The following is a 115,343-nucleotide window of genomic DNA, read 5'->3' as shown; positions in this document are numbered from 1 at the left end:
GCGCGTGGGTATCGACGAACAGCGTGGGCATGTGGGTGCAGTTGCTGGTGAGGGCCATGAAGCGGCTTTTAGGGTGGGGAATAGGCTTTTCGTAAGGTGGATCGGGGTGAAGATTTTTCATTATTGAAACCTCTGGTAGAAGTGGAGCTACCATCGGCCTTCCTACAGGCTTGGGTGGCAGCTATACGCGGGGTAGGAATATCGAGACCAGAGAACTCGACCACACCGAAGCGTGCCCGCGCACAGCCGCCGCAACTGATCTTACGGACGCACGTTGACGGCCGCAATTCAAGTGTCGACGCCAAAGCGTCCTCTCTAGTCTTGAAGGGTTCCTACACCCCATCACTGAATTTTCAGTGACGACCAGAGACTATCGATGGAACAGATCTCCTACCAGTTCATGGAAACCGCCGCGACTTGAAGGAAACTTCCGACGAGTTTGCCCAGAAATTTCGCTCTGGTTCAGAGCTCCCATCTACCAAGTGGATTGGTCTTCAAGACCCGCTTTGTAGTGGTCTAATGAAACCGGACACCCATATAGGCGAGAATGCTCGCCAGATCGAGGTGTCAGATGACCAAACAACGCCGTTCCTTTTCCGCTGAGTTCAAGCGCGAGGCTGCCGACCTCGTGCTCAAGCAAAACTACAGCTACATCGAAGCCAGCCGTTCACTCGGCGTCGGCGAGTCGGCCCTGCGCCGTTGGGTTGACCAGGTTCAGAAGGAACGCCAAGGCGTTACTCCGCAGAGCAAAGCGCTGACATCAGAGCAGCAGAAAATCCAGGAGCTGGAAGCCCGGATCGCCCGCCTTGAACGGGAGAAATCGATACTAAAAAAGGCTACCGCGCTCTTGATGTCGGAAGATCACGAGCGTACGCGCTGATCAATCAGCTGAGCGTCCACGAGCCGGTTGATTGGCTGTGCCAAGTGTTTGAAATCAACCGCTCAAGTTACTACGCCCACCGCCTCAAGCGTCGAACGCCTGATGTCGAACGGCTTCGGCTACGCAGCCGGGTGAGCGAGTTGTTTTCGCAAAGTCGCAGTGCTGCCGGCAGCCGTAGCATTCTCTCGTTGATGCGTGACGATGGTGAGCAACTCGGTCGGTTCAAAGTACGCAGCTTGATGCGTGAGCTTGACCTCGTGAGCAAACAGCCAGGGTCTCATGCTTATAAACGGGCGACGGTTGAGCGGTTGGATATCCCGAACATCTTGAATCGGGAGTTCGATGTCCCGGCACCCAACCAAGTGTGGTGCGGCGACATCACCTACATTTGGGCTCAGGGGAAATGGCATTATCTGGCTGTCGTGATGGATCTTTGCGCGCGCCGGGTGGTGGGCTGGGCGTTGTCGGAAAAGCCGGACGCCGAGCTGGTTATCAAGGCGCTGGATATGGCCTACGAACAACGAGGAAGGCCTCAGGGCCTGCTGTTTCACTCGGATCAAGGGTCGCAGTACGCGAGTCGTTTATTTCGCCAGAGGCTGTGGCGTTATCGCATGCGCCAGAGCATGAGTCGCCGGGGAAATTGCTGGGACAATGCGCCGATGGAGCGCGTGTTCCGCAGTTTGAAAACCGAATGGATACCGACTCTGGGTTACAGAACGGCCCAAGAAGCCCAGCGCGATATCAGCCATTTCTTGATGCATCGGTACAACTGGATTCGACCCCATCAATTCAACGGTGGGCTGGCGCCAGCTCGGGCCGAAGAAAAACTTAACGTCGTGTCCGGGATTAGTTGACCACTACACTTTGTGAAGATCATCTTTCCACTCGATAGTTGCCAACCGATAAACATCTTCAAAAAAAGCTCTCGTATTTTCCATCTCATCCCACCCACAGGGAAATGAGGAGTACGCCTCTGGCGTCGTACTTAAAAAGCGACTGAAAGTCGTAGTTTTTATCCTCAAGCGTCTTTTCCAAACATTTATAAAGCAAAAAACGGTGTCGATAGGTACGATTTCTAACCAGACAATACTTGAGTATTAACTCCTCCCTGTCCGACGGATCATTCGGATTAAATTTCTCTAACCCCTCTCCAAGTGTTTCTTCACGATCATAAATATCGAAACAACCCAAAAAATATGAAGGTGTCGGTATATATGGCTGCTGAGTACCAGGATCAACAAACATAATCCTCCTCACTTGATCGGATACAACGTAAATGGAATAACAATAAGGGGACGAATCTATTTAATTCGATATCGGCAGCACGCTTATTTACCAAAACCGTTCACTCAACCATTTTCACATTAAATGCCTCAAGATCTAACGCCGCCCAGCACCTGTAATAAAAATCACGATTACTCTCTGAATGATCATGTCTAAAATCAAGAAGCTGTTTGTAAAGGGACTGTATCGCTGGCTCTCTTATAAATTTCATACTATCCAAAACCAAGCTCACCTCATAAACCTCCTTTGCTCGGCTTTCCATTTCACGCAAATAATCATCTTTAGATTTGATTCCTAGAAAGCGTGAGAAATGAAATGGAAGCTCACCACTCGATCGAAAAACCCGTAAAAAAATTGTCACAAGCTTATCTACAAAATAGCCCCGACAGGAGCATCCTGGATCAGCAGCGAATTCTAACAACCCTTTAGCGCCAAAAATTCTTACAACGGCGTTATCAAAGCTCGCAGTATCTCCGTCGCAATCACTTTCAGATACCTCAATAACCGCCCGTCCATAGGCCCATTCAGTGATTAACTCACGCGTCAGTCTCTGCCCAGACATCTGTATTATCTACCCGGCTGAATTGAGTTGCTTTTGGCACTCTGCATCACCACGCTTTTTGATCTTCAAGACTAGCTTTCAGAAGGTCCTCTTTCCAAATCTCTGTAGCCAATGTGTACACGTCTTGAAGAAAATCCCGAGGATTCTCTAGCTCGTACCACTCACTACGAGGCCAACTTAATGCTTCACTATCATCAATCTCAAACAAGTGCTGAAAGTCGCAATTTTTATCATTCAATTTTGCAGCCAGATTCTCCACCAATAAAAATCTATGTCTATAAGACAAGTAATCCAAACTCAAACAGTATTTCTTAATCAGCTCTACCCTATCATCGCGATCGTTAGGATCGTAAACAACAAGCTCTGCACCATAAGTTTCTTCCCGATCATAGACATCCAAAACACCAATGAACCACATCAAATCCGGCTCAAATTCCTCACCTAAAAATGGATCACGCAACATTACTTTCTCTCCGTTGGAAAACCTGTAAATGGCCGTGTTTTGTCTTGCTTATCAAATTTAACTTCAAACCAATTCAAATCCTCATTTAAAATTGGATTGTTATTATCTTTTTTATTCGGCCTATACCCACGACCTGCCCCAGGCAGTTCCATTCTCACTATCGGGGTTTTATTATGATCAAATCCAGTGTGCGGACTTAAACCTAACTCCACCCTTGTCATCGCCTTATTTAAAGCATTGAAATGAACCCGCCAGTTACTGAACTGAGAGCTTAAACTTCCTTTCGGCCCCTTTGGGGTAAGCTCGCCCGTTTGAGGGTTTGCACCATCAATAGCCCGCTGTTTAAGTGCAGTATCAGATATCTCCGAGCTGTGCTTTTCAACAGTGTGCATGTTGTGTTGCCTCTCCAGTTTCTCAACCCTCTTCTTCGCATTTGCCTCAGCCAACTCATCAATCCTCGCCCGCCGCTGCTCAGCCGTCAGCTTCGGCAGCGGCGGCTCACCCTCATCAACCTTAACGCCAGTCGTATCATCCGGCGCCTTACACCCAGTCTTACCCGATTGCGGGCAATTCCCGCTCAACCCCAACGGATCAACCCACCCCGTCGGATTCGGCGTGTACTGGTACTGATTCAGCCCACCAGCCAACTTCACCGGATCCGGTGTCAGGTACCGTCCAACCTCCGGATCATAGTACCGATGCCGGTTGTAATGCAGACCGCTCTCCGCATCAAAGTACTGCCCCTGAAACCGCAACGGTTGCTCAAGCTGCTCTCCCCCGCCGAACGTCTGGTGCGTGACTTTGCCGTAGGCGTTGTACTTCGCCGACCACACGATCTCGCCACCAAAATCGGTCAGTTCCTGCGGCGTACCCAGGTGATCGAGTTGGTAGTAGAACGGGCAAGCCTTGCGTGGGCCTTTGCCGTCGAGCATGGCAAGCGGGCGGAAGGTGCCGGGTTCGTAGACGTAGCTGCGGTAGTGTTCGCGGCTGCTTTCGGCGATGAGGTTGTCGCCTTGCCAGAAGAACTCGGTGGTTTTGCCGTCGAGAGTTTTGGTGATGCGGCGGCCGAAGGCGTCGTAGCGATAGCTTGTGCAGCGGCCGTCCGGGGTCGTGACGCCGACCAATCGGTGTTGGCAGTCGTAGCGGTATTCGGTGACGAGTTTTTGCGCGGTGCCGCGGCGCTCGCGGATGAGGTTGCCGAAGGCGTCGTAGTCGTAATGCCGGTCGCCCTGCATCAGCAGGCGATTACCTTTAACGGTCGCCAAACCGGGCCGGTCCTGCATCAGCAAATTGCCCGCAGGGTCGTGGGCGAAGCTTTCCGGCGGGTCGTCGCGGGTGTGGCGCACGCGGGTCAGACGGTTGAGCGGGTCGTAGTGGTAGTTGCGTTGGCCGTGGCGGGTGTCGGCGATGTTGTCTAAATTGCCGCTGGCGCCGTAGGCATAGTCGCGGCGATACAGCGTTTGCTGCTGCTGTCTGACAGCGTGGGCCTTTAATCGGCCTTGATCGTCGTAGGCATATTCGCTCAGCAGTTGACCTTGCTGACGATGCTGCTCGCGACCGAAGGTAAATTGGTGGGTGGTGAGCCGCGCGCCGTTGAGGTCGATGGCGGTCAGCGCGCCGCCCTTGGCGTGGTGGTAATCGAGTTTGCTGCCATCCGGCAGGCGCAGGCGATTGAGCTGGCCGCAGGCGTCGTAGCCATAACGCAACGTGCCCCAGCCCTGATGCTCGGTGATCAGGCGATCCTGATGGTCGTACTCGAATTCCAGCGGGTGGTCGTGGCCGTCATCGACGTCGATCAGTCGGCCGAGGCTGTCGTAGCGGTATTCGACCTTGATGCCGTCGGGCAGCGTTTTGACCAGTAGACGGCCGGCGGTATCGCGCTCGTATTGCGTGACGAGCTGCGAGCCGTCGTCGCCGAACTCGGTTTTTTCCAGCAGGTGGCCGTTGAGGTCGTAGGCATACGCCGTGCGTTGGCCGTCGAAGCCGGTTTCCTGTCGGATCAATCCATTGGGCGTGTAGTCCAGCTGATACTTTTCGCCGGATTCGTTTTCGATCTCGGTAAGAAGCAGCTGCGCGTTGTCGTAGCGATACTTCAGCTGGGTGCCATCGGCATTGATTCGGCGGCTGACCAGATGCAGATCGTCGACGTATTCGTAGCGCGTAACGCGGCCCAGTTCGTCGCGTTCGGCGGTGATTTTTCCGTAGGCGTTGTAGGTAAAGGCGCGAACGGCACCGGTAGGCAGCGTCGTTTGGATCAGTCGGCCAACGGCATCCCATTGAGACTTCGTGATCGTACCGTGTTCGTCCTGCCGGGTAATCTGCCGCCCCAGCGCATCGTAGGAAAACCGCCGTACACCACTGTCCGGCAGCGTCTCTTCGACCAGTTGCCCCAAGCCATTCCAGACGAAGACATGCCGACTGGTGTCCGGGGAGCGGATCGACAGCAGCTGACCTTTTTCGTCGTAGTGATAGTGGGTGACATGGCCGTCGGGATCGGTCGCTTCGGTGACATCGCCCTGGGCATTGCGCTGATATTTCCACACGGCTTTGCCGCGATAACGTGCGTGCAGGAAACCGTTGCGGTACTCGTAGGACGTCGGCTCGTCTTGCGGCGGAATCAGCGCCACGAGGCGTCCGACTTCGTCGTAGCGGTATTCGGTGACGGCGCCAAGCGGGTCTTGCTCGGCAGTCAGCCGGCCCTGGTCGTCGTAGGCCTTGAGGTGTTCGCCGCCATCCAGTTCGACCTTGCGCACCAGCCGCGCTCGGTCGTCGTGGACGTAAACCTCTTCGCTGCCATCGATGTTGTGGACGGTGACGCTGCCCTCGTCATCCCAGGTATACCGCGCATCCATCTGCGCAAACGACGCCCAGTGGCGGATGCATCGGGCAGCCTTGCCGGACCTTTCCCACTCCCAGAAGAAACTCGCCCCACCGGCCAGTTGCCGCTGAAGAATGACGTGCTGATCGTCGTAGTCGTAGCGCTCGCTTTCGCCGGCGGCGTTGGTGGCCTCGATGAGTCGACCGCGTTCGTCGCAGCTGTAACCGACCAGGGTCTGCTCGGTCTGCCACGCTTCTTCGAGGGTTTGGGCCGGGACAAAAATCTGATAGTCGACGGCAACCAGATGGCTGCGTTCATAGCGCAACAGCAAGGCTCGGCCGGCACCGTTGTCGAGGCGCTGGATGCGGCCCTGGCGGTCGCGGGTGATGCGCAGGCGGTTGTCGTAAGCGTCACTGATGGCTGTGAGAAAACCATGATGAAAATGGTAGAAACGTGTCTCCTCGCCGGCCTGGGCGAGGATCAGCTCTTCAGGTTCATTGCCGAGGTAAATTGCCGCGCGCGAGAGGCTGTTGTGGATCGCCGGGCGTGCCCTGTTCGGCAGCGGGAAGGTGGTGCGACGGTTCTCGTGGTCGATCCAGGTGACGGTGTCGCCGTTGATTTCCAGTCGATGGGAGAGCGAATGGCTCCAGCCAAATCCGAGGCCGACATCGATTTCAGCGGCACTTGTGCGATAGAGCCGGGTGAAGTCGAACGGCAGGATGCCGTCCAGCGAACCGTCGGTGAGGGTCAGCAGTTCTTCGCCGGTGACCATCGAAACCGGGCATTTGTTAGTGGCGGTTTTATCGACGGGGTCGGCGCTGTCGCCGTTGGGGTTTTTCGCCTGATCCGGAACGTTGTCGTGATGTTCGTTTTGCTTGAGCGTGGTATTGCGCTTGGCATCCCATCGCAGTTGCATGCGACCTTTTTTGAGGCCTGCCGCAACGCCGCGTGCGGCGACTTTTTTGTAGCGGTCGACGTAGTTGATGAAGTTATTGATGATCGTGAAAATTGCTTTGACGAGGCGCAGAACAGCGCTGAGCAACTGCGCGGCCCGATCAGCCAGACGCATCGTCAAATAGGCAATTCCAGCCCCCGCCCCGGCAAAGGTCAGAACGATACCGATCAGGATGTCGATCAATAGCTGCACCACCACCGTCGAAACGGCTTCGGCGGTTTTACCGGCGATCTCGCTGGGCGGCAGCATGTCCAACCAGAGACTGGCGGAGCGCAACAGCAAACACAGCGCCGCTTCGTCGGTGGCCAGCAGCTGGGCTTTTTCCATGACCTTCGGTGCGATGTTCGCGAGCCTTTTCAGCTCTAAGGCACTCTCGCCCAACCGCTCACCAAACTTTCCGGGGTCCTTGAGGATTTCTGAAAGCAGACTGATGCCGTCCCACACGCCCTCGATGGCCGCCCAACTTCCCGCAAGCATTCCATTGCCTACAGCAACCGCAGACGATTCCGACCACTTCGGTTTAAACGTCTTCCACTCATCACGCAGCCACTTTTCCAGCTCCTTCGTCAGGCCGGCATAGGAAGAGAACAGATCTTCAACTTGCTGCGGTGTGACTTCGTCGTGAACGTGAATGCGGTAGAACTTGCCCTCTTTGCCCTCGAAGGTCCCTTTGCCATTTTCGTCGAGCGTGACCTGCTTTATCTCTCCGCTCTCAGCCGCAATCACATCGACCTGAATATTCCCCACGGGAATGTCATAAACCGATTCGAACTTGCTCTCGATCTCCAGCACCCCGCCCTTTGGGCACTGCACGACGGTGGAGATAAAATCGTCATCGCCGCTGCTCACAATGGTGCTGGCATTACCGAACCGAACGATCCGTTCCATCCCCATCAGCGAAGGCAAATCAGCCGTGTGACTGGCCTTGTCTGCCGCCAGGCTAAGCCAATGCTTTAGCTGTTCACGGTAGAGGGACAACGTGTTTGGAAAACCGTCGAGCTCCTGCTCGATGCGCACAATCTGATCCATCAGTTCAGCTCCGCCATCAGGTAATCCGCCAAGGCTTGTTTCGGTGCTTGAGGCAGGTCCGGCGTCTGCAGAAAGATCGCGACTTTGTGCCGCAACACCTGCTCAGAAAACGCTTCAAAAAGATCAGGACGGTCCTCGCTCAACCACTTCATCAAGTTGTTGATGCGGGTTATCGCGGACTCGGTGGCGAGGTCTTCGAGTAGCGATTCGCCAACTTCCCACCACGGAAAAACCCTGGAGGATTTCAACGCCCTGCCACCGATATCGAGCGGTTGTCCATTGATCAAACAGCGGTCAAGCACAGGCATTAAGTGCGCGGCGTTAACGTCGGCGGACTGAAGAATCGGCAACAGATAACGCCCATCCCAGAAGCGAAAAAACACCGCATTACCGTTGGGCAAGAGCACTTGTGTGAGGCTGCGTAGATGCTCGACCAATGCATCTTGAGAGGCAGAAGAAACCGCCAGCCAACCCCAGTCGCGAGACTCGGTCGTGGCAACCCACTCCAGAAACTCACCCTCAGCCGAGACGATTCCGACGTAGGGCATGACCGGCTCCCACTCGGCGTAAGCGGTGTCGGCCCAGATCGGATTAGGCGCTTGAGCGGCGACTGACTGCCGCCACGCTTTGAACGGCTCAGCCGTGCTGGCATTGCTGAAGATCGCGAACAGTTGTTCCGACGGTTTCAGTGGCTGCCGTTCCAGCCATTCACGAGGTGACAAGCAATCAGGCAGCACAGACACCGTCCTTGCAGCGCTCGCATTCTTCGCAGAATGGTGCATCGCTTTGCAGGCTCATGATCTGCGCGGCGCTCAGCAGGGCGGCCGGGGCGGCGACGAGTTTCAACGGTGTATTCGGCGACACGGGCGCCGCGGCCATCGGCGGCATCAACGCGCCACCGACCTGAATCGGCACGCTGCTGAAAATTCCACCAGGGCCAATGTTGATCCACTGCCCACCCGCCTGAATCGTCGCGCTGGCGCCACCGTCGATCACCACTTGCTGGCCAGCGCTGACATGGAATTGCTGACTGGCGGTGAGTGCCTGGCTCGTGACGCGGATGTGCCGGTCGCCGACCACCAGCAAGTGATCGTCGAGCTTCACTTCGGCCTGGCGCTGGCCGTGGGTGATGCGTTGTTCGTCAGCCTTCAGCTCATGGCGAGCGGTCCCCGTGACGACGATGCTGCGCTGGTTATCGACCTGCACCTGCTGATCGTTCAACACGTGCTGGGTCCAGTTTCGCTGGGCGCGCAGGTAGATTTCCTCGGCGCCTTTGCGATCCTCGATGCGCAATTCGTTGTAACCGCCGCCGCCCGGACTGCTTTGGCTACGGAAAATACTGCGGGTCTTGTCGGCGGGCAGATCCAGTGGCACCGGTGTTGCGGCGTTGGGCAGGCAACCCATTACCAGCGGTTTGTCGGCATCGGCGTCGATGAAACCCACCAGCACTTCCATGCCGACTCGCGGAATCAGCACGCTGCCGTAATGGTCGTGGGCCCAGCCCGTGGCGACCCGCAACCAGCAACTGGAATGTTCATTGAGCTGACCGTCGCGGTCCCAGGCAAGCTGGACCTTGACCCGACCGAACTCATCGCAATGGATTTCGCTGTCGACTGGGCCGGTGACCACGGCCGGTTGGTAACCGAGCATGCGGGGCTTTTCCGGCCCCAGCGGTGGGCGAAACGAAACGTCCCACGGCGTCACCAGAAAGGTATTGCGGTAACCCTGGAAATCATCCGGGTCGTCGCTGGTGGCGGACTCTTCCAGCACTTGCGGTTGTCGGCCACGGTGTTCAATGCCAGTGATCAGCCACAGATCGTTCCACGCCTGACGCGGATGCTCGGCGAGGTGCAGGAAATGTCCGCTGACCAAGGCAGCATCGTCGCCACGGCCTTCGGCTTGGCGGAAGTCCGCGTTGTGCCGCTCCAGTGCTCGCTGCGTTAGCTGTTTGCCATGCTCGCGGTCGGTGAATTGACCGGGAAAGTGGTAATCCTCCAGCACCGGACGCTGTTCGCTATCAACACGGCTTTCAAGTGTCAGACGCGGTTTCTGGAAGTCGTAATCGCGACGGGTGACCGCTGTGGTACGGGTCTCCAGGCGCACGTTGAAACGCTTGATGGCCGGCGCATCCGCTGCCATGCCGCTGCCCGGCAGGTACAACGTCGGCTCGGGCAGGCGCGGGAATACCGTCTGATCATCGCCAAACACCAGCAGATGCCCGTCGGGGCTGTGCTGGAAGTGGTAATGAATACCGATTTCGGCACACAGGCGCTGGATAAACGCGAGGTCGCTTTCGGCGTATTGCACGCAGTACTCGCGCGGTGAATAGTCGCTGCCGAGTTGAAACTCGAAGGCATCGCGCTGGATGCCATGGTCCTTGAGGACCTGCGCGATGATCGCCGGCACGCTTTTGTGCTGGAAGATCCGCTGGTTGATGCGCTGACCGAGGTAGGCCAGCCGCGGTACGAGACTGATTTGGTAGCCCGTCAGACGTTTCCCGGAATCGCTTTGACCGACGCGAAAGATCTGACCGTGTATGCCGCAACCTTGTGCATCGAAACTCAGAAAGGCCTGACGATGCAGCAGGTTTTCGAGCTCGATGTCCGGCCGGTCGCTGACCAGTTCCAGGTCAAAGCGGTAGGGTTGGCTGATGGCTTCCGTGCCCGTGAACTCAAGCACCTTGAGCTCAATCTGGACGCCGTCGATCGTCAACGTGAAACGCGGTTGATTGGCAGGAGCGAACATCCGATGTGTCTCTGCAGAATGAGGGCGGGCGATTCTGCATGAGCGACAAGGGGTGTTGAGGGAGGGACAGTAAAATCAGATTTGCCCTACTTTTTTAGGGATTTGTCCTTCAAAAGTTGGGATGTTTGGCTACAGACATTTCCTGCAAAAGTAGTGTGCTGCTGCTGATGGCCTCTTCGCGGGCAAGCCTCGCTCCTACAGGATTTGCGATTCGCCGCAAAACTGTAGGAGCGAGGCTTGCCCGCGAAGACGGCAACACTGACACCAAACCTTTCCTGCAAACCAAAAAAACGGCCCGCCTCCAAAGGAAGCGGGCCGTTTTGATGTTCGGCGAAAGGTCAGAGCCTTAGCTCATCCCCATCACTTGTTCAGGCGGAAATCAGCCTCGGCAGCGGCGAAGCGCTGAAGCATGCCGTGAGTCGGCGTGCCCAGTTTGCTGACGATGTAGATGGCCAGGCTGGCGAAGATGAAGCCCGGGATGATTTCGTACAGGCCCAGCAGTTCGAAGTGTTTCCACACGATCACAGTGATCGCGCCGACCAGGATACCGGCCAGTGCGCCATTACGGGTCATGTCTTTCCAGATCACGGAGATCAGGACAACCGGACCGAATGCAGCACCGAAACCGGCCCAGGCGTAGCTGACCAGACCCAGTACGCGGTTTTCCGGGTTAGCGGCCAACGCGATGGCGATCAGGGCAACCAGCAGCACCATGGCGCGGCCGACCCAGACCAGTTCCACCTGGGAAGCGGTTTTACGCAGGAAGGTTTTGTAGAAGTCTTCGGTCAGGGCGCTCGAGCACACCAGCAACTGGCAGCTAAGGGTGCTCATGACGGCAGCCAGAATGGCCGACAGCAGTACACCGGCAACCCATGGGTTGAAGAGGATTTTGGCCAGTTCGATGAATACGCGCTCTGGGTTTTCAGCCACAGGACCAGCGACTTCAGGGTGCGCGGAGAAGTAAGCGATGCCGAAGAAACCTACCGCGACGGTGCCGCCCAGGCACAGGATCATCCAGGCCATGGAGATGCGGCGAGCGTTAGCGATCGACTTGACCGAATCCGCCGCCATGAAACGCGCGAGGATGTGCGGCTGGCCGAAGTAGCCCAGGCCCCAGCCCATCAGCGAGATGATGCCGATGAAGGTGGTATTTTTCAGCATGTCGAAATTGCTTGGATCTTGCGCTTCGATGGCCAGGAACGTGGTATCGACGCCGCCGGTGGCCAGCAGCACGATGATCGGCGTCAGCAACAGGGCGAAGATCATCAGCGTGGCTTGTACGGTGTCCGTCCAGCTCACTGCCAGGAAACCGCCAACGAAGGTGTAGGCAATCGTCGCCGCAGCACCGGCCCACAGCGCGGTCTCGTAGGACATGCCGAAGGTGCTTTCGAACAGACGGGCGCCGGCCACGATACCGGAGGCGCAGTAGATGGTGAAGAACACCAGGATCACGACGGCAGAGATGATCCGCAGAAGGCCGCTTTTATCTTCGAAACGGCTGGAGAAGTAATCCGGCAGGGTCAGTGCATCGCCGTTGTGCTCGGTCTGCACGCGCAGACGGCCGGCGACGAACAGCCAGTTCAGGTAAGCACCGATGATCAGGCCGATGGCGATCCAGCTTTCGGACAGACCGGACATGTAGATGGCGCCCGGCAGGCCCATCAACAACCAGCCGCTCATGTCCGAAGCACCGGCGGACAATGCAGTCACGACGCTGCCCAGGCTGCGACCGCCCAGAATGTAGTCAGAAAGGTTGTTGGTGGAGCGATAGGCCATGAAGCCGATCAGTACCATTGCTGCGATGTAGATCACGAAGGTGATCAGTGTTGGATTGCTAACGCTCATTAAGTTACGCCCTGGCTTTGTTTTTATGTAGCGGCGGCTGGTGAACCGCGCGCAAACGACGACGTTTGACAGACGATTTCAGATCCCGCGCATTTATGACTGATGTTTCCCCAGGAAAGCCATCAGCCGGTACACCTGTCTTTTATGACCGGTTGCACCTTGGGCGCGAATGCTATTCAACAAAGTAAATAAGGTGCAACCAGTTTCGCGAGAATAAGTTGCACCTAGTCGGATTTATCTGAAAAAGCCCTGTTTTTGCTCCCTTTTAGCGCAGTCTTGACGATTTACTAGAAGCAAAAGCACCAAGCAGGAGCGGTACGCTCGTACCGGAATTTAATTCCTGACGAACTGCTGATTTTTCCGACAAAAAAAGGGTTGCACCCGGTTGCACCTCGACGGTTGCGCAGCTAATCTTGCCGCCAGCTGATGCCACGCGGTCGTGGCAAACATGAGGATAAAAATATGGCTACCACCACCCTTGGGGTCAAACTTGACGACCCTACCCGCGAGCGCCTCAAGGCTGCCGCGACCTCGATTGATCGCACGCCGCACTGGCTGATCAAGCAGGCAATTTTCAATTACCTGGAAAAACTCGAGGGTGGTGCAACCCTGACCGAGCTGAGCGGTTTGACCAAGGATTCCGACGAAGCCGTCGATGCGCCTCTGGATCACGCCCACCAGTGCTTCCTCGAGTTCGCCGAAAGCATCCTGCCGCAATCGGTACTGCGCGCCTCGATCACCGCCGCCTACCGTCGCCCGGAACCTGAAGTGGTGCCGATGCTGATCGAACAGGCGCGCCTGCCTGCGGCGATGGCAGAAGCCACCAACAAGCTCGCCTCCTCGATTGCCGAGAAACTGCGCAATCAGAAAAGCGCCGGCGGCCGTGCCGGTATTGTTCAGGGGCTGTTGCAGGAATTTTCCCTGTCGTCCCAGGAAGGCGTAGCGCTGATGTGCCTCGCCGAAGCGCTGCTGCGCATCCCGGACAAAGGCACCCGTGACGCGCTGATCCGCGACAAGATCAGCACCGGCAACTGGCACCCGCACTTGGGCAACAGCCCGTCGCTGTTCGTCAACGCCGCCACTTGGGGCCTGCTGCTGACCGGCAAACTGGTCGCCACGCATAACGAAGCAGGTTTGACTTCGTCGCTGAGCCGCATCATCGGCAAGAGCGGCGAGCCGATGATCCGCAAGGGCGTCGACATGGCCATGCGCCTGATGGGCGAGCAGTTCGTGACTGGCGAAACCATCGCCGAAGCCTTGGCCAACGCCAGTAAGTTCGAAGCCAAAGGTTTCCGCTATTCCTACGACATGCTGGGTGAAGCCGCACTCACCGAGCACGACGCCCAGAAATACCTGGCTTCGTATGAACAAGCCATCCACTCGATCGGCAAAGCCTCCCACGGTCGTGGGATTTATGAAGGCCCGGGCATTTCGATCAAGCTCTCGGCACTGCACCCGCGTTACAGCCGTGCGCAGTACGAGCGCGTGATGGAGGAGCTGTACCCGCGCCTGCTGTCGCTGACCCTGCTGGCCAAGCAATACGATATCGGCCTGAACATCGACGCCGAAGAAGCCGACCGCCTCGAACTGTCACTGGATCTGCTGGAACGCCTGTGCTTCGAGCCGCAACTGACCGGCTGGAACGGCATCGGTTTCGTAATCCAGGCTTACCAGAAACGTTGCCCATATGTGATCGACTATGTGATCGATCTGGCTCGTCGCAGCCGTCATCGCCTGATGATCCGCCTGGTAAAAGGCGCGTACTGGGACAGCGAAATCAAGCGCGCCCAGGTCGAAGGCCTGGAAGGCTATCCGGTCTACACCCGCAAGGTGTACACCGACGTTTCCTACATCGCTTGCGCACGCAAACTGCTGTCGGTACCAGAAGTCATCTACCCGCAGTTCGCCACGCACAACGCCCACACCCTGTCGGCCATTTACCACATCGCCGGTCAGAACTATTACCCGGGTCAGTACGAGTTCCAGTGCCTGCACGGCATGGGTGAACCGTTGTACGAACAGGTTGTAGGCAAAGTTTCTGAAGGAAAACTGAATCGTCCGTGCCGCGTGTACGCTCCGGTCGGTACTCACGAAACACTATTGGCGTACCTGGTACGTCGTCTGCTGGAAAACGGCGCGAACACCTCATTCGTCAACCAGATCGCCGATCAGTCGATCTCGATTCAGGCCCTGGTCGCCGATCCAGTGGCCAACATCGAGCAGATGGCGACGCTGGAAGGCGGCTTCGGCCTGCCGCACCCGCGTATCCCGCTGCCGCGTGATCTTTATGGTGCCGAGCGCGCCAACTCCAGCGGCATCGACATGGCCAACGAACATCGTTTGGCTTCGCTGTCCTGTGCTTTGCTGGCCACCGCTCACAACCACTGGAAAGCCGCACCGATGCTCGGTTGCGCCTCCAGCACTGAAACCCCTGCGCCAGTTCTCAACCCGTCGGATCTGCGTGACGTGGTCGGCCATGTGCAGGAAGCGACCGTCGAAGACGTCGACAACGCGATCCAGTGCGCACTGAACGCTGCACCGATCTGGCAGGCCACCCCGCCCACCGAACGCGCTGCGATTCTGGAACGTGCCGCTGACTTGATGGAAGGCGAGATCCAGCCGCTGATGGGCCTGCTGGCTCGCGAAGCTGGCAAGACCTTCGCCAACGCCATCGCCGAAGTGCGTGAAGCCGTGGACTTCCTGCGTTATTACGCAGTGCAGGCACGCAACGATTTCACCAACGACGCCCACCGCCCATTGGGTCCGGTGGTTTGCATCAGCCCTTGGAACTTCCCGCTGGCCATTTTCAGCGGCCAGGTTGCCGCAGCACTGGCCGCCGGTAACCCGGTATTGGCCAAGCCTGCGGAACAAACCCCGCTGGTAGCGGCTCAAGCCGTGCGTTTGCTGCTCGAAGCCGGGATTCCGGAAGGCGTGCTGCAACTGCTGCCGGGCCGTGGCGAAACCGTCGGCGCCCGTCTGGTCGGCGACGATCGGGTCAAAGGCGTGATGTTCACCGGCTCCACCGAAGTCGCTCGTTTACTGCAACGCAACGTCGCCGGTCGCCTGGATGCTCAGGGCCGTCCGATTCCGCTGATCGCCGAAACCGGTGGCCAGAACGCAATGATCGTCGACTCCTCGGCGTTGACTGAACAAGTCGTGATCGACGTCGTATCGTCGGCCTTCGACAGCGCCGGCCAACGTTGCTCGGCCCTGCGCGTACTATGCTTGCAGGAAGATTCCGCTGACCGTGTCATCGAAATGCTCAAGGGCGCCATGGCTGAATGCCGTCTCGGCAACCCTGAGCGCCTGTCCGTGGACATCGGCCCGGTGATCGACGCCGAAGCCAAGGCGGGCATCGAAAAGCACATCCAGGCGATGCGCGACAAAGGTCGCAGCGTGTATCAGGTGGCGATCGCCAACAGCGAAGAAGTCAAACGCGGCACCTTCGTGATGCCGACGCTGATCGAGCTGGAAAGCTTCGACGAACTGCAACGGGAGATCTTCGGCCCGGTGCTGCACGTGGTTCGCTACAAGCGCAAAGACATCGATCAGCTGATCGGTCAGATCAACGCTTCCGGCTACGGCCTGACGCTGGGTGTGCACACCCGGATCGACGAGACCATCGCCAAGGTGATCGATAACGTCAACGCCGGTAACGTCTACGTGAACCGCAACATCGTGGGTGCAGTGGTCGGCGTGCAGCCGTTCGGTGGCGAAGGCCTGTCGGGTACTGGTCCGAAAGCAGGTGGTCCGTTGTACCTGTACCGTCTGCTGTCGACGCGTCCTACCGGTGCGATCGAACAATCCTTCGCTCGCGGTGACGCAGTCGTTGCACCGGACGTTCGTCTGCGTGATGCCATGAGCAAACCGCTGAACGCCCTGAAAGCCTGGGCCGACAGCAATAAGTTCAGCGACTTGAGCGCCCTGTGTGGGCAGTTCGCGGCGCAATCGCAAAGCGGTATCACCCGTGTCCTGGCGGGCCCGACCGGCGAGCGCAACAGCTACGCCATCCTGCCGCGTGAACACGTGCTGTGCCTGGCGGAAGTCGAAGGCGACCTGCTGACTCAACTGGCGGCGGTATTGGCTGTCGGCGGGTCGGCGGTATGGCCGGAAGCTGAATTGACCAAGGCTGTGTTCGCACGTCTGCCGAAGGAAGTTCAGGCGAAGATCAAACTGGTTGCCGACTGGAACAAGGACGAAGTGGTGTTTGATGCGGTCCTGCATCATGGCCATTCCGACCAGCTGCGTGCGGTGTGCCAGCAAGTGGCCAAGCGTGCCGGAGCGATTGTTGGGGTTCATGGCTTGTCGCAAGGCGAGACCAGCATTGCGCTGGAGCGCCTGGTGATTGAGCGGGCGTTGAGCGTCAACACCGCTGCGGCGGGTGGTAATGCCAGCTTGATGACTATCGGCTAAACAGCTTCAAAACCAGGCGTACAGCAATGATTGCCTGGAATGCAAAACCCCTTGTGGGAGCGGGCTTGCTCGCGAAGGCGGAGTGTCAGTCGACATCTACATTGACTGGTACGCCGCCTTCGCGAGCAAGCCCGCTCCCACAGTTGTTTTGGGGTGTCTGGTAGGTCGGTGCTCTGATCTACCATCACGCTCATCAATCATCCTGTTCAGCCTCTATCCCCACGCCTAGACTCGGTCCATTCCAAAAAAAGGTAGGCCGCCATGTCCGAGACGTTGCTCAGTTCCCGCAATCTGGCTTTCGAGCTGTACGAAGTCCTCGATGCCGAAGGCCTGACCCAGCGTGAGCGTTTCGCCGAGCATAATCGCGAGACCTTCGATGCCGCCATCGGCACTGCCCGCAACATCGCCGAGAAGTTCTTCGCCCCGCACAACCGCAAGGGCGATGAAAACGAGCCGCGCTACGAGAACGGTCAGGCGATTCTGATTCCGGAAGTGAAACCGGCGGTGGATGCGTTTCTCGAAGCGGGTTTCCTCAACGCCGCGCGCAGTTTTGACGCTGGCGGCATGCAACTGCCTACGCTGTTGTCCCAGGCCTGCTTCGCACACTTCCAGTCGGCCAACGCGGCGTCGACCTCGTACCCGTTCCTGACCATGGGCGCGGCGAACCTGATCGAAAGTTTCGGCACCGATGAGCAGAAACAACGCTTCCTGCAACCGATGATCGACGGTCGCTTCTTCGGCACCATGGCCTTGACCGAACCGCATGCCGGCTCATCGCTGTCGGATATTCGCACCCGCGCCGAGCCAGCGCCCGACGGCACTTATCGCCTGAAGGGCAACAAGATTTTCATCTCCGGCGGCGATCACCCGCTGTCGGAGAACATCGTGCACATGGTGCTGGCCAAGCTGCCGGATGCGCCGGCCGGGGTGAAGGGCATTTCGCTGTTTATCGTGCCCAAGTTCCTGGTCAACGATGACGGCAGCCTCGGCAAGCGCAATGACGTCTTGCTGGCGGGCCTGTTCCACAAGATGGGCTGGCGCGGCACCACGTCCACCGCGCTGAACTTCGGCGATAACGGTGAGTGCGTCGGCTACCTGGTGGGCAAGCCGCACCACGGTTTGAGCTACATGTTCCAGATGATGAACGAGGCGCGGATCGGCGTCGGCATGGGCGCGGTGATGCTCGGTTACGCCGGGTATCTGTATTCCCTGGAATACGCCCGCGAACGTCCGCAAGGTCGCGTGCCGGACAGCAAGGACCCGAACACCGCGCCGGTGCCGATCATTCAGCACGCCGACGTCAAACGCATGTTGTTGACCCAGAAAGCCTACGTCGAAGGCTCGTTCGACTTAGGGCTGTACGCGGCACGGTTGTTTGACGACACCACGACCCTTGAGACTGAGGCCGAGCGCAAACAGGCCCATGAGCTGCTGGATTTGCTGACTCCCATCGTCAAATCCTGGCCTTCGGAGTTTTGCCTGAAGGCCAACGAACTGGCGATCCAGATTCTCGGTGGTCACGGTTACACCCGCGAATACCCGGTGGAGCAGTATTACCGCGACAACCGTTTGAACCCGATCCACGAAGGCACCCACGGGATTCAGTCGCTGGATTTGCTGGGGCGCAAACTGGCGCAGAACGGTGGCGCGGGACTCAAGCAGTTGATCCGCTTGATTGCCAACACCGCCGAACGGTCGCAGGCGCATGAGTCGTTGACCGCCCTGCGTGAACCGCTGGAGAAACTGGTGGCGCGCCTGCAAACGGTGACCATCGGCTTGCTGACGGACCTGGGCCAAGGCAAGGTCAACAGCAGCCTGGCGAATTCGGCGCTGTACCTGAAAGTATTCGGGCACACGGTGATTGGCTGGCGCTGGCTGGAACAGGCTATTCGCGCCGAGGAAGGGTTGGCCAAAGGGCACGCGGCGGATGTGAGCTTCTATAAGGGCAAGTTGCAGGCGGCGCGGTATTTCCTGACATGGGAAGTGCCGGGTTGCCACCATGAGCTGGCGATTCTCGAGGCTCGGGATGATGTGTGTTTGACGATGCAGGATGAGTGGTTCTAACTAGAGCCTTGTGGTGCTGCTGACATCCATTCGCGAGCAAGCCCGCTCCCACAGTTGACCGCGTTGTCTGATGCATCGCGGATCAAATGTGGGAGCGGGCTTGCTCGCGAAGGCGCCCGCACAGACAACTCATCAACTCAACTTGAACCCACCCACTTGCCGCGCCAAGTCATCCGCCAACCGCTGCAATGTCTGGCAGTCCTCCCGGCACGCTCTCACTTCGCCAGCCGTCGCCCGGGCCAAATCGGAAATCCCCTGCACATTGCGGTTGATCTCTTCCGTCACCGCCGACTGTTCTTCCGTGGCCGTCGCCACCTGATGGTTCATGTCGCTGATGCGCTCGACCTGTCCGGTAATCGCCGTCAACGATGCGCCGGTGCGCTGGCTCGACTCGACGCCGGTGCCCGTCGCTGCCTGCCCGGAATGCATGGATGCAACCGCATTCTCCGCGCCCTGCTTGAGGCTGCCGATCATCTGCTGGATCTCGTCGGTCGACGTCTGGGTGCGCCGCGCCAACGTGCGCACTTCATCCGCCACTACCGCAAACCCACGCCCCATGTCGCCGGCCCGCGCGGCTTCGATGGCCGCGTTCAGTGCCAGTAAATTGGTCTGTTCGGAGATCCCGCGAATCACTGCCAGCACCTGATCGATGGATGCGACCTGTTCGGCCAATTCGCCAACGGCACTGGCGGCGATGCCGATTTCGTCGGACATGCTTTCGATATGCCGGATCGAACCACCGACCACTTCCCGCGCCTGCATCGCTTCATCCCGGGCGCTCTGCGAAGCGACGGCGGCGTTACCCGCGTTCTGGGCGATTTCCTGCACGGTCAGGCCCATTTCGTGGACGGCGGTGGCGACCATATCGGTCATTTCCTGCTGACGACCGGAGCGTTCGGCGGTGTTGTCCACGACCTTCGCCACTTGGCTGACCGCCGTGCGCAAACGCTCGCTGGTGGTCAGCACCTCGCCGATCATTTCGCGCTGGCTGTCGAGGAATCGATTGAAGCCGCGCGCCAGGTCACCCAGCTCATCGGCGCGACTGGAATCTAACCGATGGGTCAAATCTCCCCCACCGCTACCGATGGCTACCAGCGCGGCTGTTACCTGACGGATCGGCCGCACCAGCCCACGGGCCAGCAACACCACCAGTAACAGACACACCAGCGCCACCGCCAAACCAATTCCGCTGCTCATCCACATGGCGCGACGGGCTTCGGCGTAGATCTGCGACTGCGGCACTTCGGCCACCAGGGTCCAGCCCAGATCCCGTAACGGCAGGCTTAACGCCAGATAATCTTCGCCATCGCGGACAAAGCTGCTGTGGGTGGCAGATGCTTTTGAGCTAGAAAGTTGACCCATGACCGCTTGCGCAGCGGGCGAGCCGATTTGCTCGGCCAAGGTGCGCTTGCCGCTGAATTGCGCCTCAGGGTGAACCTGGATCAAACCGTCGGAACGCACGAGATAGACCTTGCCGCGCTCACCGAAGTTGAAGTTGTGGATCAGTTCCGACAGCTCTTTCATGCTTAACCCAAGCCCGGCAACACCCACGACTTTACCGGCCTGCTCGACCTTGAGGTCGATGAACAGCGCCAACTCTCCGGTCGCGGTGTCATTGTCGATATTGAGGGTGCGCGGCTGGTTGCTGTCGAGGAATGCGTAGAACCAGGCGTCTTTGGGATTGGAACGGCTGAGGGTCCGGTCCAGGCCTTTTTCAGTGAAGTAATGGTTTGAAGCCGTGCCGACGATCAGCGCGGTGAAGGCCTTGTGTTCGGCGCGGATACCTTCCAGATACTCGACGAACGCGGCGGTTTGAGCACCGTTTTCACCCTCGGCCAGCCAGTCGCGCACCATGCTGTTGCTGGCGATGTCCTTGGCGGCGGTGAGGGGTTGGACGAGGACTCGTTCGATGTCGTTGCGCATCGCTTCGATGCTCGACGGCAGTGCCTGTTCGACCAGATAGCTCTGGGCGAGGCGGTTGACCACGAGGGTATAAATGCCAACCACGATCAGAATACTGACCAGCAGGGCAGTGCCCATACTCAGGATTAACTGCCATTGAATACTGCGTCGCCAGAACTGCATGGAGCACCCCCAAAGAATAAGAGGCTGAAACACTGCAACAGCCGTGCCGATTGTATACAACTCAAACGACAATCTATTCTTTGGTTGTGCGCAAAGCCGATCAGGCCTGATTGATCGTCTTGGAGATCACTTCAACCGTGGCGCTGACTTGCTCTTGGTAACGGTCGAGTTCCTGCTTGTGCTGCTTTTGCATTTCAATCTGCTGGGAACACAGATTCATCGCAGCCAGCACCAGCAGTCGGTCACCGATCAGCGTCGGGTACTTCCTTTTGGTGTCGGCCAAGGCAGCTTTCAACATCATCGCGGCGTCCAGCAGGGTTTGCTCTTCCCCGGCCGGCGCCTTGATCGAATAGTCCTCCCCCAGGATCGAGACGACTTTTACCCCTGCGGCGCCATGATTCATGCGCTGACCGGGCCGGCGCTGACGCGCTCAACCAGGGCCTGGATGCGGGCCGCGGTGGCGCCTTGTTTCTCTTCCTGTTCCATCAGGTTCAGTTGCAGGCTTTCGTTTTCATCCTTGGCCTGGGCCAGTTCTGCGCTCAGGGTCTGGTTGGTGGCGAGCAAGGTCTGGTTCTGTTGCACCAGGTCGCTGACCAGCTGTTCCAATTGGCTAAGGGATGCTTCCAACATTTTGATTTTCCAAGCATTTTCAAAGGGCGCGTACGATAAAGAAAAGTCATCATGGATGCCAGGGTTATTCAGGCGCAAAGCCTTGATTTTCCTGGCGGACGGCCTTCCTCGCGAGCTTTAAAGACTGTGATTGGCGGATCTGGTTCCTGCACTTCGTCGCCGGGGCCCTTGTGCGACAAAAACGCGCAGGCACTCAAGACTTTAGTCGCATGACCGATAAGTCACTCATACGTCAGCTTCAGCGCCGCACGGGTGCGCTCACTTTGGTAAACAGCATGTCCCTTCGTAATATGAATATCGCACCGCGGGCGTTCCTCGGTTTCGCCCTGATTGGCGGTTTGATGCTGGTTTTGGGGGTGTTTGCCTTGAACCAGATGAGCAAGATTCGAGGCGCCGGCGAGAACATCGTCGAGAGCAGCGTGCCGAGCATCAAAGCGCTGGATGAGTTCACCCAACTGACCCTGCGCCTTCGGGTTCTGTCCTATCGCTTGTTGACCAACCGCGAACCCGACGTGCAGCAAAAAACCATCGAGCTGTTCGACCAGCGCAACCAGCAGATCCGCGCCGCACAGACAGAGTATGAAAAATTCATCAGCAGCCCTGACGAGCGTGCGGCTTACGACCAATACGTGCAGTTGCTTGGCCAGTACCGTCAGCTTGAAGACCGGATGAAGAGTCTGTCGCGCAACAACCAGGTGGAAGAACTGCGCACCTTGCTCAACACCGATCTGTTGAACAACTCTGAAGCCGTCAACGCCGTGCTCAACCGCCTGATGCTGATCAACAACCAACAGGCGGTCGACCTTAATCAGCAAGCAACGGATCAGTATTCCTCGGCGTTCACCCTGGTCGTCACCCTGCTGGTGATCGCCACCGGCCTGACACTGCTGTTCGCCTGGCTCCTGACCAACAGCATTACCAAGCCGATAGCCAACGCCTTGAGCGCGGCCGAAGAAATCGCCGAGGGCAACCTGACGCGCCCGATTCATGTCGATGGCGAAGATGAAGCCGGCCGCTTGCTGCTGGCCATGTCGAAGATGCAGGAAAAGCTGCGTGACACCCTGCAGCGGATTTCCGGCTCAGCCACGCAACTGGCGTCCGCCGCTGAAGAACTCAACAGTGTCACCGACGAAAGCGCTCGTGGCCTGACCCAGCAGAACAACGAAATCGAACAGGCCGCCACCGCCGTCAATGAAATGACCAGCGCCGTGGAAGAGGTCGCACGCAACGCCGTGAGCACGTCCGAAGCCTCGAAGAACGCCACCACCTCGGCCGGCGACGGTCGTGACCTGGTGCAGGAAACCGTCAGCGCCATCGAACGCATGAGCGCCGATGTGCAGAGCACCGCGACCCTGATTGGCGACCTGGCCAACGAGTCCCGTGACATCGGTAAAGTGCTGGACGTGATTCGCGGTCTGGCTGACCAGACCAACTTGCTGGCATTGAACGCAGCCATTGAAGCCGCGCGTGCCGGTGAAGCCGGACGTGGCTTCGCGGTGGTGGCGGATGAGGTACGTGCACTGGCGCATCGCACTCAGCAGTCGACCAGCGAGATCGAACGCATGATCGGCAGCATCCAGAGCGGCACCGAACACGCGGTGGACTCGATGCGCAACAGCACCGAACGTGCTGAGTCGACCTTGAACATTGCCCGCGGTGCAGGTCTTTCGCTGGACACCATCAACAGCGCCATTGTCGAGATCAACGAGCGCAACCTGGTAATCGCCAGCGCGGCTGAAGAACAGGCGCAGGTCGCCCGTGAAGTGGATCGCAATCTGGTGAACATCCGTGATTTGTCGGTGCAATCGGCGACCGGGGCGAATCAGACGAGTGCGGCGAGCAATGAGTTGTCGCGATTGGCGCTGGACCTGAACAACATGGTTGGGCGGTTTAGCCTGTAAACAGCGACACCTTCTCTGTGGCCAGGCGATTTATCTGTGGCTGAGGGATTTATCTGTGGTGAGGGGATTTATCCCCGTTCGGCGGCGAAGCCGTCGCAAGATCTGTTTGCGGTGTGTGCCTGAAAGAACGCAGGGGGCCGCTCCGCAGCCCAACGGGGATAAATCCCCTCGCCACAGGGATCAAGCTCAACCCGAGTGACGTTGTCGCTGCTGCAAAAGCTTTTTGACAGCATCACATTTCAACAGGTTAGAATCGCTGGCACGCAGACTGCATGGTCAGTTTGTGCCCGCCTTTCAGCTTTCTGGAGTACTGCCTTTGAATGCGACGACCATCAACAGCCTGTTCTTGATCGGCGCGTTGCTGGTAGGTGCGAGCATTCTGGTGAGCTCACTTTCCTCGCGCCTCGGCATCCCGATTCTGGTGATCATCCTCGCCGTGGGCATGGCCGCTGGCGTCGACGGCGGCGGCATTATCTTTGATAACTACCCAACGGCTTATCTGGTCGGCAACCTCGCCCTCGCGGTGATCCTGCTCGATGGCGGCTTGCGCACCCGCGTATCCAGCTTTCGCGTGGCGTTGTGGCCGGCGTTGTCGCTGGCCACGGTCGGGGTGTTGATAACCACCGCGCTGACCGGCATGGTCGCCGCCTGGCTGTTCAATCTGAACATGATTCAGGGCCTGCTGATCGGCGCCATTGTCGGCTCCACCGACGCCGCAGCGGTGTTCTCACTGCTGGGCGGCAAAGGCCTGAACGAGCGGGTCACCGCCAGCCTCGAAATCGAATCCGGCAGCAACGACCCGATGGCGGTGTTTCTTACTGTCACGCTGATCGACATGCTCGCCAGCGGCCAGACCGGCCTGCACTGGAGCCTGCTCGGGCACTTCGTGCGTGAGTTCGGCATCGGTGCCGTGATCGGCCTCGGCGGTGGCTGGGTCATGCTGCAATTGGTCAACCGGATCAACCTCGCCAACGGCCTCTACCCGATTCTGGTGATTGCCGGCGGCCTGGCCGTCTTCGCCCTGACCAACGCCCTGCACGGCAGCGGCTTCCTGGCGGTTTATCTCTGCGGCCTGGTGATCGGCAATCGTCCGGTGCGCAGCCGCCACGGCATTCTGCACATGCTCGACGGCATGGCCTGGCTGGCGCAGATCGGCATGTTCCTGGTGCTGGGGCTGCTGGTGACGCCGCATGACCTGCTGCCCATCGCCCTGCCCGCTCTGGGTCTGGCGCTGTGGATGATTCTGTTTGCGCGGCCTCTGTCGGTGCTGGTCGGCCTGCTGCCGTTCAAGGCGTTCCATGGCCGCGAAAAGGCGTTTATTTCCTGGGTCGGCCTTCGCGGCGCGGTCCCGATCATTCTGGCGGTGTTCCCGCTGATGGCCGGCCTGCCAAATGCCCAGCTCTACTTCAACCTCGCCTTCTTTATCGTGCTGGTGTCGCTGCTGGTGCAGGGCACGAGCCTGCCGTGGGTGGCGAAGCTTTTGAAAGTGACCGTTCCGCCGGAGCCGGCGCCGATCTCCCGCGCAGCGCTGGAGGTGCATGTCACCAGCGAGTGGGAGCTGTTCGTTTATCGCCTCGGCGCCGAGAAATGGTGCATCGGTTCGCCCCTTCGTGAGCTGAAAATGCCCGACGGCACGCGTATCGCCGCTCTGTTTCGTGGCCAGCAACTGCTCCATCCGTCGGGTAGTACGGTGCTCGAAGTCGATGATTTGCTGTGTGTTATCGGCCATGAACACAACCTTGCGGCCCTCGGAAAACTCTTCAGTCAGGCGCCGCAACGCGGCCTCGATTTGCGCTTCTTCGGCGACTTCGTGCTCGAAGGAGACGCCCAGCTGGCCGCGGTTGCGGCGCTGTACGGGTTGAAAGTCGAAGGCATCGACCCGGACATGTCGCTCGGCCATTTCATTGCCCAGAAAGTGGGTGGTGCCCCAGTTGTCGGCGACCAGGTGGAGTGGAACAACACCATCTGGACCGTCGCGGTCATGGAGGGGAACAAGATCGGCAAAGTGGGCGTCAGATTCCCCGAAGGAAGTCGCCCCGGCCCGGGCTTGTTCCTCTAAACTCCATTCTTCGTCTCGTTTTCGATCGGTCTCTATGTCAACCCTGCGCACTTTTTTCATCATGGCCCTACTGGGCTTGAGTCTTTCTGTCGGTACCTTGCAAGCGGCCGAACCGCCGACCAGCGAAGCCGTGCAGGCGAGTCTGAACAAGATCGCCGATCGCAAACTGCCGGAAGCAGATCAGAAAGCCCTGCAATCCGTCCTGCAAAGCACGCTGACCCAGCTCGGCAACCAGCGTGACTACGAACAAAAGCTGGTCGCACTCAAGCAGCAGCTGGCCACCGCGCCCAAGCAGAACATCGAAAACCAGCGTGAGCTGACCAAGCTCAAAGCCACCAGAATGCCGCCGGTGCCGCAACGCTACGCCAGCCAGTCGATCCAGCAGCTCGAGCAAATGCTCACCGAGCGCTCGACCCAGCAAAGCGACTTGCAGAAGGCGCTGGCCGATGCCAACAGCCTGGTGATCACCGCACAGACTCGCCCCGAGCGTGCACAGGCCGAAATTTCCGCCAGCCAGACACGCATTCAACAGATCAACAACATCCTCAAGGCCGGCAAGGACGCCGGCAAGACCTTGAGCGGTGAACAGCGTGACCTGCTGAATGCCGAGTTCGCGGCATTGAATGCGCTGATTCCGTTGCGTCGCCAGGAATTGGCCGGTAACAACCAATTGCAGGATCTGGGTAACAGCCAGCACGACTTGCTGAGCGAAAAATCCGATCGCCTGGATCAGGAAATCCAGGAGCTGCAAACCCTGATCAACCAGAAGCGTCTGGCCCAGTCCCAGGAGACGGTGACGCAACAGTCCATCGAAGCGCAGAAGTCCGGCGGCAGCGCGCTGCTGGCCACCGAAAGTTCGGCCAACCTGAAGCTCTCGGACTACCTGCTCAAAAGCACTGACCGCCTCAATGAGGTCACTCAGCAGAACCTGCAGACCAAGCAGCAGCTGGACAACGTGACCCAAAGCGATTCGGCGCTGGACGAACAAATCAACGTACTCAAGGGCAGCCTGCTGCTGTCGAAGATTCTCTACAAGCAGAAACAGGCCCTGCCACGTCTCAAGCTCGACCGCGACCTGGCTGACCAGATCGCCGATATTCGCCTCTACCAGTTTGAAGTGAGCCAGCAGCGGGAATTGCTCAGCAACCCCGCGACCTATGTCGACAACCTGTTGTCCACCCAGCCGCCGGAGCAAGTCACCCCGCAGCTGCGAAAAAGTCTGCTGGAACTGGCCACCACCCGCGCAGACCTGCTGGAACGCCTGAACCGCGAACTGAGTGCGGTGCTCAACGAATCCATCACCTTGCAACTCAATCAGAAACAGCTGCTCAGCACCGCGCAAAGCTTGCGGGCGACTCTCGATGAGCAAATGTTCTGGATCCCCAGCAACAAGCCACTGGACCTGGAATGGATGCGTGCGGTGCCGGAACGCCTGCAACGTCAGGTCACCACGCTGCCGTGGGCTTCCAGCCTGAGCGAATTGAGTGATGGCCTGATCCAGCGGCCGTTGCTGTTCCTGCCCCTGGTGTTGCTGATCGGCGCCCTGTTGTGGCGGCGTAAAAGTCTGTATGCCCGACTGAGCAAAGTTCACCAGGACATCGGCCACTTCAAGCGTGACAGCCAGTGGCACACGCCGCAGGCCATCCTGATCAATATCCTGCTGGCAATGCCGGTCTCGCTGGGCCTGGCCTTGTGCGGCCTGGCCTTGCAGATCGACGCCCGCGGGCAGAACGCCAACATGGGCGCGGCGTTGCTGCAAATGGCCCAGGCCTGGCTGGTGTTCTACACCGCTTACCGGATCCTCGCCCCCGGCGGCGTGGCTGAACTGCATTTCCGTTGGGAAAAGCCTCAGGTCGAGTTCCTTCAGGGCTGGGTCCGCCGACTCGGGTTGGTGGTGATGGCATTGGTTGCCGTGGTGGCGGTGGCCGAACTGCAACCCTCGACGCTGGCTGATGACGTACTGGGCATGCCCGTGGTGCTGATCTGCTACGCCTTGATGGCCTGGCTGCTCAGCCGCCTGCTGATCAGCAGCCCGACTCACCAGAACGCTTCGCTGTTCCGCAAAGCGGTCGGGGTGATGTTCACCGTCCTGCCCGTGGCGTTGTTCGTGGCGGTATGCTTCGGCTATTACTACACCGCGCTGAAGCTCAGTGACCGGTTGATCAACACCCTTTACCTGCTGATGTTCTGGCTGGTGATCGAGGCCACTTTCGTTCGCGGTCTCAGCGTTGCAGCACGACGCCTGGCCTACCAGCGCGCCCTGGCCAAACGCCAAGCTGCGAAAGAGGCTGGCGACGGCGAAGCGGTGATCGAAGAGCCGACGCTGGACATCGAGAAGGTCAACGAACAGTCCCTGCGCCTGATCCGTCTGGCACTGCTTGGCGGTTTCATCGCGGCGCTGTACTGGGTCTGGTCCGATCTGATCTCGGTATTCTCGTACCTCGACAACATCACCCTTTACGAATACACCAGCGGGACCGGCGCCAACATGAGCATGGTGCCGATCAGCATCGGCGACATGCTCGGCGCGCTGATCATCATCGGTATCACCTTTGCCCTCGCGCGCAACTTGCCAGGTTTGCTGGAAGTGTTGGTACTGTCGAAGTTGAACCTGGCGCAGGGCAGTGCTTATGCCACGACCACGTTGCTGTCCTACGTGATCGCCGGCATCGGCTTCGTCTCGACCCTGTCGACCCTCGGCGTGAGCTGGGACAAGTTGCAATGGCTGGTGGCGGCGTTGTCGGTGGGTCTCGGCTTTGGCATGCAGGAGATTTTCGCCAACTTCATCTCCGGCATCATGATTCTGTTCGAGCGTCCGGTGCGGATCGGCGACACCATCACCATCGGCAACCTGTCGGGTACGGTCAGCAAGATCCGTATCCGCGCCACGACCATCACCGACTTCGACCGCAAGGACATCATTGTCCCGAACAAGACGTTCATCACCGGGCAACTGATCAACTGGTCCCTGACCGACACCATCACCCGGGTGACCCTCAAGCTCGGCGTCGACTACGGTTCGGACCTGGATCTGGTGAAAGAGCTGCTGCTCAAAGCCGCGCGCGATAACCCGCGCGTCCTGAAAGACCCGGAACCCCATGTGTACTTCCTGAACTTTGGCGAAAGCACCCTCGACCACGAGTTGCGCATGCACGTGCGCGACCTCGGTGACCGTAACCCGGTGCTGGACGAGGTCAACCGCTTCATCAATCGCGAGTTCAAGAAGCAGCACATCAACATTTCGTTCCGGCAGATGGAGGTTTACCTCAAGAACCTTCACGGTCAGGAATACAAAATGGTGCCGATCGAGCCGGAAGCCAAAACCATCGTGCCGCTGGTGGAAGGCAAGTCGCCCCTTCAGCCCCCGCCCGCCAAGCTCGACTAACCGCCCTATCCCTAGCAGAATGCTCGGACATTCTGCTGGAGATGGCCGGTGAAAGCCCTCGACGAACTGACCTTCGATAATCGCTTCGCCCGCCTGGGCGATACGTTTTCCGCCCATGTGCTGCCCGAGCCCATCGACAACCCGCGTCTGGTGGTGGCCAGCCCTGCGGCTATGGCGCTGCTGGATCTCGATCCCGCCGTAGCGGATACCCCGGAGTTCGCCGAACTGTTCAGCGGTCATAAGCTCTGGGCCGACGCGGTGCCTCGGGCGATGGTTTATTCAGGGCATCAGTTCGGCTCCTACAACCCACAGCTGGGCGATGGTCGCGGCCTGTTGCTGGGCGAGGTCTACAACGAGGCCGGCGAACACTGGGATTTGCACCTCAAGGGCGCCGGCCAGACGCCCTTTTCGCGCATGGGCGATGGACGCGCGGTACTGCGCTCGTCGATCCGCGAGTTTCTCGCCTCCGAAGCACTTAACGCCCTGAACATCCCGACCACCCGCGCGCTGTGCGTGATCGGCTCCGACACCCCGGTGTGGCGCGAGAAGCAGGAACGCGCAGCCATGGTCCTGCGCCTTGCGCCGAGCCATGTGCGCTTCGGGCATTTCGAATATTTCTACTACACCAAACGCCCCGAGAAGCAGAAAGAACTCGGCGAGCACGTATTGGCCATGCATTTCCCGGAATGCCTGGAACAACCGGAACCGTACCTGGCGATGTTCCGCGAAATCGTCGAGCGCAATGCCGAGCTGATCGCCAAATGGCAGGCCTACGGTTTCTGCCACGGCGTGATGAACACCGACAACATGTCGATCCTGGGCATCACCTTCGACTTCGGCCCGTTCGCTTTCCTCGACGACTTCGACGCCCATTTCATCTGCAACCACTCGGATGATCAGGGCCGGTATTCCTTCAGCAATCAGGTGCCGATCGGCCAGTGGAACCTCAGCGCCCTCGCCCAGGCACTGACGCCTTTCATCAGCGTCGAGGCCCTGCGTGAAACCCTTGGCCTGTACCTGCCGCTGTATCAGGCCCACTACCTGGACCTGATGCGCCGCCGCCTCGGTCTCACCACCGCTGAAGACGATGACCAGAAACTGCTGGAGCACTTGCTGCAATTGATGCAGAACAGCGGCGTCGATTACACGCTGTTCTTCCGTCGCCTGGGGGATGAATCACCGGAACTGGCCGTCACCCACTTGCGTGATGACTTTGTCGACATCAAGGGCTTCGATGCCTGGGGCGAGCTGTATATCGCCCGGGTTGCCCGTGATGGCGAGGTTGATCAGGAGCAGCGGCGCATGCGGATGCATGCAGTCAATCCGCTGTACATCCTGCGTAACTATCTGGCGCAAAAAGCCATCGATGCGGCGGAGAGCGGTGATTATTCAGAGGTTAGGCGACTGCATGCGGTGCTGAGTAATCCGTTTGACGAGCAAGCGGGGATGGAAAGCTACGCCGAGCGGCCGCCGGAATGGGGGAAGCATTTGGAGATCAGTTGTTCGTCGTGAGAGTGAACACTGCACGCTTCAGATGGGCATTTACCGGTGCCCACGGTCATAGGCTTCGACATGGTCGCCTATGATCGACACCAAACCCTCCAGGGGGTGCAATTCATCACCGCCCATCATTTTTAACAACTCATCTCGTGATTCGACCAACCGATCATACTCAGTTTCCGATTCAGGTCGTTTTAACAACCATGATACGGATGGCCAGTGTTCTATGGCCTGTTTGACGATATCGCTCATTTTTCACCTCGTTGATCGCAGTCGGATTGAAGAAGTGAAGAATAAGAGTTGAACAACTCGCTACCTAGCAGACGGAACCGTCTTGACCTGTAAGTCGCTTCTCCAATTGCAGCAGGCTCCTGCCTACACATTCCTACCTTGATAAACAGGAACTTTGCCTCCAGATCCATTGCATTGACTGCCAATTCTCGAAGAGCCCGACCATGACCGACCCACTCCTCATCCCCTGCCCCCACTGCAACGGCCTCAACCGCATCCCCGCCGAACGCCTCAACGACCATCCAAAGTGCGGCCGCTGCAAGGCCGAGGTCTTGCTGAGCAAGCCGTTCGAGTTGAAGCAAGGCGATTACGCCAGTCAGATCAAGGGTGATCTGCCATTGCTGGTGGATGTGTGGGCGGAGTGGTGTGGGCCGTGCAAGTCGTTTGCGCCGGTGTTCGAGCAGGCGGCGGGGCAACTGGTGGGTAAATGCCGGCTGGCAAAACTGGACAGCGAGGCGAACCAGCAATTGTCGGCGCAGTTGGGGATTCGCTCGATTCCGAGTCTGATTTTGTTCAAGAACGGCCGGGAAGTGGCACGCCAGAGCGGCGCCTTCCCGTTACCGCAATTGATGAGCTGGTTACGCAGTCAGGGCATCTGAACAAGATCTCGTAATCACCACGGAACTGTAGGAGCGAGGCTTGCCCGCGAAGAGGGCATCACATTCAACACTGTCGTTGACTGTCAGACCGTCTTCGCGGGCAAGCCTCGCTCCTACAGAGGACTGTCAGGCGTTTTCGAGCAGGTTGTGCAGCTCGACAAATTGCTGCGTCAACTTGTGCCGTGGGTCGAGGTGGATCAGCGGCGTATTGGCCTGGTGGGATTCGCGCATGCGCACCGAGCTGGTCAGGTACACCGGCAGCACTGGCAAACCTTCAGCGATCAGCTCGTCGAGAATTTGCTGCGGCAGGCTGGCACGGGCCTGGAACTGATTGACGACGATGCCTTCAACTTCCAGGCCTTCGTTGTGGTCTTCCTTCAATTCTTCGATTTCCGCCAACAGACCGTACAGAGCCTGACGCGAGAAGCTGTCGCAATCGAAGGGGATCAACACTCGGTCAGCGGCAATCAATGCCGATACCGCATAAAAGTTCAGCGCAGGCGGGGTATCAAGGTAGATGCGGTCGTAATCTTCCCCCAGTTCCTCAAGCAATTTGCGCAGCTTGTTGATCTTGTGTTTGGCCTCAAGTTTAGGCTGCAGGTCAGCCAACTCGGCGGTCGCGGTGATGACGTGGAGGTTTTCGAACGGCGTTTCGTAGATGTCGACCTGGTTTTTCTTCGAGAACGGTCCAGAGGACAGGGTTTGCTTGAAGAAGTCGGCAATGCCCATCGGGATGTGATCCCCGGTGAGGCCCGTCAGGTACTGAGTGGAGTTGGCCTGGGCATCGAGATCCACCAACAGGGTGCGATATCCCTCGCTGGCGCTGACCGCCGCCAGATTGCAGGCAATGCTGGACTTGCCCACGCCACCTTTCTGATTGAAAACCACGCGCCGCATGTCAAAAACCTCCGTGTATCAAAGAATGACCGAGTGTAGTAGTCCACGGCGCTGCTTAGCTACCTCGCCGGCATGGGGACTACACAGTCAGCGGCAATCTCTTAATAAAAAAGCCGCCAAACCCACCATTGATTACCGACAGAGCTGACAGACATGCTCACCCCGATGTGGATAATGGCCAAACGACAGCTTTTCCACGAACCAACCAGTACGTTTCATTGAGCAAAATGTAACCATCGTTTGCTACACACCCGTCGCAACGGGATAATGCGCGCCACTCGGCGCCAAGCGCCACCTAGGCAGTTTGTTTTTTTGCGATTCGCCGCGTCAAGGAAGCCCGCAGGGGCGGGATGAATGCCTGTGATCAACTTCAACATCGCCCAATGGCGCGCGTGGGCTCCTGGGCTCGAAAGCGTGGACGATTGGCAGGCCTGGAGCCGACAACCGGTCGTGCTTCAGAGCAGCGATGCCGCCCCCGACGTGTCTTTTCTGCCGGCCATGCAGCGCCGGCGGCTCAGCCGCCTGGCGCGGATGGCGTTCAGCGTCGGCTGGCCCCTGGCCGACGGTCGCCAGGACCTACCGTTGGTCTTTATTTCCCGTCATGGTGAAACACCCCGGACGTTCGAAATCCTCAGCGACCTGGCTGCCGAACAACCGTTGTCGCCGACCCAATTCAGCTTGTCGGTGCACAACGCGGTCATTGGCCTATGGTCGATCATGCGCGGTGAAACCAGCGAAATGACCGCCCTGGCCGCCGCCGGCGACGGCCTTGAACACGGCATGCTAGAGGCCGCGGCGCTGCTTGCCGAAGGCGCGCCGGCCGTGCTGCTGATCGTCACCGAAGAACAACCGCCCGAGGCCTATTCGGCCTGGATCGACGACGTGCCGTTCCCTTATGCAGTCGGCCTGTTACTGACACCGGGTACCGACTGGCAGCTGTCCTTGAACAGCGCTACGGATGCGTTGTCCAACGCCCACTGGCCCCATGCCTTGAATCTCTTGCGTACCCTGCTCGGCCAGCAGACTACCTGCCAACATGCCTGGAAAAATCGTGTATGGACCTGGCAACGCAACCTATAACCGAAAAAAACCGCGACGCCTATTACTGGCGCCTGCTGGCCACTGCCGCAAGCTTCACCCTGTTCGGGTTGGGCGGGCTGTGCCTGCGACTGGTGGTTTTCCCATTGCTGAGCTGCCTGCCCGGCGACGCCCAGACCCGTCGGCTACGGGCACGGAAAACCGTCAGTCGCTGCTTTTGGTTTTTTGTCCGGTTCATGGCCCGAACCGGCGTACTGACCTACGACATCCAGGGCGCAGAAAAGCTCGGTCGTCCGGGGCAGATGATCATTGCCAATCACCCGTCGTTGATCGACGTGGTGTTCCTGATCGGCCTGGTGCGTCACGCCAACTGCGTGGTCAAAAACAGCCTCTGGGAAAACCCGTTCACCCGCGGCCCGCTACGCCGCACCGAATACATCAGCAACGACGGCAGCATGGACATGCTCGACGCCGCGGCTGACGCACTGAAAAGCGGCCAGACCCTGATCATCTTTCCCGAAGGCACACGCACCCAGCCGGGCGAACCGCCGGCCTTTCATCGGGGTGGCGCGGCAATCGCCCTGCGTGGTGCGAAAATCCTCACCCCGGTCATTATCAAAGTCAGCCCGACCACACTGACCAAGGCCGAACCCTGGTATCGCATCCCGAAACGTCGCGTGCACTTCAGTTTCCGCGTCGGGGCCGATATAGACCCACAAGCCTTTGCCGCGTGTGGCCCTGCGCCTCAGGCTTCGCGCAAGCTCAACGATTATTTGCATTCTTACTTTATTAAGGAGCTCGCCGAAGATGAGCGATCTACACCGTGAAATCAAAGAACTGATCATCGACGCCCTGGGCCTTGAAGACATCAGCGCACAAGACATCGGCGACGACCAGACGCTGTTCGGCGAAGGCCTGGGCCTGGATTCGGTAGACGCCCTGGAACTCGGCCTGGCGATCCAGAAAAAGTACGGCATCAAAATCGACGCCGACGCCAAGGACACCCGTAATCACTTCAGCAACGTGGCGAGCCTTGCGGCGTTCGTCACCGCAAAACAGGCAGCTTGAGACCGGACCATGCAAACTCGTGACGACATTTTCAACACCCTGCGCGATGCCTTGGTCGAACTCTTCGAGCTGGACCCTGAGCGCGTGAGCCTCGAATCCAATCTGTATCAGGACCTGGAAATCGACAGCATCGACGCCGTCGACCTGATCGATCACATCAAGCGTCAGACCGGCAAGAAAATCGCCGCCGAAGAATTCAAATCGGTGCGCACCGTCAGCGACGTGGTCGAGGCGGTCTACCGCCTGGTTCAACCGGCCGCATGAGTCGACTGATCGGCCTTGGCCTGCTGCTGGCGGGCCTGTTTTACCCCTTTGCGGTGTATTTCGGCATGGAACACTTTGCTCCGTGGCAGTTCGGTCTGCTGCTGGGCAGCCTGTGGCTGGCGCGGGCGCTGCTCGGTGTCCATCGCCCCGGCAGTCTGTGGATGGCGATCACCGCTATTGGCTTTTGCCTGTTGCTGGCGCTGTTCGACAGTCCGCTGTTGCTGCGCTGGTACCCAGTGCTGATCAGCGCTTTCATGCTCGGTCTGTTTGGCCTGAGCCTGAAAGTCGGGCCGCCGATGGTTGAACGCCTGGCGCGCCTGCGTGAGCCGCACTTGCCGGCCAAGGCGATTGTTTACACCCGACAGGTGACCGTCGTCTGGTGTGTGTTTTTCCTCTGTAACGGTTTGCTCGCCGCCGCCCTGACCCTCTGGGCGCCGCTGAGTTGGTGGATGTTGTACACCGGCCTGATTTCCTATGGATTGATGGGCCTGCTGTTTGCCATTGAATGGCTCATACGACAACGGGTACGAGGCCACCCATGAATTGGATATCACTTGAGCAGCTGTTGCTCAAGACACAGCCAGAGCGTGCCATTACGGCCAAACCGGCGTTGAATCACGCACACCTGTGCGAACAGGCGTTGAGCCTCGCGGCCGGCCTGCAAACCCAGGGTGTGCAGCGCATTGCCGTGCACCTTGAAGATGCCGCTGACCTGGCGATTGCCCTGCTCGGCGCCTGGCGTGCCGGGGTCAGTGTGCTGCTGCCTGCCGACCTGCAACCGCAGACTCGCCAACGCTGGTCGAACGAAGTCGATCTGTGGCTGACCGATCAGGCAGACGACGCGCACCTGAGCGATTACCGGCATGCACCGCTGAGCACCGCCGCACTGGATCTGGATCGCTGCCAGCTGAGCCTGTGCACATCCGGTTCCAGTGGCGAACCCAAGCGCATCGACAAAACCCTGCGCCAGATTGCCAATGAAGTTGAAGCGTTGGAGCAGCTGTGGGGTGCCGATCTGGGCCAGGCGTGCATCATCGGCAGCGTCGCCACCCAACACATCTACGGTTTGCTGTTTCGGGTGTTGTGGCCGCTATGCGCCGGGCGGGCGTTCGTGCGCAAGCAACTGGCCTTCCCGGAAGACTTGCAGCGCGCCAGCCGCGAACACCCGGTGTTCGCCTGGGTCGCCAGCCCGGCGCTGCTCAAGCGCATGGGCGACAACCTGGACTGGCCGGCATTGAGTGCGGTTCGTCGAGTGTTTTCTTCCGGTGGCGCGCTACCGGCAGAGGCCGCACAAAGCCTTCACGAACGCCTGCAGCAATGGCCGACGGAAATCCTCGGCAGCTCGGAAACCGGTGGTATCGCCTGGCGTCAGGGTCACGATCTCTGGCAACCGTTTGCCGACGTCAAACTGACTCAGGACAGCGATGGAGCCCTGCTGGTCGCCTCTCCCTACTTGCCCGCCGGCCATATCGAACACACCGCTGATGCCGCCAGAATCGCTGCCGACGGCCGATTCGAATTGCTCGGACGACTGGACCGGATCGTCAAACTGGAAGAAAAACGCATCTCGCTGCCGATGCTGGAAAAGGCGCTGATGGACCACGGCTGGGTCGCCGACGCGCGCCTCGGCGTGGTCCAGGAAAACCGCGCCTCGCTGGGCGCGCTGCTGGTGCTGACGGACGCAGGCCTGCATGCCTTGCGCAATCAGGGCCGACGCACTGTCACGCAAGAATTGCGTCAGCACCTGAGCCAGCATTGCGAAGCCTTGGCCCTGCCTCGACGCTGGCGGTTGCTGCGGCAATTGCCCCTGAACACTCAAGGCAAACTGCCCCAGGCTGACGTCGAAGCCTTGCTGCTGGCACCCCGCCCGAAAGCGCCGGAAGTGTTGGATCAGGTCGAAGTCGATGGCGAATGGAGCCTGCAACTGGCCGTTCCGCCGGACCTTGCCTACTTCAGCGGGCACTTCCCGCAAACGCCGGTATTGCCCGGTGTGGTGCAGGTGGATTGGGCGCTGAGCCTCGGCCAGCAATTGATGGACCTGCCGGCCAAATTCGCCGGCATGGAAGTGCTGAAGTTCCAGCAACTGGTGCGCCCCGGCGATGAAGTGCAACTGCACCTGCGCTTCGATCCGGAGCGCGGCAAATTGTATTTCGCCTACCGCAATGAAACCGCGACCTGCTCCAGTGGGCGGATTTTGCTGGAGGTAATGCCCGATGCATAACCTGTGGCATTGGCGATCATTGTGGCGAGGGAGCTTGCTCCCGCTGGGCTGCGAAGCAGACCCAAAACCATCCGGCGTAGATTTCATGGCGAGCGCTTCGCACTCGAGCGGGAGCAAGCTCCCTCGCCACAGTGGTTCAGGGGAGGTTTCGAAACATGCATAACCCCTGCGCAATCATCCCGGTCTACAACCACGAAACCGCGATCACCACGGTGGTCGACGCGCTGATCGCCCGTGGCCTGCCGTGCATTCTGGTGGACGATGCCAGCGATCCATCCTGCGCCAGGGTGCTCGACCAACTGGCCCAGCGTGAAATGGTCAACCTCATCCGCCTCGCCGCCAATCAGGGCAAGGGCGGCGCGGTCATGACCGGCCTGCGCGAAGCCTCGCGCCTGGGTTTCAGCCACGCTCTGCAAGTGGACGCCGACGGCCAGCACGACCTGCAGGATGTCGCGACCTTCATCGCACAATCACGCGCTCATCCCAACGCCGTGATCTGCGGTTATCCACAATACGACGCCAGCGTGCCGAAAGGTCGTCTGTACGCCCGCTACCTGACGCACGTCATGGTCTGGATCAACACGCTGTCATTGCAGATTCGCGATTCCATGTGCGGTTTCCGGGTCTATCCATTACCGCCAACCCTGTCGCTGATCGACACGGCGAAGATCGGCAAGCGCATGGACTTCGACTCGGACATCCTCGTGCGCCTGGCCTGGCGTAATCAGCCGATGCAGTGGCTGCCAACCAAGGTGCATTACCCGCTGGACGGTGTCTCGCACTTCCGAATGTTCCACGACAATGTGCTGATTTCGAGCATGCACACCCGGCTGTTCTTCGGCATGTTGCTGCGGGCCCCGGTGATCCTCTGGCGACGGTGGCGAGCATGAGCAGCAACGCAGACAAACAGCACTGGGCCGATCGCCAGGAGCGTGGCAGTTTCTGGCTGATGAAGCTCACCGCGTTCGGTGCCAGAGTGCTCGGCCGTCGGCTGTTGAGTCCGCTGCTGTATGGCATCGTCCTGTACTTCTTCCTGTTCGGTCGCAGTGCCCGTCGCAGCGCCTGGCAATACCAGCAGCGCCTCGCGGACTGGAGCGGTCGCAACGAATTGCGTCCGACCCACTGGCGAGTGTTCAGCCAGTTCATGGCCTTCGCCGATTCGATGCTCGACAAGCTTGACGTGTGGAACGGCAAGTTGAGCATCGAACACATCGAAATCGTCGACCCGGCGCTGCTGCGCAGTCAGCTGCGTGGCACTCGCGGGCAGATGCTGGTGGGCGCACATCTAGGCAATCTCGAAGTCTGCCGTGCACTGGCGGAGATCGGCGAGAAGGTCACCATGAATGTGCTGGTGCACACCAAGCACGCCGAGCAGTTCAACCGTTTGCTGGGCGAAGCCGGCGCGACCAATCTGCGGCTGATTCAGGTCAGTGAGCTGGACCCGGTGATCATGCTGCAACTGCATGAACGCCTGGAGCGTGGCGAGTGGCTGGCGATTGCCGGCGACCGCGTCCCCCTGCATGGCGGGCGTAGCGTGACCGTGGACTTTCTCGGCCATCAAGCCGCGCTTCCTCAAGGGCCGTGGCTGCTGGCCGGTTTACTGAAGTGCCCGATCAATTTGCTGATGTGCCTGAAGAAACCGACGGGCCAATATCGAGTAACCCTCGAACCGTTTGCCGAGGCCGTGGTGTGGAAACGCAGCGACCGCGAGCAGGTCATTCATCAGTGGGCTTCGCGCTACGCCGAACGCCTGGGTCACTATTGCCTTGAAGCGCCCCAACAATGGTTCAACTTTTACCCTTTCTGGAAGACCGATGACGACGCCAACGCTTGAGCCGGTAACCTTCGGCGAACTCCCTTTGCGCATCGAGGACGTGCTGGCCGCGGCCAACCGCCAGGTGCCAACGCAGTTGCAAAGCGACCCTGCGTACCGTGAGCGCATCGCCAAGGGCGCGCGATTCCTCGACTCCCTGCTGGACAAGGAAGGCGTGATCTATGGCGTGACCACCGGTTACGGCGATTCCTGCGTGGTCGCGGTGCCGCTGCATCACGTCGAGGCGTTGCCTCGTCATCTGTACACCTTTCACGGCTGTGGCCTTGGCAAGCTGCTCGACGCCCAGGCCACGCGCGCCGTCCTGGCGGCGCGTCTGCAGTCGCTGTGCCACGGCGTGTCCGGGGTGCGCGTGGAACTGCTGGAACGCCTGCAAGCGTTCCTCGAACACGACATCCTGCCGCTGATCCCGGAAGAAGGGTCGGTGGGCGCCAGCGGTGATCTGACGCCGCTGTCCTACGTCGCCGCGACCTTGTCCGGCGAGCGCGAAGTGATGTTCCGTGGCGAACGTCGCCAAGCCGCCGATGTGCATCGCGAACTCGGCTGGCAGCCGCTGGTGCTGCGCCCGAAAGAAGCCCTGGCGCTGATGAACGGCACCGCCGTGATGACCGGCCTCGCCTGCCTGGCCTATGCCCGCGCCGATTACCTGCTGCAACTGGCCACCCGTATCACCGCGCTGAACGTGGTCGCGCTGCAAGGCAACCCGGAACACTTCGACGAACGTCTGTTCGCCACCAAACCGCATCCGGGGCAGATGCAAGTCGCCGCGTGGTTGCGCAAGGATCTGGCGATCGACGCGCCGACCGCGCCGTTGCATCGCCTGCAAGACCGCTACTCCCTGCGTTGCGCACCCCACGTGCTCGGCGTTCTGGCCGACAGCCTGAACTGGCTGCGTTCGTTCATCGAGATCGAACTCAACAGCGCCAACGACAACCCGATCATCGACGCCGAAGCCGAACGTGTTCTGCACGGTGGGCACTTCTACGGCGGCCACATTGCGTTCGCCATGGACAGCCTGAAAAACCTGGTGGCCAACGTCGCCGACCTGCTCGACCGGCAACTCGCGCTGCTGGTGGACGAGCGTTACAACCATGGCTTGCCGAGCAACTTGTCCGGCGCTACGGCTGACCGCGCGATGCTCAATCACGGCTTCAAGGCGGTGCAGATCGGCACCAGCGCCTGGACCGCCGAAGCGTTGAAAAACACCATGCCGGCCAGCGTCTTCTCGCGCTCCACCGAGTGCCACAACCAGGACAAGGTGAGCATGGGCACCATCGCCGCACGCGATGCGATCCGTGTGCTGGAGCTGACCGAACAAGTCGCCGCCGCCACCTTGCTCGCCGCCAACCAGGGCGTGTGGCTGCGCAGCAAGGCCGAGGATGCGCGCCCGTTGCCGCCAGCCCTGGCCGCGATGCACGAAGAACTGGCCAAAGACTTCCCGCCGGTCATCGAAGACCGTGCGCTGGAAGGCGAATTGCGCCTGTGCCTGAAACGCATCGCCGAGCAACACTGGAGGCTGCATGCGTAGCAAGGGAGTGCTTCACGCCGATACGGAAATCCTCGTGCCGTTCTTTGACGTCGACACCATGAACGTTGTCTGGCACGGCCATTACGTCAAATACCTGGAAGTCGCCCGTTGTGCGCTGCTGGACAAGATCGGTCACAACTACACCGCCATGGTCGAGTCGGGTTATGCCTGGCCGGTGATCGACCTCCAATTGCGCTATGTGCGCGGCGCCGTGTTTGGTCAAAAACTGAACGTGCGCGCCAATCTGGTGGAGTGGGAGAACCGTTTGAAGATCAACTATCTGATCAGCGATCTGCAAACCGGTGAGCGTTTGACCCGCGCCAGTTCCGTACAGGTGGCCGTCGACATGAGCAGCCGTGAAATGCAGCTGGCCTCACCGAAGATCTTCACCGATGCCGTTGAAAGGATGCTGGCATGAACCCGTTTTTCAAATACCTCGCTGCGTTGGCGCTGCTCGGATTGTCATCGATTGCTTACGCCTTCGATTTGCAGCAGCTGAGCGATCAACTGGCCAAGCCCGATGTGATCCACGGCAACTTCATCCAGGAAAAACACCTGCGAGCATTGCCCAAGCCGCTGACCAGCAAGGGCACTTTCGTCCTCGCTAAAAACCACGGTTTGCTCTGGTTGTTGAAAACCCCGCTGCAACAGGATTACCGCATCACCAACAAAGGCATCGCCCGCCGTGACGCCAACAGCTGGCAAATGCTTCCGGGCAAAAGCGCCGGTGCCGAACAGAACCGCTTGTTTCTTGCCGTGCTGCAAGGCGACAGCAGCGGGCTGCAACGGGACTTCGAACTGTCCCTGAGCGGCGACGCGCAGAACTGGACACTGACGCTGATCCCGCGCTCATTGTTGCTCAAGCAAGTGTTCAACCAGATCAACATCACCGGCAGCGAATTGGTGCACAGCATCGAGCTGCTGGAAACCCAGGGCGACAGCACGCTTTTGCGCATGCAGGACAGCACCAGCACCCAACCGTTGAGCGACGCGGAGCAACATGACTTTGCCGAGTGAACGCAGACTTCCATGGCTGTTTCTGATCCTGCTGCTGGCGGTGCTCGCGCTCGCCGGTTGGCAATGGCGCGACGGCGCACCGCTGTCGGCCAACCTGATGGAACTGGTGCCGGGTACCGCGCCGGACGCGCTGGAACTGCGCGCAGAACAACGCATGCAAGAACCGCTGAACCGCGAAATGCTGGTGCTGGTGGGCCATAAGGATCGCCCGCAAGCCATCGCCATGGCGCAGAAACTCGGCGAGCAGTGGCAGGCCAGCGGTGTATTCGAGAAGGTTCAGTGGAACCTGCAAGCCGACTTGCCGGCGCTGCGCACGCAACTGCTGCAAGGCCGACTGTCGATGCTCTCGGCGATGGACCGGCAGCAGCTGATCGGACATCCCGACGCCTTTATCCAGCAGCGCGTGCAAGCACTGTTCGACCCGTTCACCGGTTTCAGCCTGGTGCCGAGCCAGGATGACTGGCTGGGCCTGACCGGGCGTATCCAGAACAGCCAGCCGCAACATGGTGCGGTGCAACTGGACATCGGCAGCGGTGCGCTGGTCGCCGATGCCGACGGCAAGAGCTGGGTGTTGCTGCGGGCAAAAACCACGGGCAATGCCTTCGACATGAGCCTGCCGCTGCAAGTGGCTGACCTGCTTGAACGCAGCCGCAAAGAAGCCGGCCAGGCCGACGTGCAACTGCTCGCCGCCAGCGGTTTGCTATACGCGGCCAACGGTCAGCAACAAGCCACCCGCGAGATGACGTGGGTCGGTGGCGGTGCCACCGTCGGCATTCTGTTGTTGCTGTTGCTGGCCTTCCGGCGCTGGCGTGTCTTGCTCGCTTTCGTTCCGGTGCTGGTGGGCATGCTGTTTGGTGCGGTGGCCTGCGTGGCGCTGTTCGGCCACATGCATGTGATGACGTTGGTGCTGGGCTCGAGCCTGATCGGCGTGGCCGTCGATTACCCGCTGCATTACCTGTCGAAAAGCTGGAGCCTGAAACCCTGGAACAGCTGGCCGGCGTTACGCCTGACCCTGCCTGGCCTGACGCTGAGCCTGATCACCAGTTGCATCGGCTACCTCGCCCTGGCCTGGACACCGTTCCCGGCCCTGACCCAGATTGCCGTGTTCTCCGCCGCCGGCCTGCTCGGCGCCTACCTGTCAGCGGTGTGCCTGCTGCCCGCGCTGCTCAAGGGCGTGAACCTGCGACCGGCGCAATGGCCGCTGCGTATCTGCGAGTGTTTGCTGAACCTGCGCGAGGCGCTGCTCAAACACGTCAGTACGCCAGTGTTATTGGCCCTGCTGATCGCCTTCTGCGTCGGCGGTCTGTTGCAACTCGACAGCAAAAACGATATCCGCCAGTGGATCGGCGCACCCCAGCAATTGACTGACGAAGCCCGGACCATTGCGCGCATCACCGGTTATCAGCCGACCAGCCAGTTCTTCCTGGTGCGCGCGGCCAATCAGCAGGAACTGCTCGAACGCCAGACCGCGTTGAGCGAGCGGCTGGATCAGTTGGTCAACCTGGAAAAACTCCAGGGTTATCTGTCGCTGAATCAATTGGTCAGCCAGCCAAGCGAACAACGACAAGTGCGCGAAGCGTTGAGCAAGTTGCCGCAGTTCTGGCAACCGTTGCTCGACCTCGGCGTGCCGGCAGAAGCACTGCAAGCGGAGCTTGCAACGTTGCTGGCGCTGCCCGCCGAAGACATCGACGCCTCGCTGGTCGGTCCGCTGGCTGAACCTTATCGCGCCCTGTGGCTGGGGCCGACCGATGACGGCGTGGCGGCGATGGTCAGCCTGCAAGGCGTGAACAACCCTTCGCTGTTGCGCGTTCAGGCGCTGGACTTGCCGGGCGTCGAACTGGTCGACCGTCTCGGTGAATTGAACAACGTTTTCGCTGCAACTCAGATCAGCGCCGCTGAATTGAAACTCGCCTCCTGTGTGTTGATTGTGCTGGTGCTGATCCTGCCGTTTGGCTTCGGTGGTGCGTTGCGCATCGTCTCGCTGCCCTTGCTGGCCGCGCTGTGCAGCCTGGCCAGTCTTGGCTGGCTGGGGCAGCCGCTGACCCTGTTCAGCCTGTTCGGCCTGTTGCTGGTGACGGCGATCAGCGTCGATTACGCAATCCTCATGCGCGAACAGGTTGGCGGCGCCGCCGTGAGCCTGCTGGGCACCTTGCTGGCGGCGGTGACCACATGGCTGTCGTTCGGTCTGCTGGCGGTGTCCAGCACGCCGGCGGTGAGCAACTTCGGTCTGTCGGTGAGCCTCGGCCTGGCCTTCAGCTTTATCCTTGCGCCGTGGGCCGGACGCCAAGTGCATGCCGCCGCCGTCGTGGAGCCTGCAGCATGATGATCGCCTTGTTTTGGCTCATGGCCCTGGTGATATTCGCCGTGGCCACCCGTGTGGGTCGTCACTTCGGCCTGATCCCGATCGTCAGCCAGTTGCTGCTGGCGACCTTCGGCCTGCCGCTGCTGATGTACTTCTGGATCGAACCGGACTGGCAACTCAGTGGCGCCGAACTGATCTCGCCGGTGTGGCTGAAAAACCTCTACAGCCTCAGTTTTGCCTTGCTGCTCGGGCACATCCTCAGCGACGTGATCGACCTGCGACTGGATCGCCAGAGTCTGAAAATCGCCTTGCCGAGTTTCTGCATTCCGTTCGCCTGTGGGCTGGCGACAGCGGTATGGCTGTTGCCGCCGCAACCATGGATCAGCTCGCTGGCGGTCGGCCTGGTGTTCGCCATCACCGCCATTCCGGTGTTGTATTTGTACCTGCGACACATCAATTACCCGCCCACCGCGACCCGACGCCTGGTGCAAACCGCGATTCTCATCGACCTGACGTGCTGGACGCTGTTCGGCTTTGCCCAGGGCAGTCTGCACCTGAGCAGTCTGCTGCTGCCGCTGGCCGGCGCCTGCCTGCCGGCGCTCCTGCGTTTGCTGGGTTTGCGCCAACCGTTGCTGCACAGCGGCTGCTTCTTTGCGCTGCTGGTGGTCGCCGAGCACTTCAAGCTCAATGCGCTGATTTTCGGCATCGGTTATCTGCTGTGCATGGCCGCGCTGAAAGTGCCGCTGGTGTTGCCGCTACCGGCGATCTGGATGAACCGTTTGCAAACCTGGATCGCCATTCCACTGATCCTCACCTTCGGCATCGTGCAGATCAACGTCCACGCCGCCATGGCCACTCTCGGCTGGGTGCAGTTGGCGGCGCTGCTGCTGTTGCCGATTGCCAGCAAACTGCTGGGCAACTGGCTCGGCCTCGGCTGGGCCGGCGCTTCATTTGAAGGCGCCAGTCGCTGGCGCGAAAGCCTGCTTCTGAACATTCGCGGTTTGAGCGAGATCGTCTTTCTCAACCTGCTGCTGCAACAACAGCTCATCAGCCCGGCGCTGTACTTCGCGCTGATGGTGATGGGCCTGATCGCGACACTGCTACCGGCACTCGCCGGCATGCACCAAACCCCTTTGAATATCGCCGTCCCGGCAAGGAGCCCCCGTGCCAACAGTTGAAATGGAACATCGCCAGGTTGTTGTCATTGGCGCGGGTCCTTCGGGCGCCATTGCCGCCGCGCTGCTCAAGCGCAAAGGCCACGACGTGCTGATGATCGAACGCCAGCACTTCCCACGGTTTTCCATCGGTGAAAGCCTGTTGTCGCACTGCCTGGATTTCGTCGAAGAAGCCGGCATGCTCGAAGCCGTGAACGCCGCCGGGTTCCAGATGAAAAACGGTGCCGCGTTCGCTTGGGGTGAGCACTACAGCGCCTTTGATTTCGGCGACACGTTCAGCAACGGCAAGCCGACCACCTTCCAGGTCCAGCGCGCCGATTTCGACAAACTGCTGGCCGATCAGGCCGCGCTGCAAGGCGTGGAAGTGCGCTATGGCGAAGCCATCGTCAGCGCCGATTTCGACCTGCCGAAGCCGCAGCTCGATGTGCTTCGCGAGGATGGCAGCCAGTACCGTGTCGAAGCTGATTTTGTGCTCGATGCCAGCGGCTACGGTCGCGTGTTGCCACGCCTGCTGGACCTTGAAGCACCGTCGAATTTCCCGGTGCGTCAGGCGGTGTTCACCCACATCGAAGACCACATCGACAGCCCGACCTTCGAGCGCGAAAAGATCCTCATCACCACCCATCCGACCCATCGCGACATCTGGTTCTGGACCATTCCGTTCAGCAACGGCCGCTGCTCGGTGGGCGTGGTCGCGGCCGCCGAACACTTCGAAGGCCGCATGGAGAATCTGGACGATTGCCTGCGCGGCTTCATCGCTGAAACCCCGAGCCTGGCCGGCGTCCTGAAAAACGCCGTGTGGGACACGCCGGCCCGCACCATCGGCGGCTACTCGGCCAACGTCAAAACCTTGCACGGCCCGGGCTTTGCGTTGCTCGGCAACGCCGCAGAATTCCTCGACCCGGTGTTCTCCTCCGGCGTGACCATCGCCATGCGCTCGGCCAGCATGGCCGCCGGCGTTTTGCATCGCCAACTGCAGGGTGAAAGCGTCGACTGGCAGACCGAGTTCGCCGCACCGCTCAAGCGCGGCGTTGACACGTTCCGTTGCTACGTCGAAGGCTGGTATGCCGGGACCTTCCAGGATGTGATTTATCATCCAGGCAGCTCAGCGGATATCCGCCGTATGATCAGTGCGATCCTCGCCGGTTATGCCTGGGACGAGCGCAATCCGTTCGTCAGCGAACCCAAACGTCGGCTGCGCGTGCTGTCGGAACTTTGCGCAAGAGATGCCACATGATCCGTTACTTGCTTCTGGGTTGCCTCCTGCTGCTGAGCGCTTGCGCCAGCCAGGCACCGCTGCCCGGGCAAACCCAAAACCTGCCGTTGCCGCAACAACTGCACATTCAGCGCTTGCTCGCTGATCAGCGTCAGGACTGGGTACTGGTGATTGCGCGCGAAGGCCCCGGCATTCGCTGGTCGATGATGGACTTGTTGGGCATTCCGCAGGCACGCCAGAAACTGATCGATGGCCAGTGGCAAGCCGACGGCCTGCTGCCGCCGAATCCGGAAGCACGGGAATTGTTCGCGGCGTTACTGTTCGCGCTGACCCCGCAAGGCGAGTTGCAGGGCAACTACCCCGACGCCTGGCAACATGGCTCGCAACGTTCCCTGCCCACTCGCTGGGACGTGCATTACTCGCAACCTCTGAGATTTGAGTTGAACCTGCCTAAAGGTCCGAAGTACCTGGTGACGCCCCTGAGCGGGGAGACGCCATGACCGCCTACCTGAATGCTCTCGGGGTGATCTGCGCCCTGGGTCGCGACAAACAGGAAGTCGCCCGCAACCTGTTTGCCGGCGATTGCTCCGGCATGCGCAGCGAGTCCGGCTGGGTGCCGGAGCGCTCGTTGCCAGTGGCGGCGGTGCGTGGTGAATTGGCGCCGATCCCGCCGGAACTGGTCGAGCAAAGCAGCCGCAACAACCAACTGCTGCTGGAAGCCGCGCTGCAAATTCGCGACGACATTGATCAAGCGATCCAGACTTACGGCCGCGATCGAATCGGCGTGATCCTGGGCACCAGCACTTCCGGCATCGATGAGGCCAGCCGTGGCCTGGCCCATTACATCCGCGAACATGAATTCCCCGCCGACTACGACTATCAGCAGCAGGAACTCGGCGCGCCGGCCAACTTCCTCGCCGACTGGCTGCAATTGAGCGGCCCGGCATATGTGATCTCGACCGCTTGCACCTCTAGCGCCCGGGCGCTGATGAGTGCCCAGCGCCTGCTGGATCTGGGTATGTGCGATGCGGTGCTGTGCGGCGGCGTCGACAGTTTGTGCAAGCTGACCCTCAACGGCTTTTCGGCCCTGGAAGCGGTCTCCGAGCAGCGCTGCAACCCGTTTTCGGTCAACCGCAACGGCATCAATATCGGCGAAGCCGCCGTGCTGTTTTTGATGAGCAAAAAAGCAGGCGCGAGCCAACCGATTGCCCTGCTCGGCAGCGGTGCCAGTTCCGATGCGCACCATATCTCGGCGCCGGAACCGACCGGCCGGGGCGCCCTTCAAGCCATGAGCAAAGCCCTGAACCGCGCGAATGTGCAGCCCGGGCAAATCGGCTACCTGAACCTGCACGGCACCGCGACCCAACATAACGACGCGATGGAAAGCCTGGCGGTCTCGGCGCTGTTTCCGCACGGTGTGCCCAGCTCTTCCACCAAGCCAATGACTGGACATACGCTCGGCGCTGCCGGCGCACTGGAGGCGGCGTTCTGCTGGTTGAGCCTGAGCACGAACAACCAAGAAAACCTTTTGCCGCCGCATGTCTGGGACGGTCAGCCTGACCCCGACTTGCCAGCCTTGCAGTGGGTGACCCCGGCCGAGCGCCTGACGTCCATTGCACCTCGCTACCTGATGAGCAACTCCTTTGCCTTCGGTGGCAACAACGTCAGCCTGATTATCGGAGACGCCCCATGATTGACTGGCCGCTCGCCGAGCTGCTGCCGCACGCTGGCGACATGATCCTCATCGATCAGATCCTGGCGTTCGATGACGAGCAGATTCACACGCGCCTCACCGTCAAGCCCGGGGGCCTGTTCAACCGTCCCGACGGCAGCCTGCCGGCGTGGGTCGGTATCGAACTGATGGCCCAGAGTGTCGCGGCCTACGCCGGTTGCCATGCGCGCCAACGCGGTGATGCCGTGGAGCTGGGCTTCCTGCTCGGCACCCGTAAATTCGAATGCAACGTGGAGCACTTCCCGGCGGGCACCGAGCTGACAATCTACGGGCTGCGCTCGCTGGAAGACGACAACGGCATGGGCGTGTTCGAATGCCACATCAACGCCCCCGGCATTCACGCCACCGCCCGCCTGAACGTGTTCCGTCCGCCTCAGGCCGCTCAATACCTTCATGAATCCCCAGGAGTCCAGTCATGACTGAATCCGTACTGGTCACCGGTTCCAGCCGTGGCATCGGCCGTGCTATTGCGTTGCGTCTGGCCCAGGCCGGGCATGACATCGTGCTGCATTGCCGCAGCGGCCTGGCCGACGCCATCGCCGTCCAGGGCGAAATCCAGGCGCTGGGACGCAATGTTCGAATTGTGCAATTCGATGTCTCAGACCGCGCCAGCTGCAAAGCCATCCTCGAAGCCGATGTGGAAGCTCACGGCGCCTATTACGGCGTGGTGCTCAACGCTGGCCTGACCCGCGACGGTGCTTTTCCTGCGCTGAGCGAGGATGATTGGGATGTGGTGATGCGCACCAACCTCGACGGTTTCTACAACGTGCTGCACCCGGTGATGATGCCGATGATTCGGCGTCGTGCTGCCGGACGGATTGTCTGCATCACTTCGGTTTCCGGGTTGATCGGCAACCGTGGCCAGGTCAACTACAGCGCCTCGAAGGCCGGTTTGATCGGCGCGGCGAAAGCGTTGGCGATCGAATTGGGCAAGCGCAAAATCACCGTTAACTGTGTCGCACCCGGCCTGATCGACACAGCCATGCTCGATGAAAATGTGCCGGTGGAAGAACTGATGAAAATGATCCCCGCACAACGCATGGGCACCCCGGAAGAGGTGGCCAGCGCGGTGAATTTCCTGATGTCGGCGGAAGCGTCGTACATCACCCGGCAGGTTCTGGCCGTCAACGGAGGCCTGTGCTGATGAAGCGCGTCGTCGTCACCGGCATGGCCGGCATCACCTCACTGGGCAGCGACTGGGACACCATCGCCGGCAACTTCGCGGCCAACCGCAGCGGCATCCGCCGGATGGACGAGTGGGATCGCTTCACCGAACTCAATACGCGCCTGGCCGGCCCCATCGACGACTTCAAGGTCCCGAGCCACTGGACCCGCAAGCAACTGCGCAGCATGGGCCGGGTCTCGCGCCTGGCGGTCGGCGCATCCGAGCAAGCGCTGGCCGACGCTGGACTGCTGGGCAACCCGATCATCAAGGACGGGCGCATGGGCGTCGCCTGCGGCTCCTCCACCGGCAGCACCGACGAGATCAAGGCGTTCGGCAACATGCTGCTCAACTCGGTCGCCGAGGGCCTGAACGCCAACTCCTACGTGCGAATGATGCCGCACACCACCGCGGCGAATATCAGCATCTTCTTCGGCCTCACCGGTCGGTTGATCCCGACGTCCAGCGCCTGCACCAGCGGCAGCCAGGGCATCGGTTATGCCTACGAGTCAGTCAAGTTTGGCCGCCTGCCATTGATGCTCGCCGGCGGCGCTGAAGAGCTGTGCCCGACCGAAGCCATGGTCTTCGACGCGCTCTACGCCACCAGCCTGAAAAACGATGCGCCGCAGACTTCCCCACGCCCATATGACAGCGGCCGCGATGGCCTGGTGATCGGTGAAGGCGGCGGCATGCTGGTGCTCGAAGAACTCGAACACGCATTGGCTCGCGGTGCGCACATCCACGCCGAACTCGTCGGTTTTGGCAGCAACGCCGACGGCCAGCACGCCACCCGGCCGGAGCAGGTCACCATGCGCCGGGCCATGGAACTGGCGCTGGAAGACGCCGGGCTACAGCCTTCAGACATTGGCTACGTCAATGGCCACGGCACGGCGACAGAACAGGGCGACATTGCCGAAACACTGGCCACCAGCGCGTTGTTCGGCGAACACATGCCGATCAGTTCGCAGAAGAGCTTCCTCGGTCACACCCTGGGCGCCTGCGGTGCGCTGGAGTCCTGGTTCAGCATCGAAATGATGAACCGCGACCTGTACGTGCACACGTTCAACCTCGACGAGGTCGATCCGCACTGCGGCAAGCTCGACTACCTGCGCGGCGAGTTCCGGCAGATGAGTAATGAGTACGTAATGAACAACAATTTCGCTTTTGGTGGCGTCAACACCTCGTTGATTTTCCGTCGCTGGTCATAAGCAACGAAAAGACACAATCGGAAACCGGAGTACACGATTTCGGAAACGTCCCACAGCCAGAATTTGAGCTTCGCGCTAGGGTCAATGCCCCCGTGACACATCGGGGGAATCCCAAGGAAGAACGAACCATGACTAAAAAGGCCGTTATCGTTTTCAGCGGTGGACAGGACTCCACAACCTGTTTGATCCAGGCGTTGCCGCTCTACGATGAAGTTCACTGTATTACGTTTGACTATGGCCAGCGTCACCGTGCAGAAATTGAAGTGGCTCAACAGCTTTCGAAAGCGCTCGGAGTGACGATCCATAAGGTGCTGGACACTTCATTGTTGAATGAGCTGGCCATCAGTAGTTTGACGCGCGATAACATCCCTGTTCCAAGCGCCAACACTTCCGAAGAAAATGTACCCAACACCTTCGTACCGGGTAGAAATATTTTATTTTTAACCTTGGCGTCTATTTATGCGTACCAGATACGCGCTGAAACTGTAATCACAGGCGTTTGCGAGACAGAAAGTTCTGGCTATCCTGATTGTGGCGATGCGTTTGTAAAATCTTTAAACAACTCCATCGAACTGGGCATGGATTATAAAGTACGCATTGATACTCCGCTTATGAGGTTAAACAAGGCTGAGACGTGGGCCTTGGCTGAGTATCACGGAAAATTCGAATTGATTCAGCACCATACGCTGACTTGCTATAACGGAATAATAGGCAGTGGATGCGGTGATTGTGACGCGTGTAATCTTCGAGCAAGAGGTATGGTAGCGTTTCTTGAAAACAAATCAGCGGTGATGAATAGTTTGAAAGAAAAACTGAACTCAAAATAGTTTAAAGCGCAGGGGAGAGAGCGTCCCCTGCGTTTATGCAACCTTGGCTTCAGCCACATACCGTTTAAATAAAGACCTTGCTCCATAGGCTGGAAAAACGTTAAAAATAGCGAAGCACATTTTTATGGCGATCTGAATATAAATTATATTAAGTATTTCCGCGCTAGTCATTGTTCCATAAAATGCAATAAAGCAGAAAATAAAGCTGTCGATTATTACTGCAAAAAACGTACTTAAAAACACGCGCAAAAATAGCAACCTCGCACTCGTAAGTTCCTTTATCTTGTTCAGCAAGTATGAGTTCACATATTCAGAAAAAATAAAAGACACAGAGGACGCTACCAACACTGAGGATACATGCGCCATGACTTCACTATATGGTGTATCGAGTTTCCAGCCCGTCAAACCGGGAAGATAGCTGGTAAAACTTAGCAGCACAGTAATTAGCACGTTACTTGCGAATGCAAACAAGATGGCTTTTCTTGCCAATCTAAGCCCATAAAACTCATTCAACATATCAACTACCAAAAATGTCAACGGATACAGAAAAACTCCTGGGGTCACGATAACGTCGATCGACTCGATAAACACAAGCTTTGTCGCTGCAACATTAGTGAAAATATAGAGTGCGAAAAGCATTAAATTGAGCGCCACATAAACCATCCACGATTTTTCATGTCGATCATTTATCTCATAAGCCGTCAGTGCAGCCCCGCCAGAATAAAATTTCCTATACACCGACTTTATCTCTGACCTGCTTAAATCATCCACCATTTCACTTCTTAATAAATCATCAAGCTTTACTTTCGTGATCTTTCCTGTCGAGACAATCATGATAATGGCAAGACCTTTACTATTTTCAAAGCCTAACAACTTATACCGACTGTTCTCTAAAACACTATCCATTGAACCGCTCCTCCATTATCTCTCCGATGACAATAACAGCATCTGAGCAACAGAAGGGCTCAATGGTTATGAACAACCGTTTCGTCAACTTGTCATACGCCAGCTTCTCTTTGTTATTACTCACCAACCCCTTCTTGACTATTAACAAGTCTCCCGACTCGTTCACACCGATAATTTCATTCTCCAGAAGCACACCGATTAAATTGCAGGCTGTGCCGAAAAAATAAGTCAGAGGATGGGTAGCGACCAACTCGCCAATCCTCTTGCCCAGACTTTGCTCAAGCAAGCTCTCTTTGATGATAGGGACGGCTGCAGGATTCATATTACCTTGCAAAGAAACGCTACTTTCTATGATGTCTCTTTCTTCAAAGTCAACAGTCTCTATCTCCCTATAAGAGACACCGAAAAAATCAGAAATTTTGCGGATGGTGGACTGTTGAACATTGACAACCCGCCCCTCCAAAATGTTGTAGATAGTCGTCCTGGTCAAACCACTGGCATTGCACAGAGACAGCCGCGTTTCTCCGCGACTTTTTATCAAATACTTAATATTACTTTTCAACCTTTCAGTCTTTTCTCGCTTAAACATCAAGATACTTACCATTTGCTTGTAGTTAAAACAGACCATGCATGCTGACTGAATGGCTAAGAAAGTGACTGCCCGCCTTTTTCGCAATCTAAAGAGGCGGCACTGCACAGACAATATCTCAAACACATCAAACAAACGTCAAACATTGCTTCACACCGATACTGATAGGTAAAAAATCTGACAGCGATAACTTACTTCATTTAACGACACTTCTTACAACAACAAGGGAATTTGCTTGCAATGCAACCCACACCATTACTGACGCTCTTCTTAAACATGAATCATTTAATTACACAGATGTTAATTTATTTGATTAATACATCTGAATTTTCTGGTAATAAATCTACTGGCAGGTCAATTCACGCATTGCCGCCAACCAATCCCCCTGATGGTTTTGGACTGTCACTTCTTTAATCTTGCAAGGAACTTCGATATGAAAAGAACTCCCCCCAACTCTCCACAATCAGCCGACGACGATATTGATTCATCCAAACTATCCGATCTCACTGAACACCGCGTCAGCGCCCGCTTGCGCAAACCCGGGCAACCCGACCCTGTCAGCTATTTCTTCACCCTCCAGCCAGACATCGACACGCCTTCGCTGCTCGCTCATGCCTGTGAAACGCTGGCCTCGCTCAATGTCATGAGCACGGACCTTGCCCGCAATCTCGAAAGCTCCCATCGCAACATTGCGCTGGCAATCCAACAGTTGGCGGTGCTGGCGGAACTGATGATAAATCGGGCACTGGACAACCTGGACCCACCCGGCGGGGCGTCTGAGGTTCCCTCCAATAATGCCCACTGAATCGTCGCGTTTTTTACCGAGTGGAGGTTTGTCATGGATCGATATATGCCTATCACCGGCACCGATAGCACCATCGCATCGCTGCTGATCGACACCGAAGCACCGCTGGACGTGTTGCATGAAACGGCGGCCTACCGGATCCGCACGGCAACTCAACTGCTGGAGAGTCTCGCCTTTAGCGAGGGGGTTTACAGTGAGTTGGCACGCGTATTAGTCACGTCATTGCGCGATGGTTGCGACTTGCTGGATGTCGTCGGACGGCGATTACAGATGCAGCTCTCGGCGTAAAAAAGAAGGTCGACCTCATTGAGGTCGACCCGCGCTGACGCGTTCGGGCAGAATGCGCACCGAACACGTGATGAACAACAATTTTGCCTTCGGTGGCGTCTACACCTCGTTGATTTTCCGTCGCTGGCACTGATCTGAAAAAACGTCTGGAGTGAAGGGAATGACTCGGTTTCAGCGCATCGGCGCAGTATTCACCCTGGCCGTTGCACTGAGTGGCTGCACCAGCCCGGTGTACACCGCCAAGGAAAACTTTACCGCCGACAAGGGCCTGAGCGACGACCGGATGAGCCGCGCCATCGTCACCGCGCTGATTGAGCGCCGATGGACCGTGCAGTCCGCGCGCCCCGGCATGATCAAAGCGGCGATCACCGTGCGCGATCGGCACCACGCCGAAATCGACATCCCCTATACCTCCACCTCGTTCGAAATGGACTACCGCGACAGCCGCGGCCTGGATTACAAGGACGGCAGGATCCACGGCACCTACAACCGCTGGATCAATTACCTGCGCGACGACGTGGTCAAGCAACTGGCCTCCGACCCGGACGCTGATCAAGTCTTCGCCTCGCGGGGCGCCTATGAACCTACCTACCAGGACTTTCAGGAAGGCGTGAAACGCGCCACCGAAGTCGGCCTGCTCGACGGCAGCGTCAAGTTCTACCTGGCGGGAGAAGCGCTGCCGACTCAGGTGCACAAGCTGAATGCGGTGAGCAGCAGCCGAAGAGCCGACGACAACGAAGAAAAATCCGCTGAAGACGCCTGTTACTGGGCCTTGCAATCGACCTTGGCGACCTTGCAATGCAAAGCCAAGAAGGCCGGTGCCAACGCCGTGATCAACATCGCCGGCATCAACAAGCGCAACCTGAGCCAGGACACCGCCAAATACCAGTGCAGCGACGACGAGGAAATACCTGGGCTGAAAGCGCTCAAGGCTGTGGTGACCGGGGTGGCGTTGCGTGGGGATCTGGTGCGGGTTGACTGAGGCAGGCGCCTCGAGAACGACAAAGGGCGCCTTTCGGCGCCCCTTCACAAACAGGTCGGCTTGTCATCGCCCTGTACCTGTCTGGCTCTGCGATGGCTGGTTGCCCAGGATCCTCAGAGTCTCACAAGCCCCTTACGGGAACGGGGGGAGTATTGCTTATGACACCACTAGTCGTCTTTTTTCTTTTGGTTCGACTCAGGTACTGGCGTGTAACTTCAGTCCTAAAGCCTTCACAACCTTAAGAATGGTACCGAATTCCGGATTGCCTTCACCCGAAAGTGCACGGTAAAGGCTTTCCCGAGAGAGCCCCGCATCCCGTGCGACCTGGGTCATGCCCCGAGCACGCGCAATAGTCCCAAGTGCTTTGGCGATAAATGCTGGATCATCTCCCGCTTCTTCCATGCTAGCGTCAAGATAATTGGCCATGTCCTCTTCGGTCTTGAGGTACTCAGCAGAGTCCCAGCGAGTGAATTGTTCGGTCATGGGTTTTGCTCCTGCCAGGATTTTGCAATGAGCCTGGCTTGTTTGATGTCACGTGTTTGGCTGCTTTTGTCACCTCTGCAAAGGAGGATGACTAACTGACGACCTTGCTGCATGAAGTAGACCCGATAACCGGGGCCGTAATCTATGCGGATTTCACTCACCCCTTCCCCGATGGCTTTGACATCACCGAATTGCCCATCGGCCATACGATCGATTCGCACCTGAATACGCATCCTGGCGCGGCTGTCGGCCAGCTTCAATAGCCAGCTAGAAAATGTTGAGCTTCGAAGGATCTCGGTCATGCTGCGAGTGTAGCTCTTGAGCTACACCCGCTCAACCAGAAATTTTAATCCGCCGAAATTCTATGACCGCAAAACAGTCACGACTTCAACGGCTCAACCTTCCTCGTCAACAACTCCACAAACGCCTTGGCCATCGGTGATTTCTGATCCTTGCGCTGCACCAGCCACACTGCCGACACCGCTTCCGGATCGAGCAACGGCCGATACACTACCCCGTCGATACGCATTCGCTGATAAGACGCCGGCAACACCGACACACCCAGCCCCGCCGCCACTAACCCGATAATCGTCATCGCCTCACCCGCCTCTTGCGCGAAGTGCGGGCTGAAACCGGCATCGCGCGCCAGGCTGAGTAACTGTGCGTACAGACCACTGCCATAACTGCGGGGGAAGAATACGAACGGTTCGAGGGCCAATGCCGAGAGGAACAAACCTTCTTCGCTGTCGTTCACTAGCGGATGTTTGGAGCTGAGCACCGCGACCAGCGGCTCACGCATCAGCTCCACGACGCTCAGAGAATCCGGCAATCCCAGCGGTCGCATAATGCCGACTTCAATCGACTCATCGACCAGCGCGTCGGCCACTTGGGTGCTGCTCATTTCCCGCAGATTCAAATGCACGGCCGGGAAGCGCTGGCGGAACGAGAAAATCGCCTGTGGAATGGTCGAGTTGAACGGCGCCGACGAGGTGAAGCCAATTTTCAGTTCGCCCAACTCACCCAGCTGCGCACGCCGTGCCACATCAGCGGCTTTGTCGACCTGCGCCAGCACCAGTCGCGCTTCTTCCAGAAACAACCGACCGGCTTCGCTGAGTTCGACCCGACGATTGGTTCGCTCGAATAACCGTGCACCGACTTCCTGTTCCAGCGCCTGAATCTGCTGACTCAGCGGCGGTTGCGAGATGCCCAGCACCTGGGCGGCGCGGCCGAAGTGCAGTTCTTCAGCGACGGCGATGAAGTAGCGCAAGTGACGCAATTCCATGAAAACTCCATTAGGTCGTAAAACCTATCAAACAGGTCGAACAATATATTGGATTGAATCATTAGGCAGCTATATGCTTTTTTCATTGCCTGACCGGCTGCGCCCTCCGAGGTCTGAAGTGAAAACTGCTGTCGCCCCTCTTGCCCATGAAGTTCCGCCCGCGGCGGTGGACGATGTTGTCGCCGAATTGAAAGAGATTTACATCGAGAAAGGCACGCCGATGTTCATGCGCACGGTACTGGCGCTGTTCTCCGGCGGCTTCGCGACCTTCGCCCTGCTCTACTGCGTGCAGCCGATGATGCCGCTGCTGTCCCACGAGTATTCGATCAATGCGGCGCAGAGCAGCCTGATCCTGTCGGTGGCCACCGGCATGCTCGCCATTGGCTTGCTGATCACCGGCCCGATTTCCGATCGTGTCGGACGCAAACCGGTGATGGTGGCGGCGCTGTTCGCTGCTGCGTTGTGCACCATGGCCAGCGCGATGATGCCAAGCTGGCAAGGCGTGCTGGTGATGCGGGCGTTGATCGGGTTGTCGTTGAGCGGCCTGGCGGCGGTCGCCATGACGTACCTGAGCGAAGAGATCCACCCACAACACATCGGCCTGGCGATGGGCTTGTACATCGGTGGCAACGCGATCGGCGGGATGAGCGGGCGCTTGATCACCGGTGTGTTGATCGACTTTGTCAGTTGGCACACGGCGATGCTGGTGATCGGCGGTTTGGCGCTGATCGCGGCGACGGTGTTCTGGAAAATCCTCCCCGAATCACGCAACTTCCGCGCTCGCTCGCTGCACCCGCGCAGTCTGGTTGATGGCTTTACCATGCACTTTCGCGACGCCGGTCTGCCGCTGCTGTTCCTAGAAGCTTTCGTGCTGATGGGCGCGTTTGTCACCCTGTTCAACTACATCGGCTATCGCTTGCTGGCCGAGCCGTATCACATGGACCAGGTATTTGTCGGTCTGCTGTCGGTGGTGTACCTGTCGGGTATCTACAGCTCGGCGAAAATCGGCTCATTGGCCGACCAACTGGGCCGGCGCAAAGTGATGTGGGCGACAATTGTGCTGATGCTCGCCGGCCTTGCGCTGACGATGTTCACACCGCTGCCGCTGGTGATTATCGGCATGTTGATCTTCACCTTCGGCTTCTTCGGCGCGCACTCCGTGGCCAGTAGCTGGATCGGACGGCGGGCGATAAAGGCCAAGGGGCAGGCTTCGTCGCTTTACCTGTTCAGCTATTACGCCGGATCGAGTATTGCGGGGACAGCGGGCGGGGTGTTCTGGCACTTGGGCGGATGGAACGGCATCGGCTTGTTCATTGGTGCGTTGCTGGTGATTGCGCTACTGGTGGCGTTGAAGCTGGCGAAGTTGCCGCCACTCGGCGATTTAAAAACCTGACACAAATCCCCTGTGGGAGCGGGCTTGCTCGCGAAAGCGGTTCGTCAGGCAACATCGATGCTGACTGACACCCCGTCTTCGCGAGCAAGCCCGCTCCCACCTTTGACCGAGTACGACCCGATTCCCCAAACAAAAACGCCCGGCAAATGCCGGGCGTTTTTTATTGGGCGACGATCACTCGTGATACTGCGCCGACAACTCGTGAACCGCGCGCATGAACGCCCCCGCATGTTCCGGATCAACTTCCGGCGTGATGCCATGACCGAGGTTGAACACGTGACCACTGCCCTTGCCGTAGCTCGCGAGGATGCGGCCGACTTCGGCGCGAATGGCTTCTGGCTTGGCGTACAGCACGGTCGGGTCCATGTTGCCTTGCAGGGCGACTTTGTTGCCAACGCGCCGGCGGGCTTCGCCGATATCGCAGGTCCAGTCCAGGCCCAAGGCGTCAGCACCGGCGTCGGCGATGCTTTCCAGCCACAGGCCGCCATTCTTGGTGAACAGGATGACCGGCACTTTGCGGCCTTCGTGTTCGCGGATGAGGCCGCTGACGATTTTGCGCATGTAGGCCAGGGAGAACTCCTGGTACGCCGCCGCCGAGAGGTTGCCGCCCCAGGTGTCGAAGATCTGCACCGCTTGCGCGCCGGCCATGATCTGGCCATTGAGGTAGCTGGTGACCGACTGCGCGAGCTTATCCAGCAGCAGGTGCATGGCTTGCGGGTTGTCGTAGAGCATGGCTTTGGTCTTGCGGAAGTCTTTCGACGAGCCGCCTTCGACCATGTAGGTGGCCAGGGTCCATGGGCTACCGGAGAAGCCGATCAGCGGCACGCGGCCGTTCAGTTCGCGGCGGATGGTGCTGACCGCGTCCATGACGTAGCCGAGGTCTTTGTGTGGATCCGGAATCGGCAAGGCTTCGATGTCGGCCATCGTACTGACGACTTTCTTGAAGCGCGGACCTTCACCTGTTTCGAAGTACAGGCCTTGGCCCATGGCATCCGGGATGGTGAGGATGTCGGAGAAGAGGATCGCCGCGTCCAGTTGCGGATAGCGGTCGAGCGGCTGCATGGTGACTTCGCAAGCGAACTCCGGGTTCATGCACAGGCTCATGAAGTCACCGGCCTTGGCACGGCTGGCGCGGTATTCCGGCAGGTAGCGACCGGCCTGACGCATCATCCATACCGGCGTGACGTCTACGGGTTGCTTGAGCAGGGCGCGAAGGAAACGGTCGTTCTTCAGGGCAGTCATGTCGGCATCCGGAAAAAAAGTGCGGGCATTTTCTCAGAGCGCGACGCAAAAGGCACGGTTGCAGGTCAGCCTTTTGTCTATCGGGTCAATTTGTCGCGGTGGAACACGGCTTTCGCAACACCACAAAACCAATGTGGGAGCGGGCTTGCTCGCGAAAGCGGTGTGTCAGTCGAAATCAATTTTGACTGTTACACCGCTTTCGCGAGCAAGCCCGCTCCCACATTTTGATCCCATTTCACGTCAGGATCGGGGTTAGACGCCCAGGTAATCCAGGATCCCTTCAGCCGCATTGCGGCCTTCGAAGATCGCCGTTACCACCAGGTCAGAACCGCGAACCATGTCGCCACCGGCGAAGATTTTCGGGTTACTGGTCTGGTGCTTGTATTTACCCTGCTCCGGTGCCACTACGCGGCCCTGGCTGTCGGTCTGGATGCTGAACTGCTCGAACCACGGCGCCGGGCTTGGACGGAAACCGAAGGCGATGACCACGGCGTCGGCCGGGATGATCTCTTCGGAGCCCGGGATCGGCTCAGGGCTGCGACGGCCACGGGCGTCCGGTTCACCGAGACGGGTCTCGACCACCTTCACGCCTTCGACCTTGTCCTCACCAACAATGGCAATCGGCTGGCGGTTGTAGAGGAATTTCACGCCTTCTTCCTTGGCGTTCTTCACCTCTTTGCGCGAGCCCGGCATGTTCGCTTCATCACGACGATAGGCGCAGGTCACCGACTTGGCGCCCTGGCGAATCGAGGTGCGGTTGCAGTCCATCGCCGTGTCGCCGCCACCGAGCACCACCACTTTCTTGCCTTTCATGTCGACGAAATCTTCCGGCGACTTTTCAAAGCCCAGGTTGCGATTGACGTTGGCGATCAGGAAGTCGAGCGCGTCATGCACGCCCGGCAAATCTTCACCGGCAAAGCCGCCCTTCATGTAGGTGTAGGTGCCCATGCCCATGAACACGGCATCGTATTCTTCGAGCAGTTGCTCGACGGTCACGTCCTTGCCCACTTCAGTGTTCAGGCGGAACTCGATGCCCATGCCGGTGAAGACTTCGCGACGATTGCTCAGCACGGTCTTTTCCAGCTTGAACTCGGGGATGCCGAAGGTCAGCAGACCGCCGATTTCCGGGTTCTTGTCGAACACCACCGGGGTCACGCCGCCGCGTACCAGCACGTCGGCACAGCCCAAACCGGCCGGGCCTGCGCCGATGATCGCAACACGCTTGCCGGTCGGTATGACCTTGGACATGTCCGGGCGCCAGCCCATGGCGAACGCGGTGTCGGTGATGTATTTCTCGACCGAACCGATGGTCACCGCGCCGAAGCCGTCGTTGAGGGTGCAGGCACCCTCGCACAGACGATCCTGCGGGCACACTCGGCCGCATACTTCCGGCAAGGTGTTGGTCTGGTGCGACAGTTCGGCGGCCTGGAGGATGTTGCCCTCGGCCACCAGTTTCAGCCAGTTCGGAATGAAGTTGTGCACCGGGCACTTCCATTCGCAATACGGGTTACCGCAACCCAGGCAGCGGTGGGCCTGATCGGCCGAATGCTGGGGTTTGAAGGGTTCGTAGATCTCCACGAACTCTTTCTTGCGTTGACGCAACAGTTTCTTCTTCGGATCTTTGCGCCCGACGTCGATGAACTGGAAGTCGTTATTCAGACGTTCAGCCATTGTTAAAACCTCATCAAACTCTTCAGGCGCATATCACTGCGGGTTGGCACGGGTGCTGGAAAGCAACGATTTCAGGTTGGCAGCCTTGGGCTTGACCAGCCAGAAACGACGCAGATAGTCATCGAGGTTTTCAGCGAGGTTACGGCCCCATTCGCTGTCGGTTTCCTCGACGTATTCGTTCAGCACGCGTTGCAGGTGGCTGCGATAGGCTTCCATCGCCTCACCGCTGATCCGCTGGATTTCCACCAGTTCGTGGTTGACCCGGTCAACGAAGCTGTTGTCCTGGTCGAGCACGTAGGCGAAACCGCCGGTCATGCCTGAGCCGAAGTTGTAACCGGTCTTGCCCAGGACGCAGACGAAACCACCGGTCATGTACTCGCAGCAGTGGTCGCCCGTGCCTTCCACAACCGTGTGGGCACCGGAGTTACGCACGGCAAAACGCTCGCCCGCGGTGCCGGCGGCAAACAACTTGCCGCCCGTGGCGCCGTACAGGCAGGTGTTGCCGATGATGGCACTGTCCTGAGTCTTGTAGACGCTGCCCTTCGGCGGAACGATAACCAGCTTGCCGCCGGTCATACCCTTACCGACGTAGTCGTTGGCGTCGCCTTCCAGGTACATGTTCAGGCCACCGGCGTTCCACACACCGAAGCTCTGACCGGCCGTCCCTTTGAAGCGGAAGGTGATCGGCGCGTTCGCCATGCCTTGGTTGCCGTGCTTGCGGGCGATTTCGCCGGAGATCCGCGCACCAATCGAACGGTCGCAGTTGCAGATACTCAGCTCGAAATCAGCGCCGCTCTTGTCGTTGATGGCCGAAGTGGCCATGTCGACCATTTTCTCGGCCAACAGGCCTTTGTCGAACGGCGGGTTGCGGTCGACCTGGCAGAACTGAGGCTTGTCTGCCGGGATGTGATCGCTGCCCAGCAATGGCGTCAGGTCCAGGTGTTGCTGCTTGGCGGTCTGGCCTTCGAGGATGTCCAGCAGATCGGTACGACCGATCAGCTCTTCGAGGGAACGCACGCCCAGCTTGGCCAGCCACTCACGGGTTTCTTCGGCGACGTAGGTGAAGAAATTCACCACCATGTCGACGGTACCGATGTAGTGATCCTTGCGCAGCTTCTCGTTCTGAGTCGCGACGCCGGTGGCGCAGTTGTTCAGGTGGCAGATACGCAGGTACTTGCAGCCCAGGGCGATCATTGGCGCGGTACCGAAGCCGAAGCTTTCAGCGCCGAGGATCGCAGCCTTGATCACGTCGAGGCCGGTTTTCAGGCCGCCGTCGGTTTGCACCCGGACTTTACCGCGCAAGTCGTTGCCACGCAGGGTCTGGTGGGTTTCGGCCAGGCCGAGTTCCCACGGTGCGCCTGCGTATTTGATCGAGGTCAGCGGCGATGCGCCGGTGCCACCGTCGTAGCCGGAGATGGTGATCAAGTCCGCGTAGGCCTTGGCCACACCGGCGGCGATGGTGCCGACGCCCGCTTCTGCAACCAGCTTCACCGAAACCAGAGCCTTCGGGTTGACTTGTTTCAGGTCGAAAATCAGCTGCGACAAGTCTTCGATCGAGTAGATGTCGTGGTGCGGCGGCGGCGAAATCAGGGTCACGCCCGGCACGGCGTAACGCAGCTTGGCGATCAGACCGTTGACCTTGCCGCCTGGCAGCTGACCACCTTCACCAGGCTTGGCGCCCTGGGCGACTTTGATTTGCAGCACTTCGGCGTTGACCAGGTATTCCGGAGTTACACCGAAACGGCCAGTCGCGACTTGCTTGATTTTCGAGCTCTTGATGGTGCCGTAGCGCGCCGGGTCTTCGCCGCCTTCGCCGGAGTTGGAACGCGCACCGAGGCGGTTCATGGCTTCGGCCAGGGCTTCGTGAGCTTCTGGCGACAACGCACCAAGGGAGATGCCCGCGGAGTCGAAGCGCTTGAGCACCGATTCCAGCGGTTCGATCTCGCTGATGTCCAGCGGCGTGTCGAGGGTCTTGACCTTGAACATGTCGCGGATCATCGACACCGGACGGTTGTCCACCAGCGCCGTGTATTCCTTGAACTTGCTGTAGTCGCCCTGCTGCACAGCGGCTTGCAAGGTGCTGACCACGTCCGGGTTGTACGCGTGATATTCGCCACCGTGGACGAACTTCAGCAGACCGCCCTGCTGGATCGGCTTGCGCGGGCTCCAGGCTTCGGCGGCCAGGGCTTTCTGCTCGGCTTCGATGTCGACGAAACGCGCCCCCTTGATGCGGCTCGGAACGCCACGGAAGCTCAGTTCGCAGACTTCTTCAGACAGGCCGATGGCCTCGAACAATTGCGCACCGCGGTACGAGGTGATGGTCGAGATACCCATCTTCGACAGGATCTTGAGCAGACCTTTGGTGATGCCTTTGCGGTAGTTCTTGAACACCTCATAGAGGTCGCCCAGGACTTCACCGGTACGGATCAGGTCGCCCAGCACTTCGTAGGCCAGGAACGGATAGACCGCCGAGGCGCCGAAACCGATCAGCACCGCAAAGTGATGCGGGTCGCGAGCCGTCGCGGTTTCCACGAGGATGTTGGAGTCGCAACGCAGGCCTTTCTCGGTCAGGCGGTGGTGCACCGCGCCGGTGGCGAGCGAAGCGTGGATCGGCAACTTGCCCGGGGCAATGCGACGGTCACTCAGCACGACCTGGGTGCGGCCGGAGCGCACGGCTTCTTCAGCCTGATCGGCGACGTTGCGGATGGCCGCTTCGAGGCCGACGCTTTCGTCGTAGTTGAGGTCGATGATCGCACGCTCGAAGCCCGGACGATCCAGGTTCATCAGCGAACGCCACTTGGCCGGGGAAATGACCGGCGAGCTGAGGATCACGCGCGAGGCGTGTTCCGGCGACTCCTGGAAGATATTGCGCTCGGCACCGAGGCAAATCTCCAGCGACATGACGATGGCTTCACGCAGCGGGTCGATCGGTGGGTTGGTGACCTGCGCGAACTGCTGACGGAAATAGTCGTACGGCGTACGCACGCGCTGGGACAGCACGGCCATCGGCGTATCGTCGCCCATCGAGCCGACGGCTTCGTAGCCTTGCTCGCCGAGCGGACGCAGCACCTGATCACGTTCTTCGAACGTGACCTGGTACATCTTCATGTACTGCTTGAGCTGGTCCACGTCGTAGAACGCCGAACCGTGGTCGTTGTCTTCCATGGTCGCCTGGATGCGCAGGGCATTCTTGCGCAGCCATTGCTTGTACGGATGACGGGACTTCAAGCGGTTGTCGATCGCGTCGGTGTCGAGGATCTGACCGGTTTCGGTGTCCACGGCAAAGATCTGACCTGGGCCTACGCGGCCCTTGGCGATCACGTCCTCAGGCTGGTAATTCCAGACACCGATTTCGGAAGCCAGGGTAATGAAGCCGTTTTTGGTGGTGACCCAACGCGCCGGACGCAGACCGTTACGGTCGAGCAGGCACACCGCGTAACGACCGTCGGTCATTACCACGCCGGCCGGGCCGTCCCACGGTTCCATGTGCATCGAGTTGTATTCGTAGAACGCCCGCAGATCCGGGTCCATGGTTTCGACGTTCTGCCACGCAGGCGGAATGATCATCCGCACGCCACGGAACAGGTCGATGCCACCGGTGACCATCAGCTCGAGCATGTTGTCCATGCTGGAGGAGTCGGAACCGACACGGTTGACCAGCGGGCCGAGCTCTTCCAGGTCCATCAAATCGTTGCTGAACTTGGTGCGACGGGCCACGGCCCAGTTGCGGTTGCCGGTGATGGTGTTGATCTCGCCGTTGTGCGCCAGGAAGCGGAACGGTTGAGCCAGCGGCCATTTCGGCAGGGTGTTGGTGGAGAAGCGCTGGTGGAACACGCAAATCGAGGTTTGCAGGCGCTGGTCGCTGAGGTCTGGATAGAAGGCGGTCAAGTCCGCCGGCATCATCAGGCCTTTATAAATGATGGTCTTGTGCGAAAAGCTGCAGATGTAGTGATCGGTGTCGGCGGCATTGGCCACGGACGAGCGACGACGGGAGGTGAACAGCTTGATCGCCATGTCCTGATCGCTCAGGCCTTCACCGCCGATGTACACCTGTTCGATCTGCGGCAGGCGCTCCAGGGCCAGGCGGCCGAGGACGCTGGTGTCGATCGGCACTTTGCGCCAGCCGACAAGTTGCAGGCCGGCAGCGAGGATCTCGCGGTTCATGTTCTCGCGAGCGGCTTCGGCTTTGACCGGGTCCTGGTTGAAGAAGACCATGCCTACGGCATATTGCTTGGGCAGTTCGACGCCGAAGGTTTCCTGGGCGATGGCTCGCAGGAACACATCCGGCTTTTGAATCAGCAGACCGCAACCGTCACCGGTCTTGCCGTCGGCGTTGATCCCACCGCGGTGGGTCATGCAGGTCAGGGCCTCGATGGCCGTTTGCAAAAGGGTATGACTGGGCTCGCCCTGCATATGGGCTATCAGGCCGAAACCACAGTTATCCTTGAATTCATCTGGTTGGTACAGACCTGCTTTCATAGACACTTTCTCACCAGGCTGCCTCTTTTCGAGGCAAATTTCTTTTCAATTCAACCACTTGCGATCCGCGCCGAACGTTCGTCGGCTTAGCGGGGGCAAAAGGGTGGTCATTGTACACAGCGACACAGAGGCTCACAAATTTGACGACGAACTGTCGCAAATCTATGTCGCATTTGTGAAAGGTTTAAAGCGATCTGCTGTGCTAGTCAAAACTTTTTTAATTTTGACCGCAACGACTCAAAGACTACTGTAACGCAGACACCACAAGGCACGCGGCCTGGAGAGGCGGCGCGCACTTGCAGAAATTTTGAGGTGCTTGGAGAGGCGGCCTGGGTAAGGCCGCCGAATCTTCAGCGAGTTGTTGCCAGTTCCTGTTGGACGCTGGCGACAGTGCGAGGCCAAGGTTTACCAGCCTGAACCTTCGCTGGCAAGGCCTTGATGGCGGTCAGGGCTGCATCGCGGTTGGCGAAGTTACCGTAGGTGATGACGTAAAGCGGCTTGCCGTTGAGGACTTTCTTGAAATAACGGTACTCGCCGCCTTGCTCTTTCACGAAGTTTTGCGCGGTCGCTTCGGAGCTGGTGCCGAGGATCTGCACCACGTAGTTGCTTGTAGGCTGCCCGGCGTACCAGGTGCCACCGGCGCCTTTCGCAGGAGCGGCGGCTGGCTTCTCGACCGGCTTGGCGGTAGCCACGACGGCTGGCTTGGCTGGCGCTGGAGTCGGCTTCACGGCAGGCGCAGTCGGGACTGGCTTGGCGGTCGCGACCTGAGTCGGCGCTGGGGCCGGTTTAGCGGCAGGCGTTGGCGCAGGGCCAGGCTGGATGCCCGCCGGCGGCGCAGTGGTGGTCACGGTTGGCGGTGTAGCGCTGGAACCTTCGACCGGCACACCGTCGTCGCCTTCGGTAATGCCACCGGCTGCTTCGGCCAGCGGACCGCGCATGACCGGTTGCGAGTTGCCGACCAGCGGCAATGGCATCGGTTGCGAATTACCGGCGAATTCGACGGAAGGCGCACCGCCGCTGTTCGGTTGCGGCGTGCCCTGGCCGAGTGGCAGTTGCGCCTGTTCGTTGGCAGGCGCGCCGGTGGTCGGTGCTTTGCTGCGACCCGGCATCAACCAGGCGGCGGCTACCGCGACCACGACGACGGCGGAAATCGCCAATACGTGTTTCTTCGGCATGTTGAACCCCATACTTGGACGCTTGACCGCTGAGCGGCTGGCAATCATGGCTTCGATCATTGCATCGCGGGCAACCTGGTTGATGGTGCCAGGCCAGCCGTCGGAGCTTTCGTGAATATCAGAGATCTGTTCTGCGGTGAAAAGTTCGATACCCCGGCCGGCGCCTTCGAGCCGCTGGTCCAGGTATTCGCGGGTTTCTTCTTCGGTGTAAGGCTGCAACTCGATGACGTGGAAGCGCTCTTCCTCGAGGCTCAGCGCATCCAGTTGCGCAATCAGCGACGACTCACCGAACAGGAACACATGCGGACGACCTTCCGGCGCACCGGCGGCCAGGGCCAGCAGGGCCTCCAGCGCGGACTCGTCGAGCTGCTCGGCGTCATCCACCAGCAAATAGACTTCCTGCCCGGTCAGCGCAAGCTGCACGACCTGGGCCAGAATCGCGTTGACCTCAGCCTGGGCGACGTTCAGCGCCTGGGCCACCTGACGCAGCACGCCGGCCGCATCGCCAGCACCACGGGCGGAAACCACCACGCTTTGCACCGATTGCTTGTTGGTGCTGGCTACCAGGGCTTGGCGCAACAGGGTCTTGCCGCTGCCCTGCGGGCCGGTAACCACCAGCAGCAACTGGCTGTAACGTGCCAGGTGATGCAGTTGCCCCAGCACCGGTTTGCGCTGGGCCGGGAAGAATTTGAAGCCAGGCACCCGTGGAGCAAAAGGGTCATGACTCAACTGGTAATGGCCGAGGAAAGCCTCGTCGGCATGCAAACTAGTCATCGGGATCTTATTAACCTTTAAGCTGAGCCAGGGCGCGGTAATCCGCTCCCAGCGTGGCCTGTAAAACTTCTTTCGGATAATCGTCGGTCACCACTGCTTCGCCCATGCGGCGCAGCAGCACCAGGCGTAAACGACCGTCGATCACTTTCTTGTCAATTGCCATGTGTTCGAGAAAATCGGCTTCGGTCATCTCTTCCGGTGGGATGACCGGCAGGCCGGCACGCTGAAACAGGCGAATGCCGCGATCGCGCTCTTGCTCGCTGATCCAGCCCAGTCGCGCGGACATTTCCAACGCCATTACAGTGCCAGCAGCGACGGCTTCACCATGAAGCCAGACACCATAGCCCATATGGGTTTCGATAGCGTGGCCGAACGTGTGACCCAGGTTCAACGTGGCGCGAACACCGGTCTCCTTCTCGTCAGCACCGACCACCTCAGCCTTGGCGGCGCAGGAACGCTCGATGGCATACGTCAGGGCGACCTGGTCCAGGGCGCGCAGGCGATCGACGTTTTCTTCGAGCCAGGTCAGGAACGGCTCGTCGCAGATCAGCCCGTACTTGATGACTTCCGCCAGCCCCGCAGAGAGTTCGCGGGCCGGCAGGGTATTGAGGGTCGCGGTATCGATCAGCACGACGTTCGGCTGATAGAACGCGCCGACCATGTTCTTGCCCAGCGGATGGTTGATCCCGGTCTTGCCGCCCACAGAGGAGTCGACTTGCGACAGCAACGTGGTCGGGACCTGAATGAAATCAACACCGCGCTGATAGCAGGCAGCCGCGAAACCGGCCATGTCACCAATCACACCGCCACCGAGGGCGATTACCGTGGTACGGCGGTCGTGGCGTGCAGTCAGCAGGCCGTCGAAAATCAGTTGCAGGGTTTCCCAGGTCTTGAAGGCTTCGCCGTCTGGCAGCACCACGGAAATCACCGAGAACTGCGCGAGGCTGCGGGTCAGACGTTCAAGATAGAGCGGCGCAACGGTCTCGTTGGAGATGATCGCTACTTGCCGCCCGCGAATATGCGGGGCCAGCAGCTCAGGCTGATCCAACAAACCTTCGCCAATGTGAATCGGGTAGCTGCGCTCGCCTAGATCGACCTTGAGTGTCTGCATGTGTCCCCACAGTGAAGATGGAATCAGGCGTCCTGCCTTGAGTTAACGAATGTCCACGGCGTCTGCTGGTGTGACGCCGTTCGGTAGCCATCCGCCACAACCTTGAGCGGCCATGACCGGACGCCGAGGATAGCGCATTTCGCGCTGCGCTTTAACGGGGAGGTAGCTGCTGCAAGCGCTCGAGAATATCGAGCACGACCATTCGCGGCGGCCGCTCATCGGTTTCCACCACCAGGTCGGCGATTTCCCGATACAGCGGATCGCGGATCGCCAACAGATCCCGCAGGGTCTTGGCCGGATCGGCGGTGCGCAACAAGGGTCGATTGCGATCGCGGGACGTGCGGCCGACCTGCTGCTCGACTGATGCATGCAGATAGACCACCCGCCCCCCGGCGTGCAGCGCCCGACGATTGGCTTCGCGCATCACCGCGCCGCCACCGGTCGCCAGCACCACGCCATCGCAGCCGCACAGCTCGGCAATCATCGCCTGCTCGCGGTCACGAAAGCCCGGTTCGCCTTCTTTATCGAAAATCCACGGGATATTGGCGCCCGTGCGCAATTCAATTTCCTTATCGGAATCTTTGAACGGCAGGCGCAGCTCTTTGGCCAGCAACCGGCCGATGGTGCTTTTTCCAGCCCCCATCGGTCCAACAAGAATCAAATTTCGCACAGAATCAATGACTCACAGCAATCGCCTGGTTATTCATGATACGCGGAGTGAGAAATACCAGCAGCTCGGATTTTTTCTCCGAAACCACGTCACGCCGGAAAAGGCGGCCAAGATACGGCACATCACCGAGAAATGGCACCTTATCTACAACCTTGCTCTGAGTATTTGAGAAAACCCCGCCGATCACGATGGTCTCGCCATCATTGACCAGGACCTTGGCATTGACCTCGTTTTTCTTGATCGGTGGTACATCCTGGACCTTGTTCAGGTAGTCCGGCTCATCCTTGGTGACTTTGACCTCCATGATGATCCGGTTGTCCGGGGTGATCTGCGGCGTAACCTCAAGGGACAGCGACGCCTCCTTGAACGACACCGACGTGGCACCGCTGGAGCTGGCTTCCTGATAGGGAATCTCGGTGCCTTTAAGGATTTTCGCGGTTTCCTTGTCGGACGTGACCACCTTGGGTTGCGAGACGATTTCGCCGTTACCGGTCTTCTCCATCGCGGTCAACTCCAGGTCCAGCAGCACGTTATCGGTGATGAAGGCGATGCCGATCCCCGAGGTGTTGCCCGCAGCGCCCAGGTCGACAAACGGCGAGTTGGTGCTGGTGCTGCCCGGAGTACCGATAGTGGTCGACGAACCATTGCTGACGCCGGATGTGTTCCAGTTGCCCTTGTTCTGCACCGAACCACCCCAGCGCACACCGAGGCTTTTGTCGTAGTCGACGTTGGCTTCGACGATTCGCGCCTCGATCATCACCTGACGCACCGGGATATCCAGTTGCGCGACGATGCGACGAAGTTCGTCGAGTCGGTCCTGGGTCTGGTAGGCAATGATGTTGTTCGTCCGCTCATCGACCGTAATCGAGCCCCGCTCGTCGATTTTCGATTCGGCACTGGTCACCGACGTGAACAGCTTGGCGATGTCCGCAGCCTTGGCGTAGTTGACCTGCAGCAACTCACGACGCAAAGGCGCCAGTTCGGAAATCTGCTTCTGCGATTCCAGTTCCTGACGTTCACGCGCGGCGATTTCATCGGCCGGCGCCACCAGCAGGACGTTGCCGATCATGCGTTTGTCCAGGCCTTTGGTTTTCAGCACCAGGTCTAGCGCCTGGTCCCACGGCACGTTCTGCAAACGCAAGGTGATGCCGCCTTGCACCGTGTCGCTGGCCACCAGATTGAGGTTGGTGAAATCGGCGATCAGTTGCAGCACCGAACGCACGTCAATGTCCTGGAAATTCAGCGAGAGTTTTTCACCGGTATAGGCAAAGCGTTCGGCGTTGCGCTTTTGCAGGTCATCGACGGTCATTGGCCGAATGCTGACTGTAAGCTTGTTGTCGGTCTGATAGGTCGAATAATCGAACGCTCCGCTGGGCTCGATACTGATCGTGGCCCGATCGCCCGTGGCGCTGGCATTGACGAACTGCACTGGAGTGGCGAAATCCTTGACGTCCAGTCGCACGCGCAACGGCTCTGGCAATTGGGTTTTGGCGAAACCGAGGATGATCTTGCCGTCGCGCTCCTGGATGTCCGGGGCGATGGACGGATCCGACAGATCAATCACCACGTTGCCTTCACCCTGAGTGCCGCGCTGGAAATCCACACCGCGGATGGCCTTGCCGACGGGCGCATAGGCTTTCGTCGGGGCGGGCGCTGCAGTCGCTGCGCGGGTAGTCGGCCGGGGCGCTTTGTTGTTGGCGCCTTGCCCGACCACCACGATCAGGTTGTTGCCCTCGACACGGGCGCTGTACGGGGTCAACTGGGTCAGATTGATGATTAGCCGCGTCCGGTCCTTGGCTTCCACCACCGTCGCGCTACGGGCATTGCCGCCGCCCAGCTCACGACTCTTGCTCGAAAGCTGATTGACCACGCCGGGCAGATCCAGCGCGATTCGTGCAGGCGACTCGGTCGTATAACCGTGAGGTTGCGGTGGCGGGCCATCGAAAGACAACTTCAACTCGACACGATCACCCGGCAGCGCGGCAACATCCAGCGCTTTGAGGTTGGCCGCTTGTACCATCGGCGACAGCAACGCTATCCATAGCGAGATACCGAGGGTTGAGAAAATCCTGTTCATTATTCGAGTTCCACTATGAGTGCTCTTTCAAAGGGATGGTCCGTGGCCGTTCCAGCCAGGCACCTTCGCCGTCGGGAACGATTTCGACCACATCGACTTGCGAGCCGCTGATGGCGACGATCCGTCCATCGTTACGCCCCAGGTAATCGCCGACTTTCAGCCGATGCACCCCGCCTGCCCCGCGCAACAGCGCAAAGGAGCCGGTCGCATTGGAGATCGTGCCGACCATTTCAAACTGCTCGATGTTGAAACCTTCGAGGTATTGCCGGGCGCGGCTGGGGTCGGGCTTGACGTTGCGCGAGCCGCGCTTCTGCCCCGCCAGGTCGACCCTGACCTGCCGGGAAAACGGGCTGCGCAGGTTGGCAGCGCTGTAGGTGAATGTGGGGTAAGACCGGAACGTCGGCGTTGGTTCAATCTTGCCCGGCGGCCTGAGACGCACTTCATTCATGAAAGCGTCGAGGTCGCCGACGTCATTGCCGTTGCCGCAACCGGCCAGGCCAGCGAGCAACACAACCATCAACAAGCAACGAATCGGGTTCATTTCTGCAACCCCTTGTCGTTGTAGCGATAGGTCTTGGCAAGGATGCTCATGCGCAGTTTCGGGCCGCCCTCGGGGTCGGCCGGCGCAAGGTCGAAATCATGCAGCGTAACGATCCGCGGCAACCCGGCCACGCCACTGACGAACGTCGCCAGGTCGTGATAGGCACCCGTCACGGTGATCTGGATCGGCAGTTCGATGTAGAACTGCTGGGTTACCTCCGGCAGCAGCTTGATCTCTTCGAACTCCAGCCCGCTACCGAGGCCAGTGCGGGTGATGTCCTCCAGCAGCCCGGGCACTTCGGTGTCACTGGGCAATTGCCGCAGCAGCACGCCAAAAGAGTTCTCCATCTCTTTCATCTGTTGGGTATACAGCTCCAGGTTTGCCGCCATGTGCGCCTTGTTCGCGAATTGCTCCTTGAGGGTCGACTCCTCTTCACGCTTGAGTTCGAGGTGATCTTCCTGATCGCTGATGTAAAAGGTGTAACCGAGGGCCAACACCAGAACCACGAGCAAGCCCCCCGCCAGCGCCTTGATCGCCGGCGGCCAGGAACCCATGTTGTTGGTGTCCAGATCGTTGATGTCGATCTTGCGCAGGCCTTCGAACCATTCCGAGGGGCTCATTTGCCAGCCTCCACAACGGCGGGCTGAGTCTGACGGACGGTCAACTGAAAGACGTTGGCCTGATCCAGCTGACCGGCGGTGGTGGCTTTGACTTCCGTGAGACTCGGCGCATCGAACCAGTCGGACGCATCCAGATTGCGCATCAGGTCCGAAACACGATTGTTCGATTCCGCCGCGCCGGTGATGGACAAGGTTTTGCCGGCCATTTTCACTTCGGTGAAATACACCCCGTCCGGCAGGGTACGCGCCAACTGGTCGAAAATCCGCCCGCTGATCGGACGGTTGCCTTGCAGGTCCTGGATGATGCGCATGCGCTCGACGAGCTGCTGGCGACGGGACTTCAAGTCGCTGATCTGCTTGATGCGCTCGTCGACCACGGCAATCTGTTTGCCGATGAAATCGTTACGCGCCACTTGTCGGTCAATGGCGCCACTGATGACCTGGTCGGCAATGAAAATCGCGCCCACCGAGCACGCCAGAACGCCGACCAGTGCCAGCAAAAAGCGTTTGCGACGCTCTTCACGAAGTTCTTCGCGCCAGGGTAAAAGATTGATCCGCGCCATCAGTCGAAACTCCTGAGCGCGAGCCCGCAGGCGATCATCAGTGCTGGCGCATCGCTTGCCAGGGCCCCGGCGTTGACCTTGCTGCTCAACGCCATGTCGGAGAACGGATTGGCCACCTGGGTCGGCGTGCCCAACCGCTGTTCGATCAGGCGATCAAGCCCCGGGACCGACGCGGTACCGCCAGCCAGCAGGATGTGATCGACCGCGTTGTACTGACCGGAAGCGAAGAAGAACTGCAGCGACCGGGAAACCTGCTGCACCAGCGCCTCGCGAAAAGGCTGCAAGACTTCGCTGACGTAGTCATCCGGCAACCCGCCCTGCTTCTTCGCCAGCCCCGCCTGCTCGATGGTCAGGCCATACCGGCGCTGGATTTCCTCCGTGAGCTGACGACCGCCGAACAATTGTTCCCGGGTGTAGATGATCCGCCCGTTGTACAGCACGCTCAGGGTGGTCATGGTCGCGCCGATGTCGACCACCGCCACGGTCAGCCCCTCCTGCGAGACCGCCAGTTGACCGGCCAGCAGGGAGAACGATCGCTCCAGCGCATAGGCTTCGACGTCCACCACTCGCGCCGTCAGGCCGGCCAGCGCCAGGGCAGCCTCACGCACCTCGACGTTTTCCTTGCGACAGGCCGCCAGCAGCACATTGACCCGCTCGGGGTTACGCGCCGACACGCCCTGGACTTCGAAGTCGATGGCGACTTCGTCCAAAGGATAGGGGATGTACTGATCGGCCTCGATCTTCAGCTGGTTTTCCATCTCGTCGTCGGAAAGACCTGCGTCCATCTCGATGGTTTTGGTGATGACTGCCGAACCGGCGACGGCCACGGCGACATTCCTGAGGTTGGTTTTGGCCTTGAGCAGCACGCGCGCGAGTGCCTGGCCCACGCCTTCGAGTTCGGCGATATTTTTTTCGACCACTGAGTTGGCGGGCAAGGGCTCGACCGCATAGGCCTCGACCCGATAACGCTCACCCTGGCGACTGAGCTCAAGCAGCTTCACCGACGTGGAGCTGATGTCGATGCCCAGAAGCGTATTGGCTTTCTTATTGAAGAGTCCTAGCACTACCAATTCCCTATGACTATCCGTGTCTTACGGACTCTGTAATACCCGTTGCGTTCAAACCACCCGTCTTGACAGCAGCGCAAATGACGCCCTCGACGGAAAAATGCTTATAATGCCCAGCGTTTTTTTCCGGTTTTACTGCAAGCGCGGGTTGCTCCCTGTTTATCTGAACCCTGTTGCCTAATTCATTCTTTGCCCTGGATATCCCAAAGCCTTGATTCGTCTGCTGAAATTTTTCGGTTGGTCCATCGTCGCCGTTTTCTGCGGACTGCTCCTTGGTCTGAGCGGCGCGTTTCTTTACCTTAGTCCGGGATTGCCATCTGTGGAGGCTCTGCGAAGCATCCAGTTGCAGATTCCATTACGGGTATACAGCAGCGACAACAAGCTGATCGCAGAATTTGGCGAAATGCGCCGCACACCGATCCGTTTCGCCGACATTCCCCCCAATTTCATCAATGCGTTACTAAGTGCTGAAGACGACAATTTCGCCAACCACTACGGTGTCGATCCCAGCAGCCTGATGCGCGCAGCGACCCAACTGATAAAAAGCGGACACATCCAGTCCGGTGGCAGCACTATCACCATGCAGGTGGCGAAGAACTTCTTCCTGACCAGCGAACGCAGTTTCTCGCGCAAAACCACCGAAATCCTCCTGGCCCTGCAGATCGAACGGCAGCTGAACAAGGACGAGATCCTCGAGCTATACGTCAACAAGATTTACCTGGGCAACCGCGCCTACGGCATCGAAGCCGCCGCGCAGGTTTACTACGGCAAATCGATTCGCGACGTCAGCCTGGCGCAGATGGCGATGATCGCCGGCCTGCCAAAAGCCCCTTCGCGCTTCAACCCGCTGGCCAACCCGGCCCGCAGCAAGGAACGTCGCGACTGGATCCTGGGGCGCATGTACAAACTCGGCAAGATCACCGAAGCCGACTACACCACCGCGATCAACGAACCGCTGAACGCCAGTTACCACGTGCCGACCCCGGAAGTGAACGCCCCGTACATCGCTGAAATGGCCCGTGCCGAAATGGTCGGCCGCTATGGCAGCGATGCTTACACCGAAGGTTTTCGCGTGACCACGACGGTGCCGAGCAATCTTCAGGAAATGGCCAACACCGCGGTGCACGAAGGCTTGATGACCTACGATCAGCGTCACGGCTATCGCGGTCCTGAGTCGCGCCTGCCGGGCAAGACTCGCGAGGCCTGGGCCACCGAACTGACCAAACAGCGGACCATCAGCGGCCTTGAGCCGGCCATCGTCACCCAGGTCGACAAGAACGGCCTGCAAGTGATCACCCGCACCGGTGAAGAACACGTCGCCTGGGACAGCATGAAATGGGCGCGTCCGTTCCTGAATACCAACAGCATGGGCGCCAATCCGAAGCAGCCGTCGGACGTGGCTCAGGTCGGTGACCTGATTCGCGTGCAGCGCCAACCGGACAATTCGCTGAAATTCAGCCAGATTCCGCAAGCGCAAGGCGCGCTGGTTTCCCTGGATCCGCAGAACGGCGCCATTCGCTCGCTGGTCGGCGGTTTTGCCTTCGAGCAGAGCAACTACAACCGCGCCATGCAGGCCAAGCGTCAGCCGGGCTCGAGCTTCAAGCCCTTCGTGTACAGCGCCGCGCTGGATAACGGCTACACCGCCGCCAGCCTGGTGAACGATGCGCCGATCGTGTTCGTCGATGAATACCTGGACAAGGTCTGGCGCCCGAAGAACGACACCAACACCTTCCTCGGCCCGATCCGCCTGCGTGAAGGGCTGTACAAGTCGCGCAACCTGGTATCGATCCGACTGGTACAGGCGCTGGGCATTGATCGCACCATCGACTACATCAGCAAGTTCGGCTTCAACAAGCAGGACCTGCCACGCAACTTGTCCCTGGCCCTGGGCACCGCGACCCTGACGCCAATGGAAATCGCCACCGGCTGGAGCACCTTCGCCAACGGTGGCTACAAAATCAGCCCGTACATCATCGACAAGATCGAAAGCCGCAATGGCGACACGCTGTTCGTCGCCAACCCGCCGAGTGTTCCTCAGGGCGACACAGCGACCAACGGCATCGCCGCACCGACCGACGCCCAGGCGTTCACGGTCAATGCGACGCCGGGGGAAGCGCCGGCCGCACCCGGCACTGCGCCGCAAACGCCGGCCGTGGCCGAACGCATCGTCGACGGTCGCACCACTTACATCCTCAACAGCATGCTTGAGGACGTGATCAAACTCGGCACCGGCCGCCGCGCACTGGCCTTGGGTCGCAGTGACATTGCGGGCAAGACCGGTACCACCAACGAATCCAAGGACGCCTGGTTCTCCGGCTACAACGCCGATTACGTGACCACCGTCTGGACCGGGTTCGATCAGCCTGAAAGCCTGGGCAAACGCGAGTTCGGTGGCACCGTCGCGCTGCCGATCTGGATGAACTACATGGCTGCCGCGCTCAAGGACAAGCCGCCCCACACCCAACCAGAGCCGGAAGGCATTCTCAGCCTGCGGGTTGACCCGGTCAGCGGCCGCGCGGCCAGCCCAGGCACGCCAGGCGCGTACTTCGAGCTGTTCAAGGCCGAAGACACGCCTCCGTCGGTGAATGAGCTGGGTAACGGCAATGCGCCGGGCAGCCCACTGCCTGCGGATGAAGCGGCGCCGATCGATTTGTTCTGATCGCGTAGCGCAATGCGAAAGCCCCGCCTTCGGAAGAAGAGCGGGGCTTTTTATGGCCTGCAGGTTTTGCTTTGTCCTTGAGGGCCTCTTCGCGGGCAAGCCTCGCTCCTACGGATATGGAAAGTTCCCAGCGTTTGCCCCTGTAGGAGCGAGGCTTGCCCGCGAAGAGGCCCTTACAGACACCACAAAAACCACAGACAAAAAAAGCCCCGACTCATACGAATCGGGGCTTTCGGTTGAAGCGCTACAACGGCTTAGCCGTTGAACACGTCATCCACGCTTTTCAGCGGGTAGTTCTTCGGATACGGCAGGGTCGCTACGCCGGTCTCGATGGCAGCCTTGGCCACGGCATCGGAGATCACGGTGATCAAGCGAGCATCCATTGGCTTCGGAATGATGTACTCACGACCGAATTCCAGCTTGATGCCGCCGTAGGCGTCGCACACTTCCTGAGGAACCGGCAGCTTGGCCAGTTCACGCAGGGCGTTGGCCGCTGCCACTTTCATCTCTTCGTTGATGCGCTTGGCGCGAACGTCCAGGGCTCCACGGAAGATGAACGGGAAGCCCAGTACGTTGTTGACCTGGTTCGGGTAGTCCGAACGGCCGGTCGCCATGATCACGTCGTCACGGGTGGCGTGCGCCAGTTCCGGGGAGATTTCCGGATCCGGGTTGGAGCACGCGAACACGATCGGGTTGGCCGCCATGGATTTCAGGCCTTCAGCGCTCAACAGGTTCGGGCCGGACAGGCCAACGAACACGTCAGCACCGGTCAGGGCGTCAGCCAGGGTGCGCTTGTCGGTCGCGTGAGCGAAGACAGCTTTGTACTGGTTCAGGTCGTCACGGCCGGAGTGGATCACACCGGTACGGTCAACCATGAAGATGTTTTCGATGTTGGCACCCATGCTCACCAGCAATTTCATGCAGGAGATGGCGGCCGCACCGGCGCCCAGGCAGACAATCTTGGCGTCAGCCAGGGTTTTGCCAGCGATTTCCAGGGCGTTGATCATGCCGGCAGCAGTAACGATCGCGGTGCCGTGCTGGTCATCGTGGAATACTGGAATGTCGCACTGCTCGATCAGAGCGCGTTCGATCTCAAAGCACTCAGGCGCCTTGATGTCTTCCAGGTTGATGCCACCGAAGGTGATGGAGATACGCTTGACGGTGTCGATGAAGGCTTGCGGGCTTTCGGAGTCGACTTCGATGTCGAAAACGTCGATGCCGGCGAAGCGCTTGAACAGCACGCCCTTACCTTCCATCACTGGCTTGGAAGCCAATGGGCCGAGGTTACCCAGGCCGAGAATCGCGGTGCCATCGGAAATGACTGCAACCAGGTTGCCTTTGCCGGTGTATTTGTAGGCCAGTTCAGGATCGCGGGCGATTTCGCGTACTGGTTCGGCTACGCCGGGGCTGTAGGCCAGCGACAGGTCGCGGGCGGTAGCGGTGGCCTTGGTGAGCTCGACACTCAGCTTCCCTGGACGAGGATGGGCGTGATATTCGAGAGCGGCAGTTTTCAAATCAGACATGTGGGCATTCCGCTTTTACTGTTGGACAGACGGACCGCCGAGGATACGCGTGTCGCAAAGTCCCCACAAGACTGACCAGTCACCCCTGTCAAGCGCCCTGCCTTACGACTTTGGGCCAAGAGCCGCGGAACACAAGGGATAGACTGTTCACAATCGCCATAAAAAATGTCTACAATTTTTTATCAGGGTGCCGCTTGTAACATCGCCGGATCGGTCAGCGGTAGAAGCCAGCGCGCCTGCCCGGATTTCAAACCGCCCCGACGCGATCGATCCACCACCCAGCCACGCGCCTCGATCTGCCTGCCCTTCAGCCGTTCAAGCGATGCAACATCGAACTGCCCGAGCAAATTGGGTGCAACGCGCAATACAACCGCGTCCTGCAACTCAATCCAAACCCCGCCGCGATTGCGCTGAACCTTGCTCACGCGACCACTGAGCACGGCAAAACCGGAGGCGTTGATCTGCTCCGCTTTCAGTACAGGCGATTGCCGCCACAGGCCAAGGCCGGCCTGACGGGCGCTGCGTTCGGCGGCTTGCTGGCAGCTGACCAAATCGACATTCGGCGCAACCGCCACTTGAAAACCAAGGCCCTCGGCGAGCATCTGCGCTTCGAGGTTGGCGCCATTGGCGCCATAGACATGGGCCAGCGTGCGACCGTAATGATCTTTGCTCTCTTTACCGGTCAGTAAACCCACACGCCCGTCGCTGGCCGCCACCAGCGCTTCCAGGCGTTTGCGTGCGGCCACGGCGAACGGCTCGTCGGAACGGCCCTGCTTGCCCAGCTCAGGCGTATTCAAGCCGATCATGCGTACACTGCGGCCATCGCTCAGGCGCAGGGTGTCGCCATCCACCACACGTTGCACCGCCACCGAGGTCAGCCCGCTCGGCGCCGGACAGAAGGCCTGGGCACCGGAAAGCCAAATCGCAGACACAAAAAAGGCGCCCGCAAGGGACGCCTTTTTCAACAGCAAGGTAAAGCCCATGGGGCTTTTCAACCTTACTCTGCAGCAGCAGGAGCTTTCTTGCCGAAAGCGCCGAAACGGTCTGCGAAGCGCTGTACACGACCGCCAGTATCCAGAGTCTTCTGCTTACCGGTGTAGAACGGGTGGCACTCGTTGCATACGTCAGTACCCAGTGGCTTGCACAGGTTCGAACGAGTTTCGAACTTGTTGCCGCAGCTGCAAGTTACTTCGATGGTTTCGTACGCTGGATGGATATCGGCTTTCATGGTGTATTCCTCAGGCTAGTGTGCCGCCACTCAACACTATTGTTGAATACCGCACATAATTAGGCCGCGGATTCTACCAGACCTTTGCGATCACGCAAGCTGTCCCTTACACCGACCGTCTGCTAGGCTCCCGGCCTTCTTCACCGTCCCATCATCGAGTAAACCATCGCGTGCCCGACGCCATTTTGCGCCTCGCCCTGCCTTCGCCCCTGCGCCGCCTGTTCGATTACCGTGCCCCGGCCGGGATCTTGCGTGCCCAGTTGCAGCCGGGCATGCGCCTGCGGGTGCCGTTCGGCCGACGGGAGATGATCGGGATTCTGGTGGAGGTGACCGATCACAGCGAAGTGCCGGTAGAAAAGCTCAAGCCGGCGCTGGCCCTGCTAGACGCCACGCCGCCACTGCCACCGGCGCTGTTCAAGCTGTGCCTGTGGACCTCGCAGTATTACCAGCACAGCCTTGGCGACACCTTGAGCTGGGCGCTGCCGGTGTTGCTGCGTCAGGGCGAACTGGCCGAGGCGCGTCAGGAACGCTTCTGGTCCGCCGCGCCCGGTGCCAGCCTGGATGATCCGCGTATCGCCCGTGCGCCGCGCCAGCGCGAAGCCCTGGCCACGCTGGCCCAACATCCCCACGGCGTGGCCCATCAGTTGCTGAGCAAGCTGATGCTGAGCAAGGACAGCCTGGATCTGTTGCTGGCCAAGGACTTGGTGCAGGTGGAAATCCGCAAGCACGCCCCCGGCGCCCGTCACGAACACTGGCTGGCGCAACCGGAGTTGCCGCTCAACCCTGAGCAGCGCGCCGCGTATGAAGCGATTCGCGCCGGGTTCGACAGTTATCACGCGTTCCTGCTGGCCGGCGTTACTGGCAGCGGCAAGACGGAAGTCTATTTACAGCTGATCCGCGAAACCCTCGAAGCCGGCAAGCAGGCGCTGGTGCTGATCCCGGAGATCAACCTCGGCCCGCAGACCCTGGCGCGCTTCGAGCAGCGTTTCAATGCGCGCATCGCGCTGATTCACTCGGCCGTCAACGACCGCGAACGCCTCGAAGCCTGGCTCGCGGCCCGGGATGGCGACGCCGACATCATTATCGGCACCCGTTCGGCGCTGTTCACGCCGATGAAAAACCCTGGCCTGATCATCATCGATGAAGAGCACGACGGCTCCTATAAACAGCAGGAAGGTCTGCGTTACCACGCCCGCGATCTGGCATTGGTGCGCGCGCGACAGGAAAACATCCCGATTGTCCTCGGCTCCGCCACGCCTTCACTGGAAAGCCTGCACAACGCCTACACCGGTCGGTATGGGCTCCTACGACTGAACGAGCGCGCTGGCGGCGCCAAGCAACCGCGATTCCTGCGCCTCGATGTAAAAAGCCGTCCGCTGGACAGCGGTATTTCCGGGCCGATGCAGCAGGCCATCGGTCAGACCCTGGAGGCCGGTCAACAAGTGTTGGTGTTCCTCAACCGTCGCGGTTTTGCGCCGACGCTGCTGTGTCATGACTGCGGCTGGATGTCCGAATGTCAGCGCTGCGATGCGCGGATGACCGTGCACCAGCGCTCCGGCGAATTGCGCTGCCACCATTGCGGCTACGTCGAGCGCGTGCCTCGGCATTGCCCGAAGTGCGGCAAGGTCGATTTGCGGCCGGTGGGTGCCGGCACCGAGCGCGCAGAAGAACGCCTGGCGATTCTGTTCCCGGACGTCCCGGTGCTGCGGGTCGACCGCGACAGCACGTCGCGCAAGGACGCGATGAATCAGCTGTTCGCCACCATCCAGAAAGGCCAGCCTTGCATTCTGGTGGGCACGCAAATGCTCGCCAAAGGACACCACTTTCCACGAGTGACGCTGGTGTCGATTCTCGATGCCGACGGAGGGTTGTTCTCCGGCGACTTCCGCGCCAGCGAGCGCATGGCTCAGTTGATCGTTCAGGTGGCCGGGCGCGCCGGACGGGCGGAAGAGCCGGGCAGAGTGATTATCCAGACGCACCTGGCCGATCATCCGTTGCTGGTGCAATTGACCGAACAAGGCTATTTCGCCTTTGCCGAACAGGCCTTGAGCGAGCGTCGCTCTGCGGGATTGCCGCCGTTTGCGCACTTGGCTTTGCTGCGGGCCGAAGCGCACAAACCGGGACAGGCCGAAGGTTTTCTTGATGAGGCGTGCAGCGAGGCCGAGCGCTTGCTGGCTGAGCAGAATTTGACCGGGATTGAGCTGCTCGGCCCGGTGCCGGCACCGATGGAACGCCGCGCGGGGCGTTATCGTGCGCAGTTGTTGCTGCAGGCCACGGCCCGGGCGCCGTTGCATCGACTGTTAAGCAGTTGGTTGCTGGCGCTGGAGCAGATGCCGAGTGGGCGGGCGGTGCGTTGGTCGCTGGATGTGGATCCCGTCGATTTGTATTGATTGTTCGATCGCCTTCGCGGGCAAGCCTCGCTCCTACAGGGGGCGAGTCGTTTGCCAATATTGTGAACGACACGAACCTGTAGGAGCGAGGCTTGCCCGCGAAGAGGCCCGATTTGTCACCACATATCCATAACCTGCCCGCTATAGTTGGCAAGCCCGTCTTCGCAACGGATAATGCCCAGTTTTTCCACTAGCGCATCGAAGCGCCGCCGCGCTTGCGGTCGAAAGAGAACACCATGAAAGACACCATTCGCCAGCTGATCCAACAAGCCATCACCCAACTCGTCAACGAAGGTGTGTTGCCTGAAGGCCTGTCGCCGGCGATCCAGGTGGAAAACTCCCGTGACAAGAAGAACGGCGACTTCGCCAGCAACATCGCGATGATGCTGGCCAAACCGGCCAGCATGAAGCCACGCGATCTGGCAGAGAAAATCATCGCTGCGCTGCCGGCTGACGAAAACGTCAGCAAGACCGAAATCGCCGGCCCGGGCTTCCTGAATTTCTTCCAGAACACTGATGCCCTGGCCACTCGCCTGGATGCCGCCCTCGCCGACGACCGCATCGGCGTGCGCAAGGCTGGCCCGGTGCAGCGCACCGTCGTCGACCTGTCGGCCCCGAACCTGGCTAAAGAGATGCACGTCGGCCACTTGCGTTCGACCATCATCGGCGACGGCGTGGCACGTGTTCTGGAGTTCCTCGGCGACGATGTCGTCCGTCAGAACCACGTCGGCGACTGGGGCACCCAGTTCGGCATGCTGATGGCTTATCTCCAGGAAAACCCGATCACCAGCGACGAGCTGTCGGACCTGGAAAATTTCTACCGCGCCGCCAAGCAACGCTTCGACGAATCCGAAGAGTTCGCCGATCGCGCCCGCGGCCTGGTGGTCAAGCTGCAAGCCGGCGACCCGGACTGCCTGGCCCTGTGGACCAAGTTCAAAGACATCTCGCTGTCGCACTGCCAGAAAATCTACGAGCTGCTCAACGTCAAACTGACCATGTCCGACGTGATGGGCGAAAGCGCCTATAACGACGATTTGATCAACGTGGTCAACGACCTGAAAGCCGCCGGCATGCTGGTCGAAAGCAACGGCGCGCAATGCGTGTTCCTCGACGAATTCAAGAATGCCGACGGCGACCCGCTGCCGGTGATCATCGTCAAGGCCGATGGCGGCTACCTTTATGCCACCACCGATCTGGCGGCCGTGCGCTATCGCAGCGGCACGCTCAAGGCTGACCGCGCTCTGTACTTCGTCGACCAGCGTCAGGCGCTGCACTTCCAGCAAGTGTTCGCGGTCGCCCGCAAGGCCGGCTTCGTGACGCACCCGATGGAAATGGAACACATGGGCTTCGGCACCATGAACGGCGCCGACGGCCGTCCGTTCAAGACCCGTGATGGCGGCACCGTGAAGCTGATCGACCTGCTGACCGAAGCCCGGGAACGCGCCTACACCCTGGTGAAAGACAAGAACCCTGAGTTGGCCGAAGCGGAATTGCGCAACATCGCCAAGGTCGTGGGCATTGGCGCGGTGAAATACGCCGACCTGTCCAAGCACCGCACCAGCGACTACAGCTTCAACTTCGACCAGATGCTGAACTTCGAAGGCAACACCGCACCGTACCTCCTGTACGCCTACACCCGCGTAGCCGGTGTGTTCCGCAAGCTCGGCAAGGATTTCAGCGAAGTCGAAGGCCAGATCGTCCTCGAAGCGGCGCACGAACACGAATTGGCAGCCAAGCTCGCGCAATTCGGCGAAGTGCTGAATAACGTGTGCGAAAAAGGCACGCCGCACATCCTGTGCACCTACCTGTACGATGTCGCCGGCCTGTTCTCCAGTTTCTACGAGAATTGCCCGATCCTCAGCGCCGACTCCCCGGCGCAAATGCAGAGCCGCCTGCGCCTCGCCGCGCTGACCGGCCGCACTCTCAAGCAAGGCCTGGAACTCTTGGGTCTGGAAACTCTGGAGCGTATGTAAGTTGGCTGCCAAGAAAAAACCTGCACCCAAGCGTGGCGCCAGCCGTTACCAAGCTCCTGCAAAACAACCGATCCCGGGCTGGCTGTGGATGGCCATCGGCCTGACGGTCGGCGCGTTCATCGTGTTCCTGATGAAACTGGAACCGGGCAAGGGCAGCGAGAGCGTCAAGCGCGAGAAGATTGAACAGCAGAAAGCCACCAAGATCGCCGAGGCCAACAAGACCCCGCCGAGCCCGACGCAACCGGTGAAGCCGAAGTACGACTTCTACACCCTGCTGCCGGAATCGGAAGTGATCGTGCCGCCGGATGCCGTGCCGGAGAAAACCCTGCCGACACCACAAGTGCCGGCAGTCCCGACCACGCCGGTCACGCCAGAGCAAGCAGCGAAGATTGATACTGCGCGAGCCCAGGCGGCACTGGCCGGAATCACGCCGCCGCCAGCGCCACCGGTGTCCAAAGCGGCCCCGGTGACGAAGTTCTTCCTCCAGGCCGGTTCGTTCCGCAAGGAGGCTGATGCGGACAAGGTTCGGGCGCAGATCATCCTGCTGGGTCAGGCGGTGGCGGTTGAATCCGGGACAGTCAAAGACGAAACCTGGTATCGGGTGCTGGTCGGGCCGTTCAGCAACCGCGAACAGCTGACCACGGCGCAGAAACAACTGTCCGGCGCCGGCTTCAGCAACCTGTTGTTACAACAACGCCAGAACCGCTAATCCCGTCAGGGACACCGCGTCATCGTTCTTCGCGGGCAAGCCTCGCTCCTACAGGGATCACGCAGAACCTGTAGGAGCGAGGCTTGCCCGCGAAGGCGTCATACCGAACAACACATCCCTCCCCTGCTATACACCGCTCGTCCCCTCTCCCGCCCCGCAGTTGAAAAACGCATCACCACCCCCATATGAGTTGGCATAAGGCATTTTCGCCCCGCTGCGTGGAGACTCTCCCTTGACCACCATCGTTTCAGTTCGCCGCCACGGCAAAGTCGTCATGGGCGGCGACGGCCAGGTTTCTCTCGGCAATACCGTGATGAAAGGCAACGCGAAGAAAGTTCGCCGCCTGTACCACGGTCAAGTAATTGCCGGTTTTGCCGGGGCCACCGCTGACGCCTTCACCCTCTTCGAGCGTTTCGAAGGCCAGCTTGAGAAACATCAGGGCCACCTGGTTCGCGCCGCTGTCGAACTCGCCAAAGAATGGCGCACTGACCGCTCCCTCAGCCGCCTCGAAGCCATGCTCGCGGTCGCCAACAAAGACGCTTCCTTGATCATCACCGGCAACGGCGACGTGGTCGAACCCGAAGAAGGCCTGATCGCCATGGGTTCCGGTGGCGGTTACGCCCAGGCCGCCGCCAGCGCGCTGTTGAAGAAAACCGATCTGTCGGCCCGGGAAATCGTCGAAACCGCCCTCGGCATCGCCGGCGACATCTGCGTATTCACCAACCACACCTTCACCATTGAGGAGCAGGACCTCGCCGAGTAAGCCTGTTTTGGCCACCACGCCACGGCTCACTTTGACCTGAGGACCGCCAATTACTATGTCCATGACTCCCCGTGAAATCGTCCACGAACTCAATCGCCACATCATCGGCCAGGACGATGCCAAGCGCGCCGTCGCCATCGCGCTGCGGAACCGCTGGCGCCGGATGCAGCTGCCCGAAGAGCTGCGCGTTGAAGTCACCCCGAAAAACATCCTGATGATCGGCCCGACCGGTGTCGGTAAAACCGAGATCGCCCGTCGCCTGGCCAAACTCGCCAACGCGCCGTTCATCAAGGTCGAAGCCACCAAGTTCACCGAAGTCGGCTACGTCGGTCGCGACGTCGAATCGATCATTCGTGACTTGGCCGACGCGGCGATCAAGCTGCTGCGCGAACAGGAAATGACCAAGGTTCGCCACCGCGCCGAAGACGCCGCCGAAGAGCGCATCCTCGATGCCCTGCTGCCACCGGCACGCATGGGCTTCAACAATGACGACGCCCCGTCGGCCGACTCCAACACCCGCCAGCTGTTCCGCAAGCGTCTGCGCGAAGGTCAGCTGGATGACAAGGAGATCGAAATCGAAGTCGCCGAAGTGGCGGGCGTCGATATCTCCGCGCCACCGGGCATGGAAGAGATGACCAACCAGTTGCAGAGCCTGTTCGCCAACATGGGCAAGGGCAAAAAGAAAAACCGCAAGCTCAAGGTCAAGGAAGCACTGAAACTGGTGCGTGACGAAGAAGCCGGCCGTCTGGTCAACGATGAAGAGTTGAAGGCCAAGGCACTGGAAGCGGTCGAGCAGCACGGCATCGTGTTCATCGACGAAATCGACAAGGTTGCCAAGCGCGGCAATTCCGGTGGCGTCGACGTGTCCCGCGAAGGCGTGCAGCGTGACTTGCTGCCACTGATCGAAGGCTGCACCGTCAACACCAAACTGGGCATGGTCAAGACCGACCACATCCTGTTCATCGCTTCCGGTGCGTTCCACCTGAGCAAGCCAAGCGACCTGGTGCCTGAGCTGCAAGGTCGCCTGCCGATTCGTGTCGAGCTGAAGGCGCTGACGCCTGAAGATTTCGAACGCATCCTCAGCGAGCCGCACGCCTCGCTCACCGAGCAGTACTGCGCTTTGCTGAAAACCGAAGGCCTGGTCATCGAGTTCCAGCCGGACGGTATCAAACGCATCGCCGAGATCGCCTGGCAGGTCAACGAGAAGACCGAGAACATCGGTGCCCGTCGCCTGCACACCTTGCTTGAGCGTCTGCTCGAAGAAGTGTCGTTCAGCGCCGGCGACCTGGCCAGCGCCCACGACGACAAGGTAATCCTGATCGACGCCGATTACGTCAACAGCCACCTCGGCGAATTGGCGCAGAACGAAGACCTGTCCCGTTATATCCTGTAAGCCAAACTTGTAGGAGCGAAGCTTGCTCGCGAAATCGGTCATTCATTCAACAGACATGTCGACTGACCTGACGCTTTCGCGAGCAAGCTTCGCTCCTACAGGGTTCCATCCATAACGGAACTCAGGTCATGACCCAACTCCCCACCGACATCAAACTGCACAAAGCCTCGAAAACCCTGTCGCTGAAATACGCGTCCGGTGAGGAACATCACCTGCCCGCCGAGTTCTTGCGCGTGCACTCTCCTTCCGCCGAGGTCCAGGGCCACGGCAAACCTATCCTGCAATTTGGCAAGATCGGCGTAGGCCTGACCAAAGTAGAACCGGCCGGTCAGTACGCACTGAAATTGACCTTCGACGACGGCCACGACAGCGGCCTGTTCACTTGGGAATATCTGTACCAGTTGGGAGTGCGCCAAGAGGATCTCTGGAACGATTATCTTGCCGAGCTCAAAGCCGCCGGAAAAACCCGCGATCCCATCGAATCCATCGTCAAGCTGATGCTCTAGGTCAGCCCTCTTGCTCTTTAGAGGGCATTTTCTAATTCCATCTGTTTGAATGCTCCGCTCCTGGGTCAATGATTGGCCCGCTTGCGAAAAAAATTAAACTCGGGTAACCAATGGAGCTGGCAAGTTCCCTGCAGTGCTCTCTGCCGTAAAAAGCAGCGATGCAGAATTAACGGTCACCCGAGCAGAAGTACCTGGCATTGGCTGTGTGATGACACGGCTGGACCCTGGTACTCGTCTCAGGACAATGGAGCGTCGTAGATGAGTAACAAGAATAACGATGACTTGAAGTATCAAGCCTCGGAAAACACCTTGGGGCTGAATCCTGTCGTTGGGCTGCGTGGAAAGGATCTACTGGCGTCTGCTCGAATGGTGCTCAGGCAGGCCATCAAACAACCCATTCACAGTGCCAAGCATGTTGCCCATTTCGGCCTGGAACTGAAGAACGTGCTGTTCGGCAAATCCGAGCTTCAACCGACGAGCGATGACCGTCGCTTCCACGATCCTGCCTGGAGCCAGAACCCGCTCTACAAACGTTATTTGCAAACTTACCTGGCGTGGCGCAAGGAACTCCACGACTGGATCGACGACAGCAATCTGCCGCCCAAAGACGTCAGCCGCGGGCATTTCGTGATCAACCTCATGACCGAAGCCATGGCGCCGACCAACAGTGCGGCCAACCCCGCAGCGGTCAAACGCTTCTTCGAAACCGGCGGCAAAAGCCTGCTCGACGGCCTCTCGCACCTGGCCAAGGATCTGGTACACAACGGCGGCATGCCGAGCCAGGTCAACATGGGCGCGTTCGAAGTCGGCAAAAGCCTGGGCGTGACCGAAGGCGCGGTGGTGTTCCGCAACGACGTGCTGGAGCTGATCCAGTACCGCCCGACCACCGAGCAGGTGCACGAGCGCCCACTGCTGGTGGTGCCGCCGCAGATCAACAAGTTCTATGTATTTGACCTGAGCCCGGACAAGAGTCTGGCGCGGTTCTGCCTGCGCAATCACGTTCAAACCTTCATCGTCAGCTGGCGCAACCCGACCAAGGAGCAACGCGAGTGGGGTCTGTCGACCTACATCGAGGCGCTCAAGGAAGCGGTCGACGTAGTCACCGCGATCACCGGCAGCAAAGACATCAACATGCTCGGCGCCTGCTCCGGCGGCATCACCTGCACTGCGCTGCTGGGCCACTACGCCGCGATCGGCGAGAAGAAGGTCAACGCCCTGACGCTTTTGGTCAGCGTGCTGGACACCACCCTGGACAGCGACGTCGCGCTATTCGTCGACGAGCAGACCCTTGAAGCCGCCAAGCGCCATTCCTATCAGGCCGGTGTGCTGGAAGGCCGCGACATGGCGAAAGTCTTCGCCTGGATGCGCCCCAATGATTTGATCTGGAACTACTGGGTCAACAACTACCTGCTCGGCAACGAGCCGCCGGTGTTCGACATCCTGTTCTGGAACAACGACACCACCCGGTTGCCCGCTGCGTTCCACGGCGACCTGATCGAGATGTTCAAAAGTAACCCACTGATCCGCGCCGATGCACTGGAAGTGTGCGGCACGCCGATCGACCTGAAGCAGGTCACGGCCGACATCTTTTCCCTGGCCGGCACCAACGACCACATTACCCCGTGGAAGTCCTGCTACAAGTCGGCGCAGTTGTTTGGCGGCAAGGTTGAGTTCGTGCTGTCCAGCAGCGGGCATATCCAGAGCATTCTGAACCCGCCGGGCAACCCGAAATCGCGCTACATGACCAGCACGGAGATGCCGGTCAAAGCCGAAGACTGGCAAGAAAATTCCACCAAGCACACTGACTCCTGGTGGCTGTACTGGCAGGCCTGGCAGGCCGAACGTTCGGGCAAGCTGAAGAAGTCTCCGACCAGTCTGGGCAACAAAACCTATACAGCCGGCGAAGCAGCGCCGGGCACTTACGTACACGAGCGGTAACCGACACACCTCGCGCCCTCTGTAGGAGCGAAGCTTGCTCGCGAAAGCGGTCTTTCATTCAACATGGATGTCGACTGACTTGACGCCTTCGCGAGCAAGCTTCGCTCCTACAGGGGACCGGGATAATTCACCCACAGGGCCTGAAGCATGCCGCAACCGTTCATATTCCGTACCGTCGACCTGGATGGCCAGACCCTCCGCACGGCGGTACGCCCCGGCAAGCCTCACTTGACGCCCTTGCTGATTTTCAACGGCATCGGCGCCAACCTGGAGCTGGTGTTTCCGTTCGTCGCAGCACTGGACCCGGACCTGGAAGTCATCGCCTTCGACGTCCCCGGTGTCGGCGGTTCGTCGACGCCGAATCGGCCGTATCGCTTTCCGGGCCTGGCGAAACTCACGGCGCGGATGCTCGACTATCTCGACTACGGACAAGTGAACGTCATCGGCGTTTCCTGGGGGGGTGCCCTCGCCCAGCAGTTCGCATACGACTATCCCGAGCGCTGCAAGAAACTCGTGCTGGCGGCCACGGCGGCCGGCGCGGTGATGGTACCGGGCAAGCCGAAAGTGCTGTGGATGATGGCCAGCCCACGGCGCTACATCCAGCCGTCCCACGTGATTCGCATTGCGCCGATGATCTATGGCGGTTCGTTCCGTCGCGACCCGACCCTGGCGGCCAGCCATGCGGCGAAGGTCCGCTCGGCGGGCAAGCTCGGTTACTACTGGCAGCTGTTCGCCGGGCTCGGCTGGACCAGCATTCACTGGCTGCACAAGATCAATCAGCCGACCCTGGTACTGGCCGGGGACGACGATCCACTGATCCCGCTGATCAACATGCGCGTGCTTGCCTGGCGGATCCCCAATGCCCAGTTGCACATCATCGATGACGGGCATTTGTTTTTGATTACCCGGGCCGAAGCGGTGGCACCGATCATCATGAAATTTCTCGAGGAAGAACGTCAGCGCGCAGTGATGCATCCGCATCCGGCGCCATTGGGCGGTTAACCGTCCCCGGCTTTTGTTAACGAAAAGGGGTCGGCAGGACGCCGCGCCGCGCAACAACCCGTAACAGCGTCTATGGTGTTCTGGTTCGGTGTATATGTATTTGGCCTGAAGACGAAGGAGTGTTGATTCATGCGCGAAAAACCAGCGAGGGACTTTTTACCCACTCCCGCCGCGTTCATCAACGCACAGAGTGCGATTACCGGCCTGCGCGGTCGCGACCTTTTTTCGACCCTGCGCAGCGTTGCCGCCCATGGCTTGCGCAACCCGGTGCACAGTGCCCGCCACGCCTTGAAATTGGGCGGTCAGCTGGGCCGGGTACTGCTGGGTGAAACGCTGCATCCGACCAATCCGCAGGACAGTCGCTTTTCCGACCCGGCGTGGAGCCTCAACCCGTTTTATCGCCGCAGCTTGCAGGCCTACCTGAGCTGGCAGAAACAGGTCAAAAGCTGGATCGACGAAAGCAACATGACACCGGACGATCGCGCTCGCGCCCACTTCGCCTTTGCCTTGCTCAACGACGCCGTGGCGCCGTCCAACACCCTGCTCAATCCGCTGGCGATCAAGGAAATCTTCAATTCCGGCGGCAACAGCCTGGTGCGTGGCATCAGCCATCTGGTCGACGATTTCCTGCACAACGACGGCCTGCCCAGACAAGTCACCAAGCAAGCGTTCGAGGTCGGTAAAACAGTCGCCACCACCACGGGCTCCGTGGTGTTTCGCAACGAACTGCTGGAACTGATCCAGTACAAGCCGATGAGCGAAAAGCAGTATTCCAAGCCGCTGCTGGTGGTGCCGCCGCAGATCAACAAGTACTACATTTTCGACCTGAGCCCGCATAACAGCTTCGTCCAGTTCGCCCTGAAAAACGGCCTGCAGACCTTCATGATCAGCTGGCGCAATCCGGATGTGCGTCATCGCGAATGGGGGCTATCGACGTATGTTGAAGCCGTGGAAGAAGCGATGAATGTCTGCCGTGCGATCACGGGCGCTCGCGAAGTGAACTTGATGGGCGCTTGCGCTGGCGGGCTGACCATCGCCGCGTTGCAAGGCCACTTGCAGGCCAAGCGACAACTGCGGCGGGTGTCCAGCGCGACTTACTTGGTGAGCCTGCTCGACAGTCAGATGGACAGCCCCGCCACCTTGTTCGCCGACGAGCAGACCCTGGAAGCGGCCAAGCGTCACTCCTATCAGAAAGGTGTGCTGGACGGGCGCGACATGGCCAAGGTCTTTGCCTGGATGCGTCCCAACGATTTGATCTGGAGTTACTTCGTCAATAACTACCTGTTGGGCAAGGAGCCTCCAGCGTTCGACATCCTCTACTGGAACAACGACAACACCCGGTTGCCGGCAGCCCTCCATGGTGACCTGCTGGACTTTTTCAAACACAACCCACTGAGCCATCCGGGTGGCCTTGAAGTGTGCGGCACGCCGATCGACTTGCAGAAAGTCACCGTCGACAGCTTCAGCGTGGCCGGCATCAACGACCACATCACGCCGTGGGACGCGGTGTATCGCTCGACACTGCTGCTGGGGGGCGAGCGACGCTTCGTGCTGTCCAACAGCGGTCATGTGCAGAGCATCCTCAACCCGCCGAGCAACCCGAAAGCCAACTTCGTCGAGAGCGCGAAACTGAGCAGCGACCCTCGGGCGTGGTATTACGACGCCAAGCAAGTCGACGGCAGTTGGTGGACCCAATGGCTGAGCTGGATTCAGGAACGCTCAGGGACGCAAAAAGAAACCCACATGGCCCTCGGCAACCAGAACTATCCACCGATGGAGGCGGCACCCGGTACTTACGTGCGTGTGCGCTGACTGACAACGAACCACGGCACACGCCTGCCGTGGCATGACTCGACCATTAAGAAGACTGGATGAAAACCCGCGACCGGATCCTCGAATGTGCCCTGCAGTTGTTCAATCAGAAGGGCGAACCGAACGTCTCCACCATGGAAGTTGCCAACGAAATGGGCATCAGCCCGGGCAACCTCTACTACCACTTCCACGGCAAGGAACCGTTGATTCTCGGATTGTTCGAGCGCTTCCAGGCCGAGCTTGCGCCACTGCTTGATCCGCCGGCCGATGTGGAATTGGCACCGGAAGATTACTGGTTGTTCCTGCACCTGATCGTCGAGCGCCTGGCGCACTATCGGTTCCTGTTCCAGGACCTGTCGAACTTGGCCGGGCGCTTGCCGAAACTGGCCAAGGGCATCCGCAATCTGCTCAATGCGCTGAAGCGCACGCTGGCTTCATTGCTGGCGCGATTGAAGGCTCAGGGGCAGTTGGTCAGCGATACGCAGGCGCTCGGGCAGTTGGTGGAACAGATCACCATGACGCTGCTGTTCTCGCTGGACTATCAGCGGATTCTGGATCGCGAGGGTGAAGTCAGGTTGGTGGTGTATCAGATCATGATGCTGGTGGCGCCGCATTTGCTGTCGCCGATCAAAGTGGCGACCGAGCACCTGGCGCTGCAATACCTCGAAGAACACGACTAACCCCTGAACACCGCTGCCCCTGTGGGAGCTAGCCTGCTAGCGATAGCGATTTATCCGTCGACATTGTTGTTGACTGATGAACCGCTATCGCTAGCAGGCTAGCTCCCACAGGGGCAGCGGTGTTTTCAAGATCGTGCACAAACAAAAACGCCCGACCTTTGCAGGCCGGGCGTTTTCTTGAGCCCTGAAAATCAGGACTGACTGGTTGGCGTCGATGGAGCTGGCGCGACAGTCGGGGTTGCAGCAGGGGTCGGTGCAGCGGCGGAGTTCGACGTGCTGATCGGGGTTGCCGGTTTGGCGGCAGCCACTGCTGGTTTTGGCGCGGCAGCTTTAGGCGCGGCCGGTTTTTTCACTGCGGGCTTCTTCGCTGCGGCAGGTTTTGCCGCTGGCTTGGCTGCCGGTTTAGCGGCAGCTGGTTTGGCAGCGGCTTTGGCAGCGACCGATTTGACCGCTGTCTTGGCTGCTGCAGGTTTGGCGGCGGCAGTTTTAGCAACAGACTTGGCGGCGGACGCGACTTTCGACGCGGCTTTGGCGACCGGTTTAGCAGCAGCTTTGGCCAGTGGCTTGGCTGCGCTTTTGGTTGCTGGTTTAGCTGCCGCAGGTTTGGCCGCTGCGGTTTTCGCCGCAACAGGCGCGACCTTGGCACCGGTCAGGCGCTCGATCTGCTTGGTCAGGGTATCGACCTTGCTGTGCAGCGCTTTCACTTCATTGCGGCTCGGTACACCCAGGCGCGAAATGGCGCTGTTCAGGCGCTTGTCGAAAGCCCCTTCCAGCTCATCCCACTTGCCCAGCGCACGATCTTTCACGCCGCTGATGCGCGACTTGGCCGACGAAGCGGAGTCCTTGGCAGCATCAACTTTCTTGCCGACAGCACTCTTGGTGAGCTTCTCGGCTTTCTCGCCATCTTTAACCAATGTATCGAAGAGCTTGCTGCCGTCAGTGTCGATCTTCGAGTACACGCCTAAACCAGCCAGCCAGATTTTGCGGGAGTAGTCTTCGACTTTCCCGATCCACGAGCTGCCTTCTTTTTCGGTGTTCTTTTTACCAGCCATCCCGTTCTCCTTAAGATTTACGCGCGACGCGTTCGAGCAATGCCGTCAGCTCATCGAGCTTAGCAGAGAGTGTCTCAACGTCATGTTTAGACGGAATGCCGATACGATTCAAGGCACTTGCGACACGCGAGTCAAAAGCCTTCTCGACCTTGTCGAGTTGAACTTCGACCTTGGCTTTGAAAGTGCTCACTTCACTCTTTGCTTCATCGATCTCTGAGTTAGCGGCTTCAAGTTTCTCGGCCACTACTTTTTTGCCTTTGGTTTCAACAGTTTGACCAGCCTTGATCAACTCTTGAAAGTACTCGCTGCCCTCTTGGCCGACCTTGGTGTAGGCCCCCAGGCCTGCCAGCCAGATCTTGCGGGCATAGGTTTTGACATCGCCCAGAGCAGTGGTCGATGCGTCGATTTTTTTCTTCAAAATAACTTTGGCCATGGTGCACCTCACGCGCAGAAGGTTTGAGGAACTGCCCGCGAAAGTGTCGGGCTCATGCACAAAGTAGGGAGAAAAATTAGAAACGGCACCCTAACAACCGCAACATTTGCGTGCCGTGAAACCTATAGGAGCGAGGCTTGCCCGCGAAGGCGTAGTTCCTGCCATAGAAGAAGGAGCGAATGTACCGGCCTCTTCGCGAGCAAGCTTCGCTCCTACAGGTATTAGTCAGACCAACGCTTTATCGAGGGCCTTTTCGATTTCCGATTTGATCATGCCGCTCATGGCCGACATCATCAGGCCCAACTCGACATCGACGCGGATCGAGTCTTCGCTGACATGCACCGCGCCTTTAACGCCGGAGCGTCTGAGGTTCAGCGTGTCACCGGACCACTGCGGCTCCAGGCCATATTGATCGGACAGTTTCTGCGCCAACTGGTCGGCCTTCTCGCGGGCCGCTTCCTTGCCCAGGCCGTGGGCACGTTCAACACTAATACGGGCCATCGAATGACTCCTGCTTTATGAATGCTTTCCTGAAGCATCTTGACCGCTGCTGCGGCAAAACGTCCCGGCGGTTGCCTATCTTACCTTCAGCCTTGCCAAGACAAAGCAGGCCACCGGGATTAGAATGTCCCGCATTCTCTTTTGGTGACAGCGATATGACTGATCAGCGCAAAGGCAGCGATGCCGAACCCACCACTCACTTCGGCTTCAAAAACGTTCCGGAAAGCCAGAAAGCGGAAAAAGTCGCTGAGGTTTTTCACTCGGTAGCCGCCAAGTACGACTTGATGAACGACCTCCTGTCGGGCGGCATGCACCGTCTGTGGAAGCGTTTTGCGATCGAGCTGTCGGGTGTTCGCACCGGTAACCGCGTGCTGGACATCGCCGGCGGCACGGGCGATCTGACCAAGAAGTTCTCGCACCTCGTTGGCCCGACCGGCCAGGTGGTGTTGGCCGACATCAACGAATCCATGCTCAAGGTCGGTCGTGACCGCCTGCTGGATCTGGGTGTGGCCGGCAACGTCGAATTCGTCCAGGCCGATGCGGAAAAACTGCCATTCCCGGACAACCATTTCGACTGCGTGACCATCGCCTTCGGCCTGCGCAACGTCACGCATAAAGAAGACGCCCTGCGTTCGATGCTGCGCGTACTCAAGCCGGGCGGCCGTTTGCTGGTGCTGGAATTCTCCAAGCCAACCAACGCGCTGATGTCCAAAGCCTACGATGCCTACTCGTTCGCCTTCATGCCGCTGATGGGCAAGCTGATCACCAACGACTCGGAAAGCTATCGTTACCTGGCCGAATCGATCCGCATGCACCCGAATCAGGAAACCCTGAAATCGATGATGGTCGAGGCCGGTTTCGACCGCGTGACCTACCACAACATGACCGCAGGCATCGTCGCCCTGCACCGCGGCATCAAACCCTGATGTTGCTGGCCGGCCTGCTCGCCAGCGTTGAACTCGGTCTGAACCGGGTGCTGCGTCTCGACAGCACGGCGCTGCCGCGGCTGGCGCATTTGAGCGGCAGGGTGATTGCGGTCGACTGCCGCAGCCCGGCGTTGCAGGTGTTCATCCTGCCCAGCGACGAAGGCTTGATGCTCGCCTCCCACTGGGAAACCGGCGCTGACTGTACGTTACGCGCACCGGCTTCAAGCCTGTTGAAACTGGCGATGAGCAAGGACAAGACCTCGGTCCTGCATGGCCCTGAAGTCGAGCTCGACGGTGACAGCGGTGTGCTGCTGGAACTGGCGGCGATCCTTCAGGACCTTGAGCTGGACTGGGAGTACGAACTCTCGCGCTGGCTCGGCCCGGTCGCCACGCAACTGGTCAGTGGCCACGTGCGCAGTCGCGCACGCTGGTATCAGCAAGGGTTCGCCAGCCTGAACCAGAACATGGGCGAATACCTGGCCGAAGAATCGCGCACCCTCGTCGGTCAGCGCGAAGCCGAAGCCCGTTTCAGTGAACTGGACCAGATCAAACTCGATCTGGAACGTCTCGAGGCGCGTTTCGAGCGCCTTTCCCGATCCCTCGACCCAAGCGATAACGCATGAAGCTGCTTGCCGTCCGCCGTTTGTTGCGCATCCAGCGCGTTGTGATTCGCTACCGCCTCGATGACCTGTTGTTCGCCCTGCCATTGCCCTGGTTCCTCCTCGCGCTGCGCTATGCGTTGCCGTGGCGCTGGTTCCCGCGCAAGACGCTGGACCTGAGCCGTGGTGCACGCTTGCGCCTGGCGTTGCAGGATCTTGGGCCGATTTTCATCAAGTTCGGGCAGATCCTTTCAACACGCCGCGACCTGCTGCCAGGAGACATCGCCGATGAGCTGATGAAGCTGCAGGACCGCGTGCCGCCGTTCGACTCGCAGGTGTCGGTCAACCTGATCGAAGAGCAGCTCGGCAAAAAGATCAGTGAAGTGTTCAGCCGTTTCGACGTTGAACCGCTGGCCTCGGCCTCGGTGGCGCAGGTGCATGCCGCGCAACTGAAGACCGGCGAAGAAGTGGTGGTGAAGGTGATCCGCCCGGGCCTGAAACCGATTATCAAACAGGACCTGGCATGGCTGTTCATCCTCGCCCGCGCCGCCGAAAAGCTCTCGGCCGATGCACGCCTGCTGCACCCGGTGGATGTGGTTCTGGACTACGAAAAAACCATCTACGACGAACTCGACCTGCTGCGCGAAGCGGCCAATGCCAGCCAGTTGAAGCGCAACTTCGAAGGCTCGCCGCTGCTGTACGTGCCGCAGGTCTACTGGGACTGGTGCCGGCCGAAAGTGCTGGTGATGGAGCGTATCTACGGCATTCAGGTCACCGACCTTGCGACCCTGGCCGACCAGCGCACCGACATGAAAATGCTCGCCGAACGCGGTGTGGAAATCTTCTTCACCCAAGTGTTCCGCGACAGTTTTTTCCACGCCGACATGCACCCCGGCAACATCTTCGTCAGCACCGTGAACCCATGGAGCCCGCAATACATCGCGATTGACTGCGGCATCGTCGGCAGCCTGACCCCGGAAGACCAGGATTACCTGGCGCGCAACCTGTTCGCGTTCTTCAAACGCGATTACCGGCGCGTCGCCCAACTGCACATCGATTCGGGCTGGGTACCGGCGGAAACCAAACTCAACGAATTCGAAGCAGCGATCCGCACCGTGTGCGAGCCCATCTTCGAAAAACCGTTAAAGGATATTTCGTTCGGTCAGGTGCTGATGCGCCTGTTCCAGACCGCACGACGCTTCAACATGGAAGTACAGCCACAGCTCGTGTTGCTGCAAAAAACCCTGCTGAATATCGAAGGCCTGGGCCGTCAGCTGTACCCGGACCTGGACCTGTGGAACACCGCACAACCCTTCCTCGAACGCTGGATGCGCGAGCGCGTCAGCCCCAAAACCTTGCTCGGCAACGTACAGAGCCAGTTCGAACAGATTCCGCACCTGGCCAACATGGCCCGTGACCTGCTCGAACGCATGTCCCAGCCCCATGCCAACGACCCACCGCCACCGTGGCACAAGCGCAGGGATGACTGGTTCCTGCGACTGCTCGGCACTGCGCACCTGGCTGGCGGTGCCGTACTCGCGGCGGGTGGGCCGTTGAACGAACTGGGTCACTGGCCGGCCGGAATCATGATGGCGGTCGGTTTGTATCTGGTCGTTCGCCGATAGCCAGCGCCTTCGCACGCTGGCACACTGTTTGAACGCTTGGGTTCTGCTCATGAAGTGTGGAACCCGCTGTCGGAGTCGAAGATGAAAAACTGGCTGGACGAGATCAAGTGGGACGCAGACGGCTTGGTGCCGGCGATTGCCCAGGATCACAAGACCGGGCGCGTCCTGATGATGGCCTGGATGAACCGCGAATCACTGGAACTGAGCGCTGCCGAGAACCGCGCCATTTACTGGTCACGTTCCCGTGGCAAGCTATGGCGCAAGGGCGAGGAGTCCGGCCACGTGCAAACGCTGCATGAAATGCGCCTGGACTGTGACGCCGACGTGATCATTCTGATGGTCGAGCAGATCGGCGACATCGCCTGCCATACCGGCCGCCAGAGTTGCTTCTACCGTGTCTTCGAGAACGGCGACTGGAAAACCGTCGACCCGGTTCTGAAAGACCCGCACGCCATCTATTCCGCAGGACACAGCCATGAGTGACACATTGACCCGACTGGCCGAGGTGCTAGAGGAGCGCAAAGGCGCCGCCGCCGACAGCTCGTATGTCGCCAGCCTGTACCACAAGGGCCTGAACAAGATTCTGGAAAAAGTCGGCGAAGAGTCGGTCGAAACCATCATTGCCGCCAAGGATGCCGCCATCAGCGGTGACTGCAGCGATGTGATCTACGAGACCGCCGATCTGTGGTTCCACAGCATGGTCATGCTCGCCCAACTGGGGCAGCATCCACAGGCTGTACTCGATGAACTGGACCGTCGTTTCGGTCTGTCCGGACACGCCGAGAAAGCCTCGCGCCCGTCCGCCTGAATAACTATTAGAGAGGAGCAGCAACATGGGCATTTTTGACTGGAAACACTGGATCGTCATCCTGGTTGTTGTCGTGCTGGTGTTTGGCACCAAGAAACTGAAAAACCTCGGCACCGACGTCGGCGAATCGATCAAGGGCTTCAAGAAAGCCATGAACGATGATGACAAGCCGGTTGACCCAACGGTGACCCCGGCCCAACCGGTTCCACCTGCTCAGCCACAGACCACACAGTCCGTGAACCAGCCGCACACCATCGACGTGCAGGCGCAAAAAGTCGAAGAGCCGATCCGCAAAGACGTGTGAGCACTGACTAATGTTTGGTATCAGCTTCTCTGAACTGCTGCTCGTCGGCCTTGTGGCCCTGCTGGTGCTGGGTCCCGAGCGTCTGCCGGGCGCTGCGCGCACCGCCGGCCTGTGGGTCGGCCGTCTGAAGCGCAGCTTCAACGCGATCAAACAGGAAGTTGAACGTGAAATCGGTGCCGACGAGATTCGTCGGCAACTGCACAACGAGCACATCCTGTCGCTGGAACAGGAGGCGCGGAAGATCTTCACGCCGACCCAACAGGAAGCCACACCGGTTCAGCCGGTTGAACCGGTGGCGGAGCAGACGATTCATGCTCCCGCCGCCAAGCCAGCACCTGTTGTCGCGGCTGTAGAACCTGCGCCCGTTGTTGCAACGCCACCGGTTGAACCTGCCACGCCTGCGGCTGTGCCAGTTGCGCCGGCCCCTCATGACCCAACACTGCCGCCGCGAGCCCCATGAGCGATCTTCCTGAAAACGACCAGCACATGCCGCTGGTTTCGCACCTCACCGAGTTGCGTACCCGCCTGCTGCGTTGCGTAGCGGCGATCTTCATCATCTTCGCCGGGTTGTTTGCCTTCACCCAGCAGATCTACACCTTCGTCTCCACGCCGCTACGTCAATACCTGCCCGTGGGCGCGACGATGATCGCCACCGATGTTTCGTCGCCGTTCCTGACGCCGCTGAAGCTGACCATGATGGTCTCGCTGTTCCTGGCGATCCCGGTGATCCTGCATCAGATCTGGGGCTTCATCGCGCCGGGCCTCTACAAACATGAGAAGCGCATCGCCGTGCCGCTGCTGGTGTCCAGCATCATGCTGTTCTACGCCGGCATGGCGTTCGCCTATTACCTGGTGTTCCCGCTGATCTTCAAATTCTTCGCCGCCGCCACCCCGGCCGGCGTGGAAATGATGACCGACATCAGCAGCTACCTCGACTTCGTCATGACGCTGTTCTTTGCCTTCGGCGTGGCGTTCGAGATCCCGGTGGCCGTGGTGCTGCTGGTGTGGATCGGCGTGGTCGACGTCCAATACCTGAGGAAAATCCGCCCCTACGTGATCATCGGCTGCTTCGTGGTCGGCATGATCCTGACACCACCGGACATCTTTTCGCAGACGCTGTTGGCCGTACCGATGTGGCTGCTGTTCGAAATCGGCATCCTGTTCGGCGGCCTTATCAGCAAGCGCGGCGACCATCCTGACGATCAGCCGGACAACCAGCCGGTCGACGATCACAACGACCAGCCGCCAGCGACCCAGCCGTGAACCTGCTGCTCCTCGAGGAGGCCGATTTCATTGCGGCGGACCGGGTGATCCTGCGTGATCGCCGGTTGACGCACATGCAGGAAGTCCACCGTTGTGAAGTGGGGGACAGCATGCGCGTCGGGCGTATCGGCGGGCTAATGGGCTCGGCCGAAGTGCTGCGCCTGGACGCTGATGAAGCCGAACTGCGCGTCACCCTTGACCAGCCGCCACCGACCAAGCTGCCACTGACACTGATATTGGCCCTGCCACGGCCGAAAATGCTGCGCAGGGTGTTTCAGACCGTGGCAGCCATGGGTGTGCCACGAATCATTCTGGTGAACAGCTATCGCGTCGAGAAGAGCTTCTGGCAAACGCCGTTTCTGGAGCCAGAGGCGATTCGCGAGCAATTGATCCTCGGCCTGGAACAGGCTCGGGACAGCGTGCTACCGGAAATAGTCATCGAAAAACGCTTCAAGCCGTTCGTCGAAGATCGGCTGCCGGCCATTTCCGAAGGTACGCTCGGTCTGGTGGGTCACCCGGGCAATTACCCGCCCTGCCCTCGCGGCCTGAATGAACCGGTGACCTTGGCCATCGGCCCCGAAGGCGGCTGGATCCCTTACGAAATCGACCTGCTGGCCAAGTCCGGCCTGCAACCGGTACAACTCGGCGAGCGCATCTTGCGCGTCGAAACCGCCGTCACCGCGCTGCTCGCCCGGCTCTTTTAAGATCAAACACGGTCACTGTGGCGAGGGAGCTTGCTCCCGCTTGGGCGCGCAGCGGCCACCGCTTTTTTCCTGCAAAACCGTATCAGCCTGATTTGCGACTGCTTCGCAGCCGAACGGGAGCAAGCTCCCTCGCCACAGGGATTTACTCGACCCGAATACCGCGTTGCGCCTACAGATTCCCGGGCACCTGCCGATATAGCCCCCATAAAACCAATGAGTGGTCCGAGGGAGTAGCAGCATGTACCGTTGGCTAGCCGAGAGTCTGGGAAATGTAAGCGTCAATCGCAAACTGGGGATCGGTTTCGGTCTGGTGCTGCTGCTAACGCTGCTGATCACCTTCACTGGCTGGACCGGCCTGACGGGCGTGATGAGCCGTGGCGACAAGCTGGGGTTCATTGCCAGCCTCAACGACCTGACCAAAGACCTGCGCCTGGCCCGTCGGGACTACGAAATGCGCCGAGGCGAACAAGGCCCGGGCGCCGTCAACGATCTGTTGAGCCAACTCGACGCGGGCCTGCAAACCGCGCGCAAGTTGATCGAACAGCCGTCTGACGTGGCGATGATCGACCAGCAATTGGCCGCCGTCAGCCAGTACAAACAAGCCTTCATCGCGATGACCCAGGCCGGCGCCAACCGCGAAGACGCCCGCAGCAAACTGGGCGCGACCGCCGACAACGCCGTGGCCCGCGTCGCCGAAGTCGAAAAATCCATGCTGCAAGGCGACAGCGTCGCCGACTTCAACAGCGTGATCGACCTGAGCAAACTGATTCAGCAGGCACGCTTCCAAGTGCGCGGCTACACCTACAGCGGCAAGACCGAGGCCGAGCAACCTGCTCTGGACGCCATCGACAACGCCCTGAAGAACCTCGAAAGCCTGCCATCCAAACTGCCGGAACAGCACATCGCCAACCTGCAACAGGCCACCGATTCGCTCAAAGCCTACCGCGCCGCCGTCAGCCAGTTCCGCGACTCGCAAGTGGCTAGCGCCGCCGCCCTCAAGCGCATGGCCGAGCAAGGCGATACCTTGCTCGACGTGAGCAAAAAACTCACCGTGTCACAAACCATCGTCCGCGACACCGACGCCGCACACGCCAAGAACCTGCTGCTGATGGCGACTGTTCTGGCCCTGGCGTTTGGCTTGCTGGCGGCATGGGCGATCACTCGCCAGATCGTGATCCCGCTGAATCAGACCCTCAAAGTGGCCGAGCGCGTGGCGGCGGGCGACCTGACGCAAAACCTTGTTTCCGAGCGTCGCGACGAATTGGGCCAGCTCCAGCGCGCCATGCAGAGCATGACCCTAGGCCTGCGCGAACTGATCGGCGGGATCAGCGATGGCGTTACACAAATCGCCAGCGCCGCCGAAGAACTGTCCGCGGTCACCGAGCAGACCAGTGCCGGGGTCAACAGCCAGAAGATCGAGACCGACCAGGTGGCCACGGCAATGAACGAGATGACGGCCACCGTGCAGGAAGTCGCGCGCAACGCCGAAGAAGCCTCCGAAGCCGCCGTCGCCGCCGATCAGCAGGCCCGCGAAGGTGACAAAGTGGTTGGCGAAGCCATCGCTCAGATCGAGCGCCTGGCCCTCGAAGTTGGCAATTCCACGGCGGCCATGGGCGATCTGAAACGCGAGAGCGACAAGATCGGCAGCGTGCTGGACGTGATCAAATCCGTGGCCCAACAAACCAACCTGTTGGCACTCAACGCTGCGATTGAAGCCGCCCGTGCCGGTGAGGCCGGACGCGGTTTCGCGGTGGTCGCCGATGAAGTCCGTAGTTTGGCCCAGCGCACCCAGAAGTCCACCGAGGAAATCGAAGAGCTGATCGTCGGCCTGCAAGCCGGCACCCAGCAAGTGGCCACCATCATGGACAACAGCCGCACCCTGACCGACAGCAGCGTCGAACTGACCCGCCGCGCCGGTAGCTCGCTGGAGAGCATCACCCGCACCGTGTCGGCGATTCAGTCGATGAACCAGCAGATTGCCGCCGCTGCCGAGCAGCAAACCGCGGTGGCCGAGGAGATCAACCGGAGCGTGCTGAACGTGCGCGATGTGTCCGAGCAGACCTCGGCAGCCAGTGAAGAGACCGCGGCCTCCAGCGTTGAGCTGGCGCGGTTGGGGACGCATCTGCAGATGTTGGTGGGGCGGTTCAAGGTTTGAAACCGAGGTGATGCCTTCGCGGGCAAGCCTCGCGCCTACAGGGCTTTGTGTATCGCTCGATTGAGCCACGACACAATACTGTAGGAGCGAGGCTTGCCCGCGAAGGCGTCAGGACAGGCGCTAAAGCTACAAAACCTGGCGCAAGAAGGCCTGCGCCCGCGGATCCTTCGGTGCATCGAAGAACTCGGCCGGCGATGCATCTTCCAGCAGTTTGCCGTGATCGAAAAACAGCACCCGATCCGCTACTTCCCGCGCAAAGCCCATTTCGTGGGTGACGCAGACCATAGTCATGCCTTCCACGGCCAGGGTTTTCATCACGTCCAGCACTTCGCCGACCATTTCCGGATCAAGCGCCGAAGTCGGCTCATCGAACAGCATGACCTTGGGTTCCATGGCCAATGCCCGGGCAATCGCCACACGCTGTTGCTGCCCCCCGGACAGGCGTGACGGAAACTCGTTGGCCTTCTGCGCAATACCGACCTTCTCCAGCAATGCCAAGGCCTTGGCCTCGCGCTCCTTCTTGCCGCGCTTGCGCACGACTTTCTGGGCCAGGCAGAGGTTTTCCAGCACGGTCATGTGCGGGAACAGGTTGAAATGCTGGAACACCATGCCGACTTCTCGGCGGTAGGCGTTCACGTCGGTTTTCGGGTCGGCCAGTTGCAGGCCGTCGATGCTCACCGAACCCGAATCGAATTCTTCCAGACCGTTGAGGCAGCGCAGGAAGGTCGACTTGCCGGAACCGGACGGGCCGATCACCACCAATACTTCGCCTTTCGCCACCTGCGTGGAGACGCTATCCACCGCGCGCACCACCTGGCCACGGGTGTCGAAGACTTTTACCAGATCGCGGACTTCAATCACTTTGCGCGAGCCTCCGCTCAAGCCGACTGGCGATTTTCGACAGCGGCAGGTTGATCAACAGGTACAACCCGGCCACGCAGAACAATATTTCGAACGGCGAAAACGAGGTGGTGATGACTTCACGGCCGCTTTTCAGCAGCTCGGTAATCGCGATCACCGACACCAGCGAGGTGTCCTTGACCAGACTGATGAACTGCCCGGCCAGCGGCGGCAGCACCCGCTTCAAGGCTTGCGGCAGCACCACGTGGCGCATCGACTGGCCAGCGCTCAAGCCCAGGGAACGCGCGGCTTCGTTCTGGCCACGGGCGATCGACTGCACGCCTGAGCGAATAATCTCGGCCACGTAGGCACCGGTGAACAGCGACAGCGCGGCGATCCCGGCGAACTCCCGGGACAGGTTCATTACGGTGCCAATGAAGAAGTAGAAAATGAAAATCTGCACCAGCAGCGGCGTGCCGCGCACCAGTTCGACGTAGATCGTCGAGAGATCGCGCAGCGTCGGGTTGCTCGATAGACGGCACAGGCCGGTGGCGAGGCCGATCAGCAGCCCGAGCACGCCAGACACCACGGACAACCACAAGGTGGTCCAAAGACCCCACATCAGCGGTCCGGCGGCCCAATGCCGGGTGACACCGATCACGTCGCCTTCAGCAACGTCATCGCCTTGGGCGACTTGCAGGCTGTTGTCGTCGACGGTCACGCGCTGCTCGTCACCCGCGTCATTACGCAGGGTGACTTCGGCCTTGTCGCCCTTGCGCACCAGTTCGCTGACGGTGGAGATGTCGACGGCGCGCTGGGACTCTTCGGCGTGGTAGGCGAAGTATTGCGGCACGCGGTTCCAGCGCCATTCGTAGGACATCAGCGAGGTGGCGTAATACAACGCGCCGGCCAGGCCGATCAGCAGCAGCACGGTTAGCACGTGCCAGGGCCATTGGGCTTTTTTCTGTTTCATTTGCTCTGAAAGTTCCGAATATTGTGCCGACAGGGATGCCGTCTTCGCGGGCAGGCCTCGCTCCTACAGCACTCACATTTGCCATCCAAACGTGGGAACGACACAAAACCTGTAGGAGCGAGGCTTGCCCGCGAATGGAGCGACTCGGTTTATCTGACCGAGTTACTCCATATCCTTGAGCCAGGCGGTGTCCTTGAACCACTTGTCATGGATGCGATCGTAGGTGCCGTCTTCGTGGATCTGGTGCAGGAAGTTGTTGATGAAGTTGAGGCTGTCGTAATCACCCTTCTTCAGGCCGAAGGCCAGCGGCTCGTAGGTGAACGGCTTGTCGAGGAACACCAGCTTGCCGGCGCCGACCTTGTTCACGGCCACGACGTTGTACGGCGCGTCGTAGATGAAGGCATCTGCCTTGCCGTTGACCACGTCGAGCACGGCTTCCTGCTCGTTGTCGTAGCCGTGGTACTTGGCTTTGGAGATCAGTTTTTTGGCGACCATCTCGCCAGTGGTGCCCAGCTTGGAAGTGATTCGGTAGTCGGCGGTGTTCAGGTCTTTGTAGGACTTGATGCTGCCTTCCAGCTCCTTGCGGATCAGCAGGGTCTGGCCGACCACGATGAACGGTTCGCTGAAGTTCAGGCGCAGGTTGCGTTCCTGGGTCAGGGTCATGCCGCTGCCGATCATGTCGAACTTGTCGGTGAGCAGGGCCGGGATGATGCCGTCGTAACCGGTGGACACCAGTTCCAGCTTGACGCCCATGGCCTTGGTCATGGCTTTGAGAATGTCGACTTCAAAGCCGATGATTTCGCCGCGTTTGTTGGTCATTTCGAACGGCATGTAAGTCGGATCCATGCCGACTTTCAGCGTGCCACGCTTGACCGCCTCATCGATGGCACCGGCCTGCGCCGCGCTGACTGCAACCAGTGCCGTGACGCCGACCAGCAGCATCGACAGATACTTCTTCATCATCAAGTCCCCAAAACCATTGCGGTGTGAGGCGCGCAAACGGCGGATTTCCTTCAGGAAACCGGCAGATACGAACAGAAAGTTGTCCGGGCGCACCAATTCGGGGACGGATGCTAACGCACTCGTCCGTTTGCACAAGGGTTTGGCAACGTTCAGGCGAAAAAAAGCCCCGCTGGCTAGCGGGGCTCTTTGTTACGCCAACTGAGGCTGCGCACTCAGCGGCTTGAGCGGCAGCAGCGGCGCATGGGGATCGGCTTTCACCGATTTGCGCCAGGCCTGCAGCCACTCGGGGTGGCCTTCATTCCAGATCTGCTCATGCAAGCGAGCCAATGCCACCGGGTCGCTCAGCAATTGCACACGCTCATTGTTGTTCAGGCCGTCAGGCCCGACTTTCAATGCATGACGCACACGCTCGATCCGCAACCATTCGATCGGCTCGGCCTGACCGTGACGCGATGTCGCCAGCGAGCACGCCAAAGCGTTCTGCTGCGGATCAACTACCGCACGGGTGAAGCCGTCGTTCAGTGCATGCCAACGGTTTTCGTGGGTGTACTGATCGGTTGCCAGCAACGCCTGCGGCGGATTGTATTCCTCAGGGATCAGGAACAGGCTTTCGTCACGGGACTTGAGGCCCAGGCCGACACGGCTGGATATCACCGACACCGGAATCGACAGCATCAACGAACCGACGATCGGCACCAGCCACCACAGGAAACTCGGGTTCAGCCAGATCACCAGCAGGGCCCAGAAGAAGCCCAGCAAGGTTTGCGGGCCGTGGCGCTTGACCGCTTCGCTCCATGGCGTCGAGTCGTCGTCACGTTGTGGCGAGTTCCAGGTCGCAGCCCAGCCGAGGAACGCTGCGAGTACGAAGCGGGTGTGGAAAATCATCCGTACCGGCGCCAGCAGCATGGAGAACAGTACCTCCAGCAGCATCGACATCGTCACCTTGAACTTGCCACCGAACTCTTTCGCACCTTTGGCCCAGATCAGGAGGATGCTCAACAGCTTCGGCAGGAACAGCAGCACGATCGTCGTCGAGAACAGCGCAATCGCCTTGTCCGGGTGCCATTGCGGCCACAGCGGATAGAGCTGACGCGGTTCAAGGAAGTACTGCGGCTCCATCAGGGTGTTGACCGCCAGCAGCGCCGTCGACAACACGAGGAAGAAGAACCACAACGGCGCCGACAGGTAAGACATCACGCCGGTCAGAAACACCGCGCGGTGAACCGGGTGCATGCCCTTGACCAGGAACAGACGGAAGTTCATCAGGTTGCCGTGGCACCAGCGACGGTCACGCTTGAGTTCGTCCAGCAGGTTCGGCGGCAGCTCTTCATAGCTGCCCGGCAAATCGTAGGCAATCCACACGCCCCAGCCGGCACGGCGCATCAGCGCTGCTTCAACAAAGTCGTGGGAAAGAATCGCACCGGCGAAAGCACCTTTGCCGGGCAACGGCGCCAGGGCGCAGTGCTCGATGAATGGCTTCATGCGGATAATCGCGTTGTGGCCCCAATAGTGGGATTCGCCCAACTGCCAGAAGTGCAGGCCGGCGGTAAACAGCGGACCGTACACACGGGTCGCAAACTGCTGCATACGCGCATAAAGGGTGTCCATGCCCGACGCACGCGGCGCGGTCTGGATAATGCCGGCGTCCGGCGTAGCTTCCATCAAGCGCACCAGACTGGTCAGGCAGTCACCGCTCATCACGGAGTCTGCGTCGAGCACGACCATGTACTTGTAGTCACCACCCCAGCGACGGCAAAAGTCGTCGAGGTTGCCGCTTTTACGTTTCACACGACGGCGACGACGGCGATAGAAGATCTTGCCGAAGCCCTTGGCTTCACGGCAGACGTCCAGCCAGGCCTGTTGCTCGGCCACGCAGATGTCCGCGTCGTTACTGTCGCTGAGTACAAAGAAGTCGAAACGATCCAGGTCACCCGTGGCCGCCACCGATTCGAAGGTCGCCCGCAAACCGGCAAACACGCGCGGCACGTCTTCGTTGCAGATCGGCATCACCAGTGCGGTGCGCGCGTTCTTGGCGATCGGTTCGTTGCCGGCACTTTTACCGGAGATCCGGTATTTATCGTGGCCGGTGAGCAACTCGAGGAAGCCCATCAACGCCGTCCAGAAACCGGCCGACACCCAGCAGAACAGAATCCCGAACAGAATCAGGATGCTGGTTTGCAGCGCATACGGCAGCACTTGCGTGACGGTTTGCAGGATCGGTTGATGCAGGACTTCGTTCAAGTCGACGAACGACCAGCCCTGGTACGGCATGATGCCTTTCATGTACCAGCCGGCGACGATGGTCTGGCCAAGCATGAGGACCAGCAGGATGTAACGCCGGATCGAACCGACAGTGCGCCAGCGAGCTGCCGGCAGCACGTTCTCGTCTTTCGGCGGGGCCGGCGGATTGGTGCGACCGGTCAGACGACGCCAGCCACGCACCAGAATGTTGGTGCGCCACGGCTCCGGCACGACTTTGGTCCGGCGGATCGGCGGGGTGGCCTTGAGGCAAACCCGACCGCTGGCGTCGACCGCCAGCATCTCCGCCTCTTCCAGTTCTTCAGCGGAATTAAGGGTCAAGCGACGGCCCACCGAGGCTTGCGCAGCCTCGGTCGGAGCGTCGAACGTCGAAGACGACAGACGCTGGTGCAGTTCGCTGAAGGACTGGCAGCCCGCGAGTTCCGCGCGCTGCTGGTCGGTCATCGGTAGATGCGCCAGATACTCGGCAAGCGTCTCTGGCTGTACTTGAGAATTACTCATCGGCAGGCAACTGGTAGCTCCAGGTCTCGGTCAGGACTTCTTCCGTCGCTGCCGATTCCGGTATGGCTGGGGCCGCGTCCGCAGCAACAGGCTGCTTGGCGTCTTTGTTGTCCTTGTCCTTGGTATCGGCGGCTGGCTTGGCGTCGGCCTGCTTGGCTTCGGCTTGCTTGGCGTCCTTGGCCTCCTTGTCGGCCTTCTCTTGTTGCTTGGCAGCGACCTTGTCGGCCTTGGCAACAGAAGAGTTGGAGACGGGCAGCGAGGTCTTGGCGAGATCGGCCGGCACGATGTTCTCGACCAGTGCAGCACGCATCTCGGTAGGCTTGCCCGGATCCTTGATTTTCATCCGCAGGGTCAAGCGCCAGCCCTTGGTTTCAGGGTTGTAACGCACGCTGTTCTCGACCAGCTCGGCATTGTCGCCAACGCTGACCTGGCTGCGAACGTCCGCAGTTTCCGGCAGTGCCGCCAGGGACGGACCTTCGAAGTCCACCAGATAGGCAACGCTGCCATCCGGCTGACGAATCAGGTTGGACTGTTTCACGTCACCCGTGGAGCGCAGGGTCTGTTGGACCCAGGCGCTGTCCGGTGCATGAAGAGCGGCTTCGTCGATAGTCCAGTGCATGCGATAAGCGACGTCCAGCGGCTGGCCAGGCTCAGGCAGTTTTTCCGGGCTCCAGAACGCAACGATATTGTCGTTGGTTTCGTCGGCAGTCGGAATCTCTACCAGATCGACGGAGCCCTTGCCCCAATCGCCTTTTGGTTCGATCCAGGCACTTGGGCGCTTGTCGTAGCGGTCGTCGAGGTCTTCGTAGTGGCTGAAGTCGCGGCCACGTTGCAGCAAGCCAAAACCACGCGGGTTCTCGATCGAGAAGTTGCTCACGGCCAGGTGTTTTGGATTGTTCAACGGGCGCCAGATCCACTCGCCGTTGCCGGCATGGATCGACAGACCGCTGGAATCGTGCAGTTCACGACGGTAATTCAGCACTTTCGACGGCTGGTTGGCGCCGAACAGGAACATGCTGGTCAGCGGCGCAACGCCAAGCTTGGTGACCTTGTCACGCAGGAACATCTTGGCCTTGACGTCGACAACGGTGTCGCTGCCCGGACGCACGGTCAGGCGATAGGCACCGGTAGCGCGTGGCGAATCCAGCAGCGCGAAGATCACCAGGTGCTTGTCACCCGGTTTTGGCTGTTGAATCCAGAACTCGGTGAAACGCGGGAATTCTTCACCGGACGGCAAGGCGGTATCGATGGCCATGCCGCGAGCGGACAAGCCATAGGTGTGACCCTTGCCGACAACGCGGAAGTAGCTCGCGCCGAGCATGGTCATGATTTCGTCTTGCTTGTCGGCCTTGTTGATCGGGTAAAGCACACGGAAACCGGCATAGCCCAGTTGTTCGGTGGCTTTAGGATCGAACTTGACATCGCCGAAATCGAAACGACTTGGGTCGTATTTGATCTCTTCGACGGTGTTGGCCGTGATTTCGTTGATTTTCACCGGCGTATCGAAGTGCATGCCCTGGTGATAGAACGAAAGCTTGAACGGGGTTTTCTGATCGGCCCACTCGGCTTTTTCAGTGCGGAAACGAATTTTTTGATAGTCCGCGAATTTCATTTCACGGAATTCGTTCGGCAGGTTACTGCGCGGGGCTTCGTATTTTTGTCCGGCCAGCTCTTTCGCCTTGACCGATACATCATCCAGATTGAATGCCCAAATCTGGCCGGCGCTGAGCAGGCAGAGCAGTGCAGAGCCCGCTACCAGAGCGCTTCGGAACCGTTTGGCAGTCAATTTTGGTGCATTACAGGGACTAACAATCACGAGCAACCCTCGCCGAAAACAGATCAAAAAACCAACGGCCAGCTATCTATATGCCAGGTTGGCGAGCATTGTTCCGACTCCTATGGGGCTAAATGATTCCCCAACAGGTCCCGGACAAGTCTCTACCTAAGTCAAAATGGACCAACGAACGCTGATCCCCGTAGCGCGCGATTATCTAGTAGGCCGCGTTACAACGCATCAGGGGTAACAAAGTATTTATCGCGAAAAACCCCTGTTTTCAGTCGAAAAGCCCTGAAAAACATGTTTCAAGTGCTTTCACGTCTGTAATAGGAAGGTGACCGGGCCATCGTTGACCAGGTGCACCTGCATATCCGCGCCGAATCTACCTGATGCCACAGTGCCATGCACCTGTTTCGCTTTGCTTAATAGATAGTCGAAAAGTTCCTCGCCCAGGGCCGGAGGGGCAGCGGTCGAAAAACTCGGGCGCAACCCGTTCTTGGTGTCAGCGGCCAGGGTGAACTGCGAGACCAGCAGCAACCCTCCGCCCACCTCCGCCAAAGACAGATTCATCTTGCCCTCGGCGTCACTGAATACTCGATAGTTAAGCAGTTTATGCAGAAGTTTGTCGGCGCTGGCACGAGTATCCTCGGGTTCTACCGCCACCAGCACCAACAACCCCTGATCAACCGCCCCCACCACCGCCCCCGCTACCTCGACTCGCGCGCCACGCACGCGTTGCAGCAGGCCCTTCATGCTTCTTCGGGCGGCAGGTCGAGCAAACGGCGAGCCATCTGTCCGGCGGCACGCACCAGTGCATCGGTGATGCCCGGTTCGGACGCGGCGTGGCCCGCATCGCGGATCACCTGGAGTTCGCTGTTCGGCCAGACTTGATGCAGTTCCCAGGCATTGTCCAGCGGGCAGATCACGTCGTAACGACCGTGGACGATCACGCCTGGCAAATGGGCGATCTTACCCATGTCGCGAATCAGCTGGTTCGGCTCGAGGAAGGCATTGTTGGTGAAGTAGTGGCATTCGATGCGTGCGATGGACAATGCACGTTGCGGCTCGGAGAAGCGATCGACCACCAACGGATTCGGACGCAAGGTCGCGGTCCGGCCTTCCCAGGTGGACCAGGCCTTGGCCGCGTGCATCTGGGCGATCTGATCGTTGCCGGTCAGGCGCTTGTGGAAGGCGCTGAGCAAGTCGCCGCGCTCATCCAATGGAATCGGCGCGACATAGTCCTGCCAGTAATCAGGGAACAGACGGCTGGCGCCACATTGGTAGAACCACTCGATTTCCTGCGGACGGCAGAGAAAAATCCCGCGAAGAATCAGACCGTGTACACGCTCCGGGTGGGTTTGCGCGTAGGCCAGCGCCAGGGTCGAGCCCCAGGAGCCGCCGAACAGCACCCATTTTTCGATACCAAGGTGTTTACGAATCCGCTCAAGGTCGGCGACCAGATCCCAGGTGGTGTTGTTTTCGAGGCTGGCGTGGGGCGTGGAGCGACCGCAACCGCGCTGGTCGAAGGTCACGATGCGGTACAGGTTCGGATCGAAGTACCGGCGGCTCTGGGCATCGCACCCGGCGCCGGGGCCGCCGTGGATGAACACCACCGGCAAACCTTCCGGGGAACCGCTTTCGTCGACATACAGGGTGTGTGTTTCATCGACGGCCAGATCGTGCCGGGCGTGGGGTTTGATCTGCGGGTACAAAGTCTGCATTGCGCGCTCCGTAAGGGGTCGAGGTCATCCCTGGGGGGACTTCTATTATTCTGCCGTCCGGCATCATAAACCCGAATTACGCCAATGAGCATGCCCCTTGCAGCGTCATAACCTCTCAGCCAAATACCCGAGTAGCGTTTCATAGAGCAAGTCGACCTCGGCGACCTGGCCGCGGCCCCGCAAACAGCCATGCACCAGCCCTTCCCCGTAATAAAGCGTGGCGGGTACACCAGCGGCCTGCAGGTGCTCGGCATACAACACGCCGTCATCTCGCAGCGGGTCGAATTGCGCCACGGCGATGAATGCCGGCGGCAGTCCGCCGAAGTGTCTGGCAAGCAACGGCATGGCATAGGCGCCCGGCTGTCGGGTGCCGCGCAAGTACAGGGTGTGATAACAATCCACATCACTGCTGGCGAGCAACGGCGCGTCGATGCATTCGCTGCGCGACGGCAACGGCTGATTGCCGCCCAGCCCCGGATAGATCAGCACCTGCGCAGCCGGCAATGGCTCGCCCGCATCCCGCAACGCCAGACAAAGCGCGGCGGCGAGATTGCCACCAGCGCTGTCTCCCGCCACCAGCGTGCGCTCGGGATCAAGCCGAAAAGGTCCGCTTCGCAGCGCGCGCCAGACACCCAGACAATCATCGAGCGCCGCCGGAAACGGATGTTCCGGCGCCAATCGATAATCGACCGCGATCACCAACACGCCGAGTGTCGACGCCAGTTCGGCGCAGATGAAGTCATGGGAATCCAGATCCCCCACCACCCAACCGCCGCCATGCAGATACACAATGCACGGTACACCGCCGGTTGGTGGTGAAACCGGCGGTTGATAAGACCGTACCGGCACCCCGGCCAACTCGAAATCGACCACGTAAAGCCCGGCGGGACGTGGCGGGGTGAACGCCCGGCACATCTCGCTATAGGCCTGACGCAAACCGTTGAGGCTGCTGTCGGTGCTGTTGAAGCTGACGGTTTTCTCGACGAAGGCCGTCATCGATTCAGAGAGTGGATAAAGAGCCATAGGCTTGCTGTCAGTCCCTTCAGGGGATTTTGGATATGTGGCGTAACCCTGTGGGAGCGAGCCTGCTCGCGATAGCGGTGTGTCTGTCAGAATTGATGTTGCCTGACACAACGCTATCGCGAGCAGGCTCGCTCCCACAGGTTTTGCGCTAGGGCTTCAAACTGGCCTGAACGGTCGCCGCGCCATCCTTGCCATCAAAACTGCTGACACCTGCCAACCAGCGCTGAAGGTCTTCCGGATGATCACGCAGCCACTGTTTGGCAACGTCCTGAGGCGTCTTGCGCTCCATGATCGGCACCATCAGCTGGCTTTCCTGGGCCGCGGTGAAGGTCAGGTTTTCCAACAGGCGATTCACATTCGGGCAGCGTTCGGCATAGTCCGGGGACATCACGGTCGAGACCGTCGCCGCGCCTTCGTTCGGGCCATAGACGTCTTCGCTGCCGGTCAGGTAAGCGATCTACATGTTGATGTTCATCGGGTGCGGGGTCCAGCCGACGAACACCACGAACTCTTTGCGGTTCACCGCCCGCTGAACGGCGGCAAGCATGCCGGCTTCACCGGACTCGATCAGTTTGAAGTCTTTCACGCCAAAGTGATTGGTCTCGATCATGGTTTTGATCGTGGTGTTGGCGCCACTGCCGGGCTCGATGCCATAGATCTTGCCGCCGAGTTTGTCTTTGAACTTGGCGATGTCGGCGAAGGTTTTCAGCCCGGCGTCAGCAACGTATTGAGGCACCGCGAGCGTCGCCTGGGCGTCGGCCAGGCTCGGTTTTTCCAGGACCTTCACTTGTTTGGCATCCAGGAACGGCGCGATGTTCTTGTCCATCGCCGGTTTCCAGTAACCGAGGAAGATGTCGAGGCGCTTGTCGCGGATACCCGCGAAGATGATTTGCTGCACCGCGCTGGTTTGCTTGCTTTCGTAGCCGAGGCCGTTGAGCAACACGTCAGCCATGCCGCTGGTGGCGATCACGTCGGTCCAGTTGACCACGCCCATGCGCACGGCCTTGCAGGACGCGTTGTCACTGGCCAGGACGCTGGTGCTCAGAAGAGCGGTGCCGCAGAGGATTGAGAGACAGCGGGTGAACAAACCTTTGGTGCTTGTCATAGAGAGCGTTCTCGTGCGGCAGATTATTGTGAGGGCCGGTGTCTTTGTGCACCGTGGCCCAAACATTACGCAGCGTCGAGAGGGGAAAAGCGAACTGTAGCGACCGAGATTTGCACGGTGGCGACAGTCATCACCGGCACCGGAGGCAAACAAACAACCTGTGGGAGTGAGCCTGCTCGCGATGAGGCCATAACATTCAACATTGATGTTGTCTGTCAGTCCGCCATCGCGAGCAGGCTCGCTCCCATAGGGTTATGCGTTGTAGTGCTTCTTGCCCCAGGCCAGCAGCCCTTGCAGCAATTCCGTAAGTACAACCTGCGTCGGCTCAGCCAGGTCCGGGCGATAGCGGAACGGCTCGAACTCTTCCATATACGTGCACTGCCCCAGCTCCAGCTGCACCGCATGGATGTTTTCGGCCGGGTTGCCGTAATGCCGGGTGATGTGGCCGCCCTTGAAACGACCGTTCAGCACATGGCTGTAATCGGTGTGCCTGGCACAGATCGCTTCCAGCTGACTGGCCAGCTGCGGATCGCAACTGGCGCCGTTGAAGGTGCCGAGGTTGAAGTCCGGCAGCTTGCCGTCGAACAGGTGCGGGATGATCGAGCGGATCGAATGCGCATCGAACAGCAGCGCGTAGCCGAACTCCGCTTTCAGTCGCGCCAGCTCGTTCTGCAGAGTGGTGTGGTACGGCGTCCAGACCTGCTCCAGGTACGTCGCACGCTCAGCTACCGACGGTTCCATCCCTTCACGGAACAACGGGATGCCGTCAAACAGCGTCGCCGGATACAGACCGGTGGTGGCGCCGACATACAGCGGCTTGTCGTCAGACGGCCGGTTCAGGTCGATGACAAACCGCGAGTACTCGGCAGCCAAAGTGCTGGCGCCCAACTCGGCGGCAAACTCATAAAGCCGGGGGATGTGCCAGTCGGTGTCCGGCAGGCTGCGTGCGTCGGGGATCAACCCGGCTTCGACTGCCGGAGTCAGGCGCAGGCCGGCGTGGGGCATGCTGATCAGCAGCGGCACGCGGCCTTGTTTGAAGTTCAGAACCTTATCCACAACTGTTCTCCTAAACGCTCGTTTCGACGCCGTGACGCACGACGCGTTTTTCCAGGTCACCGCCCAGCCAGTACGACAGGTCGGCGGGACGATCAATGTGCCAGGCGACGAAATCCGCAACCTTGCCGGCTTCCAGCGAACCGTGGGTGTCGGCCATGCCCAGCGCGGTGGCGGCGTGAATGGTTGCACCGGCGAGGGCTTCTTCCGGGGTCATGCGAAAGCAGGTGCAGGCCATGTTCAGCATCAAGCGCAACGACAGCGCCGGCGACGTGCCAGGGTTGAGGTCGCTGGCGATGGCGATTTTCACGCCGTGTTTGCGCAGGGCATCCATCGGCGGCAATTGGGTCTCACGCAGGAAGTAAAACGCACCGGGCAGCAGCACCGCGACGGTGCCGGATTTGGCCATGGCGATGGCGTCGTCTTCGGTCATGAACTCCAGGTGATCAGCCGACAGTGCGTGGTAGCGC

98 protein-coding genes and 2 pseudogenes (2 of these 100 only partly in view) are annotated in these 115,343 nt (G+C 59.6%); 53 read left to right on the top strand and 47 right to left on the bottom strand.

Annotated elements, in window-relative coordinates; all coding sequences use genetic code 11:
• A protein-coding gene (locus ACA068_RS02440) for a hypothetical protein (protein ID WP_497307326.1) crosses the window boundary here: on the bottom strand, window positions 1-121 show its start. Its footprint begins 203 nt before the window's first position; the window shows 121 of its 324 coding nt (coding positions 1-121); its start codon is at window positions 119-121; its stop codon lies beyond the left edge, outside the window.
• A 450-nt stretch (window positions 122-571) separates the two neighbouring features.
• Here ACA068_RS02440 and ACA068_RS02435 point away from each other — a divergent pair.
• Window positions 572-1,734 (top strand): IS3 family transposase gene (locus ACA068_RS02435; protein ID WP_497302891.1). Its coding sequence is split into 2 segments (ribosomal slippage): window positions 572-827 and window positions 827-1,734, totalling 1,164 coding nucleotides; the frame shifts between segments, so codons are not numbered across the junction.
• Window positions 1,735-1,819: 85 nt separating this feature from the next.
• Here ACA068_RS02435 and ACA068_RS02430 read toward each other — a convergent pair.
• The 7 genes from ACA068_RS02430 to putP all read right to left on the bottom strand — a co-directional run bounded on the left by ACA068_RS02430 (window position 1,820) and on the right by putP (window position 12,581).
• Window positions 1,820-2,125 (bottom strand): hypothetical protein, encoded by a 306-nt coding sequence (locus ACA068_RS02430; protein WP_497307324.1) that lies wholly within the window; start codon window positions 2,123-2,125, stop codon window positions 1,820-1,822.
• 100 nt (window positions 2,126-2,225) lie between these two features.
• Window positions 2,226-2,726, bottom strand: a complete 501-nt coding sequence (locus ACA068_RS02425; protein ID WP_497307322.1) for a hypothetical protein — start codon at window positions 2,724-2,726, stop codon at window positions 2,226-2,228.
• A gap of 46 nt (window positions 2,727-2,772) precedes the next feature.
• The gene (locus tag ACA068_RS02420) at window positions 2,773-3,189 is read right to left on the bottom strand and encodes a hypothetical protein (protein WP_497307321.1); all 417 of its coding nucleotides are present in this window, start codon (window positions 3,187-3,189) and stop codon (window positions 2,773-2,775) included.
• On the bottom strand, window positions 3,189-7,991 hold the full coding sequence (locus ACA068_RS02415) for an RHS repeat-associated core domain-containing protein (protein ID WP_497307320.1): 4,803 nt from the start codon (window positions 7,989-7,991) through the stop codon (window positions 3,189-3,191). The genes ACA068_RS02420 and ACA068_RS02415 overlap by 1 nt, the downstream gene beginning before the upstream one ends.
• Complete coding sequence (locus tag ACA068_RS02410; protein ID WP_497307318.1) at window positions 7,991-8,728, bottom strand: DUF4123 domain-containing protein; 738 nt, start codon at window positions 8,726-8,728, stop codon at window positions 7,991-7,993. Before ACA068_RS02410 ends, ACA068_RS02415 begins: the two co-directional genes overlap by 1 nt.
• Window positions 8,718-10,736 (bottom strand): type VI secretion system Vgr family protein, encoded by a 2,019-nt coding sequence (locus ACA068_RS02405; RefSeq protein ID WP_497307316.1) that lies wholly within the window; start codon window positions 10,734-10,736, stop codon window positions 8,718-8,720. The genes ACA068_RS02410 and ACA068_RS02405 overlap by 11 nt, the downstream gene beginning before the upstream one ends.
• A 360-nt stretch (window positions 10,737-11,096) precedes the next feature.
• On the bottom strand, window positions 11,097-12,581 hold the full coding sequence (gene putP / locus ACA068_RS02400) for a sodium/proline symporter PutP (protein ID WP_497307314.1): 1,485 nt from the start codon (window positions 12,579-12,581) through the stop codon (window positions 11,097-11,099).
• Between the two features lie 462 nt (window positions 12,582-13,043).
• Between putP and putA the strand changes: the two genes are divergently transcribed.
• Window positions 13,044-16,994: a trifunctional transcriptional regulator/proline dehydrogenase/L-glutamate gamma-semialdehyde dehydrogenase gene (putA, locus tag ACA068_RS02395; RefSeq protein ID WP_497307313.1), complete on the top strand. Its 3,951-nt coding sequence runs from the start codon at window positions 13,044-13,046 to the stop codon at window positions 16,992-16,994.
• A 261-nt stretch (window positions 16,995-17,255) separates the two neighbouring features.
• Entirely contained in the window at window positions 17,256-19,058 is a 1,803-nt protein-coding gene (locus ACA068_RS02390) for an acyl-CoA dehydrogenase (protein WP_497307311.1), read from the top strand.
• A 132-nt stretch (window positions 19,059-19,190) separates the two neighbouring features.
• Here ACA068_RS02390 and ACA068_RS02385 read toward each other — a convergent pair whose 3' ends face one another.
• The 4 genes and pseudogenes from ACA068_RS02385 to ACA068_RS02370 form a co-directional block, all read right to left on the bottom strand.
• A complete protein-coding gene (locus ACA068_RS02385; RefSeq protein WP_497310527.1) occupies window positions 19,191-19,922 on the bottom strand; it encodes a methyl-accepting chemotaxis protein in 732 nt (243 codons plus the stop codon).
• Window positions 19,923-20,054: 132 nt separating this feature from the next.
• Window positions 20,055-21,098, bottom strand: a pseudogene (locus ACA068_RS02380) (HAMP domain-containing protein); the annotation flags it as partial.
• A 145-nt stretch (window positions 21,099-21,243) separates the two neighbouring features.
• Window positions 21,244-21,546, bottom strand: coding sequence for a cell division protein ZapA (locus ACA068_RS02375; RefSeq protein ID WP_010464343.1), 303 nt, complete (start codon window positions 21,544-21,546; stop codon window positions 21,244-21,246).
• Window positions 21,543-21,773, bottom strand: a complete 231-nt coding sequence (locus ACA068_RS02370) for a hypothetical protein (protein WP_094469479.1) — start codon at window positions 21,771-21,773, stop codon at window positions 21,543-21,545. Before ACA068_RS02370 ends, ACA068_RS02375 begins: the two co-directional genes overlap by 4 nt.
• 275 nt (window positions 21,774-22,048) lie before the next feature.
• Between ACA068_RS02370 and ACA068_RS02365 the strand changes: the two genes are divergently transcribed.
• From ACA068_RS02365 to selO, 4 genes are all read left to right on the top strand, one after another.
• Complete coding sequence (locus tag ACA068_RS02365) at window positions 22,049-23,674, top strand: methyl-accepting chemotaxis protein (RefSeq protein WP_497307309.1); 1,626 nt, start codon at window positions 22,049-22,051, stop codon at window positions 23,672-23,674.
• A 316-nt stretch (window positions 23,675-23,990) separates the two neighbouring features.
• Window positions 23,991-25,733 (top strand): potassium/proton antiporter, encoded by a 1,743-nt coding sequence (locus ACA068_RS02360; RefSeq protein ID WP_497307307.1) that lies wholly within the window; start codon window positions 23,991-23,993, stop codon window positions 25,731-25,733.
• Window positions 25,734-25,767: 34 nt separating this feature from the next.
• Window positions 25,768-29,118 (top strand): mechanosensitive channel MscK, encoded by a 3,351-nt coding sequence (gene mscK / locus ACA068_RS02355; RefSeq protein ID WP_497307306.1) that lies wholly within the window; start codon window positions 25,768-25,770, stop codon window positions 29,116-29,118.
• Window positions 29,119-29,166: 48 nt separating this feature from the next.
• On the top strand, window positions 29,167-30,630 hold the full coding sequence (gene selO, locus ACA068_RS02350; protein WP_497307305.1) for a protein adenylyltransferase SelO: 1,464 nt from the start codon (window positions 29,167-29,169) through the stop codon (window positions 30,628-30,630).
• Between the two features lie 30 nt (window positions 30,631-30,660).
• Here selO and ACA068_RS02345 read toward each other — a convergent pair whose 3' ends face one another.
• Window positions 30,661-30,870: a hypothetical protein gene (locus tag ACA068_RS02345; RefSeq protein ID WP_497307303.1), complete on the bottom strand. Its 210-nt coding sequence runs from the start codon at window positions 30,868-30,870 to the stop codon at window positions 30,661-30,663.
• Between the two features lie 203 nt (window positions 30,871-31,073).
• Here ACA068_RS02345 and trxC point away from each other — a divergent pair, with 203 nt between their 5' ends.
• Window positions 31,074-31,508: a thioredoxin TrxC gene (gene trxC / locus ACA068_RS02340; RefSeq protein WP_497307302.1), complete on the top strand. Its 435-nt coding sequence runs from the start codon at window positions 31,074-31,076 to the stop codon at window positions 31,506-31,508.
• Window positions 31,509-31,634: 126 nt separating this feature from the next.
• Here trxC and ACA068_RS02335 read toward each other — a convergent pair whose 3' ends face one another.
• Entirely contained in the window at window positions 31,635-32,405 is a 771-nt protein-coding gene (locus ACA068_RS02335) for a ParA family protein (RefSeq protein WP_497307300.1), read from the bottom strand.
• A 354-nt stretch (window positions 32,406-32,759) separates the two neighbouring features.
• Here ACA068_RS02335 and ACA068_RS02330 point away from each other — a divergent pair, with 354 nt between their 5' ends.
• The 20 genes from ACA068_RS02330 (at window position 32,760) to queC (ending at window position 50,994) form a co-directional block, all read left to right on the top strand.
• On the top strand, window positions 32,760-33,485 hold the full coding sequence (locus ACA068_RS02330; protein ID WP_497307298.1) for a beta-ketoacyl synthase chain length factor: 726 nt from the start codon (window positions 32,760-32,762) through the stop codon (window positions 33,483-33,485).
• Window positions 33,461-34,270, top strand: coding sequence for a lysophospholipid acyltransferase family protein (locus ACA068_RS02325; RefSeq protein ID WP_497307296.1), 810 nt, complete (start codon window positions 33,461-33,463; stop codon window positions 34,268-34,270). Before ACA068_RS02330 ends, ACA068_RS02325 begins: the two co-directional genes overlap by 25 nt.
• Window positions 34,251-34,511 (top strand): phosphopantetheine-binding protein, encoded by a 261-nt coding sequence (locus ACA068_RS02320; protein ID WP_008149626.1) that lies wholly within the window; start codon window positions 34,251-34,253, stop codon window positions 34,509-34,511. The genes ACA068_RS02325 and ACA068_RS02320 overlap by 20 nt, the downstream gene beginning before the upstream one ends.
• A gap of 9 nt (window positions 34,512-34,520) precedes the next feature.
• The gene (locus ACA068_RS02315; RefSeq protein ID WP_007992314.1) at window positions 34,521-34,775 is read left to right on the top strand and encodes an acyl carrier protein; all 255 of its coding nucleotides are present in this window, start codon (window positions 34,521-34,523) and stop codon (window positions 34,773-34,775) included.
• Complete coding sequence (locus ACA068_RS02310) at window positions 34,772-35,317, top strand: COG4648 family protein (RefSeq protein WP_497307294.1); 546 nt, start codon at window positions 34,772-34,774, stop codon at window positions 35,315-35,317. The genes ACA068_RS02315 and ACA068_RS02310 overlap by 4 nt, the downstream gene beginning before the upstream one ends.
• Window positions 35,314-36,996 carry an ApeI family dehydratase gene (locus ACA068_RS02305; protein ID WP_497307292.1) on the top strand — a complete coding sequence of 561 codons (1,683 nt, stop codon included), beginning with the start codon at window positions 35,314-35,316 and terminating at the stop codon, window positions 36,994-36,996. Before ACA068_RS02310 ends, ACA068_RS02305 begins: the two co-directional genes overlap by 4 nt.
• Before the next feature lie 155 nt (window positions 36,997-37,151).
• Window positions 37,152-37,886: a glycosyltransferase family 2 protein gene (locus ACA068_RS02300; protein WP_497307290.1), complete on the top strand. Its 735-nt coding sequence runs from the start codon at window positions 37,152-37,154 to the stop codon at window positions 37,884-37,886.
• Window positions 37,883-38,830, top strand: coding sequence for a lysophospholipid acyltransferase family protein (locus ACA068_RS02295; RefSeq protein ID WP_497307288.1), 948 nt, complete (start codon window positions 37,883-37,885; stop codon window positions 38,828-38,830). The genes ACA068_RS02300 and ACA068_RS02295 overlap by 4 nt, the downstream gene beginning before the upstream one ends.
• The gene (locus ACA068_RS02290) at window positions 38,811-40,355 is read left to right on the top strand and encodes an HAL/PAL/TAL family ammonia-lyase (protein WP_497307286.1); all 1,545 of its coding nucleotides are present in this window, start codon (window positions 38,811-38,813) and stop codon (window positions 40,353-40,355) included. Before ACA068_RS02295 ends, ACA068_RS02290 begins: the two co-directional genes overlap by 20 nt.
• The gene (locus ACA068_RS02285; RefSeq protein WP_497307284.1) at window positions 40,348-40,773 is read left to right on the top strand and encodes an acyl-CoA thioesterase; all 426 of its coding nucleotides are present in this window, start codon (window positions 40,348-40,350) and stop codon (window positions 40,771-40,773) included. Before ACA068_RS02290 ends, ACA068_RS02285 begins: the two co-directional genes overlap by 8 nt.
• Complete coding sequence (locus tag ACA068_RS02280; protein WP_497307283.1) at window positions 40,770-41,372, top strand: outer membrane lipoprotein carrier protein LolA; 603 nt, start codon at window positions 40,770-40,772, stop codon at window positions 41,370-41,372. Before ACA068_RS02285 ends, ACA068_RS02280 begins: the two co-directional genes overlap by 4 nt.
• Window positions 41,356-43,695: an MMPL family transporter gene (locus ACA068_RS02275; protein WP_497307281.1), complete on the top strand. Its 2,340-nt coding sequence runs from the start codon at window positions 41,356-41,358 to the stop codon at window positions 43,693-43,695. The genes ACA068_RS02280 and ACA068_RS02275 overlap by 17 nt, the downstream gene beginning before the upstream one ends.
• Window positions 43,692-44,852, top strand: a complete 1,161-nt coding sequence (locus ACA068_RS02270; protein ID WP_497307280.1) for a cation:proton antiporter — start codon at window positions 43,692-43,694, stop codon at window positions 44,850-44,852. The genes ACA068_RS02275 and ACA068_RS02270 overlap by 4 nt, the downstream gene beginning before the upstream one ends.
• Window positions 44,839-46,086 (top strand): NAD(P)/FAD-dependent oxidoreductase, encoded by a 1,248-nt coding sequence (locus ACA068_RS02265; RefSeq protein ID WP_497307278.1) that lies wholly within the window; start codon window positions 44,839-44,841, stop codon window positions 46,084-46,086. Before ACA068_RS02270 ends, ACA068_RS02265 begins: the two co-directional genes overlap by 14 nt.
• Window positions 46,083-46,565 carry a hypothetical protein gene (locus ACA068_RS02260; protein WP_497307276.1) on the top strand — a complete coding sequence of 161 codons (483 nt, stop codon included), beginning with the start codon at window positions 46,083-46,085 and terminating at the stop codon, window positions 46,563-46,565. The genes ACA068_RS02265 and ACA068_RS02260 overlap by 4 nt, the downstream gene beginning before the upstream one ends.
• Complete coding sequence (locus ACA068_RS02255) at window positions 46,562-47,758, top strand: beta-ketoacyl-[acyl-carrier-protein] synthase family protein (RefSeq protein WP_497307274.1); 1,197 nt, start codon at window positions 46,562-46,564, stop codon at window positions 47,756-47,758. The genes ACA068_RS02260 and ACA068_RS02255 overlap by 4 nt, the downstream gene beginning before the upstream one ends.
• Window positions 47,755-48,216, top strand: coding sequence for a hotdog family protein (locus tag ACA068_RS02250; protein WP_497307273.1), 462 nt, complete (start codon window positions 47,755-47,757; stop codon window positions 48,214-48,216). Before ACA068_RS02255 ends, ACA068_RS02250 begins: the two co-directional genes overlap by 4 nt.
• On the top strand, window positions 48,213-48,941 hold the full coding sequence (locus ACA068_RS02245; protein WP_497307271.1) for a 3-ketoacyl-ACP reductase FabG2: 729 nt from the start codon (window positions 48,213-48,215) through the stop codon (window positions 48,939-48,941). Before ACA068_RS02250 ends, ACA068_RS02245 begins: the two co-directional genes overlap by 4 nt.
• On the top strand, window positions 48,941-50,167 hold the full coding sequence (locus tag ACA068_RS02240; protein ID WP_497307269.1) for a beta-ketoacyl-ACP synthase: 1,227 nt from the start codon (window positions 48,941-48,943) through the stop codon (window positions 50,165-50,167). Before ACA068_RS02245 ends, ACA068_RS02240 begins: the two co-directional genes overlap by 1 nt.
• 128 nt (window positions 50,168-50,295) lie before the next feature.
• Window positions 50,296-50,994: a 7-cyano-7-deazaguanine synthase QueC gene (queC, locus tag ACA068_RS02235; protein ID WP_497307267.1), complete on the top strand. Its 699-nt coding sequence runs from the start codon at window positions 50,296-50,298 to the stop codon at window positions 50,992-50,994.
• A gap of 33 nt (window positions 50,995-51,027) precedes the next feature.
• Here queC and ACA068_RS02230 read toward each other — a convergent pair whose 3' ends face one another.
• Together ACA068_RS02230 and ACA068_RS02225 are read right to left on the bottom strand one after the other, a co-directional pair.
• Window positions 51,028-51,900, bottom strand: coding sequence for a queuosine precursor transporter (locus ACA068_RS02230; protein WP_497307265.1), 873 nt, complete (start codon window positions 51,898-51,900; stop codon window positions 51,028-51,030).
• Complete coding sequence (locus tag ACA068_RS02225; protein ID WP_497307264.1) at window positions 51,893-52,489, bottom strand: helix-turn-helix domain-containing protein; 597 nt, start codon at window positions 52,487-52,489, stop codon at window positions 51,893-51,895. The genes ACA068_RS02230 and ACA068_RS02225 overlap by 8 nt, the downstream gene beginning before the upstream one ends.
• Window positions 52,490-52,922: 433 nt before the next feature.
• Here ACA068_RS02225 and ACA068_RS02220 point away from each other — a divergent pair, with 433 nt between their 5' ends.
• The 3 genes from ACA068_RS02220 (at window position 52,923) to ACA068_RS02210 (ending at window position 54,564) form a co-directional block, all read left to right on the top strand.
• A complete protein-coding gene (locus ACA068_RS02220) occupies window positions 52,923-53,294 on the top strand; it encodes a DUF6124 family protein (RefSeq protein WP_109627597.1) in 372 nt (123 codons plus the stop codon).
• 33 nt (window positions 53,295-53,327) lie between these two features.
• Window positions 53,328-53,582 carry a hypothetical protein gene (locus ACA068_RS02215; protein WP_109627596.1) on the top strand — a complete coding sequence of 85 codons (255 nt, stop codon included), beginning with the start codon at window positions 53,328-53,330 and terminating at the stop codon, window positions 53,580-53,582.
• Window positions 53,583-53,742: 160 nt separating this feature from the next.
• Complete coding sequence (locus ACA068_RS02210) at window positions 53,743-54,564, top strand: hypothetical protein (RefSeq protein WP_497307262.1); 822 nt, start codon at window positions 53,743-53,745, stop codon at window positions 54,562-54,564.
• Window positions 54,565-54,759: 195 nt separating this feature from the next.
• On the opposite strand, the gene ACA068_RS02205 is transcribed toward ACA068_RS02210, so the two are convergent.
• The 3 genes from ACA068_RS02205 to ACA068_RS02195 all read right to left on the bottom strand — a co-directional run bounded on the left by ACA068_RS02205 (window position 54,760) and on the right by ACA068_RS02195 (window position 56,329).
• Window positions 54,760-55,047 carry an addiction module antidote protein gene (locus ACA068_RS02205; protein ID WP_166495958.1) on the bottom strand — a complete coding sequence of 96 codons (288 nt, stop codon included), beginning with the start codon at window positions 55,045-55,047 and terminating at the stop codon, window positions 54,760-54,762.
• Complete coding sequence (locus ACA068_RS02200) at window positions 55,044-55,349, bottom strand: type II toxin-antitoxin system RelE/ParE family toxin (protein ID WP_497307260.1); 306 nt, start codon at window positions 55,347-55,349, stop codon at window positions 55,044-55,046. The genes ACA068_RS02205 and ACA068_RS02200 overlap by 4 nt, the downstream gene beginning before the upstream one ends.
• 77 nt (window positions 55,350-55,426) lie before the next feature.
• On the bottom strand, window positions 55,427-56,329 hold the full coding sequence (locus ACA068_RS02195) for a LysR family transcriptional regulator (protein WP_497307259.1): 903 nt from the start codon (window positions 56,327-56,329) through the stop codon (window positions 55,427-55,429).
• Between the two features lie 166 nt (window positions 56,330-56,495).
• Between ACA068_RS02195 and ACA068_RS02190 the strand changes: the two genes are divergently transcribed.
• Window positions 56,496-57,722: an MFS transporter gene (locus tag ACA068_RS02190; protein ID WP_497310526.1), complete on the top strand. Its 1,227-nt coding sequence runs from the start codon at window positions 56,496-56,498 to the stop codon at window positions 57,720-57,722.
• 174 nt (window positions 57,723-57,896) lie between these two features.
• Here the strand turns inward: ACA068_RS02190 and hemE are convergent, their stop codons facing one another.
• From hemE to ACA068_RS02135, 11 genes are all read right to left on the bottom strand, one after another.
• Window positions 57,897-58,964 (bottom strand): uroporphyrinogen decarboxylase, encoded by a 1,068-nt coding sequence (hemE, locus tag ACA068_RS02185; RefSeq protein WP_497307257.1) that lies wholly within the window; start codon window positions 58,962-58,964, stop codon window positions 57,897-57,899.
• 252 nt (window positions 58,965-59,216) lie between these two features.
• Window positions 59,217-60,635, bottom strand: coding sequence for an FAD-dependent oxidoreductase (locus ACA068_RS02180; RefSeq protein WP_497307255.1), 1,419 nt, complete (start codon window positions 60,633-60,635; stop codon window positions 59,217-59,219).
• A 33-nt stretch (window positions 60,636-60,668) separates the two neighbouring features.
• Window positions 60,669-65,114 carry a glutamate synthase large subunit gene (gltB, locus tag ACA068_RS02175; protein WP_497307253.1) on the bottom strand — a complete coding sequence of 1,482 codons (4,446 nt, stop codon included), beginning with the start codon at window positions 65,112-65,114 and terminating at the stop codon, window positions 60,669-60,671.
• Window positions 65,115-65,464: 350 nt separating this feature from the next.
• Window positions 65,465-67,063, bottom strand: a complete 1,599-nt coding sequence (locus ACA068_RS02170) for an SPOR domain-containing protein (RefSeq protein ID WP_497307251.1) — start codon at window positions 67,061-67,063, stop codon at window positions 65,465-65,467.
• A gap of 10 nt (window positions 67,064-67,073) precedes the next feature.
• Window positions 67,074-68,174 (bottom strand): 3-dehydroquinate synthase, encoded by a 1,101-nt coding sequence (gene aroB / locus ACA068_RS02165; protein WP_497307249.1) that lies wholly within the window; start codon window positions 68,172-68,174, stop codon window positions 67,074-67,076.
• A 151-nt stretch (window positions 68,175-68,325) separates the two neighbouring features.
• A complete protein-coding gene (gene aroK / locus ACA068_RS02160; protein ID WP_010464421.1) occupies window positions 68,326-68,844 on the bottom strand; it encodes a shikimate kinase AroK in 519 nt (172 codons plus the stop codon).
• A gap of 4 nt (window positions 68,845-68,848) precedes the next feature.
• Window positions 68,849-70,921, bottom strand: a complete 2,073-nt coding sequence (locus ACA068_RS02155; protein WP_497307248.1) for a type IV pilus secretin PilQ — start codon at window positions 70,919-70,921, stop codon at window positions 68,849-68,851.
• A 13-nt stretch (window positions 70,922-70,934) separates the two neighbouring features.
• A complete protein-coding gene (locus ACA068_RS02150; protein ID WP_497307246.1) occupies window positions 70,935-71,462 on the bottom strand; it encodes a pilus assembly protein PilP in 528 nt (175 codons plus the stop codon).
• Window positions 71,459-72,082, bottom strand: coding sequence for a type 4a pilus biogenesis protein PilO (gene pilO, locus ACA068_RS02145; protein ID WP_497307244.1), 624 nt, complete (start codon window positions 72,080-72,082; stop codon window positions 71,459-71,461). The genes ACA068_RS02150 and pilO overlap by 4 nt, the downstream gene beginning before the upstream one ends.
• Window positions 72,079-72,645 (bottom strand): PilN domain-containing protein, encoded by a 567-nt coding sequence (locus tag ACA068_RS02140; protein WP_497307242.1) that lies wholly within the window; start codon window positions 72,643-72,645, stop codon window positions 72,079-72,081. The genes pilO and ACA068_RS02140 overlap by 4 nt, the downstream gene beginning before the upstream one ends.
• Entirely contained in the window at window positions 72,645-73,709 is a 1,065-nt protein-coding gene (locus ACA068_RS02135) for a pilus assembly protein PilM (RefSeq protein ID WP_497307241.1), read from the bottom strand. The genes ACA068_RS02140 and ACA068_RS02135 overlap by 1 nt, the downstream gene beginning before the upstream one ends.
• A gap of 217 nt (window positions 73,710-73,926) precedes the next feature.
• Here ACA068_RS02135 and ACA068_RS02130 point away from each other — a divergent pair, with 217 nt between their 5' ends.
• The gene (locus ACA068_RS02130) at window positions 73,927-76,371 is read left to right on the top strand and encodes a penicillin-binding protein 1A (RefSeq protein ID WP_497310525.1); all 2,445 of its coding nucleotides are present in this window, start codon (window positions 73,927-73,929) and stop codon (window positions 76,369-76,371) included.
• Window positions 76,372-76,625: 254 nt separating this feature from the next.
• Here ACA068_RS02130 and ACA068_RS02125 read toward each other — a convergent pair whose 3' ends face one another.
• The 3 genes from ACA068_RS02125 to rpmE form a co-directional block, all read right to left on the bottom strand.
• Window positions 76,626-77,894 carry a malic enzyme-like NAD(P)-binding protein gene (locus ACA068_RS02125; protein WP_201115270.1) on the bottom strand — a complete coding sequence of 423 codons (1,269 nt, stop codon included), beginning with the start codon at window positions 77,892-77,894 and terminating at the stop codon, window positions 76,626-76,628.
• A 182-nt stretch (window positions 77,895-78,076) separates the two neighbouring features.
• Window positions 78,077-78,877: a thermonuclease family protein gene (locus ACA068_RS02120; protein ID WP_497307239.1), complete on the bottom strand. Its 801-nt coding sequence runs from the start codon at window positions 78,875-78,877 to the stop codon at window positions 78,077-78,079.
• Between the two features lie 14 nt (window positions 78,878-78,891).
• On the bottom strand, window positions 78,892-79,122 hold the full coding sequence (rpmE, locus tag ACA068_RS02115) for a 50S ribosomal protein L31 (RefSeq protein WP_008080648.1): 231 nt from the start codon (window positions 79,120-79,122) through the stop codon (window positions 78,892-78,894).
• Between the two features lie 170 nt (window positions 79,123-79,292).
• Here rpmE and ACA068_RS02110 point away from each other — a divergent pair, with 170 nt between their 5' ends.
• The 10 genes from ACA068_RS02110 to ACA068_RS02065 all read left to right on the top strand — a co-directional run bounded on the left by ACA068_RS02110 (window position 79,293) and on the right by ACA068_RS02065 (window position 92,288).
• Window positions 79,293-81,512 carry a primosomal protein N' gene (locus ACA068_RS02110; protein ID WP_497307237.1) on the top strand — a complete coding sequence of 740 codons (2,220 nt, stop codon included), beginning with the start codon at window positions 79,293-79,295 and terminating at the stop codon, window positions 81,510-81,512.
• A gap of 236 nt (window positions 81,513-81,748) precedes the next feature.
• Window positions 81,749-83,485: an arginine--tRNA ligase gene (gene argS, locus ACA068_RS02105; RefSeq protein ID WP_497307235.1), complete on the top strand. Its 1,737-nt coding sequence runs from the start codon at window positions 81,749-81,751 to the stop codon at window positions 83,483-83,485.
• 1 nt (window position 83,486) lies between these two features.
• Window positions 83,487-84,194 (top strand): SPOR domain-containing protein, encoded by a 708-nt coding sequence (locus ACA068_RS02100; protein WP_219093402.1) that lies wholly within the window; start codon window positions 83,487-83,489, stop codon window positions 84,192-84,194.
• Between the two features lie 232 nt (window positions 84,195-84,426).
• Window positions 84,427-84,957, top strand: a complete 531-nt coding sequence (hslV, locus tag ACA068_RS02095; protein ID WP_007899242.1) for an ATP-dependent protease subunit HslV — start codon at window positions 84,427-84,429, stop codon at window positions 84,955-84,957.
• A 55-nt stretch (window positions 84,958-85,012) separates the two neighbouring features.
• On the top strand, window positions 85,013-86,350 hold the full coding sequence (gene hslU / locus ACA068_RS02090; RefSeq protein ID WP_497307233.1) for an ATP-dependent protease ATPase subunit HslU: 1,338 nt from the start codon (window positions 85,013-85,015) through the stop codon (window positions 86,348-86,350).
• A 128-nt stretch (window positions 86,351-86,478) separates the two neighbouring features.
• The gene (locus ACA068_RS02085; RefSeq protein WP_497307232.1) at window positions 86,479-86,856 is read left to right on the top strand and encodes a gamma-butyrobetaine hydroxylase family protein; all 378 of its coding nucleotides are present in this window, start codon (window positions 86,479-86,481) and stop codon (window positions 86,854-86,856) included.
• Between the two features lie 258 nt (window positions 86,857-87,114).
• On the top strand, window positions 87,115-88,794 hold the full coding sequence (gene phaC / locus ACA068_RS02080; protein ID WP_497307230.1) for a class II poly(R)-hydroxyalkanoic acid synthase: 1,680 nt from the start codon (window positions 87,115-87,117) through the stop codon (window positions 88,792-88,794).
• Between the two features lie 147 nt (window positions 88,795-88,941).
• Window positions 88,942-89,796, top strand: a complete 855-nt coding sequence (gene phaZ, locus ACA068_RS02075; protein WP_219093393.1) for a poly(3-hydroxyalkanoate) depolymerase — start codon at window positions 88,942-88,944, stop codon at window positions 89,794-89,796.
• A 129-nt stretch (window positions 89,797-89,925) separates the two neighbouring features.
• The gene (gene phaC, locus ACA068_RS02070; RefSeq protein ID WP_497307228.1) at window positions 89,926-91,608 is read left to right on the top strand and encodes a class II poly(R)-hydroxyalkanoic acid synthase; all 1,683 of its coding nucleotides are present in this window, start codon (window positions 89,926-89,928) and stop codon (window positions 91,606-91,608) included.
• 59 nt (window positions 91,609-91,667) lie between these two features.
• A complete protein-coding gene (locus ACA068_RS02065; protein ID WP_497307226.1) occupies window positions 91,668-92,288 on the top strand; it encodes a TetR/AcrR family transcriptional regulator in 621 nt (206 codons plus the stop codon).
• Between the two features lie 191 nt (window positions 92,289-92,479).
• Here the strand turns inward: ACA068_RS02065 and ACA068_RS02060 are convergent, their stop codons facing one another.
• The 3 genes from ACA068_RS02060 to ACA068_RS02050 form a co-directional block, all read right to left on the bottom strand.
• Window positions 92,480-93,340, bottom strand: a complete 861-nt coding sequence (locus ACA068_RS02060; RefSeq protein WP_497307224.1) for a phasin family protein — start codon at window positions 93,338-93,340, stop codon at window positions 92,480-92,482.
• Window positions 93,341-93,350: 10 nt separating this feature from the next.
• Complete coding sequence (locus ACA068_RS02055; RefSeq protein WP_497307222.1) at window positions 93,351-93,773, bottom strand: phasin family protein; 423 nt, start codon at window positions 93,771-93,773, stop codon at window positions 93,351-93,353.
• 225 nt (window positions 93,774-93,998) lie between these two features.
• A complete protein-coding gene (locus tag ACA068_RS02050; protein WP_497307220.1) occupies window positions 93,999-94,274 on the bottom strand; it encodes a polyhydroxyalkanoic acid system family protein in 276 nt (91 codons plus the stop codon).
• Window positions 94,275-94,429: 155 nt separating this feature from the next.
• On the opposite strand from ACA068_RS02050, the gene ubiE reads away from it, so the two are divergent.
• From ubiE to ACA068_RS02000, 10 genes are all read left to right on the top strand, one after another.
• Window positions 94,430-95,200 (top strand): bifunctional demethylmenaquinone methyltransferase/2-methoxy-6-polyprenyl-1,4-benzoquinol methylase UbiE, encoded by a 771-nt coding sequence (gene ubiE / locus ACA068_RS02045; RefSeq protein ID WP_007948968.1) that lies wholly within the window; start codon window positions 94,430-94,432, stop codon window positions 95,198-95,200.
• Entirely contained in the window at window positions 95,200-95,823 is a 624-nt protein-coding gene (locus ACA068_RS02040; protein WP_497307218.1) for a ubiquinone biosynthesis accessory factor UbiJ, read from the top strand. Before ubiE ends, ACA068_RS02040 begins: the two co-directional genes overlap by 1 nt.
• On the top strand, window positions 95,820-97,424 hold the full coding sequence (gene ubiB / locus ACA068_RS02035; protein WP_497307216.1) for a ubiquinone biosynthesis regulatory protein kinase UbiB: 1,605 nt from the start codon (window positions 95,820-95,822) through the stop codon (window positions 97,422-97,424). Before ACA068_RS02040 ends, ubiB begins: the two co-directional genes overlap by 4 nt.
• 81 nt (window positions 97,425-97,505) lie before the next feature.
• Complete coding sequence (hisI, locus tag ACA068_RS02030; protein ID WP_010464478.1) at window positions 97,506-97,907, top strand: phosphoribosyl-AMP cyclohydrolase; 402 nt, start codon at window positions 97,506-97,508, stop codon at window positions 97,905-97,907.
• Window positions 97,900-98,232: a phosphoribosyl-ATP diphosphatase gene (locus ACA068_RS02025; protein ID WP_008047820.1), complete on the top strand. Its 333-nt coding sequence runs from the start codon at window positions 97,900-97,902 to the stop codon at window positions 98,230-98,232. Before hisI ends, ACA068_RS02025 begins: the two co-directional genes overlap by 8 nt.
• A 25-nt stretch (window positions 98,233-98,257) precedes the next feature.
• On the top strand, window positions 98,258-98,536 hold the full coding sequence (locus ACA068_RS02020) for a twin-arginine translocase TatA/TatE family subunit (protein ID WP_497307213.1): 279 nt from the start codon (window positions 98,258-98,260) through the stop codon (window positions 98,534-98,536).
• Between the two features lie 10 nt (window positions 98,537-98,546).
• A complete protein-coding gene (tatB, locus tag ACA068_RS02015) occupies window positions 98,547-98,996 on the top strand; it encodes a Sec-independent protein translocase protein TatB (protein WP_497307212.1) in 450 nt (149 codons plus the stop codon).
• A complete protein-coding gene (gene tatC / locus ACA068_RS02010; protein WP_497307210.1) occupies window positions 98,993-99,799 on the top strand; it encodes a twin-arginine translocase subunit TatC in 807 nt (268 codons plus the stop codon). Before tatB ends, tatC begins: the two co-directional genes overlap by 4 nt.
• Entirely contained in the window at window positions 99,796-100,503 is a 708-nt protein-coding gene (locus ACA068_RS02005) for a 16S rRNA (uracil(1498)-N(3))-methyltransferase (protein WP_497307209.1), read from the top strand. Before tatC ends, ACA068_RS02005 begins: the two co-directional genes overlap by 4 nt.
• A 238-nt stretch (window positions 100,504-100,741) precedes the next feature.
• On the top strand, window positions 100,742-102,658 hold the full coding sequence (locus ACA068_RS02000) for a methyl-accepting chemotaxis protein (RefSeq protein ID WP_497307207.1): 1,917 nt from the start codon (window positions 100,742-100,744) through the stop codon (window positions 102,656-102,658).
• Window positions 102,659-102,784: 126 nt separating this feature from the next.
• Here ACA068_RS02000 and ACA068_RS01995 read toward each other — a convergent pair whose 3' ends face one another.
• The 11 genes and pseudogenes from ACA068_RS01995 to hutI form a co-directional block, all read right to left on the bottom strand.
• Window positions 102,785-103,519 (bottom strand): amino acid ABC transporter ATP-binding protein, encoded by a 735-nt coding sequence (locus ACA068_RS01995; protein ID WP_497307205.1) that lies wholly within the window; start codon window positions 103,517-103,519, stop codon window positions 102,785-102,787.
• On the bottom strand, window positions 103,512-104,471 hold the full coding sequence (locus ACA068_RS01990) for an amino acid ABC transporter permease (protein ID WP_497307203.1): 960 nt from the start codon (window positions 104,469-104,471) through the stop codon (window positions 103,512-103,514). The genes ACA068_RS01995 and ACA068_RS01990 overlap by 8 nt, the downstream gene beginning before the upstream one ends.
• A 162-nt stretch (window positions 104,472-104,633) precedes the next feature.
• Entirely contained in the window at window positions 104,634-105,431 is a 798-nt protein-coding gene (locus ACA068_RS01985; RefSeq protein ID WP_497307201.1) for a transporter substrate-binding domain-containing protein, read from the bottom strand.
• Window positions 105,432-105,623: 192 nt separating this feature from the next.
• The gene (gene mdoH / locus ACA068_RS01980; RefSeq protein ID WP_497307199.1) at window positions 105,624-108,194 is read right to left on the bottom strand and encodes a glucans biosynthesis glucosyltransferase MdoH; all 2,571 of its coding nucleotides are present in this window, start codon (window positions 108,192-108,194) and stop codon (window positions 105,624-105,626) included.
• Window positions 108,187-110,010, bottom strand: coding sequence for a glucan biosynthesis protein G (locus tag ACA068_RS01975; RefSeq protein WP_497307197.1), 1,824 nt, complete (start codon window positions 110,008-110,010; stop codon window positions 108,187-108,189). The genes mdoH and ACA068_RS01975 overlap by 8 nt, the downstream gene beginning before the upstream one ends.
• A gap of 276 nt (window positions 110,011-110,286) precedes the next feature.
• Window positions 110,287-110,724 (bottom strand): D-aminoacyl-tRNA deacylase, encoded by a 438-nt coding sequence (gene dtd / locus ACA068_RS01970; protein WP_497307195.1) that lies wholly within the window; start codon window positions 110,722-110,724, stop codon window positions 110,287-110,289.
• The gene (gene pip / locus ACA068_RS01965) at window positions 110,721-111,692 is read right to left on the bottom strand and encodes a prolyl aminopeptidase (protein WP_497307193.1); all 972 of its coding nucleotides are present in this window, start codon (window positions 111,690-111,692) and stop codon (window positions 110,721-110,723) included. Before pip ends, dtd begins: the two co-directional genes overlap by 4 nt.
• A gap of 105 nt (window positions 111,693-111,797) precedes the next feature.
• Window positions 111,798-112,715 carry an alpha/beta hydrolase gene (locus ACA068_RS01960; RefSeq protein ID WP_497307191.1) on the bottom strand — a complete coding sequence of 306 codons (918 nt, stop codon included), beginning with the start codon at window positions 112,713-112,715 and terminating at the stop codon, window positions 111,798-111,800.
• Window positions 112,716-112,863: 148 nt separating this feature from the next.
• Window positions 112,864-113,820, bottom strand: a pseudogene (locus tag ACA068_RS01955) (choline ABC transporter substrate-binding protein).
• 252 nt (window positions 113,821-114,072) lie between these two features.
• A complete protein-coding gene (hutG, locus tag ACA068_RS01950; protein WP_497307189.1) occupies window positions 114,073-114,876 on the bottom strand; it encodes an N-formylglutamate deformylase in 804 nt (267 codons plus the stop codon).
• 10 nt (window positions 114,877-114,886) lie between these two features.
• Window positions 114,887-115,343: the 3' end of an imidazolonepropionase gene (gene hutI, locus ACA068_RS01945; protein ID WP_497307187.1), read on the bottom strand. It continues 749 nt past the right edge of the window; 457 of the gene's 1,206 nt are visible here — the last part of the coding sequence; the start codon falls outside the window, past its right edge — the gene reads right to left on this strand; the stop codon is at window positions 114,887-114,889.

This window comes from Pseudomonas sp. LBUM1660 (assembly GCF_059695935.1).
This window is presented reverse-complemented; position numbering and strand designations above follow the sequence as displayed.

Bases quoted from the DNA above. Each gene is read 5' to 3' on its own strand.
- ACA068_RS02430 (WP_497307324.1), bottom strand. From the start codon at position 2,125: ATGTTTGTTGATCCTGGTACTCAGCAGCCATATATACCGACACCTTCA.
- ACA068_RS02425 (WP_497307322.1), bottom strand. From the start codon at position 2,726: ATGTCTGGGCAGAGACTGACGCGTGAGTTAATCACTGAATGGGCCTAT.
- ACA068_RS02420 (WP_497307321.1), bottom strand. From the start codon at position 3,189: ATGTTGCGTGATCCATTTTTAGGTGAGGAATTTGAGCCGGATTTGATG.
- ACA068_RS02415 (WP_497307320.1), bottom strand. From the start codon at position 7,991: ATGGATCAGATTGTGCGCATCGAGCAGGAGCTCGACGGTTTTCCAAAC.
- ACA068_RS02405 (WP_497307316.1), bottom strand. From the start codon at position 10,736: ATGTTCGCTCCTGCCAATCAACCGCGTTTCACGTTGACGATCGACGGC.
- putP (WP_497307314.1), bottom strand. From the start codon at position 12,581: ATGAGCGTTAGCAATCCAACACTGATCACCTTCGTGATCTACATCGCA.
- putA (WP_497307313.1), top strand. From the start codon at position 13,044: ATGGCTACCACCACCCTTGGGGTCAAACTTGACGACCCTACCCGCGAG.
- ACA068_RS02390 (WP_497307311.1), top strand. From the start codon at position 17,256: ATGTCCGAGACGTTGCTCAGTTCCCGCAATCTGGCTTTCGAGCTGTAC.
- ACA068_RS02385 (WP_497310527.1), bottom strand. From the start codon at position 19,922: ATGGTCGCCACCGCCGTCCACGAAATGGGCCTGACCGTGCAGGAAATC.
- ACA068_RS02375 (WP_010464343.1), bottom strand. From the start codon at position 21,546: ATGAATCATGGCGCCGCAGGGGTAAAAGTCGTCTCGATCCTGGGGGAG.
- ACA068_RS02370 (WP_094469479.1), bottom strand. From the start codon at position 21,773: ATGTTGGAAGCATCCCTTAGCCAATTGGAACAGCTGGTCAGCGACCTG.
- ACA068_RS02365 (WP_497307309.1), top strand. From the start codon at position 22,049: ATGTCCCTTCGTAATATGAATATCGCACCGCGGGCGTTCCTCGGTTTC.
- mscK (WP_497307306.1), top strand. From the start codon at position 25,768: ATGTCAACCCTGCGCACTTTTTTCATCATGGCCCTACTGGGCTTGAGT.
- ACA068_RS02345 (WP_497307303.1), bottom strand. From the start codon at position 30,870: ATGAGCGATATCGTCAAACAGGCCATAGAACACTGGCCATCCGTATCA.
- trxC (WP_497307302.1), top strand. From the start codon at position 31,074: ATGACCGACCCACTCCTCATCCCCTGCCCCCACTGCAACGGCCTCAAC.
- ACA068_RS02335 (WP_497307300.1), bottom strand. From the start codon at position 32,405: ATGCGGCGCGTGGTTTTCAATCAGAAAGGTGGCGTGGGCAAGTCCAGC.
- ACA068_RS02330 (WP_497307298.1), top strand. From the start codon at position 32,760: ATGCCTGTGATCAACTTCAACATCGCCCAATGGCGCGCGTGGGCTCCT.
- ACA068_RS02325 (WP_497307296.1), top strand. From the start codon at position 33,461: ATGGACCTGGCAACGCAACCTATAACCGAAAAAAACCGCGACGCCTAT.
- ACA068_RS02320 (WP_008149626.1), top strand. From the start codon at position 34,251: ATGAGCGATCTACACCGTGAAATCAAAGAACTGATCATCGACGCCCTG.
- ACA068_RS02315 (WP_007992314.1), top strand. From the start codon at position 34,521: ATGCAAACTCGTGACGACATTTTCAACACCCTGCGCGATGCCTTGGTC.
- ACA068_RS02310 (WP_497307294.1), top strand. From the start codon at position 34,772: ATGAGTCGACTGATCGGCCTTGGCCTGCTGCTGGCGGGCCTGTTTTAC.
- ACA068_RS02305 (WP_497307292.1), top strand. From the start codon at position 35,314: ATGAATTGGATATCACTTGAGCAGCTGTTGCTCAAGACACAGCCAGAG.
- ACA068_RS02300 (WP_497307290.1), top strand. From the start codon at position 37,152: ATGCATAACCCCTGCGCAATCATCCCGGTCTACAACCACGAAACCGCG.
- ACA068_RS02295 (WP_497307288.1), top strand. From the start codon at position 37,883: ATGAGCAGCAACGCAGACAAACAGCACTGGGCCGATCGCCAGGAGCGT.
- ACA068_RS02290 (WP_497307286.1), top strand. From the start codon at position 38,811: ATGACGACGCCAACGCTTGAGCCGGTAACCTTCGGCGAACTCCCTTTG.
- ACA068_RS02285 (WP_497307284.1), top strand. From the start codon at position 40,348: ATGCGTAGCAAGGGAGTGCTTCACGCCGATACGGAAATCCTCGTGCCG.
- ACA068_RS02280 (WP_497307283.1), top strand. From the start codon at position 40,770: ATGAACCCGTTTTTCAAATACCTCGCTGCGTTGGCGCTGCTCGGATTG.
- ACA068_RS02275 (WP_497307281.1), top strand. From the start codon at position 41,356: ATGACTTTGCCGAGTGAACGCAGACTTCCATGGCTGTTTCTGATCCTG.
- ACA068_RS02270 (WP_497307280.1), top strand. From the start codon at position 43,692: ATGATGATCGCCTTGTTTTGGCTCATGGCCCTGGTGATATTCGCCGTG.
- ACA068_RS02260 (WP_497307276.1), top strand. From the start codon at position 46,083: ATGATCCGTTACTTGCTTCTGGGTTGCCTCCTGCTGCTGAGCGCTTGC.
- ACA068_RS02255 (WP_497307274.1), top strand. From the start codon at position 46,562: ATGACCGCCTACCTGAATGCTCTCGGGGTGATCTGCGCCCTGGGTCGC.
- ACA068_RS02250 (WP_497307273.1), top strand. From the start codon at position 47,755: ATGATTGACTGGCCGCTCGCCGAGCTGCTGCCGCACGCTGGCGACATG.
- ACA068_RS02245 (WP_497307271.1), top strand. From the start codon at position 48,213: ATGACTGAATCCGTACTGGTCACCGGTTCCAGCCGTGGCATCGGCCGT.
- ACA068_RS02240 (WP_497307269.1), top strand. From the start codon at position 48,941: ATGAAGCGCGTCGTCGTCACCGGCATGGCCGGCATCACCTCACTGGGC.
- queC (WP_497307267.1), top strand. From the start codon at position 50,296: ATGACTAAAAAGGCCGTTATCGTTTTCAGCGGTGGACAGGACTCCACA.
- ACA068_RS02230 (WP_497307265.1), bottom strand. From the start codon at position 51,900: ATGGATAGTGTTTTAGAGAACAGTCGGTATAAGTTGTTAGGCTTTGAA.
- ACA068_RS02225 (WP_497307264.1), bottom strand. From the start codon at position 52,489: ATGTTTAAGCGAGAAAAGACTGAAAGGTTGAAAAGTAATATTAAGTAT.
- ACA068_RS02220 (WP_109627597.1), top strand. From the start codon at position 52,923: ATGAAAAGAACTCCCCCCAACTCTCCACAATCAGCCGACGACGATATT.
- ACA068_RS02215 (WP_109627596.1), top strand. From the start codon at position 53,328: ATGGATCGATATATGCCTATCACCGGCACCGATAGCACCATCGCATCG.
- ACA068_RS02210 (WP_497307262.1), top strand. From the start codon at position 53,743: ATGACTCGGTTTCAGCGCATCGGCGCAGTATTCACCCTGGCCGTTGCA.
- ACA068_RS02205 (WP_166495958.1), bottom strand. From the start codon at position 55,047: ATGACCGAACAATTCACTCGCTGGGACTCTGCTGAGTACCTCAAGACC.
- ACA068_RS02200 (WP_497307260.1), bottom strand. From the start codon at position 55,349: ATGACCGAGATCCTTCGAAGCTCAACATTTTCTAGCTGGCTATTGAAG.
- ACA068_RS02195 (WP_497307259.1), bottom strand. From the start codon at position 56,329: ATGGAATTGCGTCACTTGCGCTACTTCATCGCCGTCGCTGAAGAACTG.
- hemE (WP_497307257.1), bottom strand. From the start codon at position 58,964: ATGACTGCCCTGAAGAACGACCGTTTCCTTCGCGCCCTGCTCAAGCAA.
- ACA068_RS02180 (WP_497307255.1), bottom strand. From the start codon at position 60,635: ATGGCTGAACGTCTGAATAACGACTTCCAGTTCATCGACGTCGGGCGC.
- gltB (WP_497307253.1), bottom strand. From the start codon at position 65,114: ATGAAAGCAGGTCTGTACCAACCAGATGAATTCAAGGATAACTGTGGT.
- ACA068_RS02170 (WP_497307251.1), bottom strand. From the start codon at position 67,063: ATGACTAGTTTGCATGCCGACGAGGCTTTCCTCGGCCATTACCAGTTG.
- aroB (WP_497307249.1), bottom strand. From the start codon at position 68,174: ATGCAGACACTCAAGGTCGATCTAGGCGAGCGCAGCTACCCGATTCAC.
- ACA068_RS02155 (WP_497307248.1), bottom strand. From the start codon at position 70,921: ATGAACAGGATTTTCTCAACCCTCGGTATCTCGCTATGGATAGCGTTG.
- ACA068_RS02150 (WP_497307246.1), bottom strand. From the start codon at position 71,462: ATGAACCCGATTCGTTGCTTGTTGATGGTTGTGTTGCTCGCTGGCCTG.
- pilO (WP_497307244.1), bottom strand. From the start codon at position 72,082: ATGAGCCCCTCGGAATGGTTCGAAGGCCTGCGCAAGATCGACATCAAC.
- ACA068_RS02140 (WP_497307242.1), bottom strand. From the start codon at position 72,645: ATGGCGCGGATCAATCTTTTACCCTGGCGCGAAGAACTTCGTGAAGAG.
- ACA068_RS02125 (WP_201115270.1), bottom strand. From the start codon at position 77,894: ATGTCTGATTTGAAAACTGCCGCTCTCGAATATCACGCCCATCCTCGT.
- ACA068_RS02120 (WP_497307239.1), bottom strand. From the start codon at position 78,877: ATGGGCTTTACCTTGCTGTTGAAAAAGGCGTCCCTTGCGGGCGCCTTT.
- rpmE (WP_008080648.1), bottom strand. From the start codon at position 79,122: ATGAAAGCCGATATCCATCCAGCGTACGAAACCATCGAAGTAACTTGC.
- argS (WP_497307235.1), top strand. From the start codon at position 81,749: ATGAAAGACACCATTCGCCAGCTGATCCAACAAGCCATCACCCAACTC.
- hslU (WP_497307233.1), top strand. From the start codon at position 85,013: ATGTCCATGACTCCCCGTGAAATCGTCCACGAACTCAATCGCCACATC.
- ACA068_RS02085 (WP_497307232.1), top strand. From the start codon at position 86,479: ATGACCCAACTCCCCACCGACATCAAACTGCACAAAGCCTCGAAAACC.
- phaC (WP_497307230.1), top strand. From the start codon at position 87,115: ATGAGTAACAAGAATAACGATGACTTGAAGTATCAAGCCTCGGAAAAC.
- phaZ (WP_219093393.1), top strand. From the start codon at position 88,942: ATGCCGCAACCGTTCATATTCCGTACCGTCGACCTGGATGGCCAGACC.
- phaC (WP_497307228.1), top strand. From the start codon at position 89,926: ATGCGCGAAAAACCAGCGAGGGACTTTTTACCCACTCCCGCCGCGTTC.
- ACA068_RS02065 (WP_497307226.1), top strand. From the start codon at position 91,668: ATGAAAACCCGCGACCGGATCCTCGAATGTGCCCTGCAGTTGTTCAAT.
- ACA068_RS02060 (WP_497307224.1), bottom strand. From the start codon at position 93,340: ATGGCTGGTAAAAAGAACACCGAAAAAGAAGGCAGCTCGTGGATCGGG.
- ACA068_RS02055 (WP_497307222.1), bottom strand. From the start codon at position 93,773: ATGGCCAAAGTTATTTTGAAGAAAAAAATCGACGCATCGACCACTGCT.
- ACA068_RS02050 (WP_497307220.1), bottom strand. From the start codon at position 94,274: ATGGCCCGTATTAGTGTTGAACGTGCCCACGGCCTGGGCAAGGAAGCG.
- ubiE (WP_007948968.1), top strand. From the start codon at position 94,430: ATGACTGATCAGCGCAAAGGCAGCGATGCCGAACCCACCACTCACTTC.
- ACA068_RS02040 (WP_497307218.1), top strand. From the start codon at position 95,200: ATGTTGCTGGCCGGCCTGCTCGCCAGCGTTGAACTCGGTCTGAACCGG.
- ubiB (WP_497307216.1), top strand. From the start codon at position 95,820: ATGAAGCTGCTTGCCGTCCGCCGTTTGTTGCGCATCCAGCGCGTTGTG.
- hisI (WP_010464478.1), top strand. From the start codon at position 97,506: ATGAAAAACTGGCTGGACGAGATCAAGTGGGACGCAGACGGCTTGGTG.
- ACA068_RS02025 (WP_008047820.1), top strand. From the start codon at position 97,900: ATGAGTGACACATTGACCCGACTGGCCGAGGTGCTAGAGGAGCGCAAA.
- ACA068_RS02020 (WP_497307213.1), top strand. From the start codon at position 98,258: ATGGGCATTTTTGACTGGAAACACTGGATCGTCATCCTGGTTGTTGTC.
- tatB (WP_497307212.1), top strand. From the start codon at position 98,547: ATGTTTGGTATCAGCTTCTCTGAACTGCTGCTCGTCGGCCTTGTGGCC.
- tatC (WP_497307210.1), top strand. From the start codon at position 98,993: ATGAGCGATCTTCCTGAAAACGACCAGCACATGCCGCTGGTTTCGCAC.
- ACA068_RS02000 (WP_497307207.1), top strand. From the start codon at position 100,742: ATGTACCGTTGGCTAGCCGAGAGTCTGGGAAATGTAAGCGTCAATCGC.
- ACA068_RS01990 (WP_497307203.1), bottom strand. From the start codon at position 104,471: ATGAAACAGAAAAAAGCCCAATGGCCCTGGCACGTGCTAACCGTGCTG.
- ACA068_RS01985 (WP_497307201.1), bottom strand. From the start codon at position 105,431: ATGAAGAAGTATCTGTCGATGCTGCTGGTCGGCGTCACGGCACTGGTT.
- mdoH (WP_497307199.1), bottom strand. From the start codon at position 108,194: ATGAGTAATTCTCAAGTACAGCCAGAGACGCTTGCCGAGTATCTGGCG.
- dtd (WP_497307195.1), bottom strand. From the start codon at position 110,724: ATGAAGGGCCTGCTGCAACGCGTGCGTGGCGCGCGAGTCGAGGTAGCG.
- pip (WP_497307193.1), bottom strand. From the start codon at position 111,692: ATGCAGACTTTGTACCCGCAGATCAAACCCCACGCCCGGCACGATCTG.
- ACA068_RS01960 (WP_497307191.1), bottom strand. From the start codon at position 112,715: ATGGCTCTTTATCCACTCTCTGAATCGATGACGGCCTTCGTCGAGAAA.